This is a genomic window from Caloramator sp. ALD01, from assembly GCF_000472625.1.
GTDB classification, from domain to species: Bacteria; Bacillota; Clostridia; order Clostridiales; family Caloramatoraceae; genus Thermobrachium; species Thermobrachium proteoclasticum.
The window spans coordinates 1-115343 of sequence record NZ_AXAA01000006.1 but is presented as its reverse complement, the minus strand read 5'-3'; the positions used below and the strand labels follow the sequence as shown (position 1 = coordinate 115343).

The 115343-nt window shown below is 32.0% G+C and carries 92 protein-coding genes and 1 riboswitch (1 of these 93 running past the window's edge); of the genes, 17 read left to right on the top strand and 75 right to left on the bottom strand.

What is annotated here, in order from left to right; translation table 11 throughout:
• From A3M9_RS0104660 to A3M9_RS0104595, 14 genes are all read right to left on the bottom strand, one after another.
• Positions 1-103 carry the start of a DUF2325 domain-containing protein gene (locus tag A3M9_RS0104660; protein WP_027308186.1) on the bottom strand. 185 nt of this gene lie to the left of the window's left edge, so 103 of the gene's 288 nt are visible here — the first part of the coding sequence; the start codon lies at positions 101-103; its stop codon lies beyond the left edge, outside the window.
• 110 nt (positions 104-213) lie between these two features.
• Positions 214-444, bottom strand: coding sequence for a DUF3343 domain-containing protein (locus tag A3M9_RS13195; RefSeq protein ID WP_035165849.1), 231 nt, complete (start codon positions 442-444; stop codon positions 214-216).
• A gap of 4 nt (positions 445-448) precedes the next feature.
• Positions 449-664, bottom strand: coding sequence for a sulfurtransferase TusA family protein (locus A3M9_RS0104650; protein ID WP_027308185.1), 216 nt, complete (start codon positions 662-664; stop codon positions 449-451).
• A complete protein-coding gene (yedE, locus tag A3M9_RS0104645; RefSeq protein WP_027308184.1) occupies positions 654-1739 on the bottom strand; it encodes a YedE family putative selenium transporter in 1086 nt (361 codons plus the stop codon). The genes A3M9_RS0104650 and yedE overlap by 11 nt, the downstream gene beginning before the upstream one ends.
• 384 nt (positions 1740-2123) lie before the next feature.
• Complete coding sequence (gltA, locus tag A3M9_RS0104640) at positions 2124-3506, bottom strand: NADPH-dependent glutamate synthase (protein ID WP_370882842.1); 1383 nt, start codon at positions 3504-3506, stop codon at positions 2124-2126.
• Between the two features lie 14 nt (positions 3507-3520).
• Positions 3521-4375, bottom strand: coding sequence for a sulfide/dihydroorotate dehydrogenase-like FAD/NAD-binding protein (locus tag A3M9_RS0104635; protein WP_027308182.1), 855 nt, complete (start codon positions 4373-4375; stop codon positions 3521-3523).
• A gap of 527 nt (positions 4376-4902) precedes the next feature.
• Positions 4903-5721, bottom strand: coding sequence for a shikimate dehydrogenase (gene aroE, locus A3M9_RS0104630; RefSeq protein ID WP_035165847.1), 819 nt, complete (start codon positions 5719-5721; stop codon positions 4903-4905).
• Positions 5709-6809 (bottom strand): chorismate synthase, encoded by a 1101-nt coding sequence (gene aroC, locus A3M9_RS0104625; protein ID WP_027308180.1) that lies wholly within the window; start codon positions 6807-6809, stop codon positions 5709-5711. Before aroC ends, aroE begins: the two co-directional genes overlap by 13 nt.
• Complete coding sequence (aroA, locus tag A3M9_RS0104620) at positions 6802-8079, bottom strand: 3-phosphoshikimate 1-carboxyvinyltransferase (protein ID WP_027308179.1); 1278 nt, start codon at positions 8077-8079, stop codon at positions 6802-6804. The genes aroC and aroA overlap by 8 nt, the downstream gene beginning before the upstream one ends.
• A 17-nt stretch (positions 8080-8096) precedes the next feature.
• Entirely contained in the window at positions 8097-9173 is a 1077-nt protein-coding gene (locus tag A3M9_RS0104615) for a dipeptide epimerase (RefSeq protein WP_027308178.1), read from the bottom strand.
• 18 nt (positions 9174-9191) lie between these two features.
• Positions 9192-9674 (bottom strand): ribosomal protein S18-alanine N-acetyltransferase, encoded by a 483-nt coding sequence (gene rimI, locus A3M9_RS0104610; protein WP_051350593.1) that lies wholly within the window; start codon positions 9672-9674, stop codon positions 9192-9194.
• Complete coding sequence (gene tsaB, locus A3M9_RS0104605; protein ID WP_027308176.1) at positions 9643-10353, bottom strand: tRNA (adenosine(37)-N6)-threonylcarbamoyltransferase complex dimerization subunit type 1 TsaB; 711 nt, start codon at positions 10351-10353, stop codon at positions 9643-9645. The genes rimI and tsaB overlap by 32 nt, the downstream gene beginning before the upstream one ends.
• Positions 10353-10781, bottom strand: coding sequence for a tRNA (adenosine(37)-N6)-threonylcarbamoyltransferase complex ATPase subunit type 1 TsaE (gene tsaE, locus A3M9_RS0104600; protein ID WP_035165845.1), 429 nt, complete (start codon positions 10779-10781; stop codon positions 10353-10355). Before tsaE ends, tsaB begins: the two co-directional genes overlap by 1 nt.
• A 412-nt stretch (positions 10782-11193) precedes the next feature.
• Positions 11194-12987: a methyl-accepting chemotaxis protein gene (locus A3M9_RS0104595; protein ID WP_027308174.1), complete on the bottom strand. Its 1794-nt coding sequence runs from the start codon at positions 12985-12987 to the stop codon at positions 11194-11196.
• Positions 12988-13136: 149 nt separating this feature from the next.
• On the opposite strand from A3M9_RS0104595, the gene A3M9_RS0104590 reads away from it, so the two are divergent.
• Positions 13137-14372, top strand: coding sequence for an HD domain-containing phosphohydrolase (locus A3M9_RS0104590; RefSeq protein WP_027308173.1), 1236 nt, complete (start codon positions 13137-13139; stop codon positions 14370-14372).
• 78 nt (positions 14373-14450) lie between these two features.
• Here A3M9_RS0104590 and A3M9_RS0104585 read toward each other — a convergent pair whose 3' ends face one another.
• From A3M9_RS0104585 to A3M9_RS0104555, 7 genes are all read right to left on the bottom strand, one after another.
• The gene (locus A3M9_RS0104585; RefSeq protein ID WP_027308172.1) at positions 14451-15029 is read right to left on the bottom strand and encodes an ECF transporter S component; all 579 of its coding nucleotides are present in this window, start codon (positions 15027-15029) and stop codon (positions 14451-14453) included.
• A 75-nt stretch (positions 15030-15104) separates the two neighbouring features.
• A riboswitch (FMN riboswitch) is annotated at positions 15105-15219 on the bottom strand.
• A 59-nt stretch (positions 15220-15278) separates the two neighbouring features.
• Positions 15279-15965 (bottom strand): Crp/Fnr family transcriptional regulator, encoded by a 687-nt coding sequence (locus tag A3M9_RS0104580; RefSeq protein WP_027308171.1) that lies wholly within the window; start codon positions 15963-15965, stop codon positions 15279-15281.
• 430 nt (positions 15966-16395) lie between these two features.
• Positions 16396-17553 carry an amidohydrolase gene (locus A3M9_RS0104575; RefSeq protein ID WP_027308170.1) on the bottom strand — a complete coding sequence of 386 codons (1158 nt, stop codon included), beginning with the start codon at positions 17551-17553 and terminating at the stop codon, positions 16396-16398.
• A gap of 12 nt (positions 17554-17565) precedes the next feature.
• Entirely contained in the window at positions 17566-19719 is a 2154-nt protein-coding gene (locus tag A3M9_RS0104570) for a Tex family protein (RefSeq protein ID WP_027308169.1), read from the bottom strand.
• A gap of 6 nt (positions 19720-19725) precedes the next feature.
• On the bottom strand, positions 19726-20091 hold the full coding sequence (locus A3M9_RS0104565; protein WP_027308168.1) for a DUF2294 domain-containing protein: 366 nt from the start codon (positions 20089-20091) through the stop codon (positions 19726-19728).
• A gap of 71 nt (positions 20092-20162) precedes the next feature.
• Entirely contained in the window at positions 20163-20420 is a 258-nt protein-coding gene (locus A3M9_RS0104560) for a DUF1294 domain-containing protein (protein WP_027308167.1), read from the bottom strand.
• A gap of 389 nt (positions 20421-20809) precedes the next feature.
• Positions 20810-21358 carry an NADH peroxidase gene (locus tag A3M9_RS0104555; protein ID WP_027308166.1) on the bottom strand — a complete coding sequence of 183 codons (549 nt, stop codon included), beginning with the start codon at positions 21356-21358 and terminating at the stop codon, positions 20810-20812.
• A gap of 180 nt (positions 21359-21538) precedes the next feature.
• On the opposite strand from A3M9_RS0104555, the gene A3M9_RS14390 reads away from it, so the two are divergent.
• Complete coding sequence (locus A3M9_RS14390) at positions 21539-21715, top strand: FmdB family zinc ribbon protein (protein WP_073248898.1); 177 nt, start codon at positions 21539-21541, stop codon at positions 21713-21715.
• A 55-nt stretch (positions 21716-21770) separates the two neighbouring features.
• On the opposite strand, the gene A3M9_RS14125 is transcribed toward A3M9_RS14390, so the two are convergent.
• The 12 genes from A3M9_RS14125 to A3M9_RS0104490 all read right to left on the bottom strand — a co-directional run bounded on the left by A3M9_RS14125 (position 21771) and on the right by A3M9_RS0104490 (position 34593).
• Complete coding sequence (locus tag A3M9_RS14125) at positions 21771-22316, bottom strand: hypothetical protein (RefSeq protein ID WP_051350592.1); 546 nt, start codon at positions 22314-22316, stop codon at positions 21771-21773.
• 65 nt (positions 22317-22381) lie between these two features.
• Entirely contained in the window at positions 22382-23848 is a 1467-nt protein-coding gene (locus A3M9_RS0104540) for a cell wall metabolism sensor histidine kinase WalK (protein ID WP_035165842.1), read from the bottom strand.
• The gene (locus A3M9_RS0104535) at positions 23829-24512 is read right to left on the bottom strand and encodes a response regulator transcription factor (protein ID WP_027308164.1); all 684 of its coding nucleotides are present in this window, start codon (positions 24510-24512) and stop codon (positions 23829-23831) included. Before A3M9_RS0104535 ends, A3M9_RS0104540 begins: the two co-directional genes overlap by 20 nt.
• Positions 24513-24522: 10 nt before the next feature.
• Complete coding sequence (locus A3M9_RS0104530; RefSeq protein ID WP_027308163.1) at positions 24523-25695, bottom strand: ABC transporter permease; 1173 nt, start codon at positions 25693-25695, stop codon at positions 24523-24525.
• A complete protein-coding gene (locus tag A3M9_RS0104525; RefSeq protein WP_027308162.1) occupies positions 25683-26408 on the bottom strand; it encodes an ABC transporter ATP-binding protein in 726 nt (241 codons plus the stop codon). Before A3M9_RS0104525 ends, A3M9_RS0104530 begins: the two co-directional genes overlap by 13 nt.
• A 10-nt stretch (positions 26409-26418) precedes the next feature.
• Positions 26419-27594: an efflux RND transporter periplasmic adaptor subunit gene (locus tag A3M9_RS13185; RefSeq protein WP_051350591.1), complete on the bottom strand. Its 1176-nt coding sequence runs from the start codon at positions 27592-27594 to the stop codon at positions 26419-26421.
• Between the two features lie 156 nt (positions 27595-27750).
• Positions 27751-28476: an energy-coupling factor ABC transporter ATP-binding protein gene (locus tag A3M9_RS0104515; protein WP_027308161.1), complete on the bottom strand. Its 726-nt coding sequence runs from the start codon at positions 28474-28476 to the stop codon at positions 27751-27753.
• 25 nt (positions 28477-28501) lie between these two features.
• The gene (locus A3M9_RS0104510; RefSeq protein ID WP_027308160.1) at positions 28502-29284 is read right to left on the bottom strand and encodes an energy-coupling factor transporter transmembrane protein EcfT; all 783 of its coding nucleotides are present in this window, start codon (positions 29282-29284) and stop codon (positions 28502-28504) included.
• Positions 29285-30250, bottom strand: a complete 966-nt coding sequence (cbiM, locus tag A3M9_RS0104505; protein ID WP_027308159.1) for a cobalt transporter CbiM — start codon at positions 30248-30250, stop codon at positions 29285-29287.
• Positions 30251-30436: 186 nt separating this feature from the next.
• Complete coding sequence (locus A3M9_RS13180; RefSeq protein WP_027308158.1) at positions 30437-32488, bottom strand: beta-propeller domain-containing protein; 2052 nt, start codon at positions 32486-32488, stop codon at positions 30437-30439.
• Complete coding sequence (locus tag A3M9_RS0104495; RefSeq protein WP_242826179.1) at positions 32478-32999, bottom strand: sigma-70 family RNA polymerase sigma factor; 522 nt, start codon at positions 32997-32999, stop codon at positions 32478-32480. The genes A3M9_RS13180 and A3M9_RS0104495 overlap by 11 nt, the downstream gene beginning before the upstream one ends.
• A 499-nt stretch (positions 33000-33498) precedes the next feature.
• On the bottom strand, positions 33499-34593 hold the full coding sequence (locus tag A3M9_RS0104490; protein ID WP_027308156.1) for a sensor domain-containing diguanylate cyclase: 1095 nt from the start codon (positions 34591-34593) through the stop codon (positions 33499-33501).
• Positions 34594-34752: 159 nt separating this feature from the next.
• Here A3M9_RS0104490 and A3M9_RS0104485 point away from each other — a divergent pair, with 159 nt between their 5' ends.
• Positions 34753-34971: a hypothetical protein gene (locus tag A3M9_RS0104485; RefSeq protein ID WP_027308155.1), complete on the top strand. Its 219-nt coding sequence runs from the start codon at positions 34753-34755 to the stop codon at positions 34969-34971.
• 506 nt (positions 34972-35477) lie between these two features.
• Here the strand turns inward: A3M9_RS0104485 and A3M9_RS0104480 are convergent.
• Both A3M9_RS0104480 and A3M9_RS0104475 read right to left on the bottom strand, forming a co-directional pair.
• Positions 35478-35639 (bottom strand): zinc-ribbon domain-containing protein, encoded by a 162-nt coding sequence (locus A3M9_RS0104480; protein ID WP_027308154.1) that lies wholly within the window; start codon positions 35637-35639, stop codon positions 35478-35480.
• Between the two features lie 142 nt (positions 35640-35781).
• On the bottom strand, positions 35782-37353 hold the full coding sequence (locus A3M9_RS0104475) for a DEAD/DEAH box helicase (RefSeq protein ID WP_027308153.1): 1572 nt from the start codon (positions 37351-37353) through the stop codon (positions 35782-35784).
• Between the two features lie 688 nt (positions 37354-38041).
• Here A3M9_RS0104475 and nadA point away from each other — a divergent pair.
• The 7 genes from nadA (at position 38042) to A3M9_RS0104440 (ending at position 46330) form a co-directional block, all read left to right on the top strand.
• Positions 38042-38941 (top strand): quinolinate synthase NadA, encoded by a 900-nt coding sequence (gene nadA, locus A3M9_RS0104470; RefSeq protein WP_027308152.1) that lies wholly within the window; start codon positions 38042-38044, stop codon positions 38939-38941.
• 4 nt (positions 38942-38945) lie between these two features.
• Entirely contained in the window at positions 38946-40229 is a 1284-nt protein-coding gene (locus A3M9_RS0104465) for an L-aspartate oxidase (protein WP_027308151.1), read from the top strand.
• Complete coding sequence (gene nadC / locus A3M9_RS0104460) at positions 40216-41043, top strand: carboxylating nicotinate-nucleotide diphosphorylase (RefSeq protein ID WP_027308150.1); 828 nt, start codon at positions 40216-40218, stop codon at positions 41041-41043. The genes A3M9_RS0104465 and nadC overlap by 14 nt, the downstream gene beginning before the upstream one ends.
• Before the next feature lie 424 nt (positions 41044-41467).
• Complete coding sequence (gene pdxS, locus A3M9_RS0104455) at positions 41468-42337, top strand: pyridoxal 5'-phosphate synthase lyase subunit PdxS (RefSeq protein ID WP_027308149.1); 870 nt, start codon at positions 41468-41470, stop codon at positions 42335-42337.
• Position 42338: 1 nt separating this feature from the next.
• The gene (gene pdxT / locus A3M9_RS0104450) at positions 42339-42905 is read left to right on the top strand and encodes a pyridoxal 5'-phosphate synthase glutaminase subunit PdxT (RefSeq protein ID WP_027308148.1); all 567 of its coding nucleotides are present in this window, start codon (positions 42339-42341) and stop codon (positions 42903-42905) included.
• A gap of 104 nt (positions 42906-43009) precedes the next feature.
• Positions 43010-44965: a M4 family metallopeptidase gene (locus tag A3M9_RS13175; RefSeq protein WP_051350590.1), complete on the top strand. Its 1956-nt coding sequence runs from the start codon at positions 43010-43012 to the stop codon at positions 44963-44965.
• Between the two features lie 570 nt (positions 44966-45535).
• The gene (locus A3M9_RS0104440; RefSeq protein ID WP_027308147.1) at positions 45536-46330 is read left to right on the top strand and encodes a ZIP family metal transporter; all 795 of its coding nucleotides are present in this window, start codon (positions 45536-45538) and stop codon (positions 46328-46330) included.
• A 322-nt stretch (positions 46331-46652) separates the two neighbouring features.
• Here the strand turns inward: A3M9_RS0104440 and A3M9_RS0104435 are convergent, their stop codons facing one another.
• On the bottom strand, positions 46653-48365 hold the full coding sequence (locus tag A3M9_RS0104435) for an ABC transporter ATP-binding protein (protein WP_027308146.1): 1713 nt from the start codon (positions 48363-48365) through the stop codon (positions 46653-46655).
• Positions 48366-48525: 160 nt separating this feature from the next.
• On the opposite strand from A3M9_RS0104435, the gene A3M9_RS0104430 reads away from it, so the two are divergent.
• The 3 genes from A3M9_RS0104430 (at position 48526) to A3M9_RS0104420 (ending at position 52342) form a co-directional block, all read left to right on the top strand.
• Complete coding sequence (locus A3M9_RS0104430; RefSeq protein WP_027308145.1) at positions 48526-50457, top strand: OPT family oligopeptide transporter; 1932 nt, start codon at positions 48526-48528, stop codon at positions 50455-50457.
• A gap of 105 nt (positions 50458-50562) precedes the next feature.
• Positions 50563-50904 carry a hypothetical protein gene (locus A3M9_RS0104425; RefSeq protein WP_027308144.1) on the top strand — a complete coding sequence of 114 codons (342 nt, stop codon included), beginning with the start codon at positions 50563-50565 and terminating at the stop codon, positions 50902-50904.
• A gap of 157 nt (positions 50905-51061) precedes the next feature.
• Positions 51062-52342, top strand: coding sequence for a cyanophycinase (locus A3M9_RS0104420; RefSeq protein WP_027308143.1), 1281 nt, complete (start codon positions 51062-51064; stop codon positions 52340-52342).
• A gap of 330 nt (positions 52343-52672) precedes the next feature.
• Here A3M9_RS0104420 and A3M9_RS0104415 read toward each other — a convergent pair whose 3' ends face one another.
• The 11 genes from A3M9_RS0104415 to A3M9_RS0104365 all read right to left on the bottom strand — a co-directional run bounded on the left by A3M9_RS0104415 (position 52673) and on the right by A3M9_RS0104365 (position 71214).
• Positions 52673-53857, bottom strand: coding sequence for an MFS transporter (locus A3M9_RS0104415; protein WP_027308142.1), 1185 nt, complete (start codon positions 53855-53857; stop codon positions 52673-52675).
• A 13-nt stretch (positions 53858-53870) separates the two neighbouring features.
• Positions 53871-54623, bottom strand: a complete 753-nt coding sequence (locus tag A3M9_RS0104410; RefSeq protein ID WP_035165841.1) for a carboxylesterase — start codon at positions 54621-54623, stop codon at positions 53871-53873.
• 289 nt (positions 54624-54912) lie between these two features.
• A complete protein-coding gene (locus A3M9_RS13170) occupies positions 54913-56220 on the bottom strand; it encodes a diguanylate cyclase (protein ID WP_035165840.1) in 1308 nt (435 codons plus the stop codon).
• Positions 56221-56310: 90 nt separating this feature from the next.
• A complete protein-coding gene (locus A3M9_RS0104400) occupies positions 56311-57624 on the bottom strand; it encodes a diguanylate cyclase (protein ID WP_027308140.1) in 1314 nt (437 codons plus the stop codon).
• A 154-nt stretch (positions 57625-57778) separates the two neighbouring features.
• Positions 57779-63058: an alpha-amylase family glycosyl hydrolase gene (locus tag A3M9_RS14120; protein ID WP_051350589.1), complete on the bottom strand. Its 5280-nt coding sequence runs from the start codon at positions 63056-63058 to the stop codon at positions 57779-57781.
• A 166-nt stretch (positions 63059-63224) separates the two neighbouring features.
• Complete coding sequence (locus A3M9_RS0104390; RefSeq protein WP_027308139.1) at positions 63225-64358, bottom strand: metallophosphoesterase; 1134 nt, start codon at positions 64356-64358, stop codon at positions 63225-63227.
• Positions 64359-64384: 26 nt separating this feature from the next.
• Positions 64385-65122 carry an alpha/beta hydrolase gene (locus tag A3M9_RS0104385; protein WP_027308138.1) on the bottom strand — a complete coding sequence of 246 codons (738 nt, stop codon included), beginning with the start codon at positions 65120-65122 and terminating at the stop codon, positions 64385-64387.
• Between the two features lie 13 nt (positions 65123-65135).
• Positions 65136-65900, bottom strand: a complete 765-nt coding sequence (locus A3M9_RS0104380; protein ID WP_027308137.1) for an SDR family oxidoreductase — start codon at positions 65898-65900, stop codon at positions 65136-65138.
• Positions 65897-66541 (bottom strand): acetoacetate decarboxylase family protein, encoded by a 645-nt coding sequence (locus A3M9_RS0104375; RefSeq protein ID WP_035165839.1) that lies wholly within the window; start codon positions 66539-66541, stop codon positions 65897-65899. Before A3M9_RS0104375 ends, A3M9_RS0104380 begins: the two co-directional genes overlap by 4 nt.
• Before the next feature lie 439 nt (positions 66542-66980).
• Positions 66981-70154: a carbamoyl-phosphate synthase (glutamine-hydrolyzing) large subunit gene (carB, locus tag A3M9_RS0104370; RefSeq protein ID WP_027308135.1), complete on the bottom strand. Its 3174-nt coding sequence runs from the start codon at positions 70152-70154 to the stop codon at positions 66981-66983.
• Positions 70155-70164: 10 nt separating this feature from the next.
• Positions 70165-71214, bottom strand: coding sequence for a carbamoyl phosphate synthase small subunit (locus A3M9_RS0104365; RefSeq protein ID WP_027308134.1), 1050 nt, complete (start codon positions 71212-71214; stop codon positions 70165-70167).
• A gap of 447 nt (positions 71215-71661) precedes the next feature.
• Here A3M9_RS0104365 and pulA point away from each other — a divergent pair, with 447 nt between their 5' ends.
• Complete coding sequence (pulA, locus tag A3M9_RS13160; protein ID WP_156897868.1) at positions 71662-74688, top strand: type I pullulanase; 3027 nt, start codon at positions 71662-71664, stop codon at positions 74686-74688.
• A gap of 335 nt (positions 74689-75023) precedes the next feature.
• Here the strand turns inward: pulA and A3M9_RS0104355 are convergent, their stop codons facing one another.
• Positions 75024-75893 carry a tRNA 2-thiocytidine biosynthesis TtcA family protein gene (locus tag A3M9_RS0104355; protein ID WP_027308133.1) on the bottom strand — a complete coding sequence of 290 codons (870 nt, stop codon included), beginning with the start codon at positions 75891-75893 and terminating at the stop codon, positions 75024-75026.
• Between the two features lie 300 nt (positions 75894-76193).
• Here A3M9_RS0104355 and adhE point away from each other — a divergent pair, with 300 nt between their 5' ends.
• Positions 76194-78779, top strand: a complete 2586-nt coding sequence (adhE, locus tag A3M9_RS0104350) for a bifunctional acetaldehyde-CoA/alcohol dehydrogenase (protein ID WP_027308132.1) — start codon at positions 76194-76196, stop codon at positions 78777-78779.
• 109 nt (positions 78780-78888) lie between these two features.
• On the opposite strand, the gene treR is transcribed toward adhE, so the two are convergent.
• From treR to A3M9_RS0104315, 7 genes are all read right to left on the bottom strand, one after another.
• The gene (treR, locus tag A3M9_RS0104345; RefSeq protein ID WP_027308131.1) at positions 78889-79605 is read right to left on the bottom strand and encodes a trehalose operon repressor; all 717 of its coding nucleotides are present in this window, start codon (positions 79603-79605) and stop codon (positions 78889-78891) included.
• Between the two features lie 34 nt (positions 79606-79639).
• Positions 79640-81286 (bottom strand): alpha,alpha-phosphotrehalase, encoded by a 1647-nt coding sequence (treC, locus tag A3M9_RS0104340; protein ID WP_027308130.1) that lies wholly within the window; start codon positions 81284-81286, stop codon positions 79640-79642.
• Between the two features lie 100 nt (positions 81287-81386).
• Positions 81387-82808: a PTS system trehalose-specific EIIBC component gene (treP, locus tag A3M9_RS0104335; protein ID WP_027308129.1), complete on the bottom strand. Its 1422-nt coding sequence runs from the start codon at positions 82806-82808 to the stop codon at positions 81387-81389.
• Positions 82809-82963: 155 nt separating this feature from the next.
• Positions 82964-84292: an FAD-dependent oxidoreductase gene (locus A3M9_RS0104330; protein WP_027308128.1), complete on the bottom strand. Its 1329-nt coding sequence runs from the start codon at positions 84290-84292 to the stop codon at positions 82964-82966.
• A gap of 155 nt (positions 84293-84447) precedes the next feature.
• Positions 84448-85743 (bottom strand): APC family permease, encoded by a 1296-nt coding sequence (locus tag A3M9_RS0104325; protein ID WP_027308127.1) that lies wholly within the window; start codon positions 85741-85743, stop codon positions 84448-84450.
• A 2-nt stretch (positions 85744-85745) separates the two neighbouring features.
• Entirely contained in the window at positions 85746-86474 is a 729-nt protein-coding gene (locus A3M9_RS0104320; RefSeq protein WP_027308126.1) for a gamma-glutamyl-gamma-aminobutyrate hydrolase family protein, read from the bottom strand.
• Positions 86475-86638: 164 nt separating this feature from the next.
• On the bottom strand, positions 86639-88624 hold the full coding sequence (locus A3M9_RS0104315; RefSeq protein ID WP_027308125.1) for a sigma-54-dependent Fis family transcriptional regulator: 1986 nt from the start codon (positions 88622-88624) through the stop codon (positions 86639-86641).
• A gap of 347 nt (positions 88625-88971) precedes the next feature.
• On the opposite strand from A3M9_RS0104315, the gene A3M9_RS0104310 reads away from it, so the two are divergent.
• On the top strand, positions 88972-90153 hold the full coding sequence (locus A3M9_RS0104310; RefSeq protein WP_198011938.1) for a DHHA1 domain-containing protein: 1182 nt from the start codon (positions 88972-88974) through the stop codon (positions 90151-90153).
• A gap of 35 nt (positions 90154-90188) precedes the next feature.
• Here the strand turns inward: A3M9_RS0104310 and hcp are convergent, their stop codons facing one another.
• The 4 genes from hcp to A3M9_RS14115 form a co-directional block, all read right to left on the bottom strand.
• On the bottom strand, positions 90189-91832 hold the full coding sequence (hcp, locus tag A3M9_RS0104305) for a hydroxylamine reductase (RefSeq protein ID WP_027308123.1): 1644 nt from the start codon (positions 91830-91832) through the stop codon (positions 90189-90191).
• Positions 91833-92274: 442 nt separating this feature from the next.
• Positions 92275-92544, bottom strand: a complete 270-nt coding sequence (locus A3M9_RS0104300) for an acylphosphatase (protein ID WP_027308122.1) — start codon at positions 92542-92544, stop codon at positions 92275-92277.
• Positions 92545-92722: 178 nt separating this feature from the next.
• The gene (locus tag A3M9_RS13155; protein WP_035165837.1) at positions 92723-93766 is read right to left on the bottom strand and encodes an HD-GYP domain-containing protein; all 1044 of its coding nucleotides are present in this window, start codon (positions 93764-93766) and stop codon (positions 92723-92725) included.
• Positions 93767-94149: 383 nt separating this feature from the next.
• Positions 94150-94425, bottom strand: a complete 276-nt coding sequence (locus A3M9_RS14115) for a hypothetical protein (protein ID WP_051350587.1) — start codon at positions 94423-94425, stop codon at positions 94150-94152.
• Between A3M9_RS14115 and A3M9_RS13150 the strand changes: the two genes are divergently transcribed.
• A complete protein-coding gene (locus A3M9_RS13150) occupies positions 94406-95833 on the top strand; it encodes an LTA synthase family protein (RefSeq protein ID WP_051350586.1) in 1428 nt (475 codons plus the stop codon). The genes A3M9_RS14115 and A3M9_RS13150 overlap by 20 nt on opposite strands.
• A 20-nt stretch (positions 95834-95853) precedes the next feature.
• Here A3M9_RS13150 and A3M9_RS0104285 read toward each other — a convergent pair whose 3' ends face one another.
• From A3M9_RS0104285 to A3M9_RS13135, 16 genes are all read right to left on the bottom strand, one after another.
• Entirely contained in the window at positions 95854-96114 is a 261-nt protein-coding gene (locus A3M9_RS0104285; RefSeq protein ID WP_027308121.1) for an HPr family phosphocarrier protein, read from the bottom strand.
• 14 nt (positions 96115-96128) lie between these two features.
• A complete protein-coding gene (gene nagB, locus A3M9_RS0104280) occupies positions 96129-96863 on the bottom strand; it encodes a glucosamine-6-phosphate deaminase (protein WP_027308120.1) in 735 nt (244 codons plus the stop codon).
• Positions 96864-96879: 16 nt separating this feature from the next.
• Positions 96880-98016 carry an N-acetylglucosamine-6-phosphate deacetylase gene (gene nagA, locus A3M9_RS0104275; RefSeq protein ID WP_027308119.1) on the bottom strand — a complete coding sequence of 379 codons (1137 nt, stop codon included), beginning with the start codon at positions 98014-98016 and terminating at the stop codon, positions 96880-96882.
• The gene (gene murQ, locus A3M9_RS0104270) at positions 98013-98936 is read right to left on the bottom strand and encodes an N-acetylmuramic acid 6-phosphate etherase (RefSeq protein ID WP_027308118.1); all 924 of its coding nucleotides are present in this window, start codon (positions 98934-98936) and stop codon (positions 98013-98015) included. Before murQ ends, nagA begins: the two co-directional genes overlap by 4 nt.
• A gap of 17 nt (positions 98937-98953) precedes the next feature.
• Positions 98954-100036 (bottom strand): DUF871 domain-containing protein, encoded by a 1083-nt coding sequence (locus A3M9_RS0104265; RefSeq protein WP_027308117.1) that lies wholly within the window; start codon positions 100034-100036, stop codon positions 98954-98956.
• Positions 100033-101199 carry an anhydro-N-acetylmuramic acid kinase AnmK gene (anmK, locus tag A3M9_RS0104260; protein ID WP_027308116.1) on the bottom strand — a complete coding sequence of 389 codons (1167 nt, stop codon included), beginning with the start codon at positions 101197-101199 and terminating at the stop codon, positions 100033-100035. The genes A3M9_RS0104265 and anmK overlap by 4 nt, the downstream gene beginning before the upstream one ends.
• A complete protein-coding gene (locus A3M9_RS0104255; RefSeq protein WP_027308115.1) occupies positions 101192-102121 on the bottom strand; it encodes an N-acetylglucosamine kinase in 930 nt (309 codons plus the stop codon). Before A3M9_RS0104255 ends, anmK begins: the two co-directional genes overlap by 8 nt.
• Before the next feature lie 15 nt (positions 102122-102136).
• Positions 102137-104788, bottom strand: coding sequence for a sigma 54-interacting transcriptional regulator (locus A3M9_RS0104250; RefSeq protein WP_035165835.1), 2652 nt, complete (start codon positions 104786-104788; stop codon positions 102137-102139).
• Between the two features lie 21 nt (positions 104789-104809).
• On the bottom strand, positions 104810-105106 hold the full coding sequence (locus A3M9_RS0104245; protein WP_027308113.1) for a hypothetical protein: 297 nt from the start codon (positions 105104-105106) through the stop codon (positions 104810-104812).
• A 16-nt stretch (positions 105107-105122) separates the two neighbouring features.
• Complete coding sequence (locus A3M9_RS0104240; RefSeq protein ID WP_027308112.1) at positions 105123-105431, bottom strand: PTS lactose/cellobiose transporter subunit IIA; 309 nt, start codon at positions 105429-105431, stop codon at positions 105123-105125.
• Between the two features lie 199 nt (positions 105432-105630).
• Positions 105631-106956 (bottom strand): PTS sugar transporter subunit IIC, encoded by a 1326-nt coding sequence (locus tag A3M9_RS0104235; RefSeq protein WP_027308111.1) that lies wholly within the window; start codon positions 106954-106956, stop codon positions 105631-105633.
• Positions 106957-106982: 26 nt separating this feature from the next.
• Complete coding sequence (locus A3M9_RS0104230) at positions 106983-107291, bottom strand: PTS sugar transporter subunit IIB (RefSeq protein WP_027308110.1); 309 nt, start codon at positions 107289-107291, stop codon at positions 106983-106985.
• A gap of 147 nt (positions 107292-107438) precedes the next feature.
• Positions 107439-111461, bottom strand: a complete 4023-nt coding sequence (locus tag A3M9_RS14110; RefSeq protein ID WP_051350585.1) for a family 10 glycosylhydrolase — start codon at positions 111459-111461, stop codon at positions 107439-107441.
• Positions 111462-111802: 341 nt separating this feature from the next.
• Positions 111803-113002, bottom strand: a complete 1200-nt coding sequence (locus A3M9_RS0104215) for an iron-containing alcohol dehydrogenase (RefSeq protein WP_027308109.1) — start codon at positions 113000-113002, stop codon at positions 111803-111805.
• A 154-nt stretch (positions 113003-113156) separates the two neighbouring features.
• Positions 113157-114407, bottom strand: a complete 1251-nt coding sequence (locus A3M9_RS0104210; protein ID WP_027308108.1) for an MFS transporter — start codon at positions 114405-114407, stop codon at positions 113157-113159.
• Positions 114408-114425: 18 nt separating this feature from the next.
• Complete coding sequence (locus A3M9_RS13135) at positions 114426-115040, bottom strand: SOS response-associated peptidase (protein ID WP_051350584.1); 615 nt, start codon at positions 115038-115040, stop codon at positions 114426-114428.
• Positions 115041-115343: the final 303 nt, after the last annotated feature.

The window sequence follows — 115343 nt, the reverse complement described above, 5'->3', positions numbered from 1 at the left end:
CATTTTTTCTACCACTAATATGCTCAATTTCATTAAATCCTTTAGTTTTTAACCCTTTAACAAGCGTTTGAATTTTATCTCCACCAATAATTAAGGCACTCATAAAAACCTCCAACACCTTGTAATTGATAACAATTATCATTATCATTTTACATTTTTCTTTATCCTATGTCAAGGATGTATTAAAGTTTTCTATAAAAAAACCTTTGGTATTTAACCAAAGGTTTCATTTTTTATTATTAAATTTAATTCTTCACTATATATACCATCTAAATCATCAATAATAAATTTAAGTGCCTCTTTGTCAAAAACCCTTGCAGCAATTCCACAGCTTGAACTTATTCTTCGTGGAGTTGGCATAAGCTCTACAGTTATTCCGTTTTGCTCAAGAAGCCTTTTATACATAAAAGCTGCTGATTGAGTATGAAAGGTTACAATATACATAAAATCACTCTTTTCTAATCTCTATTAATATATCTTGACCATTTTCCTTAACATTTACTTTATATCCTAAGTTGGTTGCAAATCTTTTTATATTTTCCCTTGCAGTTATATTATCAACTAAAACATCAACCCCATCTTTGTATAATGTTAGTGCCTTCTTAGTCAATAAAACTGGTTCTGGGCACGATCTTCCTCTTGCATCAACCAAATTAGCCTTCAATGTTTACATCCCCCTTCACTTTAAAATCAACACTTCTTTCTATATTGAAATATCCAATTAAAGCTACTACTATAAATCCAATTATAACAGCAATTTTACCATTTACTGTTGGGCCTTGTGCACTGGATGCAAGTTTGAAATTATGTGCAAAGGCAGCTCCAACTGCCATACCTAATATAGTTATTACAGAATCTATGTTCCCCTCTCCTGCTAATATTAGTTGTCTCATAGGACATCCACCAAGTAGAACTGAACCAAATCCTGCAAGGGCCATACCCAAAAAGTTCCACAATCCATCAGTATGTGCAACAGGTTGACCTACAAACCCTAATTTGAAAAATCCAAAGGCAATATTCCCTAAAAGTGCTGCAACAAATATTGCTAAAAATCCTGATATTAAATACCAATCTTTAAACAAAATTAAATCTCTAATTCCACCTACCATACATAGTCTTGTTCTTTGTGCATATGCACCAACAATTAAACCAACAACAAGTGCTAATAAAATTGGTGCGTGTTGTGAACCTGGGCCCTTTTGACTAAATATCAAAAGCACTGAACCTGAAATCAGTAATACAAGTAACACTATATTTATTACTGGGAATATAAAACCTTCTACCTTATTTAGATTATACGTTCTTTTTAATGTAAATCCCTTATTTAAAAATATTATTCCTAAGCCTATTCCTGCTGCAAACCCTATAATTCCAAATAAAGCATTTAAGTCTCCTCCGGCAAGTCTTAAAACCATTCTTAGTGGACAACCTAAGAACATTAGTGCTCCAATCATAACAATAAACCCTAACACAAACCTTGTAAGAGGTGATGAGCCTCCTCTTGATTGAAATTCCTTTTTACCATAAGACATAAGGAATGCACCAAGCACTATACCTATTATTTCAGGTCTAACATATTGAACAACCTCTGCCCTATGTAACCCAAGACCACCTACTGTATCTCTTATAAAGCAGGCAATACAAATACCCATATTAACAGGGTTTCCATACTTTACAAGAAGAACTGACAACAAACCTACTATTAGGCCATTAATAATAATTGATTTTTTTGCTCCCATACTAATCCCCCTTTTTTGAATTTTCTAATTTCAGTATAATTTATTTCTACACAACTTGTTAAATAGATAATTTTTATAAATAACTATTTTTGATTAAAATTACCTATAAATGTAAAGTGCTGCAGAGTGTTAATACATTAATACTCTGCAGCACATATTTTCTATCTGTTCTACATCTTTAACTTTTCATTGTAAACTACCTAAGCTATACACAGTAATGCTAATCAAACTGCAATTCAAGTAGGCTAATCACAATTAAAACGGATTAGTCGCCTGCACTACAAATTAAATGGGTAATTTTGAGCCAGATTCGTCAGCATTTACTAAAGTTAAGCAACTTCTGTCATAAGTGTGGGCTGATTTTTTTACATATAATAAAAAATGTCACATTTCACCTGGGTGGCACTTTTTGTGTATTGCATAGGCGGCTTTTTTGCCTGCCTCCATTGCAAGTATCACAGTTGCCGCTCCAGTTACTGCATCTCCACCGGCATATACTCCCTCCATTGTTGTTTCTCCTGTTTCCTCTTCAACTATTATGCATTTTCTGTTGTTTATCTTTATTTCATTTGTTGTATAGGTAATTATAGGGTTAGGCACTGTTCCTATTGCCATAATTACTGTATCAAACTCTTCAGTATAATCTGAGCCCTCAATTTCAACAGGTGTTCTACGTCCAGTTTCATCAGCATCCTTTAGTTCCATTTTTCTAAGAACCATCCCCTTTACCCAGCCTTTATCATCTTTTAGTATCTCAACTGGATTTGTTAAAACATCAAAAATTACCCCTTCTTCCTTTGCGTGATGTATTTCTTCTAATCTTGCTGGCATTTCCTCTTCTGTTCTTCTATATATAATGTGAACCTCTGCACCAAGCCTTACTGCTGTTCTTGCGGCATCCATTGCAACATTTCCTCCACCTACAACAGCTACTTTTTTGCCTATCTTTAAAGGTGTATCATACTCATCCAAAAAGGCTCGCATTAGATTTGCCCTTGTTAAAAATTCATTTGCAGAAAAAACACCGTTTGCATTTTCACCCTTTATTCCCATAAACTTTGGGAGTCCAGCTCCTGTTCCTATAAATATAGCATCGTATCCCATTTCATCCATAAGTTGATTTATTGTTACTGTCCTTCCAACTATTACATTAGTTTTTATTTGAACACCTAATTTAATTAGATTCTCTATTTCTCTTTTTACAATCTTCTCCTTAGGAAGCCTAAATTCCGGAATTCCGTAAACCAAAACACCTCCAGCTTCGTGAAGTGCCTCGTATATAGTAACTTGATATCCTAAGGTTGCAAGGGTTGATGCACAGGATAATCCTGCTGGTCCACTTCCAACGACAGCAACCTTTTTACCATTCATAGGTTTTCTTTTTACCACATCTAAATTATTCTCTAATACATAATCTCCAACAAACCTTTCCAGTTTTCCTATTGCAACTGCTTGTCCCTTGTTTTTAAGAACACACCCACCTTCGCACTGAATTTCCTGTGGGCATACTCTGCCACAAATGGAAGGGAGGTTGTTATACATAAATATAACCTCTGCTGCCTCTTTAAACTCTCCCTTTTTAATGTGATCGATAAACTTTGGTATATCAATTCCAACAGGACATTTTTTTACACAATTAGCACTTTTACAGTTTAAACACCTTGAGGCCTCCTTTATTGCCTCCTCTTCACTATAACCTAAGCACACTTCATTAAAGCTTTTTATTCTCTCCTTTGCATCTAATTCTCTAACTGGAACTCTTTCCATAGATAAAACCTCCATTAAAAACAGCTACATTCTCTACTATGATGTAATCTTCTTACTTCCTCATCCTTAAACATATTCTGCCTATTTATTGCTTCATCAAAATCTACTAAATGCCCATCAAATTCAGGCCCATCTGTACACGTAAATTTAGTTTGACCTCCAACTGTTACTCTACAGGCACCACACATACCTGTTCCATCAACCATTATTGAGTTTAAACTTACTGTAGTTTTTATATTATATTCCTTTGTAAGAAGACATACAAATTTCATCATAATCATTGGGCCAATTGCTACAACCTCATCATAACTATTACCTTCATCAAATAGCTTTTTCATAAAATCAGTAACTCTACCTTTAAAGCCTAAACTTCCATCATCAGTACATATATACAATCCGCATCTTAGTGCTTCTATTTCATCCTTTAATATCACTAAATCTTTATTTCTTGTACCTATAACTACATCACAGTCTATCCCCTTTTCTCTTAAATATTTAACCTGGGGATACACTGGTGCTGTACCTACTCCCCCTGCTACAAAGAGAAACTTTTTCTTCTTAAGCTCATCAGTATTTAAACTAACAAATTGAGATGGGTTTCCAAGAGGCCCTGCGAAATCTAATAAAAACTCTCCTTCGCTTAATTTTGACATTTTCTTTGTAGAAGCACCAACCACCTGAAAGACTATTGTAACTGTGCCTAAATCCTTATCATAATCACATATTGTAAGAGGAATTCTTTCTCCCTTTTCATCTATTCTAACAATAACAAACTGACCAGGTTTTGCAGACTTTGCAACCATTGGTGCCTTTACTTCAAACATTATTATATTTTCTGCCAAAGTCTTCTTCTTTAAAATCTTATACATATATATACCTCCAATTAAATCCAATGTTATTTTATATAAAATTCGTTTAAGGCTAACGACATTTATTTATATATTATTGGATTAATAGCTTAAAATCAAGTTTTGCAGGGAAAATATCCTTTGATTATCAAAGTATTTTTTATTCTTATTTATTTATTCACATTTTTTTGAGGCTAATCATTTAAAAATTCAAGGTAGTAATTAAGATACCTAACCCAGATTGTTGACAAACCCACTTGTTAACTAAAGTATGAAAAAGCCCCATGAAAGGATTTCAATAGGCTCTTTCATAAGCTTTAGCAATTCTTGATTTTCGACTTTGAAAAAGTCCGTGATTCGGCACAGGACGTGCCGAGCCGAGCGGCCATCAGGACGATGGCATCGCGAGGGTAGGACTTTTTCAAACAAAGAAAAGCTTAGAATTGCTTAGAGAAATGAACGAATGCCCAAGAAATCCTTCATAGGGCTAATCAGTATATAACTTTTTCAACAGCCTGATGTAGGTACTTAGGATACCTACCCTAACTTTAAAATTCTTTATGCAAAACCTCAAATACCTCCCTAATAACCTCATCACCTACACTCACCCTATTCCATATCTCCTCTGATTTAGCAGCCTGTGCTACAAGCATATATAACCCATTTACAGTCTTAAGTCCGATTTCTTCTGCCTTTTTTAAGAATAATGTTTTAGTTGGGTTATAAATTAAGTCAATTGCTACACTATAATTTTGAAGAATGTCTTTATCAACAGGTGAAGAGTCCATATTAGGGTACATTCCAACAGGTGTACAGTTTATTATGTAATCATAATTACGAAGATGTTTTAGTTCGCTATAATCTATACATTTTATTCCTTTAAATCTATCCTCTCCCCTTATCTTATCTCTACTTACTAAAACTACTTCGCCTATTTCATTATCTAAAAGGCTGTGGATTACTGCCTTTGAGGCTCCTCCACTTCCTAGTACTACAGCCCCTTTATTCTTTATATCTATATTATAAACATCAAGCATAGCCTTAAAGCCATAGTAGTCTGTATTATATCCTACCATCAAATTATCCTTAAAATCTATTGTATTAATCGCCCCTATCTTTTTAGCCTCCTCCGATACCTCATCTAAAAGCTCCACTACTTCGACTTTATAGGGGATTGTAACATTTAGACCTTTTACTTTATATTTTAGTTCATTTATTTTTTCCTTTAATCTACCTCTTTCTACTTCAAGTAAAACATATTCACCGTCAATATTTATCCTTTTTAATATTTCATTATGAATAATAGGAGAGTAACTATGGGAAAGTTTCTCTCCTATTAAGCCATATATATTTTTTAAACCATCCATAAATATCCATCCTTTTCAATAAGTAAGTCTAAAATACCAATAGCCGCTACAGCCTCAACTACTGGAACAGCACGAGGTACAATACAGGCATCGTGCCTTCCTTCAACCTTTAATTTTACATTTTGCATTAAACTTATGTCTACCGTATCCTGTTCCTTCAATATTGATGGAGTAGGTTTTATAGCAACCCTAAAAACTATAGGCATTCCATTTGTAATTCCACCTAAAATTCCACCGTTATTATTCTTTTTTGTTTTAATTTTTCCATTATCTATAATAAACTCATCATTTGCCTCTGAACCTGTCATTTTTGTTATATTAAAACCTTCCCCAAACTCAACTCCCTTTACTGCAGGTATTGAAAATAGAAGTTGGGATAATTTTGATTCAACAGAATCAAAAAATGGAGAACCTAAACCAGCCTCTACGTTTACTACTGCAGCTTCAATTATTCCACCTAATGAATCTCCATTTTCCTTTGCATCTAAAATTGCCTGCTTCATTTTTTGCCCTGCTTCATCGTCTAAAACAGCAAATTCTTTATTTTTTAAAGCGTTTAATGTTTCTTCTTCAATATTACAAAAATCAAAGCTACTATCCTCTATATCCTTTATACTCTTTATATGTGCCCCAATTATTATTCCCTTCTTTTTCAAAATTGTTTTTGCTATTGCCCCTACGAAAACAAGTGGGGCTGTTAACCTACCTGAAAAATGTCCTCCACCTCTATAATCATTAAAACCTCTGTATTTAACAAATCCCGTATAATCAGCGTGTCCTGGTCTTAAAATGTTCTTAGTTTTTTCATAGTCGGTAGATTTTTTATTTTCGTTTTGAATAATACAACAAAGGGGTGTACCAGTTGTTCTTCCATTAAAAAGGCCACTTAATATTTTTATTTCATCCTCTTCTCTTCTTGGAGTTGAAATACTACTTCTCCCCGGTGCCCTTCTTAACATTTCTCCTTTAATAAAATCAAAATCAAGCTCTAATCCTGCTGGTAGTCCATCTATTACAACACCTATTGCTTCTCCGTGGGATTCTCCAAACAAAGATATCTTTATATTTTTTCCCCAAATACTACTCATACACTTCACCACCTAATTTTATAAAGTGGTCAAAGAAATTTGGATATGATTTTTTAACCGCTTCAAAATTATGTATAATAACAGGCTCTCTACATCTAATTGAAGCAACAGCAAGTGCCATAGCTATTCTATGGTCATTCCAGCTATCCACAACACCGCCCTCTAATGTTTCTTTACCTTTTATTAAGAGTCCATCCTCAAACTCTTCAACATCTGCACCTAATTTATTTAATTCTGTTGCGATTGCCTTTAATCTATCAGATTCCTTTATTCTTAATCTTTTAGCATTTATTATTCTTGTTGTTCCCCTACTTAAGGCTGCAAGTGTTGCGATAATTGGTGTCAAATCGGGGCACTGGGATACATCTATATCTGCACCCTCTGTTGTAGAATTTTTTGCTGTTATATAGTCTTCATAAACAGCAATATTCCCCTTCATCCTATTTATAATATCTACTATTACCCTATCGCCCTGAAGTGAATTTATATTTAAACCTCTGCACTTAACTTCTTCACCTAAGATTCCTGCAACAAGCCAAAAGGCTGCCTGAGAATAATCCCCCTCAACCTTATAATCCGTAGGTATGTATCTTTGACCTCCTTTTATATAAAACTCCCTATAGTCATTATTTATCACATCTACTCCAAAATCCTTTAAAACATCTAAAGTCAAATCCACATATCCCCTCGATTCAAGATGGGTTGTTATAACTATTTTAGAATCTCCTTCAAGAAGGGGTAGTGCAAACAAAAGTCCTGAAATAAACTGCGAACTTATATTCCCAGCAACTTCATAAAGTCCACTCTTTAAAGTTCCCTTTACAGTAAGAGGAAGCCTTCCATCCTTATTTTTATACTTAATCCCCTGCTCTCTAAATATTTTATAAAAAACATCAAGAGGTCTTTCAACTAATTTACCACGACCTGTAAAGGTAACCTCCCCATCCTGCAAAAGACAAATAGGGATTAAAAATCTTAAAGTTGACCCTGACTCCCTGCAGTCTATCTCATTCTTTATTAAATTCAATTTATCCTTTCCTTTAATCAAAAGATTGCTAATTTCACCTTTAGAATCTATCTTATACTGCACACCAAAGCTCTTAACAGCCTCAAGCGTTGCTGTAATATCATCAGAAAATATTATATTCTCTACTTTGCTCATTCCATCTGCCAAAGAAGCACATATTATTGCCCTATGACTTATGCTTTTAGAGGGTGGTATTTCTACGCACCCCTTTAACCTTTTAGGTATTATTTTTATGCTCTTCACCAAATTCACCTCAAACCTTAGTATCTTATTCCCTTAATTCCAGAGCCTACTCCCTTTGACATCTTTATTATGTTTTTATGATACTCTATTCCTCCATCAACCCTGTTTTCCTTCAAAAGAAGAGCCGCATCTAAATCAACCTTTTTTATTCCAAGCCTTCCACAGGCAAGGGATGCTGCAAAGGTTATCCCAACGCTACTTTCCATCATACTACCTATCATACATTCAACACCATAGGCTTCTGCAATAGATAGTATTTTTTGTGCATTATAGAGCCCTCCACACTTCATAAACTTTATATTTAATATGTCGCAGGCTCTATTTGATAAAAGTCTCACTGCGTCTTGAAGTGAAAATAAAGATTCATCTGCCATAATAGGCATATATGTATTGTCGGTTACATATTTCAAGCCTTCTATATCATAGTATGGTACAGGCTGTTCAATTAACTCTATATCAAGCCCCATATCTTCCATTTTTCTAATGGTTCTAACCGCCTCTTTTGCACTCCATCCCTGGTTTGCATCGAGTCTTATATTTATATCCTTTGGAACTACGTCTCTAATTGCCTTAACTCTCTTTATGTCAAGTTCACTGTCGATTCCAACTTTAATCTTTAGGGTATTAAAACCTCTTGAAACGTACTCCTCTGCATCCTCTGCCATATCCTTTGGTTCTTTGACGCTAACTGTTATATCAGTTTCAACTTCAGTCCTTGCACCACCTAAAATAACGTATAAAGGCTTTTTGCACATTTTTGCAAACAAATCATAAACTGCCATATCAACTGCTGCCTTTGCACTTGTATTTTTTATTAGGCATTTATTTATTCTATACATTATGTTTTCTATCTCTTCAACATCCATTCCCTTTATAGAGGGAAATATATAATTAAACACTGCATCTTTTATATTTCCCTCTAAATCACCTGTTATAACTGGTGTTGATGCCGCTTCACCATATCCTATATTTCCATCATCAGTGTAAAGTTCTATTATGTAAGTTTTTAATGTAGTAACCTCTCTTAAGGCAGTTTTAAAGAGCTTTTCTAAAGGAACCTCAAGTGTTTTTATATCTACTCCAATTATTTTCATTTTATCCCCCCTAAAAAATTAATTTTTATCTAAATCATACTTCCACATAATGTAGGCATCTTCTCCTGTGTCTTGATAATAGCCCTTTCTTGTTGCAACACAGGTAAATCCCTTTTTCTTGTATAAATTTATAGCAGGTAGGTTTGATACTCTAACTTCAAGAGTCATCGCATTTATATTTCTCCTCTTTGCCTCATCAATCAAGACATCTACTAATTTTTCACCAAATCCAGCTCCTCTAAACTCAGGATGAACTGCTATGTTTGTAATATGTCCCTCATCAATCATACACCACATACCAGCATATCCTATTACTTTACCCTTATATTTTAAAACCTTATAAACCGCACAGCTATTTCTTGTAAGTTCTGTTTGAAAGGCCTCTTTACTCCAGGGAGTTTTAAAGCTCAAAACTTCAACCTCATAAACTCCATCAATATCTTCTAATTTCATATCTTCTATAATATATTCACTCAATCTTCTCACCTGTCCTCTTTTCATATTCCCTTTCTGCTTGAGATTTTCTTATATATAAAGGACTGAAGGTATAAATATCTGATATTTCACCTTTACTATATTTTTTAAGTGCAATCTCTCCTATGCTTGATGCCCTTGGAAGCATATTATTTTGTGTTGAAAAAAGAGCCTTATCCTTTAATCTATCTTTAATTCTTCCTATATGTATTGAAACTGCGTCTCCACAGAATAAAATTTTACTGTATGCTTCAAGCTTATCTAATAGTTCATCTATATGCAGTGCATCTATAGGCATTGTATTTATTAATTCTCCATCCTTATACTCATAAACTGCAGTATATACATTATCCCTTAGTGCATCCATAATAGGACAGATTACACCATCAAAACAGCCCTGTTGATATGCCATTGCCTCAAGGCTTGAAACTGTTATAAAGGTCTTATTTGAACCCTGAACCATTCCCTTTGCTGCTGCAACACCAATTCTAAGTCCCGTAAAGGAACCTGGCCCTCCTGATACAGCAATTATGTCTATATCCTGAAGACTGTTTTCTGTAATCTCCAGAAGTTTTTCTATCATTGGGAAAAGTATTACTGAATGTTGCATCTTGTGGTTTAGATATATTTCTCCTTCAACCTTATCATCAGATACAATAGCTACAGTTGCAACACTTGATGACGTATCCATTGCTAAAACCTTCATTACACTTCACCTTCCAATCCCTTTATTTGTACTTCTCTTATGCTATCATCTAATTTTTTTATGTATATATATATTTTATCCTTAGGAAGAAGCTCCTCTACCATATCTCCCCATTCAACAACACAAACACCATCGCCATAGAGATATTCATCAAAACCTATCTCATACATTTCATATATGTCATCTATCCTATATACATCAAAATGATAGAAGGGAAGCCTTCCCATATATTCATTTACTATTGTAAAGGTGGGGCTTGTAATATAGTCATCCACTCCAAGTCCTGCGGCTATACCCTTTGTAAGATGCGTTTTGCCTGCACCTAAGTCACCATTTAAGGAGATTACATCTCCTTTTTTTAACTTAGTACCTATTTTATATCCTAATTCAAATGTTTCTCTTTCATTATTTGTAACAAAAGTAATCATCTATTACACCAACCTCACAAGTATTTATTTTGGCATAAATCTATTTTATACCATAAATGTGAAATCATCAATTAGAAAGCAAAAAGTTGCCCAAAGGCAACTCTCAAGCTGTTGAAAAAGTTATATATTGATTAGCCCCATGAAGGATTTCTTGGCATCCCTTCATTTCGCCAAGCAATTCTAAGCTTTTCTTTGTTTGAAAAAGTCCTACCCTCGCGATGCCATCGTCCTGATGGCCGCTCGGCTCGGCACGTCCTGTGCCGAATTACGGACTTTTCCAAAGTCGAAAACCTAAGAATTGCTAAAGCTCATGAAAGAGCCTATTGAAATCCTTTCATGGGGCTTTTTCATATTTTCACTAACAAGTGGTTTTATCAACAGCATAAAAAAGTTGCCTGATGGCAACTTTTTTTTAGATTCTGTATATATTTATATCCTGCGAGAACTGTTCTGTAATCTTTTTAAAGTCTGCAATACTATCAATAAGCTTCTTAATCTCTTCTGTATAGCTTTGAACATTTGCTGCAACTTCCTCAGATGATGCAGAATTCTCCTCTGCAATAGCTGCAAGAGATTCAATCTTTTCATAAACCTTTATTATAGCATCAGTCTCTGATTGAAGCTTATTTGATGTTTCAATAAGTTTATCTGCAACCTGCTTTATTGTATCCTTTGCTTCACTACTTGAATGAACCGCAGTATTTAACTTTTTGTTTTCGTCATTTAAAACCTCAAACTGCTCTGCAACTGAATTTACTTGGATTTCTATCTGATTTACAAAGTCAAGAAGTCTATTGTTTATATCGTCAACTGCAACCTTTGACTGTTCTGCAAGCTTTCTAACCTCATCTGCAACAACAGCAAAACCACGTCCAGCTTCTCCAGCACGTGCTGCCTCAATTGAAGCATTAAGTGCAAGAAGGTTTGTCTGTGCCGCTATTTGTGAAACAAGTTCCACAACCTCTGTTATTCCCTTTGCCTGTTCCTTTATTTCAAAACTTCTATTCTTTACAACCTCAAAATTCTTCAATAGCTCATTAAGTTTTTGAGATGTCATATCAACATACTTAAAGCTTGTTTCAATTTTCTCTACAGCATTTTCAAGTTCTTCCTTGTTCTGCATCTCTATTTCCACTACATTTTTAATTGCCTCAACGTTGTCATTAAGTAGTGCAACTGATGTTTCTGTTTCTCCAGCTTGAGTCATAGCCGCCTCTGCCACCTGTTCAACAACACTTGATATTTCATCTGATGTATATTTCATCTTATCTGCAATTGTTGTTAAAGTATTGCTAAATGTATTCATCTCATCTGTAATTCCTTTAAATCCTACAAAATCCTTTCTTACTATGTCTTTATATTCATTTAATGCATCAAATATTTTTTCGAAGTAGTCTCCTGTTTCTATTCTTCCATCCTCTACATATTCGTGGGATTTTATCCTCTTTAGTTCCTTCACAATTCTATATAGTGGCCTGTTGATTAGTTTAGTTCCTAAAATAGTTGCAATTAAGGCATATGCAAAGGATGCATATAAAGCTACTTCCTTTGAAACCAAAAGTGTAGGTATTTCAAGTAGTGCAAATAATATAAATGAAACTATTGATGACTTTAATTCTATATCCTTTACAAAGCCTAATATCTTGTTTAATCTAAACTTTTCTGTCACATATATATCCCTTTCAAAGGTTAACTTTAACTCGAGAGTATCTGAAGCCTCTGAAAGCTCTTCTATTTGAACCTTTTCTTTAAAATATTCTGCAGAACCTTCAATTAAACCTAAAAAATAATCAAACATTCCTCTTTTAGAATAGTATTTAAACACTGCTTCTCGTCTTGAAATTGGCTTCATCTCCAATATAGGAGGTTTTGCACCAGGTATTCTCTTTACCACAATAACGTGTACATCATACATAGATTTTAAAAAGCCATAAAGGCTATCGTGCTTAAAGAAAGCTGGATAGTCTATACTAAAGGTTTTTATATTATCTCTACCTATGCTTCTCCAAAGCTGCTGTGTTGTAATTCCCTTTTCCTTTGATATAAAGCTCATCATTGACTTAACCTTTTCATCCTGTACATCTTCTATAGGTGAAAACATTTTATCTTTATTAAAACCTATATGTTCAAGTGCTCTATCTACAACGTTATCTCCGTATAATTTTCTACAAGTTTTTACCCAAGTTGATACTGCTGTTCCCTTCATATTAACACCTCCAACTAAATTGTATCAAATATTTACAACCAATTCAATTCTTTTAATAATGATTTTTGTTATTAATTGTAGAATTAATGTTTGTTTTGTAGTACAATACTATATATCGAAGAAACTATAAAAAAGTTTATGGAGGTTTTATGGAAAGACTTGATCTTCATCAAATTGTTGCTTCCCTTGCATTTTCCGTTGATTTAGCTGAAACAAGTATTGTAGCTGACACCGATTTTGAAGATTATACTGCCAACCTAAACTTATCAAAACATAAATTTCTAAATCACGCAAGAAGAGCAACCTATGTTGCCTTAAGAGTTGCAAAAATGATAAATGATGATGAAAATTTTTTAAGTAAAGTTTTTATAGCAACAGCACTCCACGATATAGGAATAAAAAGGGATATAGATTCAGCCCACTCTGATTTTGATATTATACTTGAACATTCTAAGCTTGGAGAAGCTCTTATACTTAGACTTCCTGTTGATAAGGAACTTGCAAGCATTATTAAGTACCATCACGAAAACTTCAATGGTACTGGTGTTTATAAACTAAAGGGAGAGGATATACCACTAATATCCAGAATTATACGATTGGCAGATATATTTGAAATATTGTATGATGAAACAAAATCTAACTTTATACAGAGAAATAGAATTAATGAATGGATAAATGAACATAAAAACAGTCTATTTGATCCAAATATTGTTGATGTTTATAACAAAGTGCAGTTCATTGATGCCTTTTGGCTTGATATAGAAAATATTGCGTACACAAATCAAATACTTGATAAAATAATACCTGAAACTAAAATACCTGCAACACTTGAAGATATTAAACGCATTGCTGAAGTATTTGCATATATAATAGACCACAAAAGTCATTTTACCTATACTCACTCTACAAATCTTACAAAATATGTTAAAAAGGTTTGTAACTATATTGGTTTTGATAAAAATAAAACACTTAAGATGGAAATTGCTGCACTGCTACACGATATAGGTAAACTCTCTATCCCTAATTCTATACTTGATAAAAATGGTAAACTTACCGCAGAGGAAATGCAGATAATGCGTTCACACACATATTATACAAGGCTCATCCTTTCTAAAATTGATGGTTTTGAGGAAATTGCTGAATGGGCTGCAAACCATCACGAAAAACTTAATGGAAAAGGATATCCCTTAGGACTTGATGCCGATAAGCTTTCCTTAGAGTCAAGAATTATGGCAATATGCGATATTTACGAAGCTTTAACAGCAGATAGGCCCTATAGAGCTGGAATGAGTGCCGATGATGCCTTTAAGATTATACAGACTATGGTTAAATCTGGTGAGCTTTGCCATAAGGCATTTAATATCGTAAAACAGGCTCTATTATAAAAATAAGATATAGCCCCGTGAAGGATTTTAACAATCCACTCACGGGGCTTTTTATGGACTGTATACTATTAATAACTTCTATTTTAATATCGTATGCATCTTTTGGTATAGTACAAAAGTTACAAACGATGCTACTATACCCTTAATCAAATTAAAGGGCATAATGCAGTACACAATTAAAGTATTTAAATCTACAACTAAACTGTTTACCTTTGAAGTTACTTGAACAACAGCCTTAATTGGAAAATGTAGAACCTTTTCATAGAGCGGTAAGAAAACATAATAGTTTGCAACAGATGCTATAACTGCCATTACAAGCACACCAGAAGTTAAAGACAAAACTGCTCCCTTTTTTGTCTTATCCCTTTTATAAAGTGCACCAGCAGTATATACTAAGCTTGATCCTACTATAAAATTAGCAAATTCCCCTATACCAAATGTACTTCCCTTTGTAATAAGATGTAGAAGATTTTTAACCGCCTCCACAACAATACCAAATAAAGGGCCAAAGGCAAAGGCTGCAAATAATGCTGGTACATCGCTTAAGTCAATCTTTAAGAAATCTGGAAAAAGTGGCAGTGGAAATTCAATAAACATAATTAAATAGGCCACTGCTGCCAAAATTGAAATTTTTGTTAGTTTCTGTGTCTTTGACATAAAATCCTCCCCTTTCTTTAATCTCAGGGCGGAGAGAAAATAAAAAACCTCTGAAATCTCCAGAGGCAAAAAAAGATAAACCTTCTCCCATCCAGACTATACTGTCGGCCTCGGAATTTCACCGAGTCATGCCTTGCGGCTCGCGGGCTATACCGCCGGTCGGGAATTTCACCCTGCCCTGAAGATTTTTTATTCTTATAATTTTATCTATATAGTATTATATAATAATTTCCAGTTGAATTCAATATTTTAAGCACAGAATTTTTCTAAATCTAATATTTTTAAATAGCGTCTTCCTGATTCTATTATCCCACTATCTTTAAATTCGTTTACAATACGAGATAGGGTTTCTCTTGTCATATTTAATAGATAAGCTATTTCTTGATAGTTTACATCAAGCTCTACCTCAACTTGTCCATCCTTATAGCTACTATATCCATTAAAATACTCAAGTATAAAGCTTACAAAGGAATGTCTATGGTTGCCGGAGCTTGTATATCCTTGTCTTATCATCTGTAAGTCCATACTTTTTATAATTAGGCTGTGTATATATACTCTAAATTCAGCATTTTCCTTTAAATAATTTAATATCTTATCTTTATCAATAAGATAAACACAGCTATTTATCGCTGCCTCGTATTTAAAGGTAGATTCATCTGTAAACACAGAAAAGTTAAAAAACTCCCCTGGGAATACGAAGCTACATATCATATCCCTTCCCATATAGTTGTCGTGCTTTATTGCAAATTTACCTCTTTCTAAAAAGAAAAACTTACTTTTTATATTTTCTCTTTCAATTTCTTCACCCTTTAAGTATAGAACCTTCTTAAAGTCATCACCAAAAATATTGTAAAATTTATCTATTGTTTTTTCTATGTCATAAAAATATCTTCTATGATGTGTACTTAAAATCTTGTCATAAATTTCCCTACTCACACTCTCACTCCCTTTAAAGTTACTATACTATATATCGTAATCTATTAAAAAAAATTTAGTTAATTTTTATAAAAAAATAAAGAATTATTTAAAACTCATTAAAATAAGGACACCTTCGGATTCCCTTTCAGGATGTTTAAAAAGTTATATATTGATTAGCCCCATGAAGGATTTCTTAGGCATTCGTTCATTTCGCTAAGCAATTCTAAGCTTTTCTTTGTTTGAAAAGTCCTACCCTCGCGATGCCATCGTCCTGATGGCCGCTCGGCTCGGCACGTCCTGTGCCGAATTACGGACTTTTTCAAAGTCGAAAACCTAAGAATTGCTAAAGCTTATGAAAGAGCCTATTGAAATCCTTTCATGGGGCTTTTTCATACTTTAGCTAACAAGTGGGGTTGTCAACAATCAAAAGGACACCTACAGGTGTCCTTTATGCCCTCTTAAATACAATTCTTCCATCTATTAAAACATATTGTGTCTTTGCCATTACATCAAGTGGAAATTTATCTAACACTACTATATCTGCATCCTTTCCAACCTCTAAAGAACCAACTCTATCATCAATCTTTAATATCTTTGCTGGATTTATTGTAATTGCCTTTAAAGCTTCCATTTCATCCATACCGTGCTTTACTGCAAGGGCCGCACATAGAGGTAGATATTGTATTGGAATAACTCCGTGGTCAGTCATTATTGCAATATCTATTCCCTTTTTACTAAGAATACCTGCAGTTTCAAAGGTCAATTCCCTAAGTTCTACCTTACTTCTCTCAGAAAGGCTTGGTCCTACTATAAGAGGATACCCCTCTTCCTTTAACTCATCAGCTATTAGATGTCCCTCTGTACAGTGATCTAAGGTTAAATCTATATTGAACTCCTTTGCTATTCTAATTGCAGTAAACATATCATCAGCCCTATGAGCGTGTACTTTTAAAGGTATTTCCCTTTTTAAAACTGGAATTAGACTTTCGTATCTCATATCGAAATCTGGTTTATCTTCTTCTTCCTCTGCATTTTCCTTTTTATTTAAATACTCCTGTGCCTTATATAATGTATCCCTCAAAAGAGCAGCAATTCCCATTCTTGTTGTAGGCATCTCGTGCTTCTCGTGATAAGTTGATTTTGGATTTTCTCCAAAGGCTACCTTTATAGCAGCTGGACTCTTTACAATCATATTATCTATTCTTTTGCCATAGGTCTTTATTACTGCAAAGCTTCCTGAAATTACATTAGCACTTCCAGGTCCTGAGCAAACACAGGTTATACCATTTTCATAAGCCTCTTTGAAGGTTTTATCCATTGGATTTATACCATCTATTGCTCTTAAATGTGGCGTTATAGGATCAGTTGCTTCGTTGCCATCTGCTCCCTCAAAGCCAACTCCATCCTCCCACATTCCAAGGTGGCAGTGGGCATCAATCATACCTGGCATTATATAACCACCCTTTGCATCTATAACTTCAAAATCTCCTTCAAATTGCTTTTCTTCTCCTACATATTTTATCTTTGAACCATCCACAAGGACACAACCATTCTCTATAATTTTACCTGCCATAGTCAAAACAGTACCATTTTTTATTAAAATCATCTAATTACCCCCTTATATCTTCATTGAAAGTGCTATTCTCTTTCTTTCTAAATCTACCTCTAAAACCTTAACATCTACAACTTGACCTACCTTAACATAATCTGCTGGATGTTTAACATACGTTTCTGATATCTCAGACTTATGAACAAGCCCATCTTGATGAACTCCTATGTCAACAAAAGCACCAAAATCTGCAACATTTCTTACTGTTCCCTTTAAAATCATACCTGGCTTTAAATCCTCCATCTTTAGGACATCGCTTCTAAAGATTGGCTTTTCAAGTTCATCTCTTATATCTCTTCCTGGCTTTTTAAGTTCCTTAACTATATCAAGTAAAGTAGGTATTCCTATATTAATTTCAGATGCAATTTTTTCTTCTCCATAATTTTCAAGTCTTGCATCTATATCCTGAAGTTTATTTTGCTTAACATCCTCTTTGCTATAGCCTAATATATTTATAAGTTTTTCTGCAGCTTCATAGGATTCTGGGTGAACAGCAGTATTGTCAAAAACATTATCTCCATCTGTTATTCTCAAAAATCCTGCACACTGCTCAAATGCCTTCTCTCCAAGCCTTTTTACCTTTAAAAGTTCTCTTCTATTTTTAAATTTTCCGTTTTCTTCTCTGTATTCTACTATGTTTTTAGCAATAGCAGCATTTATACCTGAAACATATGAAAGTAGCGATTGTGATGCTGTATTTAAATCTACTCCAACTGAGTTTACCGCATCCTCTACAACTCCATTTAATGCCTCTGAAAGACGCTTTTGTGATACATCGTGCTGATACTGACCAACACCTATTGATTTTGGATCAATTTTTACAAGTTCTGCAAGTGGATCCTGAAGTCTTCTGGCAATTGAGATTGCACCTCTTAATGAAACATTTATATCTGGAAACTCCTTTGCCGCAAGTTCTGATGCTGAATAAACTGATGCCCCTGCCTCAGATACAACAACATAGAATATCTCTTTTCCAGTTTCCTCCTTTACTTCCCTTATAAGTTCTGATAAAAATGCTTCTGATTCACGGGATGCAGTACCATTACCTAAAGAAATAATCTCCACATTATACTTGTAAATTAGCTCCTTAAGGGCTCTTTTACTACCCTCTATATCGTTTTGTGGTTCTGTCGGGTAAACTGTTGTAGTGTCAAGTAGCTTCCCTGTTTCATCTACAACAGCTATCTTACATCCTGTTCTAAACGCAGGGTCAAATCCTAAAACCACCTTATTTTTTACAGGAGGTTGAAGAAGTAGATTTTTTAAGTTAATTGAAAATACCTTTATTGCCTGCTCTTCTGCTTTGTCTGTAAGCATATTTCTAATTTCCCTCTCTATAGAAGGAGAAATCAATCTATTGTAGCTGTCCTTTATTGCATCCCTTATGTATTTTGTCTCCTGTGCTTCTCTTTTTATTATCTTCTTTTCAAGATATAGAAGTATTTTTTCAACTGGTGCATCTATCTTAACTTGTAAAAATTCTTCTCTTTCTCCTCTGTTTATTGCTAAAATTCTGTGGGGTACAATTCTACAAACCGCCTCACTATAATCGTAGTACATTTCGTATGGTGAACGTTCATCCTTAGTTTTTTTAGTTACTATAACTCCCTCTTTATATGTAATATCTCTAATTGCCTTTCTGTAATCTGCATTATCCGATATATCCTCTGCTATAATATCAAGTGCACCTGAAATGGCATCTTCCTTTGTTGTTACCTTTAACTCTTCATTTATGTATTTTTCTGCTTCCTTTTCTAAATCTCCATCGAAATCCTGTGAGATTATTAAGTTAGCAAGTGGTTCTAATCCCTTTTCCTTTGCAATAGTTGCTCTTGTCCTCTTCTTTGGTCTAAAGGGGCGATAAATATCATCTACCTCTGTTATTGTCTCTGCTGCTTCAATCTTTGCAACTATTTCATCTGTAAGCTTTCCCTGTTCATCTATTAGTCTTTTTACTTCATCTTTTTTAGCCAATAGGTTTCTAAGATATGTCAACCTTTCATAAAAATTTCTAAGTGTTGTATCATCAAGATTTCCTGTAGCCTCTTTACGATATCTTGCAATAAAAGGAATGGTATTTCCTGCATCAATTAAATCTACTGTGTTTTTTACCTGCCATTCCTTTATTCCAAGCTCCTCTGACAGCCTTTTTATAATATCCATTACCCATCACTCCTTAAACAAACTTTCAACATCCTTTTCCATAACAAAAACCATTAAATACTCACCTGTTTTTGTACTAATGTCACAGTGAATACTAACAACCTTTACATTTACAATATCCTCTATTATAGCCTCCAGTTTTCCTCTTAAAACATCCTCAAGCATATATCTAAATTCTTTAATAGTTTTTCTTCCCTCTGGAGACTGTGCAAGCCTTTTTTCTGCTGGTGTTAAAACCTTTTTTAACCTAACAATTATCATATCCTTAAATATGTGTGCCATTGCTTCTTCTGCACCACGACCTATCTCTTCCTTTTCAAAATGTATTAAAGCATTGCTTATTTTCATTTCTAAATTTCCCTTTAGAGACATAAAAACACCTCCATTTATAATTTCTCTACTATTTTATATTTACCTTTCTATAATATCAAGGGAAATTTAATTTATTTAAATATTAAAAAAGATATCAACAATTGCAATATAATTATTGCAGGTACTCCATACCTAAACTTAGGTTTTCTTGTTTTATGGTGAAAGAGGTACATTGATAAATATACACCTATACTTCCACCTATTAGAGCTACAATCAATAGAGTATTCTCCCTTATTCTCCATCTTTTATATTTCGCTTTAAATTTATCTACCATAATAAGTAAAATGCCCAAGACATTAATGATTAACAAATAGTATTCAAAAAGCATCTTTTCACCCCCCCAAAAAGTGCCACCCAGGTGAAATGTGACATTTTTCATTTCGCGGTATATTTTTATGGAAGCTAAAAAAATCATACCAATATTAGTATTATACTACATTTTACTCAATATAGCTTATATTTAATAAAATGATAATTATATCATTAGTAATACTTTATATTTTTTAAATAAAAAATAATGTGTCCGATTAGGACACATTATTCTTCTTCAGGCATAGATTCTTTTTTTCTGTTTTTCTTTTGTTTCTTTTCTTCTTTCTTTGCCATACTTATCACCCCTCCCCATATAAGTTAACCAAATTTTTATAAATTATACAGGTTATAATAAATTTTCTTATAAAAAAACGACTGTCGATTGAACAGTCGTTTTACTTTATATTACTTATTGAAATATCTTTCTAATAATCCCTTGAACGCTGCACCGTGTCTTGCTTCATCCTTGCACATTTCGTGAACAGTGTCGTGAATTGCATCAAGGTTAAGTTCCTTTGCTCTCTTTGCAAGCTTTAATTTTCCTTCACAAGCACCATATTCTGCTTGAACTCTCATCTCTAAATTCTTCTTTGTGCTGTCTGTTACAACTTCTCCTAAAAGTTCAGCAAACTTTGCTGCGTGTTCTGCTTCTTCTATTGCGATTCTCTTATATGCTTCTGCAACTTCTGGATATCCCTCTCTATCAGCTTGACGGCTCATTGCAAGATACATACCAACTTCAGTACATTCTCCTATAAAGTTCATCTTTAGTCCTTCTATTATTTCAGGATCAACATCCTTAGCAACTCCTATTCTGTGCTCATCTGCCCAAACAAGCTTTCCATCTTCTTTTACTATAAACTTTTCCTTTGGAGCATTACATTGTGGACACTTGTCTGGTGCCTCCATTCCTTCGTGAACATAACCACATATTGTACATACAAACTTTTTCATTTTAACATCCTCCCTTTATTTATATAAATATTTATATTTTCCTTTGACATCTTTATAATAACATAAATATTTTATTTTGACAATAGTTTTTTGTAGAAAATTATTATCCATAATAAATTATTGAAAATTTTATTTTGATACATATAATATACCATAGAGGGGTATAAAGGAGGTGTGTTTATGCCATTATTTACTTACAAATGTGAAATATGTGAAAACGAATTTGAGGAATTAGTAAGAAACGCAGATGAAACGGTAGAATGCCCTAAATGTAAAAGTACACTTGTTAAGAAAAAACTTCCCACAATAAAAGTAAATGGTTCATCAAACTCTTCTAAATCAAGTGGCTTCTCTTGAGCAGGATGCTAATTTTGGCTGGAGGCCAAAAACAAAAAGTAGGTGAATTTTTCACCTACTTTACTATCTTCAAATAATCCTTAATATCAAATACATCCTCTTCTGTTTGATAAAGTTTATGCTTTACAAACTTCACATCCTTATATGTTGTTTTCATTATACTCATCATTGCAATATGATTTTTTGCATTTTTAGAATCTAAATCCTCTAACCTTGCTTCAAGTCTATCCTGACTTGTTCTTATCTCATTTGTATCTAACTTTATTCCCTTTATGTCAGTTTCCATAGAGTCCACCCTATGTTCAATATTGTCCATTCGTTGCTCAATATTATCCATTCGTTTTTCTATATTGTCCATTTGTTTTTCAATATTATCCATTCGCTGATCAATATTGTCCATTCGTTTTTCAATGTTATCCATTCGTTGCTCAATATTGTCCATTCGTTTTTCAATGTTATCTATTCGTTTTTCAATATTGTCCATTCGTTTTTCAATGTTATCCATTCGTTGTTCAATACCATCAATTCGTTTTTCAATATTATCTATTCTATTGTCAATATTATCCAACTTATTCAAAATCAAATTTAAAACCTGTTCCATATATTCACCTCCAAAACACCCTCAAAGATAATTTTATATTAAAAAGGCTTATTTATCAATAAAATCTATAATGTAAAATAAAACTTAACTCCACCTTCAATATTTTGGGCTCCAACCTTTCCTCCGTGTAGTTCAATGATATTCTTAACTATACTTAGTCCTAACCCAGTACCCCCATATTTTTTATTCCCTGACTTATCAAGCTTATAAAACTTACTCCATATATTCTCCAATTCTTCTTCTGGTATGTTCTCACCAGAGTTAATTACCTCAAATTTAACCAAATCATCTTCTTTATATAAATTTATTTCAATCTTTCCAGTAGAATGCCTTATTGCATTGGTCAGATAGTTAGTTATGACCTGTTCAATTCTATAAAAGTCAGCCTTAGCTAAAACATCAGTCAAATTCATTATTAATTCTATTTTATTTTCTCTTATACTTCCCTCAAACTTTTTAACTACCCTCATTACTAAATCCTTTAAATTAAATTCCTCAATAACTAAATTGTATTTCCCCGCTTCAAGTTGAGATAAATCCAACATATCGTTAACAAGACTTGCCATTTTTTTAGTTTCATCAAGTAAAATATCTATATAATAATCCTTATCCTTTTCATCAAACACATCATCCTTAAAGGCCTCAAGATATCCTTGTATGAGGTTTATAGGAGTTTTTAGCTCGTGGGATGTAGCGGCTATAAAATCCTTTCTCATCCTTTCAAGCTTCTTTTCTTTTTCTATGTCCTCCTCAAGCCTTTTATTTGCCTCCCTTAAGGAATTTAGTGCATCCTTTAGATTTTCAGACATTGTATTTATTGCACTTGCAAGCATTCCAAGTTCATCATCCGACTTTATATCAATTCTTTTGCTAAAATCTAAATTAGCAATCCTGTCCGCTACATCCTTTATTTCCAGTATAGGTCTTGAAACATTTTTAGAGTAGATTAAAGATACTATTAAAGTAACAATTATTCCTGCCGCAAATAAATATACATAAAGCTCCTTTATTACCTTTGACGCCTCATTTATTGGCTGAAGCAATGACGTACATACAATATACTCATTTTTTTCACTAAAATTATATATAGTTATAATACTACTTATCGGATATCTTTTATTATAATAAATCATAGAAAAATATTTGTTCTCTTTAACTTTAGATAGCAAATTATCTGTGCTTATTCTAAAGATTGCATCTGTAATAATTCTTATGTTTTCCTTTGCACCTTTATCTACTGCTGGATTAACCGCATATTTTACATTCCCTTCTTTATCTAAAATCAAAAATCTGTAACCAAAGGCCTTATTAATATCAACTGACTTTTCAAAGGATAATTTTAGATCTCCTGTTTTTTCATATGTCTCAACAAAATTGCTTAATACATTTATTGCCTCTATTTTTCTTTTATGGACATAAAACCTTTCAAAAAATATGTGCTGAAATGCAAAGGAGAAAATAATAAAAAGGACTAATATTAGTGAGTTTATTAAAAATAACTTCTTTACAATACTACCTCTCATTTTTTGCATCAAATTTATATCCCACTCCTCTTATTGTTGTTATTAAATAGGATTTTTCCTTTAATTTTTCACGTATTCTCCTTATATGCGTATCAACCGTCCTTAAATCCACATCCTTTTCTAATCCCCAAACACTATCTAAAATCTGTTCTCTTGTCAAAATTATCCCTTTATTTTTATATAAATACAATAAAAGTTCAAATTCCTTTGGGGACAAAATAACCTCATCATTATCTAAATAAACAGAATATGCTGCTTCGTCAATTCTAAGTCCATCGACTACATCAATGCACAATTCATTTTTCGAATGATATACTCGTTTTATAATAGCAGTTACACTTGCTAAAACCACCTTAGGACTTAATGGTTTTGTTAAATACACATCTACTCCAAGTGAATACCCTAAAAGCTTATCATCATCCTCTGATTTAGCTGTTAGCATAATAACAGGAACATCTGAAAACTTTCTAATTTCCACCAAAGTCTGCCACCCATCTAAAAAGGGCATCATAACATCAAGTACAACAAGATGTATCTTTTCTTTTTTTAAGATATTAATAGCCTCGAAGCCATTTGAGGCCTCGAGGGTATTGTATTCTTCTTTATTCAAATATGCACAAATAAGTTTTCTTATTCTTTCTTCATCGTCAACAACTAAAATAGTCTCCTTCATTTTACCACCCCTATTCATAGCGAAGTGCATCTATTGGGTTTAATTTTGATGCTCTGCTTGCTGGATACATACCAAAGAATATACCTACAAAAATTGAAAATACAACCGCAAACAAAACAACATTAAAGGATATATATACAGACATACTTAAAATCGATTTTAGGAAGTTTGCAAGTATATACCCTAAAATAACTCCTAAAACACCTCCCATTAAACTTACAGTCGATGATTCTATTAAAAACTGTATCATTATATCCCTTCTCTTTGCTCCAAGTGCCTTCCTTATACCAATTTCACGTGTCCTCTCTATAACCGCAACAAGCATTATATTCATAATACCAATACCACCAACCAAAAGTGATATTGCTGCAATTCCCATAAGCATTAATGTCATAGACTCGGTTGTTTTAGTTGCTGTTTCAAGAAGGCTTGTTTGATCAAAAACCCTATATTGGCTGGTATCTCCTTTAAATCTACTGTTAAAATAGAGTTCTAAATACCCCCTTGCAAGCTGCGTATCTTCCCTTGATGTTCCCTCTATATATATTGTTCTAACCTCATCTGTTTTAAAAAGCCTCTTTGCAGTTGTTATTGGTATTATAACTCTATCGTCACCAGAACCGCCCGCTGAACTTCCTTGAGACTTTAAAACACCAACAATAGTAAAATCAACACCTTGAATATTTATACTTTGTCCTATAGGATTTTGCAAAGGGAAAAGTTCTGTCACTATATCTTGTCCTATTACTGCAACTGTACCCCTTGATTCTATATCGTCTTTTTCTAAACTTCTACCACTTTCTACATCTAACTTTCTAATTCCAAAATACTCAGGAGTTGACGCTTCAACTGTTGTTGAATATGTTTTCGTTCCGCTTTTTACTATTATACCATTTTGATTTAGGAGTGGGGCAACATTTTTTATTCCTGGTTTTGTCTTTATTAATTCTATATCCTCATCACTCAATCCCTTTGTTCTTCTTGAGGTTATATTAACAGTAATTAAATTTGTGCCAAGGCTCTCTATCTGCTCCTGAACCTGTTTTTTTGTTCCTTCACCTAAACCTACAAGGGTTATAACTGATGATATTCCAATTATTATCCCAAGCATTGTTAAAAAGGTTCTTATCTTATTGGAGGAAATAGAAGTAAATGCCATCTTAAAGAGCATCAATCTTCGCATACTCCCACCTCCTTTAACTTTTCTACACACGAATCTGAAACTATTACTCCATCCTTTACTGTTACTATTCTTTTGGCATTTGAAGCTATATTCATATCGTGGGTTATTAAAACTATTGTATTTCCCTCTTTATTTAATTCCTTTAAAATATTTAAAACTTCCATACCAGTTTTTGAGTCAAGTGCACCTGTTGGCTCATCCGCTAATATAATCTCTGGATTTGTAACGATTGCTCTTGCTATTGCAACCCTCTGCATCTGTCCACCCGACAACTCTGTTGGTTTATGTTTAAGGTGGCTCTCTAATCCTAACTTTTTTAGAGCAGAGATGGCTCTTTTTCTTGTTTCATTAAAGGGAACACCCATATATATTAAAGGAAGTTCTACATTTTCTAATACATTTAGCTTACTTATTAAATTATAGGTTTGAAATATAAAGCCTATTTTTCTATTCCTAATATCAGCAAGCTGATTATCCTTCATATTACCTATACTTATTCCATCAAGATAATATTCACCTTCAGTTAAAGTGTCTAAACATCCAATTAAATTCATAAGCGTAGATTTTCCTGCACCAGATGGTCCAACTATTGCAACAAATTCGCCCTTTTCTATTTCAATATTTACCCCATTTAACGCCCTGTATTGGTTTTTCCCCGTCGAATATACCTTGGAAACATTTTTCATTACAATAACCTTTTCATTTCTCTCCATCTAATCACCCCTATCTTTGTGGTGCTCCACCTGGTCCTCCCATTCCGCCTTCCATACCAGGCATCCTCATATTATTATTTCTAAAGTTGTTTCTCATTGTATTTGAATTTGTACTTGTTGAAACCTTTACAAGTACAATATCTCCTTCCTTTAATCCCTCCACAACCTCTATAAAGCTATCATTTCTCAATCCTGTCTTTATTTCAATCAATCTACCATTTCCTTCTGTTAATCCAAATTGTCTCCTCTGACTCCTTGTCTGATTACTTGAATTGACGCTATTTTGTTCAGTAGTTTGTGTATTTTCATTTTGTTCTTGAAGAAGAACATATTTTTTTTCATTTATTTCTTGAAGTGCTTCAATTGGTATTAACAATGCATCCTTTTTGCTTTGTGCTTCAATCTCTATACTTGCAGTCATCCCAAGCTTTATTCCTTCTGGGTTTTCAATAGATACTATTACATCATAGCTTGTTACATTATTTTGAGTTGTTCCTATATCCGAAACCTCCTCAACCTTACCTTGAAATGTTTTGTCCTCAAGGGCATTTATTTTTATATTTACCTTTTGGCCAATACTAATTTTAGATATATCAAGTTCGTCAACAGAAGTCTTTATTTTAAGAGATTTGGGATCAACTATTGTTAATAAACTTTTTCCTGATTGAACATTATCCCCATTATTGACATTAACTGCAGTTACAACACCACTAATTGGAGCCTTTATGGTCATTTCGCTTTTTTGCTTTTTTAAATTTGATAGATTATTTTTTGCCTCCTTTAACTGTAGATTGATAAGTTTTGCCTCATCCTCTGACTTTGCATTATTTAACTGCAGATTTAATTTTTCTATATTAATCTCTGCACTAGTTATTTGTGATTCTATCTGATCATTATATACAGTTAAAAGTGTATCTCCTTCCTTTACTGTATCTTTAACCTTTACATTCAAGTTTTTAACCTCACCACTATTTTTAGCAACAACATCCTTTGAAGTACCAGCAAAAACAATACCCGTTGACTTGATTTTAACCGAAATGTCCTGTTTTACTACTCTTTGGGGTATGTATCTAACTGTTGATTGTACATTATTAGAAGTGCTTTTTTTAGAGTAAAAATAATATACAGTAAAGGAAATTATTAAAATTAGAACAATACCAATTAAGATTTTAAGGCTTTTCTTCATTTTCTCTCCTCCCATCAATTTTTAAATTCATTTTATAGAGTTTAGAAGGAGTGAATTTGACAGAATTATTAACAAATTGTGAATAAAAAATGCTACCTCTTATAAGTAGCTTAAACTTAAGTAGTAAAAAGTTTAAGTCACCTTAAGAAGCAGCATCTAAATTATATTATTTTTTTCTAAAAATTCCTTATCACCTATTAGGCTATCAAAATCACCATCGTATATTATTTTGTGTTCGCTTGATAGTACAATTGCTCTTTTAAACAATCCCTTAAAATAGTCAAAATCGTGGGTTGCACAGATTATAGTTTTACCAAAACCATTTAAAGTTTGCAGTAGCTCCTTTATTTTTCTTTTACTCTTTGGGTCAATTTCATTCAAAGGTTCGTCTAATATCAAAACATCAGGATTTAGTGCAAGAATTGAGGCAATTGCTACCTTTTTCTTTTCTCCTCCGCTTAAAGTATAAGGAACTCTGTTCTTTAAATGTTCAATATCAAGCAATTTTAAGCAGTCATAGACCCTCTTTTCAATCTCTTCATATTTTATATCAAACTGTAATAATCCAAAGGCTATTTCATCAAAAACTGTTTTACAAAACAGCTGATTATCGGAGTTTTGAAATACAAATCCTATCCGTTTATGAAATATTTTTCTCTTCTTTGCATCATTTAAAAACCTGCTATCAATTCTTTGTCCGTCAAATATATATTCTCCCCTTTTAACGTCGATAAGTCCATTTAAAACCCTAAGTAAAGTAGTTTTGCCTGAACCATTTGGTCCAATTATAGCAACACTTTCCCCCTTATTTATTTTTAAAGATACATCGTTTAATACTATATTTTCATTCAACTTACAAGTTAAATTTTTTATTTCAATCATTTTACCACCTTAATTTTTATAATTGCTAACGTAATATAATAAATCCTACAATAATAATTAAATTTATTATACTATATAAAATCTCAAGCTTTCCAACCTTTTTATATATACTATATTTAAATTCACCACTAAAACATCTACACTCTAAAGCTTCATCCATTTTAAAGCTCATATCAATAGAAGTTACAAATAAATTATACATTATTTGTGACAGAGTACTGTATGGCTTTTTTATATGCCCAACACTCCTTATCTTTAAACTACAAAGTATTGCATAAGCCCTTTCTGATAATAAATATATAAACCTTATTGCAGAATCAAATATAAAAAGGACTATATTTGGTACTTTAATTAGTCTAAAGGCTGAAATTATATTATGCCAATTCGATGTAATTGACATAACCATTGTTAAAGCAATTGATATAGTTATTTTAACTATAACCAATAATGCATTTTTATTTCCAAAAAATAAAGATGGACCAATTATTAAAGAGGAAAAAATAAAGACTAATAATAGCATATTTAATATTTTTAAAACATCCTTGTCGTCTAAAAAAATTATAAGTAATATCACATATGAAGCATTTAACATTATATAAAACTTATTAAAGGAAAGGGATAGAAGTATTATGTTAATTAGCGTAAAGTATATTTTAAAGGCCTCGTGTATTTTATATATACCTCTATCCCTATTATCGAATCTCCTTATCTTTGATATAAGGCTAAGTAGTGAAGATAAAGTTTTTTCAATAAAAGATTCATTTTTAATTTCAAATTCAAATTCATCCTTTTCCTTTAACCAATCCATTTAATTTTCTATCCCCTTCTTTGAAAAAATACCTATTAGTCTAAATAAAAGCATAATTATCATAACACCCAAAATAGCAGATATAATATATCCTAAAACTTCATTTACTCCTGAAACTGTATAATCAGGCATAATAGCTTCAAAATTTATTCCCTTTTCCATTCCCTTTGGAACAAAACCTGCAATCTCTTTTATCTCATCTAACCCCCACTCACCCCAAGCTGTTCCTTGAGCAATTAATCCAAGTGGGGATAAGGCTATCAATGCAGCAATAAATATATATATTTTATTCATAACCTTTGGTTCTTCATTATTCTCGTAAATTTTTACTAAATCAATTTGTTTTGCAGCCTTGTATATAAGTAATGATATAACACCCTCTATAACCCCTGCAACTAAAAGATGGGACAGCATCATTGCTGGTATTGCTACATTTAATCCATATGGGCAATAAAGTGGCGTCCCATCTGCTGCTTTAAATAGATATGGCTGTATTCCAAATTCTATCGCAGTTAAAAATGCTGCAATATTAAGTCCTATATATGAACCTAAAAAAACCGCTAAGTTTTCGTTTTTGTTCTTTAACCTATTATATATATAGTATCCACTGAAGGACATAGCAAAGGCCATATTAAATATATTTGCACCTAATGATAATATACCTCCATCCCCAAAGAATAGGGCTTGAATGGTAAGTGCAACAGCTACTGCTATAAAGGCTGCATAGGGCCCAAGAAGTATGGCTATTATAACAGCTCCAACGGCGTGGCCTGTTGTTCCGCCAAGTAACGGAACATTAAACATCATTATTAAAAAGGAATAGGCTGCTGCCACACCTAAAAGTGACATCCTTCTTCTATCTAATTGCTCTTTAACTTTTGATATAGTTCTTTTTATTATTGGTATGATTGCTAAATAAAAGGCTGTACAAGTTGATGGGCTTAGGTAGTTTTCTGGTATATGCATAAAAAATCCCTCCTTTAAAACTTAATAAGTTATAAGTGATGTGAATGCCAATAAAAAAGGGTAGCGCTTTAAACGCTACCCTCGTGGTAACAATATTTTTCTAAAAATAAACTAACCAATTTGCCTTCGTGGCAATTTTATTTTAACAAAAATCATAAGCCTTTTCAATACTTTTCCGCTAATTTATCATATATTTCCCCTGTAAACTTCCTTCATATTGTCAAGATTAATTACACTTATAGCCCTACTTGAAATTACAAACATTAGGTTATCTACAAATACTGCTCTATAGCCATATATAGGTTCTTTATATTCATTTTGAGAACTTGTTATGCTGTGGGATATTTTTGCCTTAACATTTAACCTTCCATTTTCTATCTGCATCAAACAAAGTCCTGCAAAGTCTAAAACATAGGAATCGTCATCTTTTGTCTCATATAATTCAAAGGCATATAAGTTGTATTTTCTATACTCAACAAGTGCCTTATGGTTATATAATGATTCTGAGAAGGTACCCTTTCCTCCAATTTCAATGCTGTCCTTTTGCTTTGGATTATTTACATCTTTTACATCAAATATTGCAACCTTCATTCCCTTGTTTACAACTCTTCCCTCTGTTTCTCCTGTATCCATACCAAAGCCTATTATTGTATTTTCATCGTATGGGTGAAGGTAGGTGCTGTAGCCTGGAATCTTTAATAGGCCTAAAATTTTAGGTTGTCTTGGATTTTTAAGGTCAATTACAAATAGAGGGTCTACCTGCTTAAAGGTTACCATATATAGCTTATCTTTAACAAATCTTGTTGAGTATATCCTTTCATCTGGTGCTATATTATTAATCTTTCCTACAACATTCATATTTTTGTCTATAACATATACATTATTTGTTGTTGTAAATTTATTGTTTTGATTTATGCTCTCTGTTGTTGCTATTCTAAAATATCCATCATATTCATCCATCGAAAATTGATTTATTATTCTTCCCTTAACTGTTGTAAACTTTCTATACTCAACCTTCTCACCCAAATCAAATTTATATATAACTGTATCTTCATCATAAATTGAAACTGCAATACTATCGTTAGGTTTATTTGAATCCTGCTTTATCTCTTTGTAGTTTACAGCTGTTTTAACAAGATATAGACTATCGTTGGACATATACATATTTTCAAAATATCCTAAAACAACCTGATTATCTATTGTATTTTTGTTTATATCAATTGCTGAAATGATTGTGTAGTTTGGCTGAATATCCTGTTTGTTATATCTAATGTTACTTACATCTATTTCTTTTTTCTCTACTTCTTGACCATATTCTATATAGTATGGCAATAGGTTATTACTATTGCTTGATTCTCTAAAATAATAGTAAAATCCCTTATTTGTAACTAAATAAACCTTTCCATCCTTTAGCCTTGCAGATAATTTATCTCCTGTAATTTCGTATTGCTTTACTACATTAACTTTTTCAATATTAGATACATCATAAACACTTATAAGTGTTGTGTTTTCTCCATAGTAAATAGGCATTATTCCTATTACCCTTTCTTTTAATGATGGCTGTTCTGGATTTTCCTTATACCTACTTACGATGGACATAATAACCAAGTAATTTTTATTGCCATTTTTATATAGAAACATATCCTGTAGACCTATATTTCTTTTATACCCCTTATATTCCTTTGCCTCTCTACTGCCTAATATATCTTCTCCCTTTAAACTAAATATCTTTTTAGGTTTTTCCTCTGCAGTATATACATTCAATTCATTCCTCTCAAAGTTTATTACATAAATATATTGTCCATCAGTCTTTATTATGTCAGCCTCGTCTATTCCCTCGACCTGAACATTGGTGCTTGAATGCTCTTTTGAATTATTTTGTGCAGAAGAATCTGCCGCCTTTTCTGCCACTTGTCTTCCCCCAAAAAGCCTTATTCCGTCATTTTGTTCCTTTAATTTTTTATTTATCATTGACAAAAACTCTTTTTTACTTTGAACCTGTGTAAGCTCATATGAAACTTCTTTTGTATCCTTATCCTGTCTTAAATAGGATAATACATAGGTAAAGGCGAAAATTGAAACTATTAGAGTCATAACTGCCGCTGCCCATCTTCTCTTCATAACTATCCCTCCTTTATTTAAATCTTTACATTTTAATATAGTCCTTCTTTTTAGCTCATCACTTACTTGTATTTCATCAAGCCTTCTTAAATCAAGCTCTCTTTTGTCATTCCTCATAGGCTAATCCCTCCTTAAGATTGCTTTTAAGTATTTCTCTTGCCCTCATAAGCCTACTTCTTATAGTCGATTCTTTAGTTTTTAATATCTGTGCCATATCCGCTGTTGTAAACCCTTTGTAATAGTAAAGATATATAACTACCCTATACTTTTCAGGTAGATTTAATACTGCATTAAGTATGTAATCCCTCTCTATTTCTTTAATAACATCAGTTTCTACAGTACCCTTTTCTTCTGTTTTTACATCCCAAAACAAAATATTTCTCTTTATCCAAGCACTTTTTAAATAATCTTTACAAGTGTTTATTGCTATCCTTGTAATCCAAGTATATATGTCTGAATCCTGTCTAAAATTGTCCAAACTTTTATATATTTTTATAAATACTTCCTGAAATAAATCCTCAGCCTGTGAATAATCCTTTGTATATATATAGCAGAGTCTTAAAATATCATCCCCATATTCATCAATCAAAGTTTCTATTTCTGCACTTCTATCCTGCCTACTTATCACACCTCTTCCTCCCTTCACATATTAGACGATATAAAATTAAATTATGTTGCGTTAAATATTACTTCTATTAATTTTTTATTTTTCCTGCAAGCAAAATAAAAAGAGGCAAAAATGCCTCTCAGATTGTTGACAAACCCACTTGTTAGCTAAAGTATGAAAAAGCCCCATGAAAGGATTTCAAAAGGCTCTTTCATGAGCTTTAGCAATTCTTAGCTTTTCGACTTTGAAAAAGTCCGTAATTCGGCACAGGACGTGCCGAGCCGAGCGGCCATCAGGACGATGGCATCGCGAGGGTAGGACTTTTTCAAANTTTTCGACTTTGAAAAAGTCCGTAATTCGGCACAGGACGTGCCGAGCCGAGCGGCCATCAGGACGATGGCATCGCGAGGGTAGGACTTTTTCAAATAAAGAAAAGCTTAGAATTGATTAGCGAAATGAACGAATGTCCAAGAAATCCTTCATGGGGCTAATCAATATATAACTTTTTCAACAGCCTGCTCTATCTTTCCACCTTTTTTATCCTTTTTTGTTCATACATTTTATCGTCTGCCTTGGTCATCAGAGTATCCATATCCATTCCATCCCTATATTCACATATACCATAGCTAAAATCAATAACTATTTCTTTAAAAGGATTTTCTCTTAAATAATTTTTTATAAATCCAATCTTACCCTCTGATTTATTCTCATCTGCTCCGTGCAGAAGTAATACAAATTCATCTCCACCTAACCTTGCAACCACATCTGTATCTCTTAAATTTTTCTTTAATATATCCGCAAAATATTTTAGTGCCCTATCTCCCATTTTATGCCCATAGGTATCATTTATTGGTTTGAAATCATCTAAATCAATTAGTACAATACTAAAGCTATTTCCATATCTTGCTGCTCTTTTTATTTCCTTCTCAAGTATTTCTTCAAAACATCTTCTATTATATACGTCTGTTAGTTTGTCCCTTCTTAAAGCATACTTTAATTCTTCAAGTAAAATAGCATTTTTTATAGAAGCTTCCAGTTGCTTTACTAAAAATTCAATAAGCTCAATATCCTTATTTGTAAAGGCATCTACCTTATTAAGATTATCGATATTTATTACTCCATAAAATTCACCATCTATATAAATAGGGGCACTTAAAGTTGACTTAATCTCTAATGCATTCATTTCAAGCAGCATCCTATACTTTTCATTATCTATAAATTCGCTATCAAAGTAACGTGGATTTTTTATTATATCTGCAGCATTTAACCTGTTTAGCTTATATAAATACAGCTCATCTTTATTAAAATTAACTTTTTTAAGCTCATCTATATCATATCCTATTGCTGCCACATACTCCATACAATCCTTTTGTTTGTTATAAACAAGTATACTGCCTGCATCCCCCTCTTCTACAATTTTTAAAGTATCTACTAATATCTTTTTAAAGAGCTTATTTACATCCTTATATGCCATTAACTCTTTAGAGATTTCAATTAGTAAATTATTTAAATCTACCTCCCTCTCATATTTTTGCCTCAATTTAATGTATTGATTATGAAGTATTAGAAGAACAAAAGATAGTAAAAGAATTAAAACAGCAAAAAAAGGTCTCAAATATATTCCCCCTAAAAAAGTATAGCACATTATAGTTATTTATTAACTTAAACATAATATAATTATAAAACATTTTTGATATTTTTTGAACATTTTTATTTATTTAATAATAGTATCTTATGTCAGCTAAATTGAAATAATATTAATGGAGGTGTGTTTATGACTAAAAAAGAATTTAAAAACAGTGTACCACCAGAGGTTACAGAAATGTATCCAACAGATGATAGAGCAGTTGAATCCTACTGCGAAGGCAAACCCTGCACATTTAAACACGTTGAATCAAATATAAAAAACATTGATACAGGTGCTATGGAACCAAGTCTTAGAAAAAAAACTAAAAAAATAGGCTGCAATGCAGCCTATTTTGGGAGGATTTAATGGTGTTGGGGGATTGTTTAAATGTTATTAATAAATAATAATTATCTTTATACTTTAATAATAACAGATTAATATTTTTTGTCAATATATGTAGAAAAATCGATTGAAATTTTTTAATATTTAAGAACAGCGTAATTTCAATTATAAAGTTATATATTATATAACCCAGATTGTTGACAAACCCACTTGTTAGCTAAAGTATGAAAAAGCCCCATGAAAGGATTTCAAAATGGCATTTTTCATGAGCTTTAGCAATTCTTGATTTTCGACTTTGAAAAAGTCCGTAATTCGGCACAGGACGTGCCGAGCCGAGCGGCCATCAGGACGATGGCATCGCGAGGGTAGGACTTTTTCAAACAAAGAAAAGCTTAGAATTGATTAGCGAAATGAATCAATGCCCAAGAAATCCTTCATGGAGCTAATCAATATATAACTTTTTCAACAGCCTGAGTTATATATTATATAACCACCACAAAAAAAAGCAGCTTTTCGCTGCTTTTAACTTCTTATCTATTGAAGTTTCTCTTTTGTTGCTTTCTTGCTTTTCTGCATTCTGGGCATCTCTTTGGTTCGTTTTCAAATCCCTTTTCAGCGTAGAATTGTTGTTCTCCTTCTGTGAAGATGAACTCCTTACCACAGTCTACACATACTAAATTCTTGTCTGCCATTTCAACATTCCTCCTAAAATATAACCTTTTTTCCTTAAGACCAGGTACAACATTTCCAAGGCTATACAAGGAGAATGTTGATCTGTCTTTCGGGTACTTTATTACTATAACACATATTCAATGTAATTGCAAGCAAAATATTTTATTTTTTCTTAGCAATTTCAATATTTACTTTTTTGCCTTTTATAGTATTTTCATTCATTATCTTCATTACTTCCTTTGCATATTCCCTCGGAACCTCTACAAAGGAGAATTTGTCATATATGTCTATGCTTCCAATCAAGTCACCAGGTATTTTAACCTTATCTGCAAAGGCACCAACAATATCCCTTGGTGATATCTTTTGATTCTTACCTATATTAATGAACAACCTTGTCATTTCTCTATCCTGCTCTATATCTTGAACATCTTCATCATATTTTTCATCTAACTTCATTGTCATCTTTAGAAGAGCTGATGCAATATCTAATGAAGTATATTCATCACCGACTATTCTTTCAATTATACCTGCATATCTTTCAAGTCCACCTTCATTTATTATCTCTTTTATGTTGTCGATTAGAGCTGATATCTTTCTTTCTTCAACATCATTTATTGTTGGTATTTTACCCATCTTAATCTTTGTTTTTGTATACCTTTGTATATCCTTTAATTTATATATTTCCTTTCCTGATATAAAGGTATATGCCTTCCCTTCTCTACCTGCTCTTCCTGTTCTTCCTATTCTATGAACATAGTTTTCAATGTCCTGTGGTACATCATAGTTAAATACCATCTCAACATTTTCAACATCAATACCCCTTGCTGCAACATCAGTTGCTATAAGTATTTCAATTAAGCCGTTTCTAAACTTTTGCATTACTTTATCTCTTTGTAGCTGTTTCAAATCACCGTGAAGCCCATCCGCAAGATAACCTCTTGCTTGAAGGCTCATAGACACTTCATCTACCTTCTTTTTTGTATTACAGAATACTAAAGATAGTTTTGGATTATGTATATCTAAAAGTCTTGATAAAACTTCTATTTTATCTGCCTCTCTAACTTCTATATAGATTTGTTCAATTGTTGGAACAGTAAGTTCCTTTTGAACTATTTTAACCATCTTAGGATTATTTTGATATTTCTGAGTAAGTTCTAATATGGGCTTTGGCATTGTTGCAGAAAATAAAAGTGTTTGTCTTTCCTTTGGTGCATTACTCAATATAAACTCAATATCCTCAATGAATCCCATATTTAGCATTTCATCTGCTTCGTCAAGAACAATCATCTTTAAATTGTCTAATTTAATTGTTCCTCTATTTATATGGTCAATAACTCTACCTGGAGTGCCTATTACTATATTCACCCCTTTTTTAAGAGCTTGTATTTGTCTTTCAATCGCTTGACCTCCATACACAGGAAGTGCATATACTCCCTTCTTATAGGAGGATAGTTTTTTTATCTCCTCACTAACCTGTATTGCAAGTTCTCTTGTTGGACACAAAATCAGTGCTTGTATTTGTTTTTTGCTTGTATCTATTCTCTCGATAACAGGTATTGAAAAGGCTGCTGTCTTTCCAGTTCCCGTCTGTGCCTGACCTATTACATCGTGTCCCTCTAATACAATAGGAATTGCTTGACTTTGTATAGGAGTTGCTTCTTCATATCCAAGGTCTGCAATTGCCTTGAGTAACTCCTTTGATAGGTTTAGTTCGTTAAATTTTAATGTTGTCATATTATACCACCTTTTATTTTGTTTAATATATTAATATTATGTGTAATTTTCAAAAAAAGCAACAAAAATTTTAAATAAACATATGAATATTTTTTTTAAAACAGGGCATTAATAATAATGTAAGGTAAGGGTATATAACAGTTGAGCTAAGATCTATATATGCTCCCTGGCAGGGGTGTATATAGGTCGACCAAAGATTATATATAGGTCCATCTACTTGGGCTTATATATAGTCAGAGGTAAGATTCTTTAGGGTTGAGAAAAGCTATATTATAGTCGAACTTTTTATTTGATTATAATATGGTTCCAATCTATCCTAAAGGGTCGAGCTAAGATTGTAGAGGGTATTGGGATTTCACTTTTAGGCCTGGGTGATTTTTGGTTATATACAGCCGAGAGGTTGTATATAGCTGGGTAGATATCCTTTATAGTCGAACGAACCATCAGCTTAGGTGGCGAACTGCTCTATTGCAGTCGAAAGATTGCAGTTGGGTAATAAACTATCTATGTTGGTGCAAGGTAGACTGTTATGTGCTCTTTCCTTTTTCTTTATTTTAAACTTAGTTATAAAGCTGTGATAGCACTATAGCATCACAGCTTTTTTATTTTGACCTTTTAAATGGATTGAAAATTATAATTTTATGATATATGATATATGTAAATACAGGTGTAAAGTGAGGTGTAAAGTTTGAGGGATAAAATTATAAAACTTAAAAAAGATTTAGATGCAATAATTCTTGCTCACAACTATCAAAGAGCTGAAGTTTTAGATATCGCAGACTATGTTGGCGACTCCTTTTATTTAAGTCAAATAGCTAAAAAATGCAAAAATAAAACTATTGTATTTGCAGGTGTACACTTTATGGCAGAAAGTGCCAAAATATTGTCTCCAGAAAAGGAAATATTACTTCCAGTTTTAGATGCCCTCTGCCCTCTAGCAGATATGGTTAGTATCGAAACTCTAAAGGAATTTAAAGAAAAATACTCTGATTATACATTTGTATGTTATATAAATACAAGTGCAGATGTAAAGGCATTGTGTGATGTTGTTGTAACATCCTCAAATGCAGAGAAAATAATAAGCAGAATCGAAAATGACAAAATTGTTTTTTTGCCTGATAAAAATTTAGGAGAACATATAAAAAATAAATTTCCTAACAAAAAATTTATAATTTGGGATGGGTTTTGTCCTACTCATCAAAGAATACAAGTAAAACATATTATCAGCTTAAAAGAAAAAATTAATAACCTTGTGGTTTTAGCCCATCCAGAATGCAATAGCGAGGTTAGAGAAGTTGCTGATTTTTTAGGAAGTACAAAGGAGATTATCGACTTTGCAAATAAAACAGATTATAAAAACTATTTAATTGCAACTGAAGATGGTGTTATACATACCCTAAAACAAAACAATCCTAATAAAAACTTTTATGTTCCAGGTACTACTGCAACTTGTATAAATATGAAAAAGACAACACTTGAGGACATTTATAACTCTCTACTCTATAAAAAACACTCTATTACAGTTGATGAGGAAATTTCAAATTTAGCACTAAAGTCTTTAATGAAAATGATTGAACTTGCAGGGTGATATTATGAATTTAACTACGGATGTTTTAATTGTAGGGACTGGGATTGCTGGACTTTTTACAGCTTTAAATTTAGATGAAAATATAAACGTTATTCTTGTTACAAAATCTAATATAACAGACTCAAATTCTTATCTTGCTCAGGGTGGAATTTCAACTGTTTACGATGAAAATGACATTGAAGACTTTATAATTGATACATTAAACGCTGGAAATTATAAAAACAAACCTGAAGTTGTATATATAGTTGCAAAGGAATCGAAGGATGTGATTAATTCGCTCATTAATTTTGGAGTTAAATTTGATTCAATAAATGGACAACTACTCTATACCAAGGAAGGTGGACATTGTAAAAACAGAATTGTTCACCATAAGGATTATACAGGTAAACACGTAATAGAAACCCTTTCTTTAAAGTTAAAAGATAGAAAAAATATTAAAATAATCAAAAACACTACTCTTATCGACTTAATTGTAAAAAACAATAAATGCCTTGGAGGTATATTTTTAAATAATGATAAATTATTAAATATTTACTCAAAATATACAGTACTTGCTACTGGAGGAATAGGAGGACTTTTTAAAAACTCAACTAATACAAGAATTTTAACAGGAGATGCACTTTCTATTTCCCTAAGACATAATATCAAGCTTAAAGATATAGACTATATACAATTTCACCCTACTGCACTATACCAAAAATCAGCAGACAGAATGTTTTTGATTTCAGAAAGCTTAAGGGGTGAAGGAGCAATTCTCAAAAACATCTATGGTCAACGATTTGTTAATGAACTCCTACCAAGGGATAAAGTAGCAAACAAAATATGGGAAGAATTAAAATTAAATAATTGTCAATATGTTTATTTAGATATATCCCATTTAAATAATGAATATATTAAAAAAAGATTTCCTCTAATATACAATACTTGCCTTGATTATGGTATAGATATAACTAAATCACCAATACCTATACGCCCTGCACAACATTATTATATGGGTGGTATTGAAGTTGATGAATTATCAAGAACTTCAATGAACAATCTATTTGCAGTTGGTGAAGTAAGCTGTACAGGTCTTCACGGAAATAATAGGCTTGCCAGCAACTCCCTTCTTGAGGGTCTTGTCTTTGGTAGAAGATGTGCAAATTATATTAATAAAAACATCTATAATAAAGAAGTTGAAATCTTAGATTGCAATAAAAATATAGATGAAATTGCTTTAGAAAATAAAATTCTTTTTAAAAATCTTTTAAAAAAATATAGGAGTGATATAAGTGATGAACTTGTTTGAAATAGATGAAATTATAAAAAAGGCCTTAAATGAGGATATCAATTATATAGATTTAACTACTGAAGCTATTATAGATAAAAATATGAAATCAACTGCAAAGCTTATAGCTAAACAAGATGGAATAATTGCAGGAACTTTTGTATTTAAAAGGGTTTTTGATATATTAGGTGATGTTGTATGTACTACAAATTTTGAAGATGGAAGTTTAATTAAAAGTGGAGATGTAGTTTGTACCCTATATGGAAGTACGCAAAATATATTAATTGGAGAACGAACTGCCTTAAACTTTATACAAAGAATGAGCGGTATTGCAACAACAACTTGGCAATTTGTTAAAAAACTTGAGGGTACAAAGACAAAACTATTAGATACAAGAAAAACAACTCCAACTTTAAGAATACTTGAAAAATATTCAACCAGTATTGGTGGTGCTATGAATCATCGCTTTAACCTATCTGATGGTATTTTAATAAAGGACAACCATATAAAGGCTGCAGGCTCTATCAAAAGGGCTGTAGATATGGTTAGATCTAAATATGGTTATCTTAAAAAAATTGAAGTTGAAACTGAAACAATTGATATGGTTAAAGAATGCTTAGAATGCAATGTTGATATTATAATGCTTGATAATATGAATATTGAAGATATAAAAAAAGCTGTATCTATTATTAATGGAAAAGCTTTGATTGAAGTGTCAGGAAATGTAAATTTAGAAAATATACGAGAAGTTGCTGAAGCAAACGTAGATTTTATATCAACGGGGTACATAACTCATTCATATAAATCATTAGATTTAAGTTTAAAAATAGTTTAAATCTGCCTAAATTAGGCAGATCAGGCTGTTGAAAAGGTTATATATTGATTAGCCCCATGAAGGATTTCTTAGGCATTTGTTCATTTCGCTAATCAATTCTATGCTTTTCTTTATTTGAAAAAGTCCTACCCTCGCGATGCCATCATCCTGATGGCCGCTCGGCTCGGCACATCCTGTGCCGAATTACGGACTTTTCCAAAGTCGAAAAGCTAAGAATTGCTAAAGCTCATGAAAGAGCCAATTGAAATCCTTTCATGGGGCTTTTTCATATTTTAGATAACAAACAGGTTTGTCAACAATCTCATCTGCCTAAATTAGGCAGATTTTTTTATTGACAAAATAAAGAAATAAATGTATCTATATTATGAGTATAACACTTTTAAATTGTATCGTAACATTTTTATTAAAAGGGGGAATTTTTATTATGGAACGCTATGAATTAAACAAGGACCTTGCAAAGATGCTAAAGGGTGGAGTGATTATGGATGTAACCTGTGCAAAGGAGGCCGAAATTGCCGAAAAAGCTGGTGCCTGTGCTGTAATGGCACTTGAGAGGGTTCCTGCTGACATTAGAAAACAAGGTGGAGTTGCAAGAATGTCAGACCCTAAGCTTATTAAAGAAATAAAATCCGCTGTTTCTATTCCTGTTATGGCTAAAGTAAGAATTGGACACTTTGTTGAAGCACAAATACTTGAAGCCTTAAATATAGACTTTATTGATGAAAGCGAAGTTTTAACACCTGCTGATGAAAAGTATCACATCAATAAATGGAATTTTAAAGTACCCTTTGTTTGTGGTGCAAGGAATTTAGGCGAGGCTTTAAGAAGAATTGGTGAAGGTGCTTCTATGATAAGAACAAAGGGTGAAGCTGGAACTGGAAATGTAGTAGAAGCTGTAAGGCACTTAAGGCAAATGAATGAAGAAATAAAGATGGTTCAATCAGCAAGTGAAGAATCTTTGATGACAATTAGTAAAGAATTAAATGCACCTTATGAACTTGTGAGATATGTATGGAAAAATGGTAGACTGCCGGTTGTAAACTTTGCTGCAGGAGGAATAGCGACACCTGCTGATGCTGCACTTATGATGCAATTAGGTGCAGAAGGAGTATTTGTAGGTTCTGGAATTTTTAAATCTCAAAATCCTGAAAAAAGAGCAAAGGCAATAGTAATGGCTACTACTTATTATAATGAACCAAAGATACTATCTGAAATATCAGAAGATTTAGGTGATGCTATGTTTGGAATTGAAATTAAAAATTTAGATAGTAATTTTGCAGAAAGAGGATGGTAAAATGAAAATTGGTGTTTTATCTCTTCAGGGTGGAGTAATTGAGCATATTAATCATCTAAAAAAACTTGATATTGAAGCAATTGAAGTAAAAAAAATTGATGATTTAAAAAATATAGATGGAATTATTCTACCTGGCGGTGAGAGCACAACAATCGGTAAACTTTTAAAGGATACTAATATATTTCTTCCTTTAAAGGCATTGATTCAATCTGGTCTACCAACTTGGGGAACCTGTGCAGGTATGATTCTACTGGCAAAGGAAATAGAAAACGATGAGAGAAGGCATCTTCAGGTTATGGATATAAAGGTTAAAAGGAATGCCTTTGGTAGTCAAATTGATAGTTTTAAAAGGATTGATATAATACCTGAAGTATCAAATAAGCCTATTGAATTAGTATTTATAAGGGCTCCCTATATACGCGAAGTAGGTAATAATGTTCACATCATCCACAAAGTTGAAGATAAAATAGTCGCTGCAAAGCAAAATAATATTTTAGTAACTTCTTTCCATCCTGAACTAACAGATGATTTGAGCTTTCATAGGTATTTTATTAATATGATTAAATAAATATAAAGTCTCAAAATGTTTTGTACATTTTGAGACTTTGTGTAATAATTTTATTTTATTGTAAATATATATTTTTATTAGAATATTTCATATAGGAGGATTTGATGTTTAAAAAACTTTTTTCAGCAACTCTTATATTACTTTTTGCATTTACCACTTCAACTTTTGCGTCTCCTAAAAAACTAATGCAAAATCCTTTAGAAAATAATTTACAAGAAGAAATTAAAGCTAAACAAATAAATTTATTCCACGATTTAGATGTAAACTTACAAGCTAATTTAGATGAAAATACATTAGAAAAAGTTATTAATGAAAATAAAGATAAATTTGATTTAAATAATCAAATTAAACTACAAAAAATTTCAGAATTTAAGGATGAACTCGGTTTTACTCATGTAAAATTTAATCAGCAGTATAATGGAATACCAATAGAAGGTCAAGAAATTATTGCACACGTAAAAAATAAAGTTCTTAAAAAAATAACTGGTCAAATTATTGATAACATAAGTATTGCTAAAGACTCTACATCCGTTCTTCCTGAAATTCAAGCAGTAGAAATTGCAAAATCACAATTTCAATTCAAAGAACTACGTACACCACCTACAGTTAAAGTTGTCATCTATAAAAATCCAGATGATAACAAATACTATCAAACCTATAAAATAAATATTCAGTATAATGAGCCTGAAATAGGTAATTGGGAAGTTTATATAGACGTTTATAGCGGAAGAGTTATAAATATCACCAGCAATATTAGATATGATGGAGTAGTCTATGGCAATGGGACAGCTGTTGATGGTACAACAAAAACTTTAATTCTTTATCAAGAAGGTTCTTATTATTACACAAAAGACATAACAAGACCAACAAATAGCTATATTCAAACGACATCAGCAAACAACAGACAAACGTATCCCGGAAATACAATTTATTCTGCTACAACAACAATTAACGATTCAGCAGGTGTTAGTGCTCATTATTATGCAGGGGTAGTTTATCAATTTTATAAAAATTTATTTAATAGAAACAGCTTAGATAATAATGGTATGAGTCTAATATCTACTGTGCATTACGGTAGTAAATATAATAATGCATTTTGGGATGGTACTCAAATGGTTTATGGAGACGGAGATGGCACATTATTTAGAGCTCTATCAGGAGATTTAGATGTTGTTGCACACGAAATGACTCATGGAGTAATTACTCATACAGCAAATTTAACATATAAAGACCAATCAGGTGCTCTAAACGAATCATTAGCAGACGTATTTGGCGTTTTAGTAGAAACATATGACAAATATAACGTAGCTAATGGAGGACAGTGGCAATTTAACGTATCAGATTGGGTAATTGGTGATGACATTTATACTCCTTCAACACCTAATGATGCCTTAAGAAGTCTATCAAATCCTACACTTTATAATCAACCCGACCATATGAACAATTATGTTTATACTTCCGATGACAATGGAGGTGTTCATATTAATTCAGGAATCCCAAATAAAGCTGCTTTTCTAATAGCTCAAAGTATAGGCTGTGAAAAAACAGCAAGAATATACTATCGTGCTTTAACCACATATTTTACAAGTAGCACTAACTTCTATAATGCAAGGTTGGGATTAATACAGTCAGCTAAAGATTTGTATGGTACAAATAGTACCGAAGCTCAAGCTGTCGGTTGGGCATTTGATCAAGTTGGCATTTATCAAACAACTGATTTATATGAACCTAACGATACTATTTCCCAAGCATATAGAGTATATTCTTCCACAAGTTATTCATCATATATATTTACTCCTTCAGATAAAGATTTTTATAAAATTTATGTGAATAATGGTAAATATGTAGATATTAATTTAACTAATGTTCCTGGGGATTACGACTTATACCTATATAATCAATCTGGCACATTAGTAGCCTACTCAGAAAACGGATATGGATCATCGGAAAGAATTGTATATAAAGCAAAATACACAGGGTATTATTATATTTTAGTTATAGGATATAATGGATCATACAGTAATACACAAAAATATACTTTAACACCATATATATATTAAAAAATAAAGCTATTGGGCAATCAGCCCCAATAGCTTTTATATTTACGTATAGGATTTTAAATTTGAGGAAATATTATTAATATAAGCAAAGGGTATATAACAGTTGAGCTAAGATCTATATATGCTCCCTGGCATGGGTGTATATAGGTCGACCAAAGATTATATATAGGTCCATCTATTTGGGCTTATATATAGTCGGAGGGAAGATTCTTTAGGGTTGAGAAAAGCTATATTATAGTCGTATATTCATCATATGATTATAATATGGTTCCAATCTATCCTAAAGGGTCGAGCTAAGATTATAAAGGGTGTTGATATTCGTGTTGGGGCCCACACGAAACTTGGTTATATACAGCCGAAAGGTTGTATATAGCTAATTAGATATCCTTTATAGTCGAACGAACCATCTGCTTAGGTGGCGAACTGCTCTATTGCAGTCGAGAGATTGCAGTTGGGTAATAAACCATCTATGTTGGTGCAAGGTAGATTGTTATGTGCTCTTTGCTTTTTATTTTTTGTGTAACAAAAACCACCCCTTCTAAATATTCTAAATTAATAGGGGGTGGTATTTTGAATGCATTAAATAATTTTTCTCCTTTATTACTTGCACTATTAGCAGGACTTTTTACTTGGCTTATTACTGCTCTTGGTGCATCTATTGTATTCTTTTTTAAGGATGTCAACAAAAAAATTTTAAATAGTATGATGGGATTTGCAGCAGGTGTTATGATTGCAGCAAGCTTTTGGTCACTTCTTTCACCCGCAATAGAACTTGCAGATGAATTAGGATATAACCCTATTTTCCCAACTGCATTTGGTTTTTTGTTTGGAGGCTTATTTATTAGATTAACAGACTTTTTAGCTGGTAAAATACACAAAAAAGAAACAGAAGAAGAAAATATTTGGAGAAGAATGTTTTTACTTATACTTGCTATAACACTACACAACATTCCTGAAGGCCTTGCAATAGGAGTTGCATTTGGTGCCCTAAACTTTGGGTATAGTGCAGCAGCTCTTGCTGCAGCAGTTTCTCTTGCTATTGGTATAGGAATACAAAACTTTCCAGAAGGTGCTGCAGTTTCTCTGCCTTTAAAACGAGAAGGATTGTCCTCCTTTAAAAGTTTTATGTATGGTCAGGCATCTGCTCTTGTAGAACCCATCTCTTCTGTAATCGGTGCTTATCTTGTTGTGTATATAAGGGCTATACTACCTTATGCCCTATCCTTTGCAGCTGGTGCAATGATTTATGTTGTTGTAAAGGAGCTTATACCAGAATCACAGTCGGAAGGAAACGAAGGACTTATAAGCATTATGACGTTAATAGGATTTATAGTGATGATGGTTCTTGATGTAGCATTAGGATAGGCATAAGACTATCCTATCAGGCTGTTTAAAAAGTTATATATTGATTAGCCCCATGAAGGATTTCTTGGGCATCGGTTCATTTCGCTAAGCAATTTTAAGCTTTTCTTTGTTTGAAAAAGTCCTACCCTCGCGATGCCATCGTCCTGATGGCCGCTCGGCTCGGCACGTCCTGTGCCGAATTACGGACTTTTTCAAAGTCGAAAAGCAATAATTGCTAAAGCTCATGAAATATGCCATTTTGAAATCCTTTCATGGGGCTTTTTCATGCTTTAGTATACAAGTGGGTTTGTTAACAATCCGTAGGATAGGCATAAAGCCTATCCTATTCAAATTGTGTCTTGTATAGTTCGTAATAAACTCCCTTTTTCTGCATAAGCTCACTATGGGTTCCCTCTTCCTCTATTCCATTTTCTGTTAGAACTATTATTCTCTTTGCCTTCTTTACAGTTGCAAGCCTATGGGCAATTATGAAGGTTGTTCTGTTTTTTGATAGTTCTTCTATTGACTTTTGAATTATAGCCTCACTCTGATTATCAAGGGATGATGTGGCTTCGTCTAATATTAAAATTGGTGGATTTTTAAGAAACATCCTTGCTATGGATATCCTCTGTTTTTGTCCTCCTGATAGTTTAACTCCCCTCTCACCTATATATGTATCATATCCATCCTCAAGCTCCATTATGAAATCGTGGGCATTTGCTGCCTTAGCTGCATTTATTATCTCCTCCTCTGTTGCATCTAATTTACCATAGGCTATATTTTCACGTATCGTTCCTGCAAATAAAAAAACATCCTGCTGAACAATACCAATGTTTTGCCTTAAAGATTTAAGTTTTATGTCCTTTATGTTTATATCATCAACATAAATACTTCCACTATCTACATCATAAAACCTTGGAATTAAACTGCAAAGTGTTGTTTTGCCAACACCAGATGGGCCAACAATTGCTATGCTCTCACCTGCATTTGCCTTAAGATTAATATTCTCTAAAACTGTATTTTTATTGTTGTAACTAAAACTAACATTCCTAAATTCAACCTTTCCTCTTACATTTTTTATCTCAACTGCGTCCTCTTTATCAAAAATATCTGGCTTTGTATTCATAACTTCATAAAATCTTTTAAATCCAGCCATTCCTCTTTGATACTGCTCAACAAACTGTGCTAATCTCTTTACAGGTTGTAAAAATTGACCTATATAGAGTAGATAAGCAACTAAATCTCCTACTTCAATTTGTCCCTTTGCTACAAAGTATCCACCTGCAATTAGTGCAGATAGAGTTGATATATTTGAAAAAAAGTTAATTCCAGCGTGAAGTATTCCTATGTATTTTACAGACTTTGTTCTTAAATTTTTAAACTGAGTGTTACCATCATCAAATTTATCAATTTCATATTCTTCATTAGTAAAGGATTTTACAACTCTTATACCTGATATTGAATCTTCTAATCTGCTATTCACATCCGCTAAACTTTCTCTTATTTTTCTAAAATTTCTCCTCATCTTAGAATTATATACAATAGTGAAATATATCATAAAAGGTATTATTGTAAAAACTATTAGGGTTAATTTTACATTAAGTCTTAATAGTAGAATAAACGAACCAAGTATCATAAGAGTTGAAATAAAAAGGTCCTCAGGCCCGTGATGTGCAAGTTCCGATATTTCATTCAAGTCATTTACAATCCTCGACATTATTTGACCTGTCTTTGTGTTGTCAAAATAACTAATAGGTAATGTCTGTATATGAGAAAACATATCTCTTCTCATATCATATTCCATTCTAACACCCAAAACGTGTCCATAATATCCTACAATATACTCAAATACCATTCTTAGTATATAAAGAACTAAAAGCACAATTCCAATATTCAAGATTAAAGATATGTTTTTAGAAGGAATAATATTATTTATCATTCTTCTTGTTATCATAGGATATATAAGGTCTGTTGCCGCAATCAAAACCGCACAAACCATATCTAATATAAAAAGTCCAATATGTGGTCTATAGTATTTTATAAAGCTCCTTAGCATATAAATCACCCCTATTAAATTTTAAACCATAATCTTATTTCAAACAATAAACACGTTTAATTTTGTTAAAAAAAGTTAAGTAAAAATTTAGAAGGAATTAAAATGATTTTATAGAAATAAAATTTTAATATAAAAATCTTAAAATGGGGAGGGGTTTTTTATGTCAAGAAAAGGGCTTCCTGATGGGGCATACGGTCTAAAAGATGGACAAAAATATGTGCCATATGTTCCGTCAGAAAAGAAGATGCCTGAATTCACAGTACTATCATTCATCCTTGGTGTTCTACTTTCTGCTCTATTTGGTGCCGCAAATGCATATCTTGGGCTTAAGGTAGGTATGACTGTTTCTGCTTCAATTCCAGCTGCTGTTGTTTCTATGGCAATTGTTAGAGTTCTTTTAAGAAGAAAATCAATACTTGAAAACAATATGGTTCAAACAATAGCTTCCGCTGGTGAATCTCTTGCTGCAGGTGCTATTTTTACAATTCCTGCTCTATTCCTATGGGGTGAGGCTCCAAGTGTTTTAACAATGGGTATATTAACTTTTGTTGGTGGTGCTCTTGGTGTTCTATTTATGATTCCTGTTAGAAGATATTTAATAGTACAAGAACACGGAAAACTTCCATATCCAGAGGGAGTTGCCTGTGCTGAAGTTTTAGTTGCAGGTGAAGAAGGGGGAACAGGTGCAATCTATGTATTTATTGGTGCATTAGTTGGACTTATCTATAAGCTTGCTGGCGATGGATTTATGTTATTCCCAACTTCAATAGATTTTGAAATACCAAAATATAAAGGTGCTATGGTAGGAATGGATGTATATCCTGCGTTACTTGGTGTTGGTTTTATAGTAGGACCTCAAATTTCTGCATATATGCTCGGTGGTGCAATTTTAGGATGGCTTGTATTAATTCCTGCAATATATTTCTTTGGTCAATACATTAACGATCCAATATTCCCAGCTTCAGTGCCAATTAAACAACTTGGTATTGGAGGTATATGGAAAAACTACATAAGATATATCGGTGCTGGTGCAGTTGCAACTGGAGGTATAGTTAGCTTAATCAAGGCTATACCTACAATTGTAAATTCATTTAGACAAGCAATGAAGGGATATGGTAAGAAGGCTCAAGGTGTGATTGAGAGAGTAGATGCAGACCTAAATCCAAAGTTAGTCATAGCTGGTATAATTGTTTTAATAGTACTTATGGCGGTACTTCCTCAAATTCCTGTTAAAATATGGGGTGCTATACTAATTGCTATATTTGGTTTCTTCTTTGTAACTGTTTCATCAAGAATAGTTGGACTTGTTGGAAGCTCTTCAAACCCAGTATCAGGTATGACTATTGCTACACTTCTTTTCTCAACAGTTATACTAAAGGCAGTTGGATATAATGGTAAGGAAGGAATGATTGCTGCTCTAATTATTGGTGCTGTTGTCTGCACTGCTGCTGCAATAGCCGGTGATACATCACAGGACTTAAAGACAGGTTACCTTGTTGGTGCAACTCCTTGGAAACAACAGATTGGAGAACTTATAGGAGTTCTTGCTTCAGCTGCTATAATAGGATTTATATTAATTATGCTTCATCAGGCATATACATTCGGTTCAAAGGAATTAAGTGCTCCACAGGCTACTCTTATGAAACTTGTAATTGAAGGTATTATGGATGGAAACCTTCCTTGGAACCTTGTATTTATGGGTGTATTTATTTCATTAATGCTTGAGCTATTTAAGATTCCATCACTTCCTGTCGCAATAGGACTATATCTACCAATTAGCTTGTCAACTCCAATTATGGTTGGTGGAATTGTAAGAGGCATAGTAGACAAGAAGATAAAGGATGAAGGTGAACGTAAAGAAAAAGTTGAAAAGGGTATACTTTACTCATCAGGCTTAATTGCTGGTGAAGGTTTAATGGGCGTAATTTTAGCATTCTTTGCATACTTTGAAATTGATTTCAGTTTAAAGAATCCTGTTTTAGGAAGATGGGGTGCTCTAATATTATTCCTACTTGTTGCTTTAAGTTTAGCTTACTTTGTATTAAAAGACAAAAAAGAAACAAAACAAGTTAATAAAACAAAGAGTTTATAATTAGTTAAGTTAGGTTCCACATTGGTATTAACACCAATGTGGAACCTATTAACAAATAAATTATAGTCACTTTTTATTATGACTATAATTTAAAGGAGGAATATTATGAAATACGTAATTTATGTATTATCAATCGCTCTAATTACAGCTTTTTTAATCATATATGGACGTGCAAAGGAATATTATCTGCCTACTGAGTTAACAAACAAATTATACATAAAATGCAGGGATAAAATATTAAAGTATCTATCTAAAAACAAATCTGCTACATATAAAGAACTTGAAAGGGAAATAGAAGGTGTTACAGCAAAAGTGTTTTGGAGTAGAAAAGTAATGACAGTTCTTGATTCAAAGAAAATGGTTAAAGGTATAATTGACTCTCTTTTGAAACAAGATAAAATTCAGATATTAGAATCAGATGGAAAAAAGTTAGTGATTTTAAAGTAAAAAGTCTTCAATTTTAGTTGAAGACTTTTTGTATTTATTCTCCATCCATTTTAAACCAATTTTATCCATTATGTTACAATATAACATCTTTCTTATATTAAATTTGGCACAATAATTGCTTTATAATTTTAAAATATTTAAATTAGGGGGGTTTTTTATGAAAAAGAGACTGATTCTATTTACATCACTTCTGATTGTATCTATTCTATTTAGCACAATAACTCTATCTAAAAGTAATAATTTAACGCAAAATAGTGGCTCACTTGTAATTGTAGGTGGTGCACTCGAAAGCAGCAACGGAGACATCTACAGGAAATTTATTGAATTATCAGGTGGCAAAAAAGCTGTTATAGGTATTATAGGTGCTGCAAGTACAAAACCCTATAAATACAGTAACGATTTTAAAAATGATTTGATAAAATATGGAGTTAAGAAAAGAAACATATATATAATACCTATTGCTGTTAGAGATGATAAAACAACTCCTAATGTTGATGAATCTAAATGGGCTCAAAATGTTAATAACCCTGAAGTTATAAAAATGATAGATAAATGTACAGGTATATGGTTTGTTGGTGGAGATCAAACAAGAATAACAGGAGTTCTATATAACAAAGATGGTTCTAATACACCTGCTCTTGATGCAATTTGGTCTTTGTATAACAGAGGTGGTGTAATTGGCGGAACAAGTGCTGGTGCTGCTGTAATGAGTAATCCAATGATAGCTGGTGGAAACAGCTTTGGTGCTCTTAAGTATGGTTTTACAGATAAATATGAAGATTATAATGACCAAGAACAAGGTCCAGTTTATGCAACACGTGGTCTGGGATTCTTTAATCAAGGAATAATTGATCAACATTTTGATAGAAAAGCAAGATTAGGAAGGCTAATAGTTACTCTTCTTGCCAATAAAGAGAAATTTAATTTGGGATTTGGTATAGATGAAAATACAGCCCTCATTTACTATTCAGGTAAAAATGAAATAGAAGCAGTTGGTCGTGGCGGAATTGTTATTCTTGACGTTGAAAATGCTTATAAAGAAGATAACGGTGCAATTAAAAATGTTGATATAAGCTATATAGAAAAAGGAGATAAATATAATATAAATAACAGAAAGTTTATGATAAATACTCTAAAAGAAACAACTCGTGGATATGAATATTATGAGATTGAAGGACCAATTATAAACTCAGGTATTTTAAGTCCAAATGCTTCATTAAGAAATCTTCTTTCCTTCGACTTAATGGACAATTATTGTGTTGATGAGGTAAAAAGTTATTCCTTCGATACAAATGGTGATGGTTTTGAACTCATCTTTAAAAAAGGTGAAAAATCACAGGGTTATTGGGCTTACTTAGACGGAAATAGTGATTCATATTCTGTAACAAATGTAATTCTTGATATTATTCCTGTAAAAATCACAATAACACACAAATAAAAAGTTAGGCTAAAGGCCCAACTTGAGATTGTTGACAAATCTAATTGTTAGCAAAAATCTGAAAAAGCCCCATGAAAGGATTTTATTAGGCTCTTTCATGAGCTTTAGCAATTCTTAGCTTTTTGACTTTGGAAAAGTCCGTAATTCGGCACAGGACGTGCCGAGCCGAGTGGCCATCAGGACGATGGCATCACGAGGGTAGGACTTTTTCAAACAAAGAAAAGCTTAGAATTGCTTTGCGAAATGAACGAATGCCCAAGAAATCCTTCATGGGGCTAATCAATATATAACTTTTTTATCAGCCTGAAGTTGGGCTAAAGGCCCAACTTTTTATAATGATGATGAAATTCCTTTACTTATATATTTATTGAATCTTGATGTTAATATTATTAATCCTGCTATAACCATTGCTACTGCTGCAGTTGGGAAAAATACTCCATACCCAAACCTATCAAGCATAAATCCCATTATATTGTTTGCTAAAAATTGTGGTAATGATATAAATAGGTTCATCATACCCATAAATTCACCTAATCTTTCTGGTGGAACTATCTCTGCAAGTATAGAATAAGTTGTAATTTGAATTGCTATAAATCCAATACCTATAACAGTCATCATAACAAATAGTGCTGCCTTATTCTTAACAAACGTACCTAATGCAAGGGATAGTGCAAATAATACAACACCAAGTAAAAGAACCTTTCTCTTTTCTATTTTATCCGCAAGCTTTCCAATAGGAACTGCAAATACAGCACCAGCAAGTGTTAATATTAGTAGAGCATTATTAGCATCTGAGTTTGATATATTTAAGTTTGTTGTACAATATTTTACAAAGAAAGGCGTAATAAATCCAAAGGACATATAAACCATAAATACTGAAAGATATAGTTTTAATACTGATGGGAACTTTATAAAATCAAAGGAAACCTTATTAGGTTTTTCATACTTTGAAGTGTCTTCACGAACTAAGAATACAGTTATTACAACAGTAACAAGACCTAAAATTGCTCCAAGATAAAATGGATATTTATAGTTCTTTTCCCAAAGACTTGGACCCAACATAAATATAATCGCACTACCAATTACACTTACAACTCTTGCAAAACCATTTGCAAGTCCAAGCTCCTTTTCATCTACAGCCTCTGGAATCAATGAATAATATGGACCTTGATAAAAATTTAAGAAGAAATAGAATAAAAATGCTAACATAAAGGCTGTCATATAGGTATTTGTATAAGGTAACAGAATTAAAAATAACGCCGCAAGAACTGAGCCCATTATCATAAATGGCTTTCTCTTTCCCATTTTAAAGTTACTTCTATCACTTAAAAGACCAACTAAATATTGAACAAATATACCCGTAAAGGCACCCATTGAAATTAAACGCCCCTGCTGTGCATTTGATACATTGAGTTTCGATACAAATAACGGAATAACTGACATATTCATAGCCCAAAGCAGACCAACCCCCAAATTAGGAAGTCCAACAATATATGGAACAAACTTCTTCTTCATAAAAATATCCCCCTTATTTTATTTCAGATAAAAATTCTAAAACAGCCTTAAAACAATCTTCTCTTTCACACTCAACTGTTATATTATGACCTGACTTCTCTAATTTACATATTCTCTTTAATTTACTTTTTGCACTGTTGTTTAAATAATCTGCACTTCTTGGTTCAACCGTTTCATCATTTGTAGAATAAACTATTAAAAGTGGAGCCTCAATCTTTGAGAGATTCTTCCTTACTACTTTATTTAGCTTATTAAATTCATCAACTGACTTTATTGGTACCTTGTTATAGCCAAGCAAATATTTCATTTCTTCCTCTGGCCTTTCTCTTGATTCCCACTCACTATAACGCATAAAGTACTTTATAATAAATGCAAAGTTTGCAGCTTTGTTCTTATTAAAAAGTGGTGGTGCTAAAGCTGAAACGCTGTCAACTTCATAATTTTCTGCAATGTATAGTGCCAAAAGTGATCCCATTGAATGTCCTATCACGTGAATTTTTTTACATCTTTTCTTTAAAAGATTGTACCCTTCAATTGCAGAATCTATCCAATCCTTATATGTGCATTTCTCCATATCCTCAACATTTGTCCCGTGTCCCTTTAATCTTACACCATAAACAGTATATCCCTTTGAATGGAGCCTTTCTCCAAGAAGCCTAAGCTCCGCTGGAGTACTTGTAAACCCGTGAATTATAAGACACCCATCATCATTTCCCTCAAATAAATATTCTTTTCTTAAGTCAACATCTAAAACTGTAGTTTCCATAATAACTCCCCCTTATAGAAAAGGTTTTCTTAATTACATTATTGTACAAACTATTTCAAATGTCAATATTTTTCAGAAAATATCATTTATAAATTTATTCTAAATTTTGAATAAAATTTTAAAAAGATAAAAAAGCCCCTATGCAAAAGAAAAAATAAAACGCATAGGGGAAAGTTTATGTCAATTTATATTTTACCACATTTTTTAGAAATTTAAAGAATTAATTCTAAATTTCCTAATAATTTAGCATATAAAAATATAAAAAAATAAGGACAGTTCCAAACTGTCCTTATAAGCATTCTACCCTATTTCTACCTGAATTTTTTGCCTTATATAATGCCCTATCAGCATTTGTGATTAAATCTTCTAATGCTAAATCCTTTCTTGGCTCAAAGGCTGCAACACCAAAACTTGCAGTATAATTTATGTGTAAATTAAATTTCTTTGAATACACTCTATTTTGCTCAATTACTCTTCTTAAGTTCTCAGCCTTTCTATATGCATCCTCAAGATCAACACCACTTAATAAAATTACAAACTCTTCTCCACCAAATCTTGCTACAACATCATATTTTCTAACAGCACTCTTAATTGTTTTAGAAAAATCCTTCAATACTAAATCTCCCACATCGTGTCCATATGTATCATTTATAGTTTTAAACTTATCTAAATCAGTTAAAATTACAGCTACTGGTTTTTTTAACCTTTTTGCCCTTGAAAACTCTTCCCTTGCACGTACAAAAAAGGCTCTTCTATTATACACCCTTGTTAAGTAATCAAACATAGCTAATTTTTCAGCTTTTTGCTTTGCCTTAATTATTTCATTTCTATCATTTTTTTCCTTAGTAATATCCTGAATGATACCAACTATTCTAATTGGTTCGTTATATTCATTTTTTATAGGCATACATTTTAGCCTTACCCATTTTATCTGTTTTTTGCAGTCCACTGCTCTAAACTCTTCAATATATGTATTATAATATCTAAAGTAATCAATCAATTTGATGAGTTGAAGCCTGTTTATAACCCTGTCCCTATCTTCACTATAGATACACGACAACCATATATTAGAATCTGCATAGAAAGCCTCTATAGGTATTCCTGTAAATTTTTCTGCAGAATTGCTTGTATATATAATCCCCTTTGTCTTAACATCCATTAGGAATGTTATTTCCTCTAAGTTTTCTGTAATCTGCTTCATTACTTCCTTTTGCTCTGAAAGACTTGATGTTAAGTTTTTTATATCTGTTATATCTGTAAATAGAAGTCCAAAATGCCCTTGTTCTGGTGAAAAAACATCTATGCTATACCATCTTTTCCATACATCAAAATATTGTTCTATTTTATCCTCTGTTCCATTAGTTGCAACCTCTGAAAAGAGCTTCAAATTATTACATACAACAAATTGATTATCTTTTATTTCACTTGCTCTTTTGCCTACTATATAATCCTTTTTTAGTCCAGTTAACTCTTCAAAGGCCTTATTTACATATACATATTCATAATCTACAGCTTGTCCATTTTCATATATTATCCTATGATATGCTAAAGCATTTTGCATACGACTAACTATCCGTCTAAAGAATTCACCATCCATTTGCAACACCCCAGACCAAATAAAATCATCAACTATATTTTAACAAATTTACCCAACTTTTTAAATATATATTTTTTTGAAAAATTAAAATCAATCTATTATTTCAACTCTATTTCTACCATTTTCTTTTGCTCTATATAAGGCTATATCTGCTCTTTTTATTGCTTCTTCAAAATATTTAAAGCCACAACAATTCACTTTGCTTATTCCAAAACTTGCGGTATACTTAACTTTTTTATCTAAAACCGTTATTTCTGTTTCACTTATTCTTTTTCTAACTTCTTCAATTCTTTTATAGGCCTGTTCCACATCAATGTCATTTAAAAGAATTATAAATTCTTCACCACCAAATCTTGCAACTATATCATTTCCCCTAACTGAAGATTTTAATACATCTGCAAAATTCTTCAATACTAAATCTCCAACATCGTGACCAAAATTATCATTTATACTTTTAAACTTATCTATATCCGCCATTACCAAAACTAAATTATTATCTTTACATTTTGCTTTTTTACATCTTTCTTCAGCCAACTGGAAAAAAGCACGTCTATTATATAGATTAGTTAAATAATCCCTCATTGCTAAATTTTCTGCCTTTACCTTCTGCCTAATTATTTCTAATTTATTTTCAATATCCCTTGTTATATCTTGTTCTATTCCAACAACTCTTATAATTTCACCTTGTTCATTTTTTATAGGCAAAAACTTTGATTTAATCCACTTTAACTTCCCTGAATTAGTTATAATCCTAAACTTTTCTACAAATATACCCTTTTCATACATTTCCTTAAGAGTTACATCCATATTATATCTTTTTTGTACTTTTTCATAATCATCAGGATGAACCATCTGTTTCCACTTTTGTACATCCTTCTTCATCTCTTCTATACTCATTTCATAAATTTTTTCAAAGGCTGTACTTGCATATATAACCTCTTTAGTATTAACATCTTGTAAAAATGTTGCTTCTTCTAAATTTTCTGTTATCTGGTTTAAAACTTCCTTCTGTTCTCTTAAGGATTCTGTGGTCTTCTTTATATCTGTAATATCATTAAATAAGGTAGCAAAGTAGCCTTTTTCAGGAGAGAATACATCAATTCTATACCATCTATCCCATATATCAAAGTATTGCTCAATATGGTCCTCTGTTTCGTTTTCTGCTATCTTTGCATAATATTCAATCCAGTTAAAACTACTCTCCTTTATATTAGGAATCAATTCTGTCACCTTTGCACCAATAACATACTGCTTTTTTAAACCTGTTAATTCCTCAAAGGATTTATTCACATATATGTACTCATAATCAACTGGATTTTTAGCTTCATCGTATATTATTTTATGGTATGCAAATGCATTCTGCATTTTATCAATTATTTTTTCCAATACCATATTGGCCAGCATATTTTCACCTCATATCATATAATCACAAATTATTATTATACCAATTTTAAACGTTTTTTTCTATTTATGTTACACATTATTTAAATATTTTTTGTTTATATAGACAAAATTATTTTTGAAATACATAATCAAAATTAATAGAGGCTGAAATTTATCAGCCTCTATTAATAACATACTTTTTTGAAGATTTTCTTAAAATAAACATACCAGTTATTATTAATGCTAAAGATATAAATACTACTCCTTCCAATGGGAATCCACCTGTTTTTGGAAGTTTATCATTTTCATTCTGTTTGTCATCAATTTTTCCATTATCCTTTTGCTCTTTTTCTTCTTTATCCTTTACGTCTTCTTTAATTTCAATCTTTTTATTTGTTATTATATAATCGCTGCAGTGAGTTATTACAAATGTAACTACTCCATTTTCAAAGGTACATTCAATTTCTTCAAACTTTTGTGTTGCTGGATTAAAGTAATATACATAAGCTTTCTTTTCACTAAACTTATCATTATCTACTTTAACAGATACCTTTACATCAGTTCCAACTAAAATTCCAAAGTTACTCTTAATATTTAATGGAATATAGTAGCTATTTTTAAGTAGCTTATTTATCACATCAATATTATCCAATTTTTCTTCAACTGAAAGTTTTAGGTCTCCATCTACATTAATTACAATATCCTTTGCATTAAATTTAAATTCTACTCCATCTGCATCTACAACAAGTGTCAAATTCTTAGTTGCTGCCAATGATAATACATCCCTTAATACCTTATCATCATTTAATCTTACTTTAACCTCTGAACCTTCCTTAGTATCGTTACTTAATATAGTATTAATATCTTCCATTGCATTTTTTACTTCTTTTTTATTCACTATAAAACTTGGATCATATGCATCCTTTAACTTTTCTGAATCAACAGCAACCTGTCTAAAGTTATCTACTAATACAACACCTTGTTTTTCTAAAACTTGTACATTAACCTTACCATTTTGTACAGTATATTCTCTTCCAGTAACAGCATCTGTTAACTTACTTATATTTTGTGGTACATCTAATTCAATTGTTTTTGTTTCACCATTATTTATTAATACAAAGGCAGTTTCATTTTTTAGTGTTCTCTTAAAGGCAAATACACCATCAAGTTCTATCGGTGATATTTCTCCTGTTCTTAACACTTCATAAGTATTTCTCATATTTGCAAGTTTAGCATACCATTCAACCATATCCTTGTCGCCCTTACCCCAAGGGAATGCCCTTCTGTTATCTGGGTCATCTGCACCTACTTGTGCTGCTTCATCTCCATAATAAATAACTGGTGCACCTGGGTAAGTCATCTGCATTAGTACAGCAAGCTTTAGAAGCTTCTTTGCATTTTCAGTTGGAGCCTCTGCAACAGCCTTTTGGCTCTTTTCGTAACCATCAAAAGCAGAAATTGCCCTTTGTGTGTCGTGGGAATCTATTAAGTTAAACATCGCATAGAAGGCTTCCTTTGGATATTGCTCTCTCACTAACTCTAAGACTTCCATTGTTTCTTTTGCATCCTTTTTACCCATTAGATAATCTAAAACAGCAGCTCTAAATCTATAGTTCATAACAGAATCATACATATCTCCAAGTAAGTATCTTGATGCATCGTCCCATATTTCGCCTATTATTACATTGTCGCCCTCTTCCTTTACTGCCCTTCTAAAATGCTGCCAAGTTTCATCTGATACTTCATTTGCCACATCAAGTCTCCAACCGTTTGAACCTTGTCTTAACCAGAATCTTGAATTTGAATCTTGTCCATCTATTATTTCATCTGCCCAAGACTCAACCTTATACTCTGAACCATTTAATGCCTGAATTACTGGCATCGAATCGAATCCCCACCAGCCTTCATAGGCATAATGTTCATTCTTTGTACCTACATCAACTTTTCTATTTTCAATCTTAAACCAATCCTTATAATGGAAATCAGTTATTCCAATTGATCTAAAGTAATCTTGAACTTGTTTTTCTGCCTCTTGTTGAGTTAGTCCATTTTCGTTCATTAAGTCGTAAACCCTTGACCAATATTGGTATGCACCAAGTGGTTTACCCTTTGTCATATGTTTACCATACCTATCAAAGTAAATTGAGTCGTCTGAAACGTGGTTAAATACTCCATCTAATATTATTTTCATTCCTCTTTGCTTTGCCTTATTTGCAAGTTCTACAAAGTCATCCATTGAACCAAGTAGTGGATCAAGTTCTCTATAGTCTGTTGCATCATATCTGTGGTTTGAAATTGATTTTGATATTGGGTTAAAGTATAGAACATTTACACCTAAAGATTGTAGGTAGTCAAGCTTTTGAATAACTCCTCTAATATCTCCACCATACATTTCATTACACCATTCACCATCGCCCTTGGTTCCTTTATAACCATCATTGTTTTCTATTGAAGGAACCTCAGGTATTGCATACCAATCTTCATAGAACTCGTATGGCAAGAAACCTCTTGCTAATTTCTGTGCATAATCATTATTTTTATCTCCATTGTAGAATCTATCAGGGAATATGTGATATATAACAGCATTCTTCATCCAGTCTGGTGTCTTGTAATCATTTAAATAAACATTTAAACCATAGTACATTACCTTGCCAAGCTCATCTGCCTTACCCCTACCGTAAAGACCATCATCATCACCGTAGGCCTTAACATCTGAACCATTGGATACTATAAAATAGTATTTATACATTCCCTTTTCATTTGGAGTAAATTTTGCTGTCCATAGGTAATATTCATCCTTTTGTTCCCTTGTCATATCAAAACTTAATTGTCCATTTGGAGTAAATACAACAAGCTTTGCCTGTGCTATATCTCTACCTGTCTTTAGTCTAAATGTTACCTCTTCACCAACCTTTACTGCACCAAATGGAACCTTATATTCACTGCTTCTTGAATCATAGAAAATTTTAGACACATCAATAGAACTTGAAACAGCATTATTAAATATTAAACCTGTGATTAAATCATAGCTGAATTTAACCCTTTTACCTTCTGTTAATGTAATATCTTGATATACAAATTCTTTATCGTCTACCTTAACTTTGATATTTGAATAAGTTGCTGCACCTAATTCAACTTCTGTTGAATAAACACCTCTTAACTCTAAGTCCTTCATAACATATTCTTTATTATCTATTACTAATTTTGGTCTTTCTTCATCTGATAGCCTTGGTATATATTTTGTTGAATCAGTTACTATGTGGCTTATATCAGAATAGTAGAAGGTTACATCCTGAGTCTTTGGATTTTGCATTGTTATGTTTGCACCGTTTCTTTCTCCATTGTTTCCGTAGTTTTCATTCCAAGAACCCATAGCAACTTTATATTCATATATACCTGCTGGAAGATTTTTAATTGTTAATTTATATAGATTGTCTCCTATATGCTTCATTCTTGTATTTTGATTTGATGGATCCCAGTCTCCTCCGCCTACAAAATGCTGTAGCGTACCTGCTAATATTACTGTTCTTCCACCAGGAACTTCAGAAAGCTCCCTAACAACCTTTGTTTCCTTTGTTAATTCAATACCTGAATTTTTATCCTTTCCCTTTAATTTTAAAACAACCTCTTCAACCCCCTCTGGTAATGTTGAAACAACAAGCTTTCCATTTTCTATTTTTGCAATATTATTTGGATTTTCAACAAGGCTCCATTCAACATCTAAATAATCTTCTACACTTCCATCCTCTTTAAGTACTCTTCCCTTTAAAGTAAGTTCTGAATCCATTTGCATTTCAAAAGGAACAAGTAGCTCAATTAATCCTGGAACATATACAACCGAATTATCAAAGGCACCATCCCCTGTTTTTCTTGGGTTTACTGGGTCAAACATCCAGTTTCCATCAACAATAAATTTGTATTGATAAACTCCAGGCAATACATTATCTAAAGTTATTGTAAATATGTCTCCTTGCTTTTCAAAGGTTCTTCTTTCCTTCCAGTCTTTATCTAATATTGAACCTGCAAGTTCTACCTTCCTAACCTTTCCTGTCAAATCTAAGTAATTAAATGTAACACTTGTTCCGTTTACTACTGGACTTTTAACCCTTGCTGGAACTTTAACAACAGAATTTTTCCCACCATATCCATCATCTGCTTGGTTTGGATTTGATGGATCAGTTATCCAATTTCCATCTACTACAAATTTATATTTATATTCACCTGGGTTTAAAGTTAATTCAATACTCCAAACTCCCTTTTCATCCTTTACCATTAAATCCTTTTCTGCGTTCCATCCATTAAAATCCCCAGCTAAATAAACTTTATTAGCATTATTATTTTTATATCTAAATATAACTCTTCCATCTGGATAAATTTCTGGACTTACAATAGGTGCCTCAAGACCTAATATTTCTGCAACTTTATCAGTATTATTTATGCTGTCATAAAGTTTTCTTTCCTTTACATCAGCTATGAAGTAGACTATTTTACCTTCCTTTGGTATTGTTACTCTTAAATTACCACTTGAAGGTATGCCTCCTCCATCCCAGCTGTAATTTTCACAAGCCTTATAATCAAAGGTTCTATCTTCACTTTGTGGTGCAAAATACTTTGAGAAAATAAATTTTCCTTGTCCATCTAAATAATAAAACTCAAATCCCTTAAGTGCTGCATCCCACTCTCCACTTTGAACTTCTCTTATTGGCCCAATTAGTGAAACAACAGTATTAATATCTGGATTGTTTACTGAATCTACACATAAATTTAATTCTGGATTAGCAAGGAATGTAACATTAACATTGTCTGTTAACTTATCCTTTTTAATAACTCTATTGCTTCCTTGTATTTCTCCTGCTCCCCAAACGTGGTTGTAGGCAACCTTATATTCAAAATCCTTATCCTGAGGAGTTAAAGTAAATGTACCCTTATAGAATCCTCCTCCTATATACTCAAGGTCGAAATTTGTATCTGCTGGATTCCAATCTTGTCCATTTTGTAAAAAGCCATTAAGTGTACCTACAAGTGTTGCACTGTTTTTAAATCTTTGAGATTCATTAATGGAGTCATAAACTTCCTTATTCTTTGCATCAAATCTGAAAATTACCTTAGTATTGTCAGCAGGAACCTTTAATTTTCTATTATCCCCACCTGGGATGCATCCATCCCACTTGCCATTGAAGGCAACCTTATACTCATAGTCTCCTGCTTTTTTGAAGGTTACTACCTTTTCATAGACACCATTTTGGTATAGTTTCATAAAACCTTCAGGATTTTCTGGCCTCCAGTTTGAATCCTTATTGTCGCCATCTGGAGTAAAGTTACCAACAAGTGAAACGATTAAGTCAGCAGATAAATAGTTTACCTCTGCACTTGCCCTTGGTGTTAACCTTGGAAATAGAGTAAACATAAAAAAGAACACCAATAGCCAGCTTAGAGGTTTTTTGATTTTTTGCATTTTTAGTCCCCCCTCTATGCAATCGTTTGTTCATTATAATTGTAAAGATTTTTTGGAATTTTTTCAATAATTTACAAACTTATTTTTCATTAAAAATTAAGTTTGTAAACATTAAAAGAGTCCCATTTAAGATTTTTAATATTACATAGGACTCTTTCAAAAATTTTTATTTACTTTTTGAAACTTTTATGCTTACAATTTCACTCATTGTTGCAACTCTAATCGGTGGCCCCCAAGTACCATATCCACTCGAAACAACGAGAGTAAAATCACCCTCCTGCATTAAACCGTGGTCGATATCATAAATCTTTCCTGTAATATAATTTACAGGGAAGAACTGCCCCTTATGGGTGTGACCACTTAATTGCAAATCTACTCCTGCCTCTTTTACCTCTTGTATATTTCTTGGCTGATGGTCAATTACTATTATTAATTTATTTTTATCTAAACCCTCTACTAAATCCTTTATGCTCCTTCTCTCTTTTCCATTAACCCTTGATGAAGATAGGTCATCTCTACCTACTAAATATACTCCGTCTACTTTCTTCACATCATCGATAATTAATTCTATACCTGCCTCACCATAACATTTTTTTACTTTTTCTATATCCCTTGATATATATTCGTGATTTCCAAGTACAGCATACACACCATATTTTGATTTTATATTCTTTAATATTTCTCCATATCTTCTTTTTTCAAAGATATCAATATCATCATCTATCAAATCTCCTGCAAATATAACAATATCAGGAGATTGTCTGTTAATTAGATTGGCAAGTTTATTCAATCTTCTCTCTGTGATGATTGTTCCAAGATGAACATCACTTACCATAACTATGTTTAAATCTTTATCAACCTCTTTTTTAGTTGATAATTTGTATTCTGCAACTTTAGTATTTAGCGCATTTATTGTACCAACAATTATTAAAAGTATAATAAAGGCTGCAACAAAAATATTAGCATAGGCCAGGACTGCAGGCGTTTTATATCTCTTTATTAGGATTTTAAGTGCAAACCTTAAGATATCTACCAAAAAGAAGGCAATCATTACATAGAATAAAACAGCAATATAATAGGAACCTAAAAGGCTTATAATGTAGTTTAAATTTTTTGATAGGTATTTTCTTAAAAACCTCTCAAGTATAAAACTTAAGGACAAAAATATAATTACAATCCAATAAAGCTTTGCACTTAAAAAGGGCATTATTCTTTTTATGTTTCTAAACATTCTAAGTCCTAAATAATAATTACCAAGTCCATATACAACAATTGTTATTAGTATAAAAAAAACTATCATAACATCTCCTCATTTGTATATATTTCCTATTTGATTATATCCAAAAACTTTACGATATATTCAGATGTTATATTCTGCTGCTCTTCTTCACTTATTTTTGCTTCCCCATCTCCCTTTTGCTTTCCATAGCTTCCAAACTGACCGTGATTTCCACCTTTTATTTCTACAAATACTGTATCATTAGGCATAATATTTTTTGAAGATTTTATTTTATCTAAGTTTGCTACTTTATCTTCACTTCCCCATATTGAAAGAGCCTTTATATCTTTATCTTTAAAATTAAATTTTTCCTGTGGATAGGATGCAAGAAGAAAAAGTCCCTTTATTTTATCTAAATGATTGTAGGCATAGTCTGATGCCATAACTCCTCCTAAAGAATGTCCTCCTATAACCCAAATGTCTATATCACTATTTTCCTTTATAACTTCCTCCGCCTTATTTTTACCAAATATCGCTAAATTAAGGGGCATAGGGGTTATAACTACCCTATAACCTTTTTCTGCAATTTTAGATGCTATCTTAATATATGCTGAAGGTTCAACCTTTCCTCCAGGATAAAATATAACTCCCTTTTCTGCTTTTTTATCTAAAGGATTTATAACAATGTTTCTGTCTATTTGTATTTTTACTTTTTCATTAGATTTTATAAATGCTTCTACATCAAAATTTGGTTTGTATGCTGGAACTGCCCATACTAAAAATATAATAGTCAATATGCAAATTAAACTTAATAAGACTCCTGCAATTTTTTTAGCCTTCTTCAAATCTTCTCACCTCTTATACCTTTTCTAACCATCTCTTAAATTTATTATACTGAGATTTCTGATAAAGTTTATAAATAAAAGGAAAAATCCTATTTAATATAGAAATTATAACAAATGTTTTTGATGGATATACATATTTTTTATTTCTCTCCATACCTTTTATTATACATCCTGCAACATAGTGGGCAGACTGACTGGGGAAAGGTACTGGTGCAGTTTTTGTTGATGTTTTAAAGAAATTTGTTCTTGTTGCTATAGGGTATACAATCATTAGATGACAGTTTTTATCCATCTCAAATCTGTATGCATTTTGGAAAGAATCTACTGCACTCTTTGTTGCAGAATAAAGTGCATATCCAGGAAGAGGCATCTTTGCAACAGCTGAATCGGTTATAACATACATAAAACTATTATTTTTATTTATATTTTTCATCTTCTCTAAACAATATATTGGTGCAAATACATTTGTCTTAAATATCTTTTCTATATGTTCATAATTTGCCTCTTCAATTTTCTCATAATATGCAAAACCTGCATTAGCTATAAATATATCTATTTTATCAAACAATTCTAAAGCAAAATCAAATAGGTTATCTAACTCTTCCTTATTTGAAACATCACATTGATAGGGATATACATTATTTATTTTAGGTATTTTATCTACATCCCTTGAAACAGCTATTATTTTACACCCTTTTTGTGACATCATATATAAAAGCTCAAGACCTATACCAGATGATGCCCCTGTTAATATAATATTTTTACCCATTAAATTCATAATTTCATCCCCTCTATTTCAGCCTTTGGAAACACAATATTAAAATCAGTAACTTTAATAACAGCAATTGGTTTGTAGTATTGTATATTAGGAAAATATTTTTCATTAATTTCTATTTGTTCTATCCTTGCAAAACTCCCCTTACCGCTGCCATAAAAATTTGTGTAATATAATTTGTCCTCTTGTTTTTGAACTAATGGAAATGGTAAAAGTTTTGTATTTACAGGAAACTTCATTTTCCCATCCTTAAAAGTTATTTTTAATATCCTTTCTTCTCCCTTTGAAAATTCTACTTGACTCACATTCCCATTTTGTTTTATGTTGCAATCCGCAATCTCCTTTGGTATAGCCCAATTCCTTATTCCATTTACTACGCTTTCTTGTGTTGTTACATATATTTTTGATATGGTATTTAATTTTTTACCATTGAATTTAAATTTGCCTGGTATAAAAAGAAGTTCCCTATACGGCCCTACATCCGACTCCTTGTAGTCCACAATCATAACACACCCTAAACCACCACAGGGACAATCCTTTAAAAAATCCTGTGAAAATATGTGATTCTTTATAAAGCTTTTTTTAAATTTATAGAGCAATATATACCCATCACCCTTTAAACTCCAAGGTGCCTCCTTATACATAAAAACCACCCCTTACACCAACTATTTAATAATTATTATATAACATTTTTTACTAAAATTGTATTAACAATTTGTGTACATAAGTACAATAACACCCAGATAATTTTAAGCATAAGGTAGCTCCAATTGTTGAGAACCCACTTGTTCGCTAAAGTATGAAAAAGCCCTATGAAAGGATTTCAACAGGCTCTTTCGTTAGCTTTAGCAATCCTTAGCTTTTCGACTTTGAAAAAGTCCGTAATTTGGCACAGGACGTGCCGAGCCGAGCGGCCATCAGAACGATGGCATCGCGAGGGTAGGACTTTTTCAAACAAAGAAAAGCTTAGAATTGCTTAGTAAAATGAACGAATGCCTAAAAATCCTCCATAGGGCTAATCAATATATATCTTTTTCCAAAGCCTGAGCTACTATTTATAGCATAAAGTAGCTTTTAATATTTTTATAAATTATAAACATCATAATCCCCTCTATTTTCCATAACCTCAATAACAGCCCTTAGGGTGTCAAGCGAAGTTAATACTCTAATGTTTCTCTCTATTGCTCTTCTTCTTATTTTAAATCCATATCTTTCTAAATCATTACCCTTTGTCGGTGTATTTATAACTAAATTTATATTTTCTCTATCTATAAAGTTAAGTATGTCATCGTCCTTTACCAATCTTACCTCTATTCCTCCACTATTTAATGCCCTATAAGTTCCATCTGTTGCATAGATTTCACACCCTAATTTTTTCAATCTCTTGGCTAAATTGATAAATTCATATTTATCATAATCATTTACTGATGCAAATATATTTTTAATTTTTCTTATATCTAAACCTACACCTAAAAATCCCTTGTAAAGGGCTTCGTTTAAGCTTCTTCCCACACCTAAAACCTCTCCTGTGGATTTCATTTGAGGTCCTAATGCAATTTCAGCATTCTTAAGTTTTTCGGTTGAGAAAACAGGAACCTTTACTGCAACAATTTCTGCTTCTTTATATATATTCACTCCATATCCTATATCCTTTAATTTTTCCCCAAGCATTACTCTTGTTGCAACTTCAACAATCGGAACTTTTGTAACCTTGCTTATAAAAGGAACTGTTCTTGATGCCCTCGGATTTACCTCTATAACATATAGCTCATCTTGATGCTCTATAAACTGTATATTTAGCATTCCTTTAATGCCTATTGCCTTTGAAATCTTTTTTGTATATTCTAAAACCTTCTCCTTTATTTTTTGTGAAACACCCTGCGTTGGATATATTGTTATACTATCTCCTGAATGGACACCTGCACTTTCTAAATGTTCCATTATCCCCGGAATTAACACATCTTCACCATCTGAAATTGCATCAACCTCAATCTCTCTTCCACAAATATATTTATCAATAAGTACAGGGTTTTTATTATCCCTTTCAAAGGCAGACATTAAATAGAATTTAAGTTCATCTTCACTCCTTGTTATCTCCATACCCTGTCCACCAAGCACATAGGATGGCCTAACTAAAAGAGGAAAACCTATTTCTTTTGAAGCCTTTATTCCTTCCTCTACTGACCACACTGCCCTTCCCTTTGGCCTTTTTATATTTAGCCCTTCAAGAAGTTCATCAAACCTTTCCCTGTCCTCTGCTAAATCTATCTGCTCCGATGAAGTTCCAAGTATTGTTATTCCCCTTTTATCTAAATATTTAGCAAGCTTAATAGCAGTCTGTCCTCCAAATTGAAGTATTACTCCATAGGGTTTCTCCTTTTCTATAACATTTAAAACATCTTCTTCTGTTAAAGGCTCAAAATACAATTTATCCGAGATATTAAAATCAGTGCTTACTGTTTCAGGGTTGTTATTTATTATTATAGTTTCAAAACCAAGCCTTTTTAATGCAAGTACACAGTGAACTGAGGAGTAGTCAAACTCTATACCCTGACCTATTCTAATTGGGCCTGAGCCTATTACTACAACTTTTTTATTATTTGTAACTATCACTTCATCAAAGTCCTCATAGGTTGAATAGTAATATGGAGTTTCTGCTTCAAATTCACCTGCACAGGTATCCACCATCTTGTAAGCTGGATTTATGTTCCATTCTCTTCTTAAATTCTTTATCTTTTCTACATCTTCATTTAAAAATTCGGCAATTGCTCTATCAGAAAAACCAATCTTTTTATATTCAATTAATACCTCTCTATTTATATCCCTTAAACTTAACTTCTTTAATTTTTCTTCTTTATCAACTATATTCTTAATCTTATATATGAAAAACTTATCTATCTTTGTTATGTTTGAAATTTCTGTAGCATCTATGCCCCTTCTTAAAAGTTCTGCTATTATAAATAGACCTTCATCAGTAGGCTCCTTTATACTTTGTTTTAATTCATCTATATCTATATTTCTGTATTTTTTAAATTCCAATGAATATGCACCTATCTCAAGGGAACGGACTCCCTTTAAAAGTGCCTCCTCAAAGTTTCTTCCTATTGCCATAACTTCTCCAGTTGCCATCATCTTTGTTCCAAGGGTGTTATCTGCTTGAACAAACTTATCAAAGGGCCATTTTGGTATCTTTACAACTACATAATCTAAACTTGGCTCAAAACAGGCATAGGTTTTATTTGTTATTTCATTTTTTATCTCATCAAGGTTATATCCAAGGGCAATCTTTGTTGCAACCTTTGCAATAGGATAGCCTGTTGCCTTTGAAGCAAGGGCAGATGAACGCGACACCCTTGGATTTATTTCAATTACTGCATACTGAAAGGAATCAGGATTTAGTGCAAACTGAACGTTACATCCTCCCTCAATTCCAACTGCATTTATTATATCAATAGCTGCAGTTCTTAACATCTGATATTCTCTGTCTGATAATGTTTGGCTTGGTGCAACGACTATGCTGTCTCCAGTGTGCACTCCAACAGGGTCTATATTTTCCATATTGCAAACTGTTATACAATTTCCCTGACTGTCGCGTATAACCTCATACTCTATTTCCTTCCATCCCTTTACACTCTTTTCAATCAATACTTGCCCTATTGAACTTAGCTTTAATCCTGTATCTAAAATTTTCTCTAACTCCTCTTCATTTTCTGCAATTCCACCACCTGTCCCCCCTAATGTATAGGCAGGTCTTACTATTACAGGGTAGCCAATTTTCTTTGCAAACTTTAAACCATCCTCAAGAGTTGTAACAATTTCACTATCAATTATTGGTTGATTTATTTTTTTCATAAGTTCTCTAAACAATTCCCTATCTTCTCCACGCTTTATTGCCTCAATCTTTGTACCTATAACGTTAACATTGTATTTTTGAAGTATGCCCTTCTCATAAAGTTCAACAGCTAAATTAAGGCCTGTCTGTCCACCCATTCCTGCAAGAAGTGAATCTGGCCTCTCCTTTTCTATTATCCTCTCTAAAACCTCTGCTGTTAACGGTTCTATGTATACCTTATCTGCCACCTCTTTATCCGTCATAATTGTAGCTGGATTTGAATTTACTAATACAACCTCAATTCCTTCCTCCTTTATTGCCATACAGGCTTGAGTTCCTGAATAATCAAACTCTGCTGCTTGTCCTATAACTATTGGCCCTGAACCTATAACAAGTACCTTTTTTATATCTCTATTAAGTGGCATAGTATCCCTCCTATAGTGCTAATTTTAAAAATTCATCAAATATGTAGTCGTTGTCTTTTGGACCAGGACAAGCTTCTGGATGAAATTGAACTGAATAAATTGGAAGTTTTTTGTGTCTCATTCCTTCGATTGTACCATCATTTAAGCTAATATGTGTTACCTCCGTATCTTCTGGAACAAGATCAACATAATATCCGTGGTTTTGAGATGTTATATATATTTTGTTCTTCACTAAATCCTTTACAGGATGGTTACAGCCTCTATGTCCATATTTAAGTTTTTTAGTTCTTCCCCCAAGACTTAGGGCTATTAACTGGTGCCCTAAGCATATGCCTACAATTGGTTTTTTATTTATTAATTCTTTTATATTTTGAATAACATCTTGCAGCTCCTCTGGGTCTCCTGGCCCGTTTGATAAAAATACCAAATCAGGGTTTACCTCTAAAATTTCCTTATATGATGCTGTAGCTGGAAATACGGTTAATCTGCATCCTCTTTTTATAAAGCTTCTTATTATATTCTGTTTTACTCCAAAATCATATACCGCAACGTGCTTACCTTTCCCTTCTATTTGATATTTTTGCTTTGTAGTTACCTTAAACACTGCATCCTTATTTGAAAAGTTTTGCATCATTTCCATTGCTCTATCAAAATTACAGTCTGCAGGTACTATAACACCCCTCATTGTACCTACATCTCTTAGTATTTTAGTTAAGGCTCTTGTATCAATCCCCTCTAATCCTACTATTTTATTTATTTTAAAATATTCATCTAAGCTCACTTCACACCTAAAATTGCTTGGAAATTTGCATTTTTCTTTTACAATAAATCCCTTAACTTTAATTTTTTCAGATTCTATATCCTCAAAGTTTATACCGTAATTTCCTATGAGAGGATATGTCATAACGACTATTTGTCCATAATATGAAGGATCAGTTAAAACCTCCTGATACCCTGTCATACCCGTATTAAATACTACTTCACCAACTGTTTCTTGCAGGTCTCCGAATGCATTACCAATGAACTCTATTCCATTTTCAAGTATTAGCTTTGCCTTCATATTTTCCCTCCTTTAAACCCTTTATAGGCTAAATTAAATCATTTAAATTAGGATAATTTTTAATGCACTATATTACCTAAGAATTAAAAAGGACACTCAAGAGATTATAAACACTAATCCCTTAAGTGTCCATTATGTTTCATAAAAATATGTTGGCAAAGCAATAGTTTTAATTAAATTACAAAAAATTGTCATATTTATCATACTCCTTTCTGGCCTCACGGGACCAATTTAAAGTGTATTTTTTAAAATTTTAATCTAATATAAACACGGTGTCAATTCAAAAAGAATTATTTTTTATTTTAAAATTTTTCTGAATATTGTTTTTCTAAAATTAAAAAAGAAATAATATTTATATATTGAGAATTTACATCTACAAAAGAAGGAAAAATAAAGTACGTGTCGAATTTTATTAAATTGAATGTTAATTTAGAAGGGGGAATCTTTATGACTAAAAAGAAATCACTTGCTGCGTTTACTTTGGTGGTTTTTATGCTTATCAATCTATTTTACTTTTTCCCGTCAAAGCAAACGTTTGCTCAAGGCAAAACAAAACTAATCATTCACTATGCAAAGGACCCAAATACCAATAAGGACTGGAACCTTTGGATTTGGCCTGCAGGAAAAGATGGTAAAAAATATGAGTTTACTAAAAAGGATGACTTTGGTCCCTATGCAGTTATAGAATTTGATGAAAGCTATGATAAGGTTGGGTTTATAGTAAGAACTGATGATTGGGAAAAGGATGTTGCAGAGGACAGATTTGTTGATAAATTTAAGGATGGTGTGGCTGAAATATGGCTACTTCCAGGTGATGCTGAAATTTATTATTCAAAGCCAGATAAGAAAAATTCTACACCTGTAAAGCTTAAAGAACAAACAAAGGTTACTGTTCATTATTATAGATATGATGGAAAATACGATGGATGGAACCTTTGGATTTGGCCTTTTGGTAAACAGGGAAAAGGATACAATTTTACAGGCAAGGATAGCTTTGGAGTTGTTGGTACATTTGTTATTGATGATACCTTAGGCATAGATAAACTTGGAATCATAACAAGAAGAAGTGAACCTAACAATGACTGGGCTGAAAAGGAATTTGGTGATAGATTTATAACTAAGTTTAAAGAAGATGGTTCTGCTGAAATATGGTTAATGCAAGGAGATGAAAGGGTTCACTACTCTATGGATACACTTGATTTAACACAAAAATTAGTTTCTGCTTCAATTGATGGCATTAGCACTATAAATATTGAGGTTAACTTCCCATTTGAAATTAATGATACCCTAAAGGACAAGATAACTATTAAGGATAACGAAAAAACATTTACAATTAGAGAGATAAAAGTTGACGAATCTACAAAGGTTGACAATAAAGCAAGAAGACTAAGTATAGTGCTTAATGAAAAATTAGCACTTGATAAAACAATTACAGTAGAATTTAAAGATTATGGAATAAAAACTGCAACCTTTGGTCAAATATTTAGTTCTAAGGAATTTGATGAACTTTACTTCTATTCAGGAAATGACCTTGGTGCAAACTACTCAAAGGAAAAAACAACCTTTAAGGTATGGGCACCAACTGCAAGTGAAGCAAAGCTTGTTATCTACTCAAAATGGGATGATAAACAGGGTAAGGAACTTGCAATGAAAAAGGAAGAAAAGGGCGTATGGTCATATACATTAGATGGTGACCAAAACGGAACAATTTATACCTATAAGGTAAAAATAGGCGATAGCTGGAACGAAGCTGTTGACCCTTATGCAAAGAGCGTTACAGTAAATGGCGATAAGGGAGTTGTTATTGATTTATCAAGAACTAACCCTGAAAAATGGAATCCAAAATCTAAGCCACAATTTAAAAATCCTGTAGATGCTATAATCTACGAGCTTCATATAAGGGATTTATCAGTTCATCCAGATAGCGGAATTAAAAACAAAGGAAAGTTCTTAGGTTTAACAGAAACAGGAACTAAAACAAAGAAGGGAACACCTACTGGACTTGATTATATTAAAAGTTTAGGGGTAACCCATATAGAAATATTGCCAATGTTTGATTTTGCATCAATTGATGAAACTTCAACAAAACCTCAATTTAACTGGGGATATGATCCTAAAAACTACAATGCACCAGAGGGAAGCTACTCAACTGACCCATATAACCCAATATCAAGAGTGTCTGAGCTTAAGACTATGGTTCAAACACTACACGACAATGGTTTAAGGGTAATTATGGATGTAGTTTACAACCATATGTACAGTGCTGAAGCTGCTAATTTTAACAAACTTGTACCAGGATACTTCTTTAGGACTGATGCATCAGGTAAACTCACAAATGGTTCTGGATGTGGAAATGATGTTGCTTCTGAAAGAAGTATGGCAAGAAAATTTATAGTTGAATCTGTTGTTTATTGGGCTAAGGAATATAACGTTGATGGATTTAGATTTGACCTAATGGGACTTTTAGATATTGAAACTATGAATACAATAAGAGCTGAACTTGATAAAATAGACCCATCTATATTAATAATAGGAGAAGGTTGGAACCTCTCAACAGCACTTGATGACAGCCTAAAGGCAAACCAAAAGAATGCTGCAAAGATGCCAAGAATTGCCCATTTTAATGACACTATAAGAGATGGAATAAAGGGAAGCGTATTTAACCACAACGAACCTGGATTTGTTAATGGAAGTCGTTCTTCACAATTTAAAGTTATGTCTGGTATTGTAGGCGGAATAGATTATTCAAGTGGAATAAGTACTTGGGGTAATATTGAACCTGTTCAGTCTGTTGTTTACTGTGAAGCCCACGACAACAATACCCTGTACGATAAACTAAAGTTTACTAATCCAAATGCATCTGAAGAAGAAATAAAAGCAATGCATAAGCTCGCTGGTGCTATTGTTCTAACATCACAGGGAATTCCTTTCCTACACGCAGGACAAGAGTTTATGAGAACAAAACAGGGAAATGACAACAGCTACAATGCAAGTGATGAAATAAACAGACTTGACTGGGATAGAAAAGACCAAAACATTGATGTAGTTGAATATTATAAAGGATTAATAGAGCTTAGAAAAAATCACCCTGCATTTAGAATGCCAACTGCTGAAATGATTAAAAAACATCTTGAATTTTTAGATACACCAACAAATGTTATCGCATATACTCTAAAGGACAATGCAAACGGAGATAAGTGGAAGAATATTGTAGTTGCCTTCAATGGAACTGAAAAAGAACAAAAGATTACTCTTCCAAGCCGTGGAAAATATTGTGTTGTTGTAAACGGACAAAAGGCAGGTGTTAAAACACTTGAAACTGTAAGCGGTGGAACTCTTACACTTCCACCAAAGACAGCATATGTTCTATATGAAAAGACAACAAATTATGCACTAATTTCAGCAGTAGTAATTCTTGTTGGAATGTTAGGCTTTGTTGGATACCATATGTACAGCAAATTAAATAAGAAGTGATTAATTTAGAGCCCTACTTTTGTAGGGCTCAGATTGTTGACAAACCCACTTGTTAGCTAAAGTATGAAAAAGCCCCATGAAAGGATTTCAAAATGGCATATTTCATGAGCTTTAGCAATTATTGCTTTTCGACTTTGAAAAAGTCCGTAATTCGGCACAGGACGTGCCGAGCCGAGCGGCCATCAGGACGATGGCATCGCGAGGGTAGGACTTTTTCAAACAAAGAAAAGCTTAGAATTGCTTAGCGAAATGAACGAATGCCCAAGAAATCCTTCATGGGGCTAATCAATATATAACTTTTTCAACAGCCTGAGTCCTACTTTTGTAGGGCTCGTCTATTCATCATAAAAATCTAAAAAGGAATATTCCTTATCTCCTTTTTTCCAGCCTAATATACAGTCCATATTTACATTTTTTGAAGCATTGAAAATAGATTTATCAACATCATTAAACTTCTTTTTTAATTCCTTTATAAGCTCTTTAATTTCGTATCTCTTATTTGCTATCTTTTCTGCAGCTACCATACAAGCACAGTTTATAGGCCATATACCATTTGCTTTAGTAAACTGTTCTATATGTCTCTCCTCTATATAATACATTGGACGAATTAACTCTATCCCCTCAAAATTTTCTGACTTTAGCTTTGGCATCATTGTTTTAAAATTACCAGAATACAAAACATTTAGCATAATAGTCTCTATAACATCATTAAAATGATGACCAAGTGCAAGCTTATTACAACCAAGTTCCTTCGCCTTTGAATATAGGGCACCTCTTCTCATCCTTGCACACATATAACAGGGATAATCCTTTGCTATTCTATCTGCAACTTCAAATATTCCAGATTCAAATATTTTTATTGGTATATTTAAATAGTTGCAGTTGTCAATAAGAAGTGCTCTTATGCTTTCGTGATACCCTGGATCCATTGCTATAAACTCAAGTTCAAAATTAATCTTACCGTGCCTTTTTAGCTCTTGAAACAGCTTTGCCATAAGCATACTGTCTTTTCCGCCTGATACGGCAACAGCAACCTTATCCCCATCTTCAACAAGTTTAAATTCATCTATTGCCTTAACAAATTTAGTCCAAAGTTTATTTCTATATGTTTTAATAATACTTCTTTCTATATCCTTTAAAGGTTTTCTTTCACTAAAGGGAACTAATATAGGACAACCAGTCCCCGCAAGCTTATTTTCGCTCATTCTTATCCTCCTTTTTTTAAAATATCGTATTTTATTATATTTCACATATAAGTATTTATTCAACAAGTATTTTTGTGTAGACTTTGTTATTTTTTTAACTTTTTTTTGTTTTAGGTATTGATTTTTTTATTGGACTGTATTACAATGTAATTGTGAATTAATTAACAATATAACAGTTTGATTGATTCATTTTTTATTCAATGCATTTGTTAATAATTTAACTATTTAGCATAATCAATCTTCTTCAACATTATCGACATTTCTATTGATGTTATTATTTTAACAAGTGAGGTGTTTTTTATGGCAGTAACAAACAGAGAGGAACTACTTCAAAAAATCTCTGAAATAAGAGAAGCTCAAAAGAAATTTGCAACTTATACACAAGAACAGGTTGACGAGATTTTCAGACAAGCAGCAATGGCTGCAAACAATGCAAGAATATATCTTGCAAAGATGGCTGTTGAAGAAACAGGAATGGGTATAGTAGAAGACAAGGTTATAAAGAACCACTTCGCATCAGAATACATCTACAACAAGTACAAAGACGAAAAAACTTGTGGCGTTATTGAAAAGGATGAAACTATGGGACTTACAAAGATAGCAGAACCAATAGGAGTTATTGCTGCTATAGTTCCAACAACAAACCCAACATCAACAGCAATATTCAAGGCACTACTTGCTTTAAAGACAAGAAACGGTATAATATTCTCTCCTCACCCACGTGCTAAAAAATCAACTATAGAAGCTGCACGAATAATACTCGATGCTGCTGTTAAGGCTGGTGCACCAAAGAATATAATAGGATGGATTGATGAGCCATCTGTGGAACTTTCACAACTTGTTATGGCAGAATCTGACTTAATTCTTGCAACTGGTGGGCCTGGAATGGTAAAGGCTGCATATTCTTCAGGAAAACCTGCAATAGGGGTTGGTGCTGGTAATACACCTGCTATAATCGATGAGTATGCACATATTAAGATGGCAGTAAACTCAATACTTCTTTCAAAGAGCTTCGACAACGGTGTTATATGTGCATCAGAACAATCTGTAATAGTACTTGATGAAGTATATGATGAAGTAAAAAATGAATTTATAGAAAGAGGAGCATATATCTTAAAGGGAGATGAGGTTGACAAGGTTAGAAAGATTCTTCTTGTTAACGGCTCAATAAACCCAAATATAGTTGGACAAAGCCCACAAAAGATAGGTGAAATGGCTGGTGTTAAGGTACCAGACAATGCAAGAATAATAATTGCTGAAGTTGAGTCAGTTGAAATAGATGAACCATTCTCCTATGAAAAGCTATCTCCAGTTCTTGCAATGTATAGAGCTCATTCCTTTGATGAAGCACTTGATAAGGCAGTGACACTTGTTAAGCACGGCGGATTTGGTCATACTTCAGTTCTATACACAGATACAATAAAATGCAAGGATAGAGTTGAAAAATTCAGTATGGCAATGAAGACAGGAAGAACAATAATAAATATGCCTTCTTCACAGGGTGCAATTGGAGATATTTATAACTTCAGACTTGCTCCATCTCTAACTTTAGGCTGCGGTTCTTGGGGTGGAAACTCTGTTTCTGAAAATGTAGGAGTTAAGCATCTTCTAAACATTAAGAACGTAGCTGAGAGGAGAGAAAATATGCTTTGGTTTAGAGTACCAGAAAAGATATACTTCAAATATGGTTGCCTTCCTGTAGCACTACAAGAGTTAAAGGATATGGGCAAGAAAAGAGCATTCATAGTAACTGATAAGGTACTGTTTGATTTAGGATATGCTGAAAAGGTTACTAACGTATTAGATAGTATAGGAATTGAAACAAGCGTATTCTTTGAGGTTGAACCAGATCCAACACTTGCTTGTGCTAAAAAGGGTGCTGATTTAATGAGAGCATTTAACCCAGACGTTATAATAGCACTTGGTGGTGGATCACCAATGGATGCTGCAAAGATTATGTGGGTTATGTATGAACATCCAGAGGTTAGATTTGAGGATCTTGCAATGAGATTTATGGATATAAGAAAGAGAGTTTACAGATTCCCAGAACTTGGACAAAAGGCTATGATGGTGGCAATTCCAACATCAGCTGGTACAGGTTCAGAAGTTACTCCTTTTGCAGTTATAACTGATGAAAAGACTGGAATTAAGTACCCTCTTGCTGATTATGAATTAACTCCTGATATGGCAATTGTTGATACTGAACTTATGATGAATATGCCAAAGGGATTAACAGCAGCTTCAGGTATAGATGCCCTAACTCACGCAATAGAGGCTTATGTTTCAGTTCTTGCATCAGAATATACAAATGGACTTGCACTTGAGGCAATAAGATTGATATTTAAGTATCTACCTCTTGCATATAGCGAAGGCCCAACTAACCAAAAGGCAAGAGAAAAGATGGCACACGCTTCAACTATGGCTGGTATGGCATTTGCAAATGCTTTCCTTGGTGTATGCCACTCAATGGCACATAAACTTGGTGCAATGCATCATATACCACACGGTATAGCAAATGCTCTACTAATAAATGAAGTAATCAGATTTAATGCGGTAGATAATCCAAGAAAGCAAGCTGCATTCCCACAATATAAGTATCCAAACGCTAAGTGGAGATATGCAAGAATTGCAGATTACCTTGGACTTGGTGGAAAGACTGAAGATGAAAAGGTAGAACTTCTAATTAAGGCTATAGATGAGCTTAAGGAAAAGCTAAATATACCAAAATCAATAAAGGAAGCTGGAGTTTCAGAAAAGAAATTCTATGCAACACTTGATGAAATGGCTGAACAAGCATTTGACGATCAATGTACAGGTGCAAACCCAAGATATCCATTAATAAGCGAAATTAAGGAAATGTATATAAATGCTTTTGAAGGCAGATAAAAGATAAATTCCATATAGTTTTCATTAGTTTACCCCTATCCTATATAGTTTATCCCCTTGCATTATTGATATATAATAAAGAGCTAACAGAATAAAAACTGTTAGCTCTTTATTTATGCCTTCTTGCAAAGTCAACAAATTTAAATTTATCTGGTCTATGCCTCGACTCTGTATACTGAAATAGAGTCATATCTTCTAAGTAAACATAGTTTTTTACAACAACAACAACGTCATATCCTTCTAAATCTAAATACTTTTTATCCTCATCAGTTGCATTCTTTACAACTATCTCCTTCTTAGCAAAGGATATCTTTAACCCTAACACATTTTCAATATACTCATAAATAGAATTTTGGCAGATTTCCTTTGTAAATCCATCAGCCACCCTCTTTAAAATAAAATCCTTGTCAAGTATTATTCTTTTATCCTTTATTTTTCTTGTCCTAACTATCCTCCAAACCTCATCTTGTTCACTTATTTGAAGCTGTTTTTGAAGATATTTATCAGGCTTTATAACTTCAAGTTCCTCAACTATTGTTTGGACAGAACCGCCCATTTTACTTGCAAGTTCTTTAAAACTTATAAGGCCTGAAACCTGAAAATCAAACTTATTAATATCAAGAACAAAGGAACCCTTACCCTTAATTTTTTGTATATATCCATTCTGTTCAAGATGCAGTAGGGCTTTTCTTACAGTATCCCTTGATACATCGTACATCTGCATCAGTTCGTTTTCTGAAGGAAGTTTGGCATTTGGTTCATATTCTACCTTTTCTATTTTTTCCACAATATCATTATATATTATTAGGTATTTACTATTTTCCATTCTCATCACCAATGATATTGTAACACGCCTTACATTACTTTACAATATAGTAAACTACAGATTCATAAGGCCTTAATGTTAAATTAGATAAATCTAATCCACTATCCCTATAATTTGATAATAATATTTCTACTCTACCCTTTAAGTCTATTTCTCCTTCTAAGTTAACCTTAGTAGGCTCTCCATAGAAGTTATTTACAACAACAAGTAGCTCATCTTTATAGCTTCTTGCATAAGCAAATACGCTTTTGTGCTCTACACAAAGTGGAATATACTCACCGTATGCAACAACGTCATACTCTTTTCTTATATTTATAAGATTTCTATAATGGTTTAATATTGAATCAGCATCATTTATCTGAGCTTCAACGTTTATTTCTTTAAAATTATTTGAAACTGATATCCAAGGTTGTCCATCTGTAAAACCAGCATTCTCACTATCATCCCACTGCATTGGGGTTCTTGAGTTGTCCCTTGACCTTTCCATTATAATTTTCATTACTTCATCTTCAGCCATTCCCTTTTCTTTTAGTATTCTATAATAGTTTATAGATTCAACATCCTTATAGTACTCTATTTTATAAAAATATGGATTTGTCATACCTATTTCTTCACCTTGGTATATATATGGGGTTCCCCTTAGCATATGGATTGAGGTTGCAAGCATCTTGGCCGATTCTTTATGGTATTTATTATCATCTCCAAATCTTGAAACAACTCTTGGTTGGTCGTGGTTACACCAAAACACTGCACTCCAGCCATTACCTTTCTGCATACCAGTTTGCCATTCATTAAATATCTTCTTTAGCTCTTTAAAATCAAAATCCATAAGAGCCCACTTATCACCATTTTTATAATCTACCTTTAAATGATGAAAATTAAATACCATTGAAAGTTCTTTTTCTTCTGGATTTGTGTATTTTATGCAGTTATCAATTGAAGTAGATGACATCTCTCCTACTGTAATTATATCATCATATCTACCAAATGTATTTTTGTTAAGTTCTTTTAAGTATTTATGAATGTTTGGGCCATCAGTATAAAATCTTCTTCCATCTCCTATTAAATCATCCTCAAATACTGCTGGTTTTGATATAAGGTTTATAACATCAAATCTTAGTCCCTTTACTCCCTTTTGTAGCCAAAAGTTTACTATTTCATATACATATTTTCTTACCTCTTCGTTATCCCAATTTAAATCCGCCTGGGTTACATCAAACAAGTGTAGGTAATATTCCCCAAACTTTTCTACATATTCCCAAGCACTTCCTCCAAACTTAGACTGCCAGTTTGTTGGTTTTTCTTTAAATATATAAAAGCCTTTATACTTTTTATCACCTTTAAGAGCTCTTTTAAACCACTCGTGTTCTGTCGAAGTATGGTTTAAAACCATATCAAGCATTATACCAATATCCCTCTTTTGTGCTTCCTCAACTAAAGTTTCGAAATCCTCCATCGTTCCAAATCTACTATCTATATTATAATAATCTGCAACATCATACCCATTATCCCTTTGGGGTGAAACATAAAAAGGAGTTAGCCATATATAGTCAACCCCTAAAAACTTTAAATAGTCAAGTTTCTCAATGACACCCCTTAAATCTCCAAAACCATCTCCATTTGAGTCTTTAAAGGATTTTGGGTAAATTTGATATACAACACTCTTTTTAAAGTCCTTCATCTCGTCACTCCTATTCTTTAATTTTTTTTAACACAATTGGGCTGTTTTGAAAACAGCCCAATTGTGAATTTTAAATTAGGGGAAAGTCTATTCAACATTATTACTTGTTATCCTTAACAAGAATATTATTCTTCTTAAACAGTACTGTAAGCATAAATGGAACTATAATTGCAATTAGCATTGCTATAAAGAACTTAAACATAAATTGTGGCTTTATTGAAAGGATTCCTGGAAGTCCTCCAACACCAATTGAGTTTGCTAAAACACCAGTTCCTACTGAAAATACTGCTGCAATTGATGAACCAATCATTGCTGCAAGGAATGGATATACATATTTTAAGTTGATACCAAACATTGCAGGTTCAGTTACTCCAAGGTAGCAGGATATACAAGCTGGAATTGAAACTTGCTTTTCTTCTTCATCGTGCTTATTTAAATAGATAATTGCAAGTACTGCAGAACCTTGTGCAATATTAGATAGTGCAATCATTGGCCATAGGTTTGTTCCACCAAGTTCGCTCATTAATTGTAGGTCTATTGCATTTGTCATATGATGTAGACCTGTTATAACAAGTGGAGCATAAGTAAATCCAAATATTGCTGCAAATAGCCATCCAAATGCTGATGTAAGTCCTGCATAAACAACCTTAGAAATTGCTGAACCTATTGCCCATCCAAGTGGTCCTAATATTGTATGGGCAATTAGCACTGTTGGAACAAGTGCAAAGAATGGAACTACTATCATTGATATATATGAAGGAACTATATCTCTAAGCTTTGATTCAAAGAATGAAAGTGTAAATCCTGCAAGTATTGCTGGTATTACTTGGGCCTGGTATCCAATCATCTTAACTTGTGCAAAACCAAAGTTCCATACTGGTATTTCCTTTGCTGTTGCAACTGCATAGGCATTAAGTAACTGTGGTGAAACAAGTGTTATACCAAGTACTATACCAAGTATTTGTGTTGTACCCATCTTCTTTGATATTGACCACGTTATACCAACTGGTAAAAAGAAGAATATTGCTTCACCTATAAGCCATAGGAAATGGTGAACTCCAGCCCAAAATTGTGATATTTCTGTTAAACTCTTTGTTCCATTTTCAAACATCTTAATATCGCCTATTATATTTCTAAAACCAAGTATAAGACCTCCAACAACTATTGCTGGAATAAGTGGTGCAAATATTTCACCAAGGTGTGATATAAGTCTTTGAATTAGACTCATATTTTGTCTTGCTGCCTTCTTTGCTTCATCCTTGCTAACACCTTCTATACCTGCATATCTTACAAACTCATTGTAGAAAACAGCAACTTCGTTTCCAATGATTACTTGGAACTGTCCTGCTTGAGTGAAGGTTCCCTTAACAACCTTCATAGCATCAATCTTTTTTACATCTGCCTTCTTTGGGTCATTTAAAACAAATCTCATTCTTGTTGCACAGTGGGATACTGCTGCTATATTTTCTTTTCCTCCCACGTACTCTAAAAGTTCTTTTACATCATTTGCAAATTTACTCACTTTTGTTCCCCTCCATCCTAACTTGTACGTACAACTTTATTTTCATTTATATAATATCATGTACGTACAAGTTAGGCAATAGTTTTTTGAAAATTTTAAGAAAAATTAAATAAGAAAAGATAAGGTGATAAGCACCCTATCTTTTCTTATTTTTATTAAATCGCATTTAGGCCTGCTATATTTAACAAATTCCAAGGTTTATTGAAATGAGGTTGGAAGAAGAAATCGGTAAAGGCTAAATCCTCAATTGTCATTTCATTTTGTATAAAAACAGACATTGTATTCATAAGTGGTGTCAAATCGTGTTTTGATAGTATCTGTGAACCAAGTATTCTTCCTGTATCACTTTCATAAACTACTTTAAGTTTTGCCTTTTCATATGTTGGCATAAACTCTGGTCTATAATTGTCTTCTATTGTAACAGATTGTATATTTAGTCCCTTTTGTTTTGCAATCTCTTCTATTAATCCCGTTGATGCAATATTATAATCATATATCTTAATACCCGATGTTCCTTGAGTTCCTCTCCACTTTATACTTCTGTCTACAAGATTTCTTGCAGCCAATGTTCCCATTCTTACTGCATTTGTTGCAAGCGGTATATATTCATATGACTTAGTAGGATTATACCAAACTGCTGCACAGTCCCCTGCTGCAAAAACATCTTCCCTTGATGTTCTCATATATTCATCTACAATTATTGCTCCATTTGAAAGCATATTAAGTTTACCTTTAAACATTTCAGTTGAAGGTTTAAATCCTACACATACTATAACAACATCTGCATCATATTCACCCTTATCAGTTATAACCCTTTTTACCTTTCCATCTTCACCTTCAAACCTTACTACTGTTTGAGATAAAGCTAAATTAATATCGTGTTTTTTAATTTCTTCTTCTGCTATATCTGTGAATTCCTTGTCCAAATACTTACTTAATATTCTCTCCTGCGTATCAATTAAAGTTACATTCTTTCCTTTTTCTCTAAAAGCCTCTACAAGCTCTACCCCAATATATCCTGCCCCAACAACAACTACATTTTGAACCTCTTTTACTTTTTCTATTATATCGTTGGCGTGATAGTAATTCTTAGATAGCAGTATATTTTTTAAATTAAAGCCCTCAATCTTAGGAAGAATTGGCCAAGAACCTGTAGTTATTATTAACTTATCATAAGAATCTGTAAACTCTTCACCTGTTTTTATATCTTTAACCCTTACCTCTTTCTTGTCAAAATCAACATCTAATACTTCGTGCTGCATTTTCGTATCTACACCAAGACTCTTTAAATGTTCTGGAGATGAATAAAATAGCCCCTTAACATCCTTTATAACGCCACCAACATAAAGAGCAATTCCACAGGATAAAAAGGAAATAGTATCATTTCTTTCATAGACGGTTATTTTAGCATCCTTGTAAAGCTTAGATGTGTTTATTGCGGCTGCTGTACCAGCGTGGGTACAACCAATTATTATAACCTTCATAATATTCACCCCTTAAAAATATCTTACTTTAATTTTATATTATTTAATAATAATTATCAATAGAATATTTATATCTTTTTATACCTAAAAAAATCACCATATATAATATGTTTATATATGGTGATTTTTATGTAAAAGTCTGGGGTGAAAATTATTTACATACCTTTAGCTACTCCAGTATTTCTATTTTGTACCCATTTTAAAACAAAATATAATGGTATTCCTATTATAAGTGCACCAAGGCCCCATAACATTTGTTCCTTTGTTGCTTTAGTTAGTAACCATATACTAACTATAACCGAAATTATTGGTAGTAAGCTGCCAAAAGGCATATTATAGGTACTCTTCATACCACGTTTTCTAAATACTATTACAGAAAGACAAGTTGGAATATATTGTGCAAATCTTGATATAACAGATATCATAGCAAGTTGTGTAAATGTACCTGATACTGCAACAGGTATTGCAAGAAGAACAGTTATAATTACAGCTATATAAGGTACGTCGTGCTTATTTTTCTTTGCTATATAATTTGGAAGTATTCCATCCTCTGCAAGTGCAACACCTGATCTTGGGGCATTAAATGAAGCTGCTATGTTTATACCTCCAATTGATAATAGGGTTGCAATTGCTACAAACTTTTCACCAAAACCTCCCATAAATACCTTTGCTGCATCAGCTACAGGTGTTGTACTTTCAGCAAGTGCTCCTCCTAAGATACCAACAGCAATAATTTGAACAAGAATATAGACAATTGATGCTAAAATCATAGTTGCTATAATTGCTCTTGGTATATTTTTTTGTGGTTCATCCATATCTTCTGCTGCAACAGCAATTGATTCAAAACCTGTAAAGGCATAGAAGATTAGAATAGCAGCTGAACCTATAGTTGCACCGCTTGTTCCATTAGGAAACATAGGAGTAAAATTTCCACCTTTTATAAAGAATAAACCTATAATTACAAATAAGATGAGAGGCAATAATTTAGCGACTGTTACAATATTATTTAAATATTTTGTAGCTTTTACACCAGAAATATTAACTAATCCAAGTCCCACCAAAATTGTTGTTGCAATTAGATTCTTTGCAATGGGCGTTGATGCTGCTGGTATAAATTTCGATAATGCTGTTGCAAATCCTACTGCCATTGTTGCCCAAGCAATGATGCTTATTGCCCATTTCATTATTCCAACTTCAAAACCTACAAATTCTCCAAAGGCTTCCCTTGCATATACATAGGGGCCTCCATTTTTATTAAAAAGACCACCAACTTCAGCAAAACATAACGCCATTGACATAACCAACAAAGTATCAAAAATATAAATCCATATACTTCCTGGTCCTATTATCTTCATAGCCTTACCTGGCAAAAGATATATTCCTGAACCAATAACACCATTAATACCTAATAAAACTATACTCCAAAAACCAAACTTTTTACTATCTCCCATAACTACTCCCTCCCTGCAAATTTAATGAATTCCTCAAACAGTTTTATCATATTTGATTTTGGATTTTGAACCATCATTTCTGGATGCCATTGAACTCCTACTACAAAATCTTTACCTTCAAGTTCTATTGCTTCAACTATATTGTCATCTGAGAAGGCAACCGCCATAAGTCTTTGTCCTAACTTTTTAACACATTGGTGATGATATGAGTTTATAAAGGTCTTTTCACCAAATATTTCATATAGTTTTGAACCCTTTTTAAAACTAACACTATGGGTTGGTGTACTTCTTTTTGCTGATTGTACGTGCTTAATATATGAACCTTCAACCTGCGATATATCCTGATATAAACTACCACCAAGTGCTACATTTAACATTTGCATACCCTTACATATACCTAAAATTGGTATATTTTTGTCCAATGCAAAATTTATGCTCTTAAGATAAAATTCATCTATTTCTGGATACGTATAGTCCTGATGTTTTGAAGGTTGTTCACCATAAAGTAGTGGATTTACATCAAATCCTCCTGATAATATTAGACCATCTAACAAACTTATTTGTTTTGCAATAATTTCTTCCTCCAAATTCATAGGAACAATATAAGGTACTCCACCCACCTTAATTATTGCGTCAATATAATCGTAATTAACATATGCTCTCTCAATACCTGGCAATATTCCTCCTTCCATTATTAGTATGTTTCCTAATACTCCGATTACTGGTCTCATCTTCAACGCCTCCTTTATATAAAAATAAGCAAATTTGATGCCAAATTTAAAATTTCTAACTTTTTTGTAATTTGAATAATATATTAGTCTTGTTATTCATTATATAAAATTCATTTATATATTTTAGCCTCATTACAATCAAAAAGAAACGGGAAAAAATAGACCTATTTTATCCCGTTTCTTGTCCAATTTAAAAACATTCTACCCTTATTATTAATTTTCGTTCCACTTCTGCCTATATTTTTATTAATCATTCCTAAATCATTAAGCAATTCTAATATTCCCCTTACTTCCCCTTCACCTATATACGATAATTTTTCACTTATACACCTTCTTCCAACGCCTTCACTTTTTTCTATACATTCAAGTACATCCAAAACCTTTTCAAGATTATAATTATTTTTTATAAAATCTAATTCCTTATCAAAATTTAGTTCTGAGTTTAAAATATATTGTGGCAAATCCTTTAATGCAACCCTTTCAAATTCCATTGCATTTAAATAGATAGCAATATTTTTAAGTTCCCTTATATTGCCTGGCCATCTATAATTTAAAAGTAACTTCTCTACTTCATTATCAAACTTTATATCTCTTTCAAGATAACATTTTAATAATGGCATTATATCTTCTCTTCTTTCCCTAAGTGGAGGTAAATTTATGGGTAATACATTTAGTCTAAAATACAAATCCTCTCTAAACAAACCCTGATCTACTAATTTTTTTAAATCTTTATTTGTAGCCGCAATAACCCTAACATTAACATTAATAATATTCTCTGAACCAACCCTCATTATCTGTTTCTCCTGAAGAACCCTTAAAAGCCTTGTCTGAAGCTTTAAAGGCATATCTCCTATTTCATCCAAAAATATAGTACCATTATTGGCTATCTCAAAAAGACCAGTTTTTCCTTCCTTTATTGCACCTGTAAATGCACCCTTTTCATATCCAAAGAGTTCACTTTCTAATAAATTTTCAGGTAGTGCAGCACAATTTACTGCAACAAAGGGATAATTAGAACGATTACTATAATTATGAATAGACTGTGCCATCATCTCCTTTCCTGTACCACTCTCTCCAGTAATTAATACTGTATAATCTGATTTTGAAATTTTTTTAGCTATATCTATACATTCCTTCATCCTATTAGAATATGTTATAATCATATCAAAATTGTATTTTGCATAAAAACCCTTTTCTCGTATCTTTTTTGATATATTCTGTTCTATCCTTTTTATATTTGTAATATCTGCAAAGCTTATTATATATCCCGATTTGTAATTTAAATATTTAATAGGTTCCTTATTGACACTAAAAATTTGGTTTCTGTACCTTATTATTTCACCCTTTATCTCATCCTTTTTAATTAAATTATCTATTTCTTCATTATTAAAAATTAAACTGCTACCTATTTTAAAGTTAAATAAATTATTAAAAGAACTGTTAGTTAAAACAACCTTTTCCTCATTATCAACAATAGCAATAGCATCCTGTATATGTTCAATTAGAACCTCCAATTGCTGCCCCTTTATAAATAAGTCCATATATTGTCTTTTTATGCCCATATCCTTGCTTACAATACCTTCAGAATACTTTATTAAATTTTCTTCTATCTCTTTATCTTTTATTTCTAAACAATTAAATATTTTTAAAAATGTTGCTATATCAATACACCTATGACCTACATCTATTGTTGTTTCAATAAAATCTGGCACCTTGTCACTCTCTCCTGGCGTTATTGCCACCTTTACATCTTCATATACTTTATTATCCAAATAAGGTATTAGTTTTAAATGACTTATACCTATTCTATGAAGTAAGTTAACTGTTTCAATAGTAGTCTCTTTAGTATCATTAACTACTAAAACCTTTGTATCATTTGGGATTGCAGCAATTTTATAGATTTCTTTTTCTCTTAGTGTTCTTTCTATAACAATAATACAACTCTCTTTTGAAGCAAATTTTTGAATTTCGTACGCCTTTTCATCTATCATAACTAAAATTACATTATCTTTTATCTTTTCTCCTTCTTTTATTTCATATAAATAATAGTTATTTATATCAATCTTATTAGCAAAAACTTCATTTAAGTTTTCACGTAAAAACTCAGATAGCGGGCCTTTTCTATTTGTAACAAGTGCAATACTCTTCAAACCTATCCCTCCTTAAGTGCAGGTAAAATATAATAAAGCCATATTAGAAAGAATTTTTCATTTGCAATTTATTTTTGTTATCGAAAACTTTTAAAAAAAGTAAAGCATTAACATTATTTTCTTATACATATAATTTTATGTTATATAAACAATAAAATAAAAATCAATCATATAAAGCTTATATTGTGTTATGTTAATAAACAAAATTAACTTATTTATTCAAGATACCATTTAACAATACCATTAAAAAAGTTATAATATACTTAATATTTCATATATTGTTTTGTATATTATTGGAAATGTCACAATTCACCTGGGTGGCACTTTTGAGAAAAGGGGAGGATATAATGCAAAAACTATATTATGAAAATCCATATATTTTTGAATGGGAGGCCAAAGTAGTAAACCAAAGGGAAAAGGATAATTTTTATATTGTTGAACTCTCTACCACATCCTTTTATCCAGAAGGTGGTGGACAGCCGAGGGACTATGGAACAATCGATGGGATTGAGGTTGTTGATTTATTTGAAGAAAATGATACAATCTGCCACGTTGTTAACAAAAAAATTGAAAAGAATACTGTGAAGTGCAAAATTGATTTTGAAAGAAGGTTTGACCATATGCAAAACCACACTGGTCAGCATCTTCTATCCTCTATTTTTATAGAACTTTATAATGCTCCAACTAATAGTTTTCATTTAGGAGATGATTATGTAAGCATTGATGTAGGTTTAGAAAATATAACAGATGAAATGGTTAAAAGGGTTGAAGATAGAGTAAATGAGCTGATTTTTAAAAATATACAAGTAAAATCCTATATATTAGATTATGATGAAGCTAAAAAATTACCTTTAAGAAAGCTTCCTCCTACAGATTTTAATATAAGAATTGTTGAAATAGATGGAATAGACTACTCTCCCTGTTGTGGTACCCACGTTAAAAGCCTTGGAGAAATTGGAATGGTTAAAATACTAAAAACAGAAAAATATAAGAATATAACAAGAGTGTATTTTAAATGTGGTAGAAGGCTTCTTAAGGATTTTCAGGAAAAAAATTTAATAATAAATAATTTGAATAAGAAACTATCAGTTCCTCAAAATGAAATTTTAATCAAAGTTGATTCAATGCAAAATGAAATAAAAAAATTATCAAAGGAACTTAATCTACAAAAGGAGATTAACTCAGAATATATTGCAAAGGACTTAATAGATAATTATGATGGAGATATAATAACAAAAATATTTGAAGATAAAACGTTTGATGAAATACAAATGATAGGAAATAAAGCCTCTTTGTTATGTGATAAAATATTTATTTTATCATCTATACCAGATAAAAAGATTATACTTACACATAATGGAAAGATAAAATTAAATTGCGGCCAAATTTTCAAGGAAGTCTTGCCAAACTTTAATGGTAGAGGTGGAGGAGGGTCAAAATTTGCTCAAGGAAGTTTCGAAGATATGACCGATATCAATAATTTTATTGAAAATTTAATAGAAAAAATAAAAAAGGAATCTTTAACTTAAAAAGGACAGTAGGTTTTCCTACTGTCCTTTTACATCTATTGTCCAATCATCAACTTTAAATCATCATCTACGTTTGTTATTCCACCAATTCCAAAGTTTTCAACAAGAACCTTTGCAACATTTGGTGATAGGAATGCTGGTAGTGTTGGTCCAAGGTGAATATTCTTAACTCCAAGGTATAATAGAGCTAAAAGTACTGTTACTGCCTTTTGTTCATACCAAGCAATATTGTATACAATTGGTAATTCATTTATATCATTTAATTCAAATACTTCCTTAAGCTTTAGTGCAATCACTGCAAGTGAATATGAATCATTACATTGTCCGGCATCTAAAACTCTTGGAATTCCTGCTATATCCCCAAGTTCAAGCTTATTATATCTATACTTTGCACATCCTGCTGTTAAAATTACAGTGTCCTTTGGAAGCTTATTTGCAAATTCTGTGTAGTATTCTCTTGACTTCATTCTTCCATCACAGCCTGCCATAACAACAAATTTTCTAATTGCACCACTCTTTACTGCTTCAACAACCTTATCAGCAAGCTGTAGTACTTGATTGTGGGCAAATCCTCCGATTATTTCGCCTTGCTCTATTTGTACAGGTGGATTACATCTCTTCGCGTGTTCTATAATTTCACTAAAGTCTTTATTACCATTTTCATCTTCCTTAATGTGCTTTACACCTGGGAATCCTACAACACCTGTTGTATATAATCTATCCTTATATGAATCCTTTGGTGGTACTAAGCAGTTTGTTGTCATTAGAATTGGTCCATTGAATAATTCAAACTCCTTATCTTGCAACCACCAAGCATTTCCGTAGTTCCCAACAAAATGTTCATACTTCTTAAATGCTGGATAGTAGTGGGCTGGAAGCATCTCTCCGTGCGTATAAACATCTATACCTGTTCCATTTGTTTGTTCAAGTAATTGTTCTAAGTCCTTTAGATCGTGTCCACTTATTAGTATTGCTGGATTGTTTCTAACACCTATATTTACCTTTGTAATCTCTGGATTACCATAGGTTGATGTATTAGCCTTATCAAGCAGTGCCATAACATCAACAGCATACTTTCCTGTTTCAAGTGCAAGTGAAACAAGTTCATCTGCACCAAGTGTATCATCTAAAGTTGAAGCAAGTGCCCTTTGCATAAATTTAAATATTTCCTTATTAACGTGTTTTAAAACATAGGCGTGGTTTGCATACGCAGCCATCCCCTTAACACCATAAGTTATAAGCTCTCTTAGGGATCTTATATCTTCATTTTCTGTTTTTAATATCGAAACTTCCTCTGCCTTCTTTTGTGCATCTTCAATTGAAACTACAAAATTTACTGCATCGTGATTTAAACTTGTTACATCTATTCCTTTATTCTTAAGCTCTGTCTTTATATCATCTCTAATTTTTATACCTTCTAATACTCTTTCATATATAACTTTGTCGTCAAAATTTACATTGGTAATAGTTATAAATAAACTCTCCATTATAAACTTATCTACATCATCTCTTTGGATTCCATTTTCCTTTGCTGAAAGGTTTACCATTGATAAGCCTTTTAGTGTATACATAAGTAAGTCTTGGCTCTTTGCAACTACATCGTTCTTACCACATACACCTCTTAAGCTACATCCCTTTCCACTTGCGGCCTCTTGACATTGATAACAGAACATACTCATCTGAATCCCTCCTCAAATTTGTTTATGTCTTAATTATACTTGCTATATTTTGGGGATTCAGTGATTTATATCACATAAATAAATTTTTATATGTTTATTATAAAAAAGCACCGTAAATTACGGTCAGGCTGTTGAAAAAGTTATATATTGATTAGCCCCATGAAGGATTTCTTGGGCATCGATTCATTTNGCTAAGCAATTCTAAGCTTTTCTTTNTTTGAAAAAGTCCTACCCTCGCGATGCCATCGTCCTGATGGCCGCTCGGCTCGGCACGTCCTGTGCCGAATTACGGACTTTTTCAAAGTCGAAAAGCAATAATTGCTAAAGCTCATGAAATATGCCATTTTGAAATCCTTTCATGGGGCTTTTTCATATTTTAGCTAACAAACATGTTTATCAACAATCTGACCGTAAATTACGGTGCTAATAAACAAAAATACTATTAGTAAAGTATCTTAAATTTTTTATCTCCTTTTACATCTACTTGTTCTTTATCTATATCATCAATCCTTGAAAATCCATTTCCCTTTAAGATTAATTCTAAAAATTTATATATTTTTTCCTCTTCTCCCTCAACTTCTGCCTCAACTGATCCATCATCTAAATTTTTCACATAACCACTTAATCCTAAAGTATATGCTTTTGTATAAACAAAATACCTAAATCCAACTCCCTGAACTCTACCATAAAATTTAAATCTATACCTCTTCATAGAAACACCCCATACAAAAATTGAATAATTTCACATTTCACCTGGGTGGGAGACCTCCGAAAAAATCAAATTATTTTTAAAAACATACTATATATAGTTGCGCATATTATCTTTTATTCACTATATATAGTGGTGACAATTTTTAAGGTATCATTTTTTCGGAGCTCTTGGTGGCACTTTAGTTGAGTAAAGACACTATTCTTAAGTCCTTTCTATTCATTAAATCTATTAACTCATCTCCAACCTTTACAATTGGATATGAAACATTTTGTGGTGTAACGTAAACAATTTCGCCTGCTTGTCCATCACTTAAAATCACCTGCATTCCTATGTAATAGCTTGCAATATTATGTAAAAAGGTCAACAATATTTTTGTATCGAACTTAGTATAGCCCTCTAATTCAATTATCTTAAAGGCATCAAAGGGAGTCATCCTGCCCTTATAAACCCTCTCCTGCGTTAATGCATCATATACATCACATATGGAAATAATCTTTGCAAATAAATTTATCTTATCACCCTTTATTTTTAGAGGATATCCTGAACCATCTTCATTTTCGTGATGCATTAGTATTCCCTTTAATACTTCAAGGCTAATGCGAGTATCCTGCTTTGCTATTTCATAACCATACTGTGCGTGCTTTTTCATTATTTCAAATTCTTTTTGAGTAAGTGGACCCTTTTTATTTAATATTTCTTCTGGTATTTTAGCCTTTCCTAAATCGTGCATAACTGCCGCCTTTGTCAATTCTGTTATTACATCTTCTCTAAGTCCAAGCCATTTTCCAAGAAGCATACTGTAAAAGGCCACATTTAGACTATGATTATATGTGTATTCATCATAGGCTTTAAATGTTGATAAAAACTTAATCACATTATCCTTATTTTCCATTTCTAATTTTATATCATCTGCTATATTTGATATAACTCCATAGTCAAGCTTTTTACCTAAAGCTAAGTCACCTATTATATTTTTAACTGTATCAACATTTTTTGAATATTCCTTGCTTAAATTTTCAAAGGCAATATTTGAACTATCTAAATTTTCACTTTCAGAATAAATATGTATATTATTTATCCCTAAATTTCTTAGTTTGTTTATTATAAACTCATTTAAAACTGTTCCCTCTGTAACAATTACTGCTCCTGTTTCAGTAATTATATCTAATGCAACTTTATCACCAATGCAGCAGTCATTAATCTTTACAAATCTTTTTTTCAAGATACCAAACCCCTTTAAATTGAAAATATATGTAAGATAATTATAACATAAATTTTGCAATATATATATTTTTTTTAAATTTTAATATATAATCATTTTAGGGGGGATTATAATGAGTGGTACAAATTTTGTAAAAAGTCTATCGTATTATATATCTTCATTTTTATTTCTTGAAATTTTGTTTAAAATACTTACAAATATTCATTCCTTCAATTCTCTTTTTATTTATACAATAATCTTTTGCATTACTATCTCGGTATTTTTTTGTATTATATCTAATTTATTTAATGAAAAAACAAATTATATTATTTCTAAGATAATAGTTTTTATATTTTGCCTAATATTTGCAAGCCAATTTATATATTTTAAGATATTTAAACATTTTATACATTATATTCTGCTGCAAACGCATCCCAAGTAATTGAATTTTGGAGAGATATATTCTTTATATTAGGTAAAAATCTACATTTTGTCTTTTTATTCTTTATTCCTTTTTTTGTTTTGATTTTCTTTAAAAAGTATATTATTTCATCTAATAAACTATCAAAATTAGAGGTAATATTCTTAGTATTGTTATTCTTTTTATCACAAATAATAAACTCTTTATATATATATACCTCAAAAGAAAGAAGAGAATTATTGCTTGAACTTAAAAACAATACTAATTCATCAACAGTCACAGCTCACAAATTAGGATTACTTGCTTCAGTTAATATGGATATAAAAAAATTTATTTTTAATAATAAAGCAAAATCTAAATCAATAGAGACACTGAGTATAAAATTAGAAGAAGATAATAATACCATACAAAAGCCTAAAGAAGAAAAAAAAGTTACATATAATATGATGAATATTAATTTTGACGATTTAATTTCAAAAGAAAAAAATGCAACATTAAAGCAAATGCATTCATACTTTAAGAATTTATCTCCAACAGAAAAAAACGATTATACAGGTAAATATAAGGGGTATAATCTCATATTTATTACTGCTGAAAGTCTCTCTCCTTATGCTGTAAATAAAGATTTAACTCCAACTTTATATAAACTCGTAAATGAAGGATATAGGTTCACTAACTTCTACAATCCTATTTGGGGTGTCAGTACAACTGATGGTGAATACGTTGCCTGTACAGGACTTATTCCTAAAGCTGGCGTTTGGAGTTTTAAAGAATCCTCTAAAAATTATTTACCCTTTGTAATGGGAAATCAATTTAAAAAACTTGGTTTTAAAACATTGGCATACCACAATCATACATATACATACTATAAAAGAAATCTATCCCATCCTAATATGGGATACATATATAAAGGAGTTGGCAATGGGCTTGATGTTAAAAAATCTTGGCCTGAGTCCGACCTCGAAATGATGGAAAAAACTATTCCAGAATATATAAATAGTGAGCCATTTCACGTATACTATATGACCGTTAGTGGGCATTTACGCTATTCCTTTTCTGGAAATGCAATGTCTATAAAAAACAAAAAGTTTGTAGAAAATTTAAATCTCTCTGATGAAGCAAAGGCATATATAGCCGCTCAAATAGAATTAGATAGAGCCTTAGAATATCTTTTAAACAAACTTGAAGAAAAAGATTTATTAAAAAGAACTTTAATTGTAATAAGCCCAGACCACTATCCATATGGTTTAAGTGAAGAAACAATAGACGAACTTGCTGGTCATAAAGTCGAGAAAAATTTTGAACTTTATAAAAGTACCCTTATAATATATACCAAAAATATTGAACCTAAAGTTATAGACAAGCCCTGCTCAAGTCTTGATATTATACCAACAATATCAAACCTTTTAGGTTTAGAGTATGATTCAAGACTTTTAATGGGAACTGATATATTTTCAAACTCTGAACCTCTTGTTATATTCCAAAATAAAAGCTTTATAACTGATAAAGGTAGATATGATTCAATACAGAATAAATTTATACCTAATGAGGGTTTAAATGTAGATGATAATTATATAAAAAGAATTAAAAATATGGTTGATATTAAATTTTTCTTATCCGAAAAAATACTCGAACTTGATTATTATAGAAAATTATTTAATAAATAAGGTCGGAATAATGCCCGACCTTACTCATTTATATTCTCAACTAATTTTTTTATTACCTCAACTGCTTCTCTTTCGTCCTCGCCATCTGCCTTAATTACTATTTCATCTCCCTGCTTTACCGCGAGGCTAAGAAGCCCTAAAAGACTCTTTATATTAACTTCCTTATCTCCTTTTTTGAAGAATATATTGCTCTTAAACTTTTTAGATTCTGTTACAACTATTGTTGCTGGTCTTGCGTGAAGACCTGTTTTGTTTTGTACTATTGCCTTTGCCTCAACCATTTTGAACCCTCCATTTATTTAATATTAAGTTGGCTTGCTGCCTCTCTATCTAAAATTAAAGTTACATCAGGATGAAGCTGCAGTATTGATGCAGGTACATCTGGTGTTATAGGACCATTTACCATCTTTTCAATTATCTCTGCCTTCTCTTTACCTGATGCTAAAAGAACTATCTTTCTTGTATGCATTATTGTCTTTATTCCCATACTTATTGCTTTTGTTGGTACCTCTTCTATTGAATTAAAAAATCTTGAATTTGCCTTTATTGTATCCTCATCAAGCCTTACAAGATGTGTTTTTGCCTCAAACTTAACATCCGGTTCATTAAACCCAATGTGACCATTTTTCCCTATTCCTAAAATCTGAAGGTCGATTCCTCCAGCCTTTTCTATTTTTTCTTCATATTCTATACATTCTTTTTCTATATCCTCTGCCCTTCCATCTGGAATGTTTATGTTATTTTTATCTATATCTACATACTTAAACAAGTGTTCCATCATATAAAAATAGTAGCTCTGTGGATTTTCTCTATCAAGTCCATAATACTCATCTAAATTAAATGTAACTACATCTTTAAAGCTAAACTTTCCTTCACGATACATTTTTACAATTTCCTTATACATACCAATAGGAGTTCCTCCTGTTGCAAACCCTATTACACTTTTTGGCTTTAGTATTAGTTGGCTTGCAACAATGTCTGCTGCCTTTTTACTTAATTCATCATAGTTTTCTGTAACAATTATTCTCATAAAAACCCCTCCTATGCTATGCTGTAAATACAATTTTTCCCTCTACTATTGTCAGCATAACATCTATATCTTCATTAAAAATTATAATATCTGCATCTTTTCCATTTTGTATACTACCAATCCTACTATCTTCTTTAATTACCTTTGCTGGGTTTAAAGATGCCATCCTAACAGCATCAACTATATTTAATCCCAATTTATTTACAACATTATACACAGCCCTGTTTAAAGTTAGAATACTTCCTGCCAGTGTACCATCCTCAAGCCTTGCAGAAGTTTTATCTACAAAAACCTTCTGACCTCCTAAATCATATATGCCTTCTTCCATACATCCTGCCCTCATTGAATCTGTTATTAAAACCACTTTGTCAATTCCTTTTATTTTAATTAATAACCTTAAAGCTTCAGGATGAACGTGGATAAGGTCCGCAATAACTTCACTGGTTATATCTGTATTAAATACAGCTCCAACAGCACCCGGTTCTCTATGATTAAAGGGCCTCATTGCATTAAAGGTATGCGTTGCGTGGCTTATTCCCTTTTTTATTGCATTAACTGCAACTTCATAGTTGGCACTTGTATGTCCCATAGAAATAACTATGTCTTTAATTTTTGATATACTATCTATAAATTTAAATTCCTCATCTACTTCTGGTGCAACTGTTATTATCTTTATTACATCTATATAATCCATAATAAAATCATAGCTTGGAGGAATTATATACTTATCATCCTGTGCCCCTTTATATTTTTTGCTTATAAAGGGGCCTTCTAAATGCACTCCTAATACCTTCGCTCCCTTTACTTTATCTTTATTACTCTTTATATTTTCAAGTGCCATATATATTCTATCCCTTGACATAGTCATAGTCGTCGGTAAAAAGGCTGTAGTTCCACATTGTGCAAGTGTTTTACTTATATTTTGAAGTGCCTCAAAGTTTGCATCCATTGTATCACTTCCGCCTAAGCCGTGTATGTGTATGTCAATAAAACCTGGTGATACATAGTTACCTTTAGCATCTATTATTTCACAATCATTTTTATTTATTTTTTCTTCATCCACAATATCAACAATCTTTTCATCAAAAATCAAAGCTTTACCCTTAAGTACTTCACCTTCAGTTATTATTTTCCCATTGATTATTGCCTTCATTTTATCAGCCCTTCTTCATATTCTTTTAATGCCTTTACAATATATCCTCTGTTTTTTTCTAAAAGCCTTTTTGCCTCTTCCTTTGTAAGCCCTGTTTTTATCATAAGTATGCTAAGTTTTACATTATAATCTGTTTTATCTAAAATAGTTTCTATCACCAAATCATCTTCACCTGTTGCAATTTTAACTATTCTTTTTGCCCTCTCATATAGCTTTTTATTTGATGCCTGAACATCCACCATTAAATTTTGATAAACTTTACCAAGTTTTATCATTGTTCCGGTTGAAAGCATATTTAAAATCATTTTTTGAGCTGTTCCTGCCTTCATCCTTGTTGATCCCATTATAACTTCAGGTCCAACCTCAACCGATATTGCAACATCCGCATAGTCATTCATAATACTCTTTTTATTCATATTTACTGCAATTGTTAGTGCACCTATTTCCTTTGCATATTTCATTGCACCTATAACATAGGGAGTTCTTCCCGATGCTGCAATTCCACAAACAACATCCTTTCCATTTAAATTTTTTTCAATCATATCTTTTCTGCCAAGTTCCTCATCATCTTCCGCACCCTCAACAGCTTTAAACATTGCTGTATTTCCTCCAGCTATAACCCCCTGAACCAAGTCATAATCAACACCAAATGTTGGGGGACACTCTGAAGCATCTAATATACCAAGCCTTCCACTTGTACCAGCACCAACATATATTAATCTTCCACCCTCTAATAGCCTTTCTGCTATTAAATCAATTGCCTTTGCAATACTTTCCTTCTCCTTTTCAATTGCAAATGCCACCTTTTTATCCTCTTCATTAATCATAGTAACCATATCAATTGTACTTACTCTATCTATATCCTTTGTATTTGGATTTATTGATTCAGTTGTAAGATTTGCTAAGTTTATTTTGTCCATTGAATTCACTCCTAACATTAAAGTTCAAAACCAAATTTCTGCCAAGGTTCTATATAGTCTAATAAGAATAACTCTTCTTCCTTAATTCTTCCTACAACATTTGTCTTTCCTGAATTCTTCATATCCTTTAATGCTATTTGCAACTCACCAGCATAATGTCCATATAGTGACGTATCAATCAATATATCTCCTCTATTAATATCTGGTGTATTAAATGGTACAAACTCGTGTCCTTTATATTTAACTCTGCTCTGTGTAGATCTAATCATATATTCTGACACATCTCCACGGTTAAAGTGTAATTCTTCTAAAACTATTTTTCTTTCTACCTCAGGTATATCCTTAACAAGCTCTACCTCAAATTTAAGAATATCCCTATCAACTTTACTCAATTCCCTCATCTCATCTTCAGAAGCAAAGCAGTTTGCAATTATGACATCATCAATTAATCCTGTAGCAAATAGATGCTTTGCTTGAATCTTTATTGGTAAATTTCTATGCATTTCTAATGTACATAATCCTTCATTAACAGGCCAAGGCCCGAAAGTACTGTTGTTTGAAGATACAAAAGCGGCTGTCCTTATACCTAATTCTTTAAATTGTTTACTACACTTTACAAAGTGACTATAGCTTAAACCTGTATATCTATGGGGATAAAAGTTATGACATGCAATTAGATTTTCTAAATTTGGCTTGTAGCTTAAGATATTTTCAATGTACTTAGTGCCATTACTCATATTGATTTCAATTTTCAATCCATAAGGATTAAATGTCATAAGAGATTCTTCTAATCCACTAAATCCCATATCAAGTCTTATACCATATACATTGAGTTCTTTAAAAAAACTTAAATCCTTATAGCTGATTCCCAGCTCTCCGAAAACTCTTGGACTTACATCTGCTATTACGTTCATTCCTAATCTATTGGCTTCATTTATGATTTCCTTAAAATCCTTTACTATTTTTTCTTTATCACCATTAACAGATAAAAGACAAGTAAAAACCCTATTAAACCCATATTTTGCTGCTAAGTTTAAATACTCTATATTTTCCTGTAAACTGGCCTTTTCAGGATATATTGAAATTCCTAATTGTTTCATATATTATTCCCCCTAAAAATTTTTTTACTTGGTGTAATGTTCCCTAAAACAACTCTTTGTTTTGCTCCTGTTGCCCCTCTTACATTCGAACATATTCCATTTAATGTTTCATTTGCAAGTATAGCAAACGCAATTGCTTCTTTTGCATCTGAAGAAAATCCTAAATCCTCTAATATAAAAACCTTGCAGTTTGGCAATAAATTTTTTATCATACTAATTAAAGTTTTATTATAACTTCCACCACCACTTATGATTACTTCGTCAATATCGTATTTATCAAAAATAAACCTTTTATAGTTTTCATATATTGAATACGCTGTAAAGGCAGTTACCGTAGCTATAATATCAACATCTCTTTTATTTTTCCATTTAATTAAAAGTTCATCGACAAATTGGCTACCAAACAATTCTCTCCCTGTAGTTTTAGGAGGTTTTTTTTGTATATATGGTATATCTAAAAGTTCTCTTAACATATTTTCAATTATTCTTCCCTGTGAAGCTAAATATCCATCTTTATCATATTTTACTCCTTTAAGTCTCTGCACAACTTCATCAATAATCATATTACCTGGCCCAGTATCAAAGGCAAAAACGTCATCAACTGTACAATTTTTAGGTATTACAGTAACATTGCCTATTCCACCTATATTTTGTAGTGCTCTATTTCTATCCGATTTATATAATATATAGTCTACATAAGGTACAAGTGGTGCACCTTGTCCTCCTGCCGCCATATCCATGACTCTAAAATTAGAAACAACTGTTGTTCCCGTCTCATAGGATATAACTGCTGGTTCTCCAATCTGAAGTGTTGATTTTATGCTTCCTTGTTTATCTGCTGGAATATGATATACAGTTTGCCCGTGCGAACCTATAAAATCTAATTTATGAATAGGGAAATTTGCTCTTTTGCATACCTCTTTTACTGCGTCTGCAAATATATATCCTAATTTGAAATTTAAACTGCATATTAATTCAACATTAGACTCCTCTACTCCACAGCATCTTTTTATCTCTTTTTTTATGTAATCTGGCATATCTAAATTAACAAACTCTATTAGTTCAACCTCTGTATTCTCACCACTTCCCTTTATTTTAACAAGTGCTGCATCTATTCCATCTAATGATGTTCCCGACATAAGTCCTACAGCATATTTACACATTACTATCACCAACCAATTTTTTATATTCCAAAAGAGCTAAATAAAATGCACCCTTTGATGATGGAACATCTTCATCTATTAAATTTATTTTATTTAATTTTTGCCTTAAATTCTTTTTAAAGTTTTCTCTAACTATATCAATTTTTGTTAAAACACTACCTTTAATCCCAATATTTACATCATTGAACATATTCAGTTTATTTGCAACCATATATGTTATTTCTGATAAATCATTAGCAGCATCAATTAATATCTGTTTAGCGTATAGGTCATAACAACTGCTTTCTACTATAACTGGAACTAATGCAGCAATACTTGCCTTATCAGACTGATAAACAAAGTCTTTGATCTCTTCTACCCTTTTAATGTTTAATTTTTTCATTATATTTAATGTTAAAGGGCTCTCTTTACATCCCATATCATACTCATAAACTGCTTTTTTTAAAGCCTTTAGTGCTATGTGATATCCACTTCCTTCATCACCTAAAATATGTCCCCATCCTCCGGCCCTTACAATTTCATTTTCTCTTTTGCCTATACTTATAGAACCTGTACCTGAAATAGTAATTATTCCATCTTCCCCTTTTAATAAAGACGCGTGTGCTATAACTGCATCATTTACTACTTTTGTCCTTACTTTAAAATAATCTTCTATTTTTTGTTTAATAATAATGCTATAATTTCCCACTTCAACTCCTGCTAAACCTGCACATATAAATATGCATCTAATCTCTCTATTTTTTTCATATACACCCTTTATACAGCCACCAATTGCTTCTATTATATTCTCTAATGCCTTTATTTCATCAACCAACACATTGCCAAAACCTGTGACATTTTTAAAAATAACATCTCCATTCATACTAAAGGCTACTGCTTCAGTTTTAGTTCCTCCTCCATCTACACCTATGATATAATGCAAACTATCACCAGCCTCTTAGTTTAATATCATTTCTAAAATATTACACAAATCATCATCTGAAAAATTAATACTAAATTTTCTTTCTATAAAAGATAGGTTCTCTTTTAGATAGTCATAGATTTCAATATACTTATTTTTTATTAATTCTATATTTTCACATTTCACTGTTTCCTCTTTGTTGATTAACTTTTCAATCAAACAACCTAAATGTATAATAATACCATTTAACTTATCCTCATCAATATGAATCTTAAAAGTCTTAAGTAAATTATCAAACATATTTACAATATAATCTACCAAATCACCTGACTCATCAATTTGCAAATACTCCTTAAAAACTATAGTTAAATTTCTTTTAAACTCTTCATTTGAAGTTGTATAATTAATATACCCTTTATAATACTGCTCAAATAGTGAATCAAGTGAAATATACTTTATACCTTCAATTTCTATTTTAAACGGACTAACAATCGCTTCAATTTCAGAATTTTTTCTAAGTGCATTTATTGCCTTTAGAAATTCTCTTCTATCTTTTATAGCTAAGTTAACTACATCATATTTAGTCCTATCAAATTTTCGATAGATTAAATCCTTAATTTTTTGTGCAGTTCCTTCCCCTGTTGTACATGCTGAAATTATGATGGGTTTATTTTTTTCACTAAACGTTTTTTCAGCTTCACCTATTTCTTTTTCTTCAGCCTTAAGTGAACTTACAATATCACTCAAACTTGCATTCATTAAAGCCATTCTTGTTGCTTTAATTACCATAAGTGTAGTAACCATATCTACACATTCTACATCTATTCCTGTATTATTAGAAATCATTTTATCAAAATATCTCAATGAACCCATATCAACTAAGAGTAATGCACCTTTTCCTTCATTTTTCTCTTTTATTATTTCTTCAATCTTTTTTAGTGCATCCTCTGGCTTCATTGAAAGTGGCATATCAAAAGCTAATGCATGATTAGTATTTAATAAATGATTTACTACCTCGACCATTGATGTGGCTGTGCTACTTCCATGCATTGCTACTAAAACTAATACCTTACCACTATTTTCCTTTATTTCTGCTGCAAAAAACATTGCAATAAAACCTATTTCATCTAATGGAACTCTAACATTAAACTTTTCCTCTAACTTTTCAGCAAGAGTCATTGCAATCTTAAACTCCTGTGGATATTTTTCTCGTATTTCTTCTAATTTTGGATTCTCAATCATTTTATTCAATTTAACTCTGTTTAAAAATGTATCGATATGTATGACTAATCCTAAGAATGTATTCTTTGAAATTTTTCTCTTTAACTTATACTCTGCTAAAGGTATAAATGATTTTATAAATTCAAATAAATCATTATTTATTAATCTTTTAACTTCTTCATCTTCATTTCTTAAATTGATATTTTTTAAATATTTATTTATATATTGTTCAACTTCATTTGAAACAATTTTTTTTATTTCATTTGTTTCTAATCCCTTAGATTTAAAATACACAGTTCTTTTTTCCATAAACTCATAAATACTTTGTGATAGAGTATATTTATCATCTTCAATAAAGTCTTTTGATATTTCATTTGTTCTGATTTTTAATTTTCTCATATTTATTTTGCTTGCAACAAGTAAACCTGCTTTTACCTTTTCGTTAAAATCATCAAGTGTAACATTTAAAACATCTCCACCAAACATACTTCTTATATAGGCCTTTGCACAAGCAATTTGTATATCACTTTTAAGCTCACCAATATTATTTAAGCAATCATAATTTAATAGTGCAGTAATTGCATCCTGTTCCACTTCTATTTTTCTATTTATCCTTTTTGATTCTTCTTCAAAGAAATTTTTTATTAACTCAAATCTTTCTTCAATTGGTCTTTCTCTTAAAGGAGGAAGTGAAATAATAACTGGTATTCTTCTTACAAATGTTTTAAGAAGAGTTGATTCTATATTTTCTGTTGTAGCCGCAATTATCATTACATTTATAGGTATCTCCTGAGTTGAGCCTAATTTTACATATCTTCCCTCATCAATTAATGTAAAAAGCATCTCCTGACCCTCTGGTGGAAGTCTATGAACTTCATCAAGAAACAAAATACCATCTCTTGCTTTTTCAATTATTCCATCTCTATCCTCTGTTGCTCCTGTATATGCACCTTTTTTTACACCAAATAAATAGGATATAAGAAGCTGTGGATTATTTGCATAGTCTGCACAGTTAAAAATTGCAAATTTACTACTATCATTTATCATCTTTGACTCTACAGCATATTTAAACATTATCTTTGCAAAATATGATTTTCCAACTCCAGTTTCTCCAACTATTAAAGTATGCAATCCCTTTGGTGGATAAACAATAGCAGCCTTTGCTAACGAAATCTGATTTTTTAAACTTCCATTATTTCCAATAATGGTATCAAACACAGAAAGGCTTTTATCAACTTCTTCCTTTGTTAATTTTTCTTCACTTACAAAGTATCTTACTGGCCTTCCTGATGATTTTTTAATACTTCCTTTATTAACAAGTCTACTAAATTCTCTTACTACATTACTTCTTTGCATATTCATTATTTGAGCTATTTCCTGTGCAGTTACCCCAATTACTTTACCTGTTTGCTTTTTTTGTTTTATACATTCTTCCTTAATGACATCGTATACCTTTTTATATTTCACACTAATCCCGCCTTATAAAATTTATTTATTTTTTTTATTTGCTATCTTTACAATACCTTTGTATTCATCCTTTTCTAACATTTGTCTTGTAATCTCAAAAAACATAATACACAATACAGAAGATGCAATCAACAAAATGTTCCAAATAACGGGATTAATTTTATTGAATAAAAAGCTTGGGACTATTAATACTAAGAATGCTGAAAAACCTATAATCCATCTATTCAATTTTATTTTTTTTATCATAAAATTAGTAAATTTAACTGAACCTACAATTAAAACTATGAAAAAGATTATATAAAACAGTTTTGAAGGCATCTATATCTCCTCCATACTACTTTTTCTCTTCTAATTTTTTACACAAGTTTACGATTTGTTCTATTAAATTTTTTTCTGAAATTGCAGTCATTAAATGGTCTTGTGCATGAACCATAAGTAAATTCATCTGTAGATTTTCACCATTTATTTCAGCCTGAATAAGTTTTGTCTGAGTATTGTGAGCAATATCTAATTCCTCTTGAGCCTTTACAAGTAATTCTTCAGCCTCTTTAATATTTCCCTCTTGGGCCTTTTTAACAGCTTCAAAGGCATATGCTCTGGCATTTCCTCCATGTGATATTATTTCAAAGATTTCATTTTCCATAAATAACCCTCCAATCTGCGATTTTAAAATTGAGTCATTAATTTAAAATTAAATTTTTCTATAAGATTTGTTGTATGAATTGAATATAAAATTTAATTTATTTACCAATCTAACTTGATTGGTAAATATTAGAGTTATGCTAAACATTTCTCTAATATTTTTTATATATGCACCAGGGTCAAACCCTGGTGCTTAAGTTTTACATATTTAAAGTTGATTCAGTAGCTGCAATTTGAGCCTTTTCTTCCTCAATCATTTTCTTTTCATATACCTTAAAGAATGGATAATAAATTACCATTGAAATTAAAATGTTTATTATTACCAAAATAACAGCTGATATACTACCATTTGTTGCGAAATATGCTCCAATTGGTGCCGGAAGTGTCCAAGGTGCATTTATTGCAAATCTTCCAACGATACCTATTGATACAGCAATATAAGAAATTATACCTATTACAAGTGGTGCAACTATAAATGGTATTGCAAGGATTGGGTTCATTACTAATGGTACACCAAACATCATTGGTTCATTGATATTAAATATTGCTGGTATTATTGAGAATCTACCAACCTTCTTTAGATATTCAGATTTTGAGAAGCATAGTAAAATTGCAAGTCCTAAAGTCGCTCCTGCACCTCCAATCCATACAAGCCATTGGAAGAATTGTTCTGGTGCAATATTTGGAAGTGGTTGTCCAGCTGCAAGTGCTGCTGCATTTTCTTCTAATAAAACTAACCAAATTGGTCTAAGTACTGAACCTATAACTGACGCTCCGTGAATACCTGCTGACCACAATAATGTAATAAGGAAAATTGGAACAAGTACACCCCAAATTGAGTTACCAGCCACACCCTTTACTGGTGCAAAGATATCCATAATGAATTTTTGTATATCAAAATTTAACCATACTCTTATAAACCATAGTACAACAATAATAACTGCTGCTGGGATTAATGCTTCAAAGGATCTTGAAACTGACTCTGGAACTTGTTCTGGCATTTTTAATGTAACATTGTATTTCTTTAAAATTCTTAAAACTTCGACTGCAAATATCATAGCAAGAATCGCTGCAAACATACCAGCTCCACCTAAATTACCCATAGGTAGTGCCCAACCAATAGGTGCCGCTCCCTTTATACCTGCTTTAGCCGCTTCTTTTAAAACTCCGTCAACATTTACAGGAATAGTCATCATCAAAAATGCTGCTAAGGAAAGAACTCCACCTGATACTCCGTCTAATTTATATGACTTTGCTAAGCTATATCCCATACCATATGCCGCGTATAGAGCCATAAGTCCCATTGTCATTCTAAATGGTATAAGTATTTTCCCCACATTAGGTGCAACAGCATCTGCCCAAGATTTAACTGGTGGGAATGCAATAATCAAGAAAAAGCTACCAACTATAATTAATGATAATGTTGAGATAATACCGTCTCTTATTGCTCTTAAATGTCTTTGTTCTGCCAGTCTTGCCATAGGAGGCATAAACTTTTCTTCAATCCATTTCAAAAACTTTTCCATTCTTTTTTCCCCCTCTTAATTATTTTTTATTTAGAATATTTTTTAATCTGTTCTAATACCTTTGGAGCCCCTATTGGAGTATATCCAGTTGGAACAATTAATTCTATTGGAACATTTGCATTAGCAGCTTGTTCTTTAAATACATCCATTCTATGCTTTACTTGTGGTGCTACTATTGCTAAATCATATCCCCCTGTCTTTAACTCCTCTTCGAATTCACCAGTTCCAACAGCTTTAATTTCAAGTGGAAAGTTTTGTTTGTCTGCTTCTTGTTTTATTGCCTTTACTACTATGGCACTTGACATTCCCCCTGAACAAACCATCAATACTTTCATCATCTTCCCTCCTATCTAAATTTTTTCATTTATACATAAGCAAATAGCGTGCCAAGTTGTAAATATATTGTATCTACTATACTTTGTAAGGTAGTGTATCAAAATCAAATTATTTGATACACTACCTTAATTAATAGTTGATACTAATTAAATGTTATCTTTCTTCTTTCTAATTAAAAGTAATGATATACCACATAAAATTAATACAAAACTTATTAAAACCAATATATTTGCATCTAATAATTGTCCTGTTTTAGGTAAATTTTCAATAGATTCATTTTGATTATTTTGTTCATTGTTTTTATCACTTTCTTCTGTATTTTTATTATCTTTATTCTTTAGTTCTAATAACTTTTCTTCAAGTGCAATCAGTTTATTAAGATTTACAATATTTGAATCATTATTTGCTATATTTACTAAGCTTCTTGCATTTTTTATAGCGTCTTCATCTTCTAAAGTCAAATTCTCAACATCTGGTAATGAAGCTATTGCATCTATTGCAGCTTGTTCTTTTGCATATTGAGTTGCCTGTTCTTCTGATACCTTTGAATCAATAAATTTTCTCATTGCTGCCTTCAGCTCATCAGTTGTACTTTCAATTAGATCTTTATCTAAATTTTCATCTTTTAAAATGTTAACAGCCTTATCAATTACAATTCTAAATTTAGCTTTTGAACCCTCTAAATAATTTCCTTGTTTTTTTCCTTCCTCTGCACTATTAAACAAATCTTCAGACATTAAAATTAAAAGCTTTAAAGGATTATTTTCTTGATTGTTAGTTTGATTGTACACATTAACAAGCTCAACGTTAGTATAATAAGTCATTAGTATCTTATCATATGTCCATCCTTTATCTGATAAGCCCTTTGCTCCATATTGACTCATTCCTACTCCATGTCCGTTTCCTCCACCATAGAAAACAACACTAATTAAATTATTATTTTCATCTTTAATCGTATCGAATGTAAAGAAGGCAGATGGTAATATACTATAATTCTTTAATGAACTTGCATTATAGTCTTGTGATCCACCTGTTGCCCTATATAAAATTACATCACTCCCCTTTGTATCTACTGCTCTTGGTCTTATGATAAATCTTATATTAAATTCTTTAACTATCTTATACGTTCCAGTAGTACCTACAATAACAAGTTCTGTTATGTTGCCTCCTTCTCCACGTTTAGCGACATACATATTTAGTATTTCACCTATTCCTTCTTCAGGTATTGGTTTGCTTATAAAGTTTCCATCTGAATCTTTAGTAAGTATAAATTGTGGATCAGCTTCATACCTTAACTTTATATTAGAATTTATTGTGTTTTGTAATTCTTGTTTACTCAAGCTTAGTTTCCATCTAAACCATGCTGAATCAGAATCATACGCCCTTAATGATATATTTTTATAAAACTCCGAAATTTCCTTTTCATCTTGTGTATTAATAGTTAATAATTTTGTATTATCTTGTGGATCAAATGTATAACTTCTGCCTATCAAATATGGAACTCGAATTCCTGGGAACATATTAGAGACTGGTTCTGACCATACTTCATGTTTTGCTGCACTATACCCTCCTGAAGTTGAATAATACCTTGCATCAACAAGTTGATCTCCATTTTTCATAACCATTCCTTTTGTTTCATTTACTGCTTGAGTAGCTGTTGGATTCTCGGGAGTATTGTTATATACTTGGCTTAACGTACTATCATCTACATGAAATCCTCTATCTGCAAATCTGCTGCTAAAATAATCTCCTAATGCATATGTTCTTGCTGCTACTGCTTGTGCCTTTAATGCTTCTAATCCAAATGATGCTGGCATTTCACTTGGTACAACCTGATATAAATACTTTTCAATTTGTATTTCATTTATTAAATTTAGTTTATCACCATTTTTAGATAGAGTAATTTCTAATGTTCCTCTGTAGGAAGGATTAAATACGGGGCTTCCTCTTCTTAATGTCGTAACAGTTATTTTTTCATCTTCATTAATAGGTTCAGCATATAATCTATTCAAAGTTTTATAAATTAAATTTCCGTTCTTGTATACTGAAATTTTCCCTTCTTCAACTTTGAAACTTATTAAATCATTATTTAATATATCAAAGCTAACATTGCTTTTTTTATCTATTAACTTAAATCCACTTGATGCCTTCATTTCAATATTTAAATAATCAATCAAATTAATATCTGCTGGATTGTTTACATCACTTCTTATTCCAATTCTTATCTTATCTATTTTTGTTTCTCCATCAATTATTATCAAATCAACTTGATTATTCTTATTTAAATATAAAGTTACATTTTCAGCACCAACCATAACATCTGATAAACTTTTTTCTATAACTTTATTATCAAGAATTTGATATACAAGTACATCTTGTGCTATATCAAGATATCCTCTATATTCAAGTTCAATTTTATTATTAATTATATCCTTCAGCATTATCTTTTCTTTTATATACTGCACCTTAGGATAAAATACTACTTCTGGCCTACTTTCATTATGCAACCTATCAAATGCTGTTACAGCATATACATATTGTTTATTTTTATCTGCTGAATTATCAATATAGGAATATTCCTCTTTATTGTTATCTCTTCTTACTATTCCAATAACATTAGATGGATTTTCTATATTTCCAAGGCTTTTTCCCTCAAATCTGTATACTGCATAATATGTTGAATCATTGTTAAAATCATCTTTCCATAATACCTCTATTTTGTTTTCGCCTAATAATTTGTATGAAACATTTTGTACTTTATTTGGTGCCTTATCATCAATCCACGGCATAGCAGGTACAAATGCTTTTGTTTTAAAATAGTCATTCTTTATCTTGTCTGTAACACCTAAATTATTTAATCTTAATTGTTTTAAACTAAAGAACGAGCTACCCTTTACCTCGTTATATAATAAATTAAATTTAAGCTGATTTCCAATTTCTTCAGGATTCTTCCAATCGTTATCATTTGAATTTATTTTATAATTCGCATGTCCTATATATAAGTGACAATTTGTACCCTTTACAACATCTGCCCACCAATCTACAAGTTCTCCATATGGTGCAGCCGTAGTTCCAAAAGCCCAGTAAATTTGAGGAGTAATATAATCAATCCAGCCCTCTTTAACCCATTTCCTTGTATCAGCATATATATCATCATAGCTTGCTGATGAAGTAAATGGTGTATGTGAACCTACACCTTCAGCACTACCTTCTGGATGCTTATCATAATGTCCCCAAATACCGAATGGACTAATACCAAACTTAACATAAGGTTTCTTTTCTTTTATTGCTTTTGATACTTCCTTTATTAATGTATTAACATTATTTCTTCTCCAATCTTTTATATCAGTAAAACCTTGTCCATATTTTTGGAAGGTTTCTAAGTCTTCATTAGCATCACCAAAGTAATACGTTACTCCATTTCTTGTTACTTTATATGGGTAAAAATAATCATCAAAATGAATTGCATCTACATCATACTTTTGAACAACTTCAACTATACTTTCTTTTATATAATTAATTACTTCAGGTTCCCCAGGGTTTAATAAAAGTTTACCATCAAACTTTAATACATATTGAGGATGCATTTTAGCCCAGTTATTATCTGCTAAAGTAGCTAAAATTTCATCTATAGTTTTATTAGGTTCATATGTATTTGTAACTCTGTATGGATTAAACCAAGCATGAAACTCCATATTTCTTTCGTGTGTAACTTTTATCATCCATTCTAATGGATCCCAGCCAGGGTCTTTTCCTTGCACACCTGTTAGATATTCTGACCATGGATTTAAATCTGATTTATAAAATGCGTCTAACTTTGGTCTTACTTGAACTGTAATTGCATTAAAGTTCAATTCTTCAAATTCATCTAAAATCTTAAGATATTCTTGTTTAAATTCTTCTTCAGTTAAACCTGGTCTACTTGGAAAATCTAAATTTGTAACTGTTGATACCCAAGCTGTTCTAAACTGCCTTTTAAGTTGCTGATAATATTTAGGTATATAAACATTTTGTTGGTGAATTTGAATAGGTGTTTGAGTACCATATTTATATAATGGTACTACTTCACCTTCGAAAGCCTTTACTTTATACTGTCCTAAATTTAATACGGAAAAAAACATTAAAAATGCCATTAACCTTGAAAGAAGTCTAATTTTCACCTTACTCATTATCTTCCCCCCTCAACAGATTTGACATTTATAAAGCAAATATCATACCAAAATTTATATAATTTAAAAATTATTGTTTTACAAGGAAAATAATATTGTTAATGAGTCTATTGATACATTTATAATTTATCTTTTGATACAATTAGCTCTTAATTTTTAATTTTATAACTAAATAAATAGTGATTTTGTATATTAATGTATATTTTTATAAATACTTTGATACACAAAATCACTTAGATTCCTATTAATAAATTTTAGATTATTTAAAAAACTAAAAGCCCCATGACTTAAAATCTCATAGGGCTTTTTAATTTTATAATACTCTAACAGTCTTTTAATCTTTATAGTGAATCCTCATATATCCTTCTTATTGTCTCCCTTGTTGCTGGAATTGGTGCCATACTTAAAAGTAAATCTAAACTTGGAGTATTCATTGCAAGGTCTGTTAACTTATCTAAGTCTTCCTCACCAAATCCCAAATCAGTTAACTTTTCAACAAGTCCCATTTGATTTAACCAATTTTCCATTGCTTCTGCTGCATATTCTGCCTCTCCTGGAACGCCCATCAAATCAGGTGCAATTGGCGATAATATGTCTGCTAAAACTTCTGAACAAGCTGGGTAAATATGCTTAATAACAGCAGGTAGAAGCATTCCAAGACCTAATCCGTGGGCAAGTTCTGGCTTTACAGCACTTAATGGATGCTCTAATGCGTGTGTAAAGTGTAATAGTCCATTATCAAAGGATATTCCAGCAATCATTGAAGCATATAGTAAATAGTATCTTGCTGTTAAGTCTTCTGGATGCATAAGTGCCTGTGGAAGATATTTTGATATAAGTCTAAATGTTTCCTTTGCAAGAAGTACAGAATATGGGTTAGTGGATTTTGTTGTTGCTGCTTCTATAATGTGGTTTATTGCATCAACAGAAACATAAAGTGTTTGGTTTCTTGGAAGCATTGTCATAAGTGCTGGATCATCTATTGAATAAAGTGGATATATACAATCATATGCAATTGCTGGCTTATATTCATTCTCTGGTATGCTAACAACTGCAAATCTATCTGCCTCTGTTCCTGTACCGTGTGTTAAATTAATAGCAATTATAGGCACAGCTTTATTTGGAGTAAACTTGTACTCATAAAGCTCCTGACAGTTCTTGTCTGGATATTCTAATAATATAGCAACACTCTTTGCTGCATCTATTGGGCTTCCTCCACCAATACCAATTACAGCCTTTGCTCCAAGTTCTCTACCTAATTGTGTTGCCTCATCAACTTGATGGGTTGTTGGATTTGGAGTAACCTTGTTATATAGTGCATATTCTATTCCATATTCCTTAAATGCATCAACAACATACTTCCAAGCCCCTGTCTTTTCATATGCACCTTTTCCTGTAACTACTACAACCTTGTCAATTCCTCTCTCTTTTAGGTCTTTGCAGATGTCAAAAATCTTCTTTATTGCTCCAACCCCAAAGAATACTGTTGTTTTACATCTAATTTCCCTTACTTCATTAATGGGCATTTTTGTTTCCCACAACACGTGTATCCCCCCTATATTGTTAATATTTTAACCATTTCCACATATTATTATATCAAACAGGATATTACTTTTCAATATTTTTCTGAATATTTTGCTTTTATCTTTTATCCTGTACTATAAACCATTCATCTTTATATAAAAAAGAAGCAGTTTATATACCTGCTTCTTCAATGTTGTTTTTATAAATCCTATTTACCCTAATAGACAGCAATACTGCAACTATGTATAAAATTAGACTCGCATAAAATGGGAATATAGGATTTAGATTGTACATATATCCCGAAACATAACCTGCTGGAATTGAGATTAGGGCAATAAATGCACTGGCTGCTGAGAATATCTTTGCCCTCTCCCTCTCACCAATAACATTATTCCATATAGTTTCTCTAAATACTATTGTAATTAAGTTGCCTGCCGCCATAAATACAATGCTAATAAATAATAATAAGTATCCTCTCGGCCTAACAAGTATTAAAAACAGTACTCCAATAGTGTTAAAAGCTAAACCGTAAAATAAACTTTTCTTATCACCAATTATTCTTAGCTTATCCATAAACACAAAATAGACTATCAAATTTACTACTGCTGAAATTCCTGGAACCATTGATGTTAATGATTCCTTTATACCTATAACATCCTTTAAATAGACTGATTGAAAATACAAAAACGACATTTGAAGTTGTCCTATTAATAAAATAAAGAACATAAGAAGAGTAACCTTGCTTTTATAAAAATACACTATCGCCTCTTTATAATCCCTTATTTTATCCTTAACAGAAAACTCGCTGTGTTCCTTCATCATCCTCTTACCTATTTCTGTTTCCTTAACATACTTATTTCTAATCAAAAACATTGTCGTCATACTAATACAGCCTAAACCATAAATTATCCTCATCGCATCCACAACACCAATTTTTTCTACTAAAACACCAGCAAGAGGAGCAAAAATTCCTGATGCTAAATTTATTATCATAATAAGGCTAAAAAAGTATACCCTTTTATCCTCTGGCGTGTCCTCAATGGATAGACAAGTCCAAGAAATATATGATATTTTATTGAAGGAGTTTAAAATTATAGCAAGCAGGAAATACCAATAGTTTTGGGATATTGCCCAAACAAACATCGTCATACTCCAACAAATAAGGTCAAAAACAAGTGTTGTTCTCTTTCTACCAAATCTATCTGTTATTGGGCCTGCTACAAAGGATGTAATTACTGCAAGTGCCGCTGCAAGAGAGTTTAAAAATCCCATCTGCACCTCTGTTACATTTAAATGTTTCATATAAAGTGGCTGATAGAAAAAAATCATTCCTCCAAAAACAGCCCAAAGAGGCTCCATTATTATACTATAATAGGCATTGCCATCTAAACCTCCAAGTAGCCTTCGTCTTAAACTTTGCACCTCATCCCCCTCCTTGATCTATAAAAAACTAACATTCTCATACCTTACCCTATCTTCCCTTTTGATAACCAGCCTCCCATTCTCAAAGGGCTTTAATAAATCCATTATACTTTTATCAAAGCCTTCATATAGGTATAATTCCTCATCCTTTTCATCTATTATAACAGGCATCCTATTATGAATTTCTCTCATATCATCATTTGGTTCGGTTGTTAGTATTGTTACACATCTTTTTATGCTTCCATCCTTGTCTTTAAAGTCCCTATAAATTCCTGCCAGTGAAAAAATATCTTCATCCTTTAAAGTTATTCTATATTTAATCTTTTTACCCTTTTCATTTTTCCACTCAAAAAATCCATTTACAGGCACTATACATCTTGCTGTTAAAAAGGCATTTTTAAAAAGAGGCTTATCTAATATAGTTTCACTTCTTGCGTTTATAACCCTTTTATTATCAAGCAAAAATCCCCACAAAAACACATCTGCCATTTTTTTATTCTCCTTTATTATAACAGGAAGATTGTCTCCTGGAAATCCTTCACCTTTTTTATATTCAAACCTATTATATTCTTGAACCATATACCTCTTCAAAATATCCTGAAAATCGCTCTCAAGAATAACTCTTCCACACATACTATCCCTCCTAAAAGTGCCACCAAGAGCTCCGAAAAAATAGTGGCTTTTAATGACGTTTTTTATAAATATTCAACTTAATTTAATAAAATGCATAAAAAGTTATTAATGTAAAATGCGTAGCATTAAAAATATATTAATATTTGTTAATTCAATCTATATAGGGCTTTGTTTTTGAGCCCTATTTTTATTATTTCCTCATTTTAGGGCGTAGCAAAGCTAAGGGTGGCCTTTTGCTGCATAATTAAGTTGACCATCCTTACTATATTACACGCAGTGTTTGCTAAAATAATATGTATTTTA

What these genes read in the sequence shown, in the direction of transcription:
- A3M9_RS13195 (WP_035165849.1), bottom strand. Translation starts at nt 444, where the DNA reads ATGTATATTGTAACCTTTCATACTCAATCAGCAGCTTTTATGTATAAA.
- yedE (WP_027308184.1), bottom strand. Translation starts at nt 1,739, where the DNA reads ATGGGAGCAAAAAAATCAATTATTATTAATGGCCTAATAGTAGGTTTG.
- gltA (WP_370882842.1), bottom strand. Translation starts at nt 3,506, where the DNA reads ATGGAAAGAGTTCCAGTTAGAGAATTAGATGCAAAGGAGAGAATAAAA.
- A3M9_RS0104635 (WP_027308182.1), bottom strand. Translation starts at nt 4,375, where the DNA reads ATGTATAAGATTTTAAAGAAGAAGACTTTGGCAGAAAATATAATAATG.
- aroE (WP_035165847.1), bottom strand. Translation starts at nt 5,721, where the DNA reads ATGGATGGTTTAAAAAATATATATGGCTTAATAGGAGAGAAACTTTCC.
- aroC (WP_027308180.1), bottom strand. Translation starts at nt 6,809, where the DNA reads ATGAGTAGTATTTGGGGAAAAAATATAAAGATATCTTTGTTTGGAGAA.
- A3M9_RS0104615 (WP_027308178.1), bottom strand. Translation starts at nt 9,173, where the DNA reads ATGAAAATAATTGGAGTAGATATAAAAACACTTGAGGTTCCTTTAGAA.
- rimI (WP_051350593.1), bottom strand. Translation starts at nt 9,674, where the DNA reads ATGAAAAGAGGACAGGTGAGAAGATTGAGTGAATATATTATAGAAGAT.
- tsaB (WP_027308176.1), bottom strand. Translation starts at nt 10,353, where the DNA reads ATGAAGGTTTTAGCAATGGATACGTCATCAAGTGTTGCAACTGTAGCT.
- tsaE (WP_035165845.1), bottom strand. Translation starts at nt 10,781, where the DNA reads ATGATTACTTTTGTTACAAATAATGAAAGAGAAACATTTGAATTAGGA.
- A3M9_RS0104595 (WP_027308174.1), bottom strand. Translation starts at nt 12,987, where the DNA reads ATGAAGGGAACAGCAGTATCAACTTGGGTAAAAACTTGTAGAAAATTA.
- A3M9_RS0104590 (WP_027308173.1), top strand. Translation starts at nt 13,137, where the DNA reads ATGGAAAGACTTGATCTTCATCAAATTGTTGCTTCCCTTGCATTTTCC.
- A3M9_RS0104585 (WP_027308172.1), bottom strand. Translation starts at nt 15,029, where the DNA reads ATGTCAAAGACACAGAAACTAACAAAAATTTCAATTTTGGCAGCAGTG.
- A3M9_RS0104575 (WP_027308170.1), bottom strand. Translation starts at nt 17,553, where the DNA reads ATGATTTTAATAAAAAATGGTACTGTTTTGACTATGGCAGGTAAAATT.
- A3M9_RS0104570 (WP_027308169.1), bottom strand. Translation starts at nt 19,719, where the DNA reads ATGGATATTATAAAAAGGCTGTCAGAGGAGCTTGGAATAAAGGAATGG.
- A3M9_RS0104565 (WP_027308168.1), bottom strand. Translation starts at nt 20,091, where the DNA reads ATGTCTCTAAAGGGAAATTTAGAAATGAAAATAAGCAATGCTTTAATA.
- A3M9_RS0104560 (WP_027308167.1), bottom strand. Translation starts at nt 20,420, where the DNA reads ATGCTTTTTGAATACTATTTGTTAATCATTAATGTCTTGGGCATTTTA.
- A3M9_RS0104555 (WP_027308166.1), bottom strand. Translation starts at nt 21,358, where the DNA reads ATGAAAAAGTTTGTATGTACAATATGTGGTTATGTTCACGAAGGAATG.
- A3M9_RS14390 (WP_073248898.1), top strand. Translation starts at nt 21,539, where the DNA reads ATGCCATTATTTACTTACAAATGTGAAATATGTGAAAACGAATTTGAG.
- A3M9_RS14125 (WP_051350592.1), bottom strand. Translation starts at nt 22,316, where the DNA reads ATGGAACAGGTTTTAAATTTGATTTTGAATAAGTTGGATAATATTGAC.
- A3M9_RS0104540 (WP_035165842.1), bottom strand. Translation starts at nt 23,848, where the DNA reads ATGCAAAAAATGAGAGGTAGTATTGTAAAGAAGTTATTTTTAATAAAC.
- A3M9_RS0104535 (WP_027308164.1), bottom strand. Translation starts at nt 24,512, where the DNA reads ATGAAGGAGACTATTTTAGTTGTTGACGATGAAGAAAGAATAAGAAAA.
- A3M9_RS0104530 (WP_027308163.1), bottom strand. Translation starts at nt 25,695, where the DNA reads ATGCGAAGATTGATGCTCTTTAAGATGGCATTTACTTCTATTTCCTCC.
- A3M9_RS0104525 (WP_027308162.1), bottom strand. Translation starts at nt 26,408, where the DNA reads ATGGAGAGAAATGAAAAGGTTATTGTAATGAAAAATGTTTCCAAGGTA.
- A3M9_RS13185 (WP_051350591.1), bottom strand. Translation starts at nt 27,594, where the DNA reads ATGAAGAAAAGCCTTAAAATCTTAATTGGTATTGTTCTAATTTTAATA.
- A3M9_RS0104515 (WP_027308161.1), bottom strand. Translation starts at nt 28,476, where the DNA reads ATGATTGAAATAAAAAATTTAACTTGTAAGTTGAATGAAAATATAGTA.
- A3M9_RS0104510 (WP_027308160.1), bottom strand. Translation starts at nt 29,284, where the DNA reads ATGGATTGGTTAAAGGAAAAGGATGAATTTGAATTTGAAATTAAAAAT.
- cbiM (WP_027308159.1), bottom strand. Translation starts at nt 30,250, where the DNA reads ATGCATATACCAGAAAACTACCTAAGCCCATCAACTTGTACAGCCTTT.
- A3M9_RS13180 (WP_027308158.1), bottom strand. Translation starts at nt 32,488, where the DNA reads ATGAGGAATGACAAAAGAGAGCTTGATTTAAGAAGGCTTGATGAAATA.
- A3M9_RS0104485 (WP_027308155.1), top strand. Translation starts at nt 34,753, where the DNA reads ATGACTAAAAAAGAATTTAAAAACAGTGTACCACCAGAGGTTACAGAA.
- A3M9_RS0104480 (WP_027308154.1), bottom strand. Translation starts at nt 35,639, where the DNA reads ATGGCAGACAAGAATTTAGTATGTGTAGACTGTGGTAAGGAGTTCATC.
- A3M9_RS0104475 (WP_027308153.1), bottom strand. Translation starts at nt 37,353, where the DNA reads ATGACAACATTAAAATTTAACGAACTAAACCTATCAAAGGAGTTACTC.
- A3M9_RS0104465 (WP_027308151.1), top strand. Translation starts at nt 38,946, where the DNA reads ATGAATTTAACTACGGATGTTTTAATTGTAGGGACTGGGATTGCTGGA.
- nadC (WP_027308150.1), top strand. Translation starts at nt 40,216, where the DNA reads ATGAACTTGTTTGAAATAGATGAAATTATAAAAAAGGCCTTAAATGAG.
- pdxS (WP_027308149.1), top strand. Translation starts at nt 41,468, where the DNA reads ATGGAACGCTATGAATTAAACAAGGACCTTGCAAAGATGCTAAAGGGT.
- pdxT (WP_027308148.1), top strand. Translation starts at nt 42,339, where the DNA reads ATGAAAATTGGTGTTTTATCTCTTCAGGGTGGAGTAATTGAGCATATT.
- A3M9_RS13175 (WP_051350590.1), top strand. Translation starts at nt 43,010, where the DNA reads ATGTTTAAAAAACTTTTTTCAGCAACTCTTATATTACTTTTTGCATTT.
- A3M9_RS0104435 (WP_027308146.1), bottom strand. Translation starts at nt 48,365, where the DNA reads ATGCTAAGGAGCTTTATAAAATACTATAGACCACATATTGGACTTTTT.
- A3M9_RS0104430 (WP_027308145.1), top strand. Translation starts at nt 48,526, where the DNA reads ATGTCAAGAAAAGGGCTTCCTGATGGGGCATACGGTCTAAAAGATGGA.
- A3M9_RS0104425 (WP_027308144.1), top strand. Translation starts at nt 50,563, where the DNA reads ATGAAATACGTAATTTATGTATTATCAATCGCTCTAATTACAGCTTTT.
- A3M9_RS0104420 (WP_027308143.1), top strand. Translation starts at nt 51,062, where the DNA reads ATGAAAAAGAGACTGATTCTATTTACATCACTTCTGATTGTATCTATT.
- A3M9_RS0104415 (WP_027308142.1), bottom strand. Translation starts at nt 53,857, where the DNA reads ATGAAGAAGAAGTTTGTTCCATATATTGTTGGACTTCCTAATTTGGGG.
- A3M9_RS0104410 (WP_035165841.1), bottom strand. Translation starts at nt 54,623, where the DNA reads ATGGAAACTACAGTTTTAGATGTTGACTTAAGAAAAGAATATTTATTT.
- A3M9_RS13170 (WP_035165840.1), bottom strand. Translation starts at nt 56,220, where the DNA reads ATGGATGGTGAATTCTTTAGACGGATAGTTAGTCGTATGCAAAATGCT.
- A3M9_RS0104400 (WP_027308140.1), bottom strand. Translation starts at nt 57,624, where the DNA reads ATGCTGGCCAATATGGTATTGGAAAAAATAATTGATAAAATGCAGAAT.
- A3M9_RS14120 (WP_051350589.1), bottom strand. Translation starts at nt 63,058, where the DNA reads ATGCAAAAAATCAAAAAACCTCTAAGCTGGCTATTGGTGTTCTTTTTT.
- A3M9_RS0104390 (WP_027308139.1), bottom strand. Translation starts at nt 64,358, where the DNA reads ATGATAGTTTTTTTTATACTAATAACAATTGTTGTATATGGACTTGGT.
- A3M9_RS0104380 (WP_027308137.1), bottom strand. Translation starts at nt 65,900, where the DNA reads ATGAATTTAATGGGTAAAAATATTATATTAACAGGGGCATCATCTGGT.
- A3M9_RS0104375 (WP_035165839.1), bottom strand. Translation starts at nt 66,541, where the DNA reads ATGTATAAGGAGGCACCTTGGAGTTTAAAGGGTGATGGGTATATATTG.
- carB (WP_027308135.1), bottom strand. Translation starts at nt 70,154, where the DNA reads ATGCCACTTAATAGAGATATAAAAAAGGTACTTGTTATAGGTTCAGGG.
- A3M9_RS0104365 (WP_027308134.1), bottom strand. Translation starts at nt 71,214, where the DNA reads ATGAAGGCAAAGCTAATACTTGAAAATGGAATAGAGTTCATTGGTAAT.
- pulA (WP_156897868.1), top strand. Translation starts at nt 71,662, where the DNA reads ATGACTAAAAAGAAATCACTTGCTGCGTTTACTTTGGTGGTTTTTATG.
- A3M9_RS0104355 (WP_027308133.1), bottom strand. Translation starts at nt 75,893, where the DNA reads ATGAGCGAAAATAAGCTTGCGGGGACTGGTTGTCCTATATTAGTTCCC.
- adhE (WP_027308132.1), top strand. Translation starts at nt 76,194, where the DNA reads ATGGCAGTAACAAACAGAGAGGAACTACTTCAAAAAATCTCTGAAATA.
- treR (WP_027308131.1), bottom strand. Translation starts at nt 79,605, where the DNA reads ATGGAAAATAGTAAATACCTAATAATATATAATGATATTGTGGAAAAA.
- treC (WP_027308130.1), bottom strand. Translation starts at nt 81,286, where the DNA reads ATGAAGGACTTTAAAAAGAGTGTTGTATATCAAATTTACCCAAAATCC.
- A3M9_RS0104330 (WP_027308128.1), bottom strand. Translation starts at nt 84,292, where the DNA reads ATGAAGGTTATAATAATTGGTTGTACCCACGCTGGTACAGCAGCCGCA.
- A3M9_RS0104325 (WP_027308127.1), bottom strand. Translation starts at nt 85,743, where the DNA reads ATGGGAGATAGTAAAAAGTTTGGTTTTTGGAGTATAGTTTTATTAGGT.
- A3M9_RS0104320 (WP_027308126.1), bottom strand. Translation starts at nt 86,474, where the DNA reads ATGAGACCAGTAATCGGAGTATTAGGAAACATACTAATAATGGAAGGA.
- A3M9_RS0104310 (WP_198011938.1), top strand. Translation starts at nt 88,972, where the DNA reads ATGCAAAAACTATATTATGAAAATCCATATATTTTTGAATGGGAGGCC.
- hcp (WP_027308123.1), bottom strand. Translation starts at nt 91,832, where the DNA reads ATGAGTATGTTCTGTTATCAATGTCAAGAGGCCGCAAGTGGAAAGGGA.
- A3M9_RS0104300 (WP_027308122.1), bottom strand. Translation starts at nt 92,544, where the DNA reads ATGAAGAGGTATAGATTTAAATTTTATGGTAGAGTTCAGGGAGTTGGA.
- A3M9_RS0104285 (WP_027308121.1), bottom strand. Translation starts at nt 96,114, where the DNA reads ATGGTTGAGGCAAAGGCAATAGTACAAAACAAAACAGGTCTTCACGCA.
- nagB (WP_027308120.1), bottom strand. Translation starts at nt 96,863, where the DNA reads ATGAGAATAATTGTTACAGAAAACTATGATGAATTAAGTAAAAAGGCA.
- nagA (WP_027308119.1), bottom strand. Translation starts at nt 98,016, where the DNA reads ATGAAGGCAATAATCAATGGGAAAATAATAACTGAAGGTGAAGTACTT.
- murQ (WP_027308118.1), bottom strand. Translation starts at nt 98,936, where the DNA reads ATGGACAAAATAAACTTAGCAAATCTTACAACTGAATCAATAAATCCA.
- A3M9_RS0104265 (WP_027308117.1), bottom strand. Translation starts at nt 100,036, where the DNA reads ATGAAACAATTAGGAATTTCAATATATCCTGAAAAGGCCAGTTTACAG.
- anmK (WP_027308116.1), bottom strand. Translation starts at nt 101,199, where the DNA reads ATGTGTAAATATGCTGTAGGACTTATGTCGGGAACATCATTAGATGGA.
- A3M9_RS0104245 (WP_027308113.1), bottom strand. Translation starts at nt 105,106, where the DNA reads ATGCCTTCAAAACTGTTTTATATAATCTTTTTCATAGTTTTAATTGTA.
- A3M9_RS0104240 (WP_027308112.1), bottom strand. Translation starts at nt 105,431, where the DNA reads ATGGAAAATGAAATCTTTGAAATAATATCACATGGAGGAAATGCCAGA.
- A3M9_RS0104235 (WP_027308111.1), bottom strand. Translation starts at nt 106,956, where the DNA reads ATGGAAAAGTTTTTGAAATGGATTGAAGAAAAGTTTATGCCTCCTATG.
- A3M9_RS0104230 (WP_027308110.1), bottom strand. Translation starts at nt 107,291, where the DNA reads ATGAAAGTATTGATGGTTTGTTCAGGGGGAATGTCAAGTGCCATAGTA.
- A3M9_RS14110 (WP_051350585.1), bottom strand. Translation starts at nt 111,461, where the DNA reads ATGAGTAAGGTGAAAATTAGACTTCTTTCAAGGTTAATGGCATTTTTA.
- A3M9_RS13135 (WP_051350584.1), bottom strand. Translation starts at nt 115,040, where the DNA reads ATGTGTGGAAGAGTTATTCTTGAGAGCGATTTTCAGGATATTTTGAAG.